Genomic DNA, 115343 nt, shown 5'->3' on the forward strand with positions numbered 1-115343 from the left:
ACACTAATCGGGAAACTTATCGGTATGAGTATTATTTTATTAGGAACTGGATTTTGTTCTTATTATATGGTGCTGTTTGCTACTGAAATGATCAATAAACAATATATGAAAGTTAAAGGAGAAGAAGCTGCGACTTCTAACGGTCATATGATTATTGTCGGCTGGAATGAACGAGCAAAACATGTTGTAAAACAAATGCACGTACTACAACCAAACCTTGATATCGTTTTAATTGATGAAACACTTTCTTTACTGCCAAAACCATTTCATCATTTAGAATTTATAAAGGGGTGCCCCCATCACGACCAAACGTTATTAAAAGCTAATATTACAACGGCACACACCATATTAATAACAGCCGATAAAGAAAAAAATGAAAGCTTAGCGGATACACAGTCCATTTTAAATATTTTAACTGCAAAAGGGCTCAACCCAAACATTCACTGCATCGCTGAACTTCTTACTTCTGAACAAATACAAAATGCAACGAGAGCTGGCGTGTCAGAAATTATAGAAGGAAATAAATTAACGAGCTATGTATTTACCGCTTCTCTTTTATTCCCTTCCATTTCAGGTGTACTATTTTCACTTTACGACGAAATCTCTGATAATAAATTACAACTGATGGAGCTTCCTATGTCCTGCACCGGACAAACTTTTGCGAATTGTAGCTATACTCTTTTAAAGCAAAACATTCTCTTACTAGGTATAAAGCGCGACGAACAATATATGATTAATCCAGTTCATTCCTTTGTTCTCATTGAAAGCGACATACTCATTATTATTCACCATTAGTAAAATGACGCTCTAATTCTTGCATGAGCACTTTCCCAATATTGATATATTTTCTTTTTACATCTCCATCTGGATCTTTCGGCTCAGCAAATTGATCCATTCCACTCGTTCCAGCTGTTAACGTATTTACATGATCATCTAGTTCGTCTTGATATACGTGCGAAAGAATATACGGCGTTCCAAGACGAACTATTACGCCTGGTACATCTAGTTCTCCATCAATGGCTGTAAATGGCACTCGCAGAAATTGATAGCCATCTTCTTCATCAATTTTATAATCAAAGCATCCTTTATCATAATCCCAATTGCCACCAATGCTATATCCGAGTGGCTTCATTATTTCTTCTAACTTATATAACGCATATGTACGTCCTTCTAAATTTGAATGAATCGGAATCAAGTCCATCCCTCCTAGACTTTTTCTTTAGCATACCCACTCTAGTTTGAATATACTGATGGACTTTTCGATGAAATAATAAAAAGCGGCCGGATCCGGCCGCTTTTTATTATTTTAAACGCTCTTCTAATTCTGCTTTTAATTCTTCAAATCCTGGTTTACCAAGTAAAGCAAACATGTTTTTCTTGTATGCTTCTACTCCTGGTTGGTCAAATGGATTTACGCCTAATAAGTAGCCGCTCATCGCACATGCTTTTTCGAAGAAGTATACAAGGTAACCAAATGTGTACTCATTTAATTCAGGAATATTTACGATTAAGTTTGGTACTCCGCCATCGCTATGTGCAAGTAGTGTACCTTCGTATGCTTTCGTGTTTACGAAGTCTACAGTTTCACCAGCAAGGTAATTTAATCCATCTAAATCGTTTTCTTCTGATTCGATTGTTAGTTCATGTGTAGGTTTACCTACTTTTAGCACTGTTTCAAATAAGTCACGACGACCTTCTTGAACGTATTGACCTAATGAATGTAAGTCAGTTGAGAAGTTTGCTGAAGATGGGAAAATACCTTTTTGATCTTTTCCTTCACTTTCACCAAATAACTGTTTCCACCACTCAGCGAAGTATTGAAGTGCTGGCTCATAGTTAACAAGCATTTCAATTGTTTTTCCTTTATTGTATAGAGCGTTACGAACTACTGCGTATTGGTAAGCTGGGTTTTCTTCTAGTTCTGATGTACCGAAGTCCTCACGACCAGCAGCTGCCCCTTTCATCATCTCTTCAATATTTAAGCCACTCACTGCGATTGGCAATAAACCAACTGGCGTTAATACAGAGAAACGTCCTCCAACATCATCTGGAATAACGAATGTTTCGTAACCTTCATTATCAGCTAATGTTTTTAATGCACCACGCGCTTTATCTGTCGTTGCATAAATACGTTTGCGAGCTTCTTCTTTTCCATACTTTTCTTCTAATAACTTACGGAAAATACGGAATGCTAGTGCTGGCTCTGTTGTTGTACCTGATTTGGAAATAACGTTAATAGAGAAGTCTTTACCTTCTAGTACATCCATTAAATCTTTCATGTAAGTGGAGCTAATGTTTTGTCCAACAAATAGCACTTGTGGAGTTTTACGTTGTTCTTTAGAAAGTGTGTTGTAGAAAGAATGGTTTAACATTTCAATTGCTGCACGTGCTCCTAGGTAAGAACCACCGATACCTACAACAAGTAAAATGTCAGAATCATTTTTAATTTTTTCTGCGCATTTTTGAATGCGAGCAAATTCTTCTTTGTCATATTGAAGCGGAAGGTCTACCCACCCAAGGAAATCGTTCCCAGCTCCAGTTTTTTCGTGGATTGCGTGATGTGTTACTTTCACTGCATCACGTAAATAAGTGATTTCATGTTCACCGATGAAGGATAACGCTTTAGAATAGTCGAACGTTACATGTGTACTCATCTTTTTCCCTCCAATTATGGATATGTATTTCTGTATTCACTTTAGCGAAACTGAAGTTGTAAATCAAGCGATTCACCCCTTGTAAACGTAACCAATATATATTTTTTAAAAAAAGTTCATTTTTTGCATAAAAATTCGCATTTTTCGGTATAGATGTATATACATCCTATTCCGAACATTTTTTATGTATAAAAACAACATAACTACCCCATTCTATAAAAGAGTTAATTAACTCATCGCTTGCTCATGCTTCACAATTAAGGGGGGCTTTTTCATGAGTACTTTGCAACGTATCGCATTAGTCTTTACTGTAATTGGAGCTGTGAACTGGGGATTAATTGGGTTCTTCCAGTTTGACTTAGTGGCAGCCATTTTCGGTGGACAAAACTCAGCTCTTGCACGTATTATTTACGGCATCGTCGGTATTTCTGGGCTGATCAATCTTGGTTTACTCTTTAAACCATCAGAAAATCTTGGTACTCACCCAGAAACGAACGAAATTCGCTAGTCAGTATGTCCTTACTCACCTTCGACATACGAATATGATTGCATGCAATCATATTTGCAAATATATATCATAAGAAAAAGTAAAAGAGGAACGCTCATATGCGCTCCTCTTTTACTTTGTTAACTCAGACTCTTCAATCCATTCTGTTAGCTTTTCTCGCAGCGTATTAAATCCGTCCTTAGATGGATTCGGTATAAGAATCCGTCCTTGTTTTCTTTTCGCCGCTTTTAACGATAAACTCATTTTTCTGTGTTCTTCATCAATTGAAAGTACTTTTACTTCTACTGTATCGCCGACTTTTAAAAAGTCATGAATATCCTTTACATATCCATTTGTAATTTCAGATATATGCACAAGTCCTTGTGTTTCTGCATCTAACGCTACAAATGCACCGTAATCTTGAATCCCAGTCACTTTCCCTGTTACAACCACTCCTGTTGTATATTGTTCTGACATATGAAACACTCCCATACGTTTACCATTTTCTCTACAATTGTAGATAGCAAAGCAGATGATTTATTGTTAAATATCCGATTAGTTAATACGTACCGTAAGTAAAGCTACTCAGGATACGCATACCTTATATTAGTAAATTATACCACTATGACAGAGCTCATTCAAAATTCATGAAAAAATTTCCTTAAGTAAGTATAATTCTCCAATATTAGGATAGAATACTAACACATGGCTTTCTAGTATTCCCCCCCTTTTATGGACAAAACGTATTGTGTTTTGTCCTTTTTTTATTCTCTATAAACCGTTCCATTCTCTTCATTGCTTCCATAAGCTGTTCAAGCGATGTTGCATACGAACAACGAATAAACCCTTCGCCACTTTCGCCAAATACACTTCCAGGTACAACAGCCACTTTTTCTTCTAATAATAACTGTTCTGCAAATTCCGCTGAAGATAGTCCAGTTGAAGAGATTGAAGGAAAGACATAAAATGCTCCGCCCGGCACGTGACACGTTAATCCCATTTCATTGAAAGATGTCGTCATAAAATTACGGCGTTTCTTATAGCTATCTCTCATCCGAATTACTTCATCATTCCCGGCACGTAACGCTTCAAGTGCTGCGAACTGAGACATCGTTGGGGCACACATCATAGAATATTGGTGAATTTTGAGCATTAATTCTGAAAAATGAACAGGAGCTGCAATCATACCAAGACGCCATCCTGTCATTGCAAATCCTTTTGAAAATCCCGAAATTAAAATCGTATGCTCGCGCATATTTTTAATACTCGCGAAACTTGTATATGCTTCGTCGTATACAAGTTCTGCATAAATTTCATCAGATAATACGATTAAATTGTACTTCTCAACAATCACTGCTATTTCTTCAAGCTCGGACTTGTTTAACATTGCACCTGTTGGGTTATTTGGTGAACAAAGTAAAATTGCCTTTGTCTTCGCTGTAATAGCTGCCTCAATTTGTTCTGGTTGTACTTTAAATTCATTTTCTAAAGTAGTCGCCACAGGAACTGGAACGCCTCCAGCTAATGTCACAAGCGGGGCATAAGAAACGAAACTTGGCTCAATAATGAGTACTTCATCATCAGGATTTATAATGGCGCGCATCGCTACATCTAACGCCTGACTTGCTCCAACTGTAACAATGATTTCATCGTTTGGATCATAAGAAACTGCAAATTGTTTTTTTAGATACTTTGCTATTTCTTGACGGAGCTCCAATAATCCTGCATTTGCTGTATATGACGTATATCCTTGTTCTAAAGAACGGATACATGCTTGCCTCACATTCCAAGGTGTAACGAAATCAGGCTCTCCTACTCCAAGCGAAATAACACCTTTCATATTTGCTGCTAAATCGAAAAACTTTCGAATACCAGATGGTTGTAAAGATTCCGCTGCTCTAGATAGTTCAAATTGCTTCATGGTGTCACCACAATTCGCTTATCATCATCGTTTTTTTCATAAATAATTCCCTCATGTTTATACTTCTTCAAAATAAAATGCGTTGTCGTAGAAACGACAGATTCAATTGTTGCTAATTTCTCAGAAACAAACATCGCCACTTCTCCCATTGTCTTTCCTTCTAATGTAATAGAAAGGTCATATGTCCCTGACATTAAATACACAGATTTCACTTCTGAATAACGATAAATTTGCTCAGCAACCGCATCGAACCCAACGCCGTGCTTTGGCGTAACTTTCACATCAATCATTGCCGTTAAACCTGTATGTTCTTTCACCTTCGTCCAATCGATATGTGTTACATAATCCACGATAATCTTTTCTGCTTCTAATTTTTCAACCATTTTCTTTACTTCTTCTACTTCTATATTTAACAGCTTCGCTAATGTATCTACAGTTAATCGACTACTTTTTTCAAGACAAGCTAATAATTCTAATTCTTTTTCTGTCACCATATAAATCATCCTTCCTTTTCGTTTGTGTCTAAATTATACAAATAGCCTTTCCAGTTTGAAAAGAAGATTTTTTTAGTGAATTATGTCAAAATAAAGTGAAACTTTACTCAGCAGAAAAATGCGTGATAAAGCGAAAGGGGATGGAATCGTGAAACCAAAAGTTTATATTGCTGAACCAGTTCCAACATTTGTAGAAAACTATTTATCAGAACACTGTGATTATGAAAAATGGGAGCAAAATGAGAAGGTACCTCGTGATGTTCTACTAGAGAAAATACAAGATAAAGATGGTTTATTAAATTTCGGATCTGCTATTAATGCAGAATTATTGGAGGCGGCTCCTAACTTAAAAGTAGTAAGCAACATTTCTGTCGGTTACGATAATTTTGATTTACAAGCGATGGAAAAGCGCAATGTCATCGGAACAAATACACCTTACGTACTAGATGATACAGTAGCTGACCTCGTTTTCGCTCTTATGTTATCTGCTGGTCGTCGTGTTTGTGAACTCGACTCCTACGTAAAAAATGGTAAATGGAATGCGGAAATTGGAAAAGAGCACTTTGGGCTAGATGTACACCATCGTACAATCGGCATTATCGGTATGGGCCGAATTGGTGAAGCTGTTGCAAAACGAGCGAAATTCGGATTTGATATGGATGTTCTTTATTATAACCGTCGCCGAAAAGAAGAAGCTGAACAAAAATTCGATGCTACATATTGTGATTTACAGACGCTTCTAAAGCAGTCTGACTTTATCGTTCTTCTTACTCCATTAACAGATGAAACGTACCATCTTATCGGAGAAAAGGAATTTTCATTCATGAAAGAAACAGCTATCTTCATTAATGCTTCTCGCGGGAAAACAGTAGATGAAGAAGCGTTAATCGATGCGTTAACAGAAAAGAAAATCTTTGCAGCAGGCATCGATACTTTTACACAAGAGCCGATTCAAAAAGACAATCCGCTCTTATCATTACAAAATGTTGTGACCTTACCACATATCGGATCTGCAACATTAAAAACTAGGCAACAAATGGCTATGACCGCCGCCGAAAATTTAGTTGCAGCGTTACAAGGAAAAACACCGCCTAATATTGTTCGCGGGTAATACTGAATGTACGAAAGGCAAGATGACATCGTCATCTTGCCTTTTTTTGTTAACATATTTTTTTCTGCCTTGGAAATGATATGAACAAAAATCAATGGAGTGACAAAAAATGAATCACGAATCTACTTGTCCTTATTTCACTTTTTCCACTCGCGGCACTACTGTTCATTACGAATTGTATGAACATGAAAATAAAACAGAACGTCCTACTTTCGTACTCGTTCACGGCTTTTTATCTTCCTCATTCAGCTACCGCCGTCTAATTCCTTTATTATCGAAAGAAGGAACAGTCATTGCCCTTGATTTACCACCGTTCGGGAAGAGTGATAAGTCTCATCTATTTAAGTATTCTTATCATAATTTAGCAACGATTATAATCGATTTAATTGAACACTTATCTCTCTCAAACATTGTGTTAGTTGGACATTCTATGGGCGGCCAAATTTCACTTTACGTAAACCGTATACGTCCTGAATTAATTTCAAAGACAATTTTACTATGTAGCTCTAGCTATTTAGCACGCGCAACTTTACCTTTACTGTACTCTTCTTATTTACCGTTCTTTCATTTATACGTAAAGAACTGGATTATACGGCGCGGCATCGTTCATAACTTAATGAATGTCGTTCATGATCATTCATTAATTGACGATGAAATGAAGGAAGGTTACTCTGCTCCTTTTTATGACAACCGTATATTCCCCGCTTTAACTCGTATGATACGAGATCGTGAAGGTGACTTACCTTCAACTGAATTACAAAAAATCGAAACACCTACGCTACTCATTTGGGGTGAAAAAGATCGGGTCGTCCCTGTACATGTAGGTCATCGTCTGCACAAAGATTTACCGAATTCGAAATTTATTTCTTACGAAAACACAGGACATTTACTACCTGAAGAAAAACCGGAACATGTTTATGAAGAAATTATGGCTTTTTCTGCGCAGTAATATAAAAAGGCTGTCGGAAATTCCGACAGCCTACAATGAACAACTTCCGCCTTCTTTTATTATAAGTAATTCCACAGCTAACTTCTCACATTTTTCAAGCGCAGGTACTTCCTCAAAAGACATAAAGTATATATGTTGAATCTTCTTTGCGATGTATTTTGAATCATCAAACACACTTGCGACGTTCACAACATCGCTCGCTTCTGTTTCATAAAACTCCGGTCCCATTTGAAACGGATCCCAATTCTTCACAACCTCTATCATCTTTTCATATGTACCCATTCGCTTCCCGCCTTTTCACTTTTTAATACTTTTCTTTATCCTATCACATCAGCTATTCTATAAGAAGAGAGAGAACTTTCATAACTTAACGGTTTTACAGAAGAAGGGGGCAAACTTATGCAACTATTTCATAAAGCAGTCAATCGCCGTGGAACTCATAGTACAAAATGGGATACATATAAAAACGAAGAACTTATCCACGCGTGGATTGCTGATATGGATTTTGAAGTACCACAACCAATTCAAGCTGCTTTAAAGAAACGTATCGAGCATCCTATTTTCGGCTATACACTTCCTCCCGAAAATATTGGCGATATTATTTGTAACTGGACAAAAAAACAGTACAACTGGGATATTCAAAAAGAGTGGATTGTCTTTAGCGCCGGAATCGTTCCAGCTCTTAGTACGAGCATACAGGCCTTCACAAAGGAAAACGAATCCGTTCTCGTACAACCACCTATTTATCCCCCATTTTTCGAAATGGTCACAACAAACAATAGACAATTATGCGTAAGTCCATTACAGAAACAAAATGATACATATGCGATAGACTTCGAGCATTTAGAAAAGCAATTTCAACAAGGCGTCAAACTTATGCTTCTTTGCAGTCCTCACAACCCGATAGGTCGTGTTTGGACGAAAGAGGAATTAACAAAGCTTGGATCTTTATGTACAAAATATAATGTAATCGTTGTCGCAGATGAAATTCATTCCGATATTATTTATGCAAATCATACACATACACCGTTCGCTTCTTTATCTGAAGAACTAGCAGCGCGCACGATAACTTGTATGGCTCCAAGTAAAACATTTAATATCGCTGGATTACAAGCATCGATTATTATCATTCCAAATGAAAAACTCCGTCAAGCCTTTACATCTATCCAATATAGACAAGGCTTCCACGGATTAAATACATTTGCCTATACAGCGATGGTAAGTGCCTATACAGAATGTAATGATTGGCTAAATGAAATTCGATTATATATAGAAGATAATGCTCAATTTGCTTGTAAATATATGAAAGATCACATACCTACTCTTTCCGTAACGAAGCCAGAAGGTAGCTTTTTATTATGGATTGATTGCTCTCGCCTACAGCTTTCTCAAAATGAGCGCACTAAATTGCTCGAAGAAAAAGGAAAAATTATTGTTGAGCCTGGTGAGAAATACGGATTAGGCGGCGAAGAACATATTCGAATTAACATCGGCTGTCCAAGGTCTGTTTTAGAAGAAATTTTAAATAGGCTGCGCCATACGTTTTCATAATAAGAAAGGAGACTGTTTGGGACAGCCTCCTTTGTCAACTTTTGTCGGTAAGTCGATATATTTTAAAAATCGTCGATATATTCCAATAATCGCCGATATATTTTAAGTTACAGTCGATATATTCCAATAATCGCTGATATATTTTCACTTACACTACACAAAAAAGCTACCGCGCACGGTAGCTTTTACTTTTTCTTCATATCCGACGCTTTTTTTACAATAACACCACAAGCAATTCGATCACCTGATTTACCTGTCGGTTGTGTCATGCCATCATCAGCGTTTTCTGTAATAATAATAGACGCTCCATCTTTTCTATGAATCGTCGTTTTTCCTTCTTCAAGCGTTATATGCGGCGCATCAATTTCTGCTTTAATCTTTCCAGAACCATCTGCAATTACGTTCGGTAAATCACCGTTTTCTGCACCCTTCGGATTGAGTAGTCCATGCTTTTTATCATCTGGATTAAAATGATTTCCAGCTGATTCAAAACGAGGTGCTTTACACTCTCCAATTTCGTGTACATGTAGTCCGTGCGGGCCAGGTGCGAAACCTTCCCCTTTAATCGTAATTTTCACTCCGCTTGTTTGCTGAGTTACTTTTGCAGTCCCCACTTCATCACCTGAAGCATTATGTAATTTCACGTCAATTTCTTTCGGCTTTCCTTGGTCACAACCTGCCATCAGAAATAGTAAACAACAACTGAAAAAAAGCCGTTTTTTCATTTTATTCCCTCCAAAATACATTCTGCCCTTAGATTGTCCGAGCATAGAGGGAAACATACAAAAATGAGTTACTGTTTCTTTTCAGCTAACAGCTTTTCTTCAACTTTCTGTAATCGATCTGCTTCTCGTTTTGATACACGAACGAACATACGCCATGTAGCAATCGCACCGATAATAAATAGAACACAAACAATCCCTGGAATAATATATTCTGTTTTATCTTCCGGAAAGTATAAAGGCATCATAACGAACACTCCTTAATTATAGGATTCGAAAAACATCAGAATTTTCTGTTATATACATTTAAATTATAGTTGAACCTATCCATATTCTCAAGGGGCGTTCCGAAAGCGAATGATTTCTTTGACTCCTTCTCCTACTTTCCTTACTATAAACTTGAGGTGAAAAATATGAGAGAAACATTTGAAATTGGCGAAATCGTTACTGGTATTTATAAAACGGGAAAATACATTGGCGAGGTTACAAATAGCCGCCCTGGCAGTTACGTCGTAAAAGTATTAGCTGTTTTAAAACATCCGGTGCAAGGTGACTTACATAACGTAAAACAAGCTGACGTACCATTTTTCCACGAAAGACGTGCTTTAGCTTTTCGTGAACAGACGAACATTCCAGAGCAAATGGTGAAGAAATATGAAGGAGAAATTCCAGATTACACAGATTCACTCAAATTAGCATTAGAAACTCAAATGAATTCATTTTCTGAAGATGATTCACCTTTTGCGGTTCGTAGTCTAGAAACATTAGAACAGTTAAAAAAGGACTACAAACTTTAAAAAAACAAAACGACCAAATTACATACTGTGCAATTTGGTCGTTACTGTGTACTCACTTTCTTTAACACTTTTGAAAAATCAACGAGTTCCCCTAATGTTGGAGGTGCTGGTTTCACTAAATACTCTTTATCTTTTTCTACTAATTTAAAAATATTATACGTCGTCATCGCATCATCTAGCGCACAATGATGCTTACCCGTCCCTACTTTTCCATACGCTTCAATCGCTTTCCACAATCCTGTTTGATTTCTCTCACCAAAAAACTTCTTATACTCAAGTGATAAATCACGACACTGTCCTTGGAAAGGAAAATCTACTCCCGCTTTTTCACAATTATGCTTCAACACTTTCATATCCATATTTCCCCACGTAACAATGGTCGGTTTACATCTCTTTTCATATTCTGCAAGTTTTTCAACGAGTTCTGGAAACGAAATTCCTTTATCTACGACTTCTTGTTTAATCCCTAAAAACTTCTTACATCGATCCGTTAAAGAAGGAAAAGTCTTCGGCCTAACATGAGCTGAATACGTATCTTCTACCTTACAGCCAACAACCGAAACGAGTCCTACCTCAATAATCTCCGGGAAAAATCCTTTTGGTTTTTTTCTGTGCTGGGGCATCGTAAACTCAAAATCCAAAAATAAAAATTGTTGTTCATTCATACGATCCCTTCCTTATCATCTTTGTCATTCCTTTCTATTTGACACTCCTACACGAACAAGCTCGAATGCTAATTCCATTTTAAATATTCAGATTGGATGTATCTTATATATATGTCAAATGCCCGCAAATATTTTTAAAAATAAGAAAAAGTAACCTTTGCAGAAAATATAACAAAATAAACCCTTTCATTTACATCCGACATTTTTCTACTTTATAATGACGTTATGTGTGTTTCATCTAGTTAATTTTTGACACACTAAGAAAAGTGAATGAAAGGAGATGAGAGTTTTGCACGAAACAACGCAAGAGCTCGCAAACTGGCAGTATTATTTTGCTATCGCAGTCTTTTTAATTACATATGCCATTATTATTTCTGAAAAAATTAATCGCGCTGTCATCGCACTTCTTGGCGCAGCACTCATGGTAATTATGGGGGTCGTTGATTTACACAACGCCTTTACGAAACATATTGAATGGGGGACGATTACACTACTCATCGGTATGATGATTTTGGTGAACATTACGAGTAAATCGGGTGTCTTCCAATACGTTGCCATTAAAGCGGCAAAAGGAGCGCAAGGAAATCCAATTAAAATTTTAATTTCCCTTTCCTTACTTACTGCGCTTGGTTCCGCGTTTTTAGATAACGTTACAACTGTACTTCTTGTTGTTCCAGTTACTTTATCTATTACGCGCATACTGCAAGTAAATCCTGTCCCTTATTTACTTTCTGAAATTATTTTTTCAAACATTGGGGGAACAGCAACATTAATTGGTGATCCACCTAACATTATGATTGGTTCTGCCAATAAGCATTTAGATTTCAATGCTTTCTTACTAAACTTAGCGCCAATCGTAATTATTATCATTGGTGTGACAGCGACAATACTTTACTTCATGTACCGCAAACAATTAATCGCTGATCCTGTACAAGTTAAAAAATTAATGAGTTTAGATGAAAAGCAATACATTAAAGATCCAGTATTAATGAAAAAATCTTTAACAGTACTTGGACTTACAATTGTAGGTTTCATGACTCATTCCATTTTCCACGTTGATGCAGCTATCATCGCTTTAACTGGTGCTACTGTACTTATGTTAATCGGTGTGAAAGAACATGAAATTGAAGAAGTATTCGCAAGTGTAGAATGGGTAACAATCTTCTTCTTCGCAGGACTATTCGTACTCGTTGGAGGACTTATCGACATCGGTCTTATTAAAATGTTAGCTCAAAAAGTAATTGGCATAACAGGTGGAGATATTTCTTACGCATCTATCCTTATTTTATGGGTATCTGGTATCGCCTCTGCAACAATTGATAACATTCCATTCGTTGCAACAATGATCCCACTTATTAACGATATGGCTGTTGGGCTAGGTTTATCACCTTCTGACGCACAAATCGACGTATTATGGTGGGCATTAGCATTAGGTGCTTGTCTGGGCGGAAACGGAACATTAATCGGCGCTTCTGCTAACGTAATTGTCGCAGGTATCGCAAGCCGCGAAGGACATAAATTTAGCTACATGGACTTCTTAAAAGTCGGTTTCCCAATTATGATCGTTTCATTAATCATTTCTCATATTTATATTTATGTACGCTACCTTATGTAGCACAAAAAGCGCTCTGATAACCAGGGCGCTTTTTTCATTACACATATTTAAATTAAACTTACTCGTTATACCTCACCGGCTCATTTCTGATAATGAACAAGTGAATCGGCAAGAACACTGAAAATGTGATGACATGAATAATCGTAAATAATATAGAGTTCGTTCCATATCTGTCTAAAATAGCGTAGATAAGATAAATAGACAACACAATGGATACAGCTGTTGCTATTAAATATAAAATTGGTACGAAATTAAAAATGAAACATGCGACATATATGCCGAATACTTTCCATCCTGCTTCTTCTTTCAAGAAATCGGGTAATTTATCTTTCGCTAAATCACCCCATATTTTACTATTTAAAAAAGGAATAAATGCTAGAACTCCATCCGTTGCACCGTCATTTTTCGCCATCGTATACAGTGCAAAAGCCGTTAACAAATACGCAATAACTGCCCAAATCAATATAACAAGAATAAACGCAAAACTAAGAGCAAAGAAACCTGCTAGTAAGCCTTGATCTTCCATCTTATCCTCTCCTCTCTACTCTCAACATATTTCATTGCATTGCAAGTTATGTTTTAAAATTCAACCAAACTCTTTGTATAATAATAGGAGTAACATAATAAGAGAGGAGAACAACCGATGCATCCATTTGTAAAAGCATTACAAGAGCATTTCATAGCTCACAAAAATCCGGAAAAAGCAGAACCGATGGCACGTTATATGAAAAATCACTTCCTATTTATTGGTATTCAAACGCCTGAAAGAAGACAATTATTAAAAGACGTCATCCAAATACATACCCTCCCAGATCCAAAAGACTTCCAAATTATCGTACGTGAGCTGTGGGATTTACCAGAACGAGAATTTCAGGCAGCCGCACTCGATATGATGCAAAAATATAAAAAGTATATAAACGAAACGCATATCCCCTTCTTAGAAGAACTTATTGTAACAAAATCTTGGTGGGACACTGTCGATAGCATCGTCCCTACATTTTTAGGTAATATCTTTTTACAACATCCAGAATTGATTTCTGCCTATATTCCAAAATGGATTGCATCAGATAACATATGGTTACAACGCGCCGCTATTTTATTCCAGCTAAAATATAAACAAAAGATGGATGAAGAACTTCTTTTTTGGGTTATTGGACAACTACATTCTTCGAAAGAATTTTTCATTCAAAAAGCGATTGGATGGGTCCTTCGTGAATATGCAAAAACAAAGCCCGATGTCGTTTGGGAATACGTGCAAAATAACGAGCTTGCTCCACTCAGCAGGCGTGAAGCAATTAAGCACATTAAAGAAAATTACGGAATAAATAACGAAAAAATAGGCGAGACTCTATCATAGATAGACGCGTTCCTCTATTGAGGTTTAAAAAAGAACGTGTTAGAATATGTTCATTATTATTAATATAAGTAGCGATGACGGACTTATAAGTACTTGCACAAAAAGCGATTCAGGGATAGTGAAAGCCTGAAGCCGCAAGGAAACGGCAGTCTCGAGCAATACGTGATAAAGTGGATGCACCTTTTGTGTATCAACTAGGGTGGAACCGCGGGCAAACGCTCGTCCCTAGGCAATTAAGCCTTGGGATGAGCGTTTTTTTATGTTTTTCAAAGCATATACTGCTCGTTTCACAAGTTACCTGAGCACGTCATCGCCAATACGTTAACTTTCAAAAGGAGGATTTTATTATGTATTCAATGGAACAAGTAGTAAACTTAGCGAAACATCGCGGTTTTGTTTTCCCTGGTTCTGAAATTTACGGTGGTCTTGCAAACACTTGGGATTACGGTCCACTTGGAATCGAATTAAAAAATAACGTTAAAAAAGCTTGGTGGAAAAAATTCATTCAAGAATCTCCATACAACGTTGGTTTAGACGCTGCTATTTTAATGAACCCAAAAACTTGGATCGCTTCTGGTCACGTTGGTAACTTCAACGATCCAATGATCGACTGTAAAAAATGTAAAGCGCGTCACCGTGCAGACAAATTAATTGAAGATGCATTAGATGCAAAAGGCATCGAAATGGTTGTTGATGGTCTTACTTTCGACCAAATGGCTGACTTAATGAAAGAACATGAAGTAAAATGTCCTGATTGCGGTAGTGAAGAATTCACTGAAATCCGTCAGTTCAACTTAATGTTCAAAACATTCCAAGGTGTTACAGAGTCTAGCACAAACGAAATCTTCCTTCGTCCAGAAACAGCACAAGGTATTTTCGTAAACTTCAAAAACGTACAACGCTCTATGCGTAAAAAACTTCCATTTGGTATTGGCCAAATCGGTAAGAGCTTCCGTAACGAAATCACGCCTGGTAACTTCACATTCCGTACACGTGAATTCGAACAAATGGAACTTGAATTCTTCTGTAAGCCTGGTGAAGATTTAGAGTGGTTCGCATTCTGGCGTGAAACTTGTAAGAACTGGTTACTTTCACTTGGTATGACTGAAGAAAGCATGCGTCTTCGTGACCACGGTGAAGAGGAATTATCTCACTACAGTAACGCAACAACTGACATTGAATTCAAATTCCCATTCGGTTGGGGCGAACTATGGGGCGTTGCATCTCGTACAGACTTCGATTTAAAACGTCACATGGAACACTCTAACGAAGACTTTAACTATATTGATCCACAAACGAATGAGCGTTACGTACCGTACTGCATCGAGCCATCTTTAGGTGCTGACCGCGTAACATTAGCGTTCTTATGTGATGCATATGAAGAAGAGCAATTAGAAAACGATTCTCGTACAGTTCTTCGTTTCCACCCTGCTTTAGCACCATACAAAGCAGCGATCTTACCATTATCTAAAAAGCTATCTGAAGGTGCTACTGAAGTATTTGCAGAACTAGCTAAAGACTTCATGGTAGACTTTGACGAAACTGGTTCTATCGGTAAACGTTACCGTCGTCAAGACGAAATCGGTACACCATTCTGTATCACTTATGACTTCGACTCAGTTGAAGACAAAGCTGTTACAGTACGTGACCGTGACACAATGGAACAAGTGCGTATGCCAATTAGCGAACTAAAAGGTTTCTTAGAGAAGAAAATCCAGTTCTAATTATAAGAAAAAGAGGCTGCTCATTAGAGCAGCCTCTTTTTTTACTTTTCACATTTTTCTTTAATTGCTACTGTACATCTTGAAATACATAATAAATCGTCATTCTCATCAATGATACGTACATCCCAAACCATCGTTGAGTTTCCTCTATGTATCGGTGTTCCGATTGCTGTTACAATTCCATCTTTCTTTGAGCGAATATGGTTTGCATTAATTTCTAGACCGAAGCAAATACATTTCTCTTGATCAATTAAATTGTATGAACCGACGCTTGCTACTGTTTCCGCCAACGCAAGAGATGCACCACCATGTAAAAAACCAAACGGCTGATGTGTACGTTCATCAACAGGCATCGTAGCAACTACCTTATCTTCTGTCATCTCTAACAACTCAATTCCAAGCGAATCCATTAAAGTTTTTGCCATATCGTTTCCCCCTTCTCTCACTTTAATTAAATGTATAATTTTACCTATTTAATTTCAAACTACGTATAACACTTATATAAGGAGGTTTCACCTAAATGAAACAGAAATTTTTTATACTATCGCTTATGTTCTCCTTGCTGACTATTGTACCAAATTGTGCACTAGCAGCCAAAGCATCCAACCTGACAATCGATGTTCAGACTGTCACGCAAAAAGGTAAGAAACCTTATATAGAATATCAAATCAATAGGCCTTCGTTTCATAACTTTTCCGATTCTAAGTTTCAAAATAAGCTAAATTTCTATTACAAAAAATCTACTGAAAAATTTAAAACAAAATTAGAAAAAGACGCAAAAAAATATTATAAAGAAACAGAAGGATCTAGTACACCATTTCATCCGTACGTGGCGAATGTTGATTATAAAGTCTCCTTAAATAAATCACCTTTGCTCAGCCTATATTTGAATTACTATCAATATACAGGCGGAGCACACGGTCTTTATACGTGGAAGGCTAACACATTTGATTTAAAAGAAAAAAAGTTACTACACTTAGACGATTTATTTCAACAAGAAGATAAATATAAAGACGTAATTCGTGCTGAGATTGTAAGACAAATTAAACAAAATGAAAGTATTTATTTTCCTGATGCAACTGAAAAAGTCATGAGCACGAAAAAGTTTCACTTCTTTTTAGAACCGAACAATCTCGTCATTTATTTCCCTTTATATGAAATTGCACCTTATTCAAGCGGCATTCCACAATTTCGTATTCCATATACGTTGCTAAGAGAGTATTTGAAGCCTTCTTATCAAAATATTTTAATTGACAACAAGTAAATAGTTTCGCTACGATAATGTTAACTTAAAAACAACAGGAGGTTAACATTATGAGGAGATTTCATGTTTTAGATTTAGCATTAGCCGCCATGTTCGTCGCTCTTATGGCCATTGGTGCAAATATTGTATCTTGGGCACCATTCCTGCAAGTAGCGGGCATCCCATTATCTATGCAACCATTTTTCGCAATTTTAGCAGGGCTTCTTCTTGGAAGTAGACTTGGTGCATTATCAATGACTGTTTACATGCTAGTTGGAGTAGCAGGTGCACCAATCTTCGCTAACTTCAAAGCTGGATTTGGAGCACTTTTAGATCCTACTGGTGGCTTTATTATCGCATTTATTATCGTTGCTTACGTATCAGGAAAACTCGTAGAACAAAAGGAAAAACCAACATTTCGTACATTTGCAACTGCCTCTTTCACAGGAATCATTTTAACTTATATTATCGGTACTACTTACATGTACGGGGCAGTCAATCTCTTTATGGGCGGTAATATGAGCTATAAAGCTGCTTGGATGATTATGATGTGGTTTGCAGTAAAAGATATTGCATTTACAATTATCGGTGCTATTATCGCACCTCGCATATACTATGCTGTGCGTCGTTCTGCTTATCAGCATTCTCATTCGACGATTTCATAATAAAAAAGAGTTATCTTACTATGTTAAGATAACTCTTTTTTATTTTCGACAATATACGACACATATTAGAAATGATTTTTGTTATGCTAATTCAGCAAATCTTATATTTACACATCTAATTAGAACAATGTTTTGGAGGAAAATCAGTGAATCTATCAAAAAATACACTTATTAAAATAAGTGTCGGAGTACTATCTTTATTTTTCATACTAAGTATGAGTATCGGTTACAAATTATATGGAAATAGTGAGTTAGGAATGTCATATACCTTTGGAAACGGCCTAGCATTTTTCTTTTTAATTCTTACTATAGCTAGTTTATGCGCAACTTTGATCTTTATTGTTATTGGGTTAATTAAGAAAGTACGAAAATTGCCAGCAAAAAAATCTTTAGTAACATCTATAATATTATTTGTTACATCAATTATATCCATTATCGTTCTACTCTTTACGATAACAAAAGTAACAAATATAGAAGAGGAATACCAAGCTCTTCAAGCCCAAAAGAAAAAAGAAGCTAATTACTTAATTGCCGCAGCATCTTTTTATAATAATATAAACACCTTTAAACATGCAGCATCTTACGTATTATCCGAGTATTCAACTACATGGTCAAGTGCAATAGATAAAAGACAAGACTTCAATCATGCACTAAGTTCTAAGAGAACAGAAATTGACGGAATGATTACAACTGTTGATACGTTTTATAGCACAATGGGAAATGATTTAAAGTTAGTCTCTGAAGCCGCAAAAGAACAGCCTAATAAGTATAAAGAAACCTATGAAGAATATAAAAAAATATACGGGATTATTACAGCGCTTAACGAACAAGCCCAATCTCCAAGTGGCAGCTTAATTTCATTTAATCAAAATGTTAATGCATTGATTCAAGAATACAAAAAAGCAGCTGGAAATATTAATATCGCTATTACTGATGAAATTAAATCCAAAGCTAACGAGCTAAAGCCTACTGATAAAAATTAAAGACACTCTCTCCAGAGTGTCTTTTTTATCAAAAAATCCCCTTTTAGATTAAGCAGTAAATACGTTCTTTTACCGCCCATCCAACAGGGGATTATATCATTATATTAAGACTCTTGATTCGTTTGTTCTTCTAAAATTTTCTTCATCATTGCAACCATGTCATCACGTAATTCTGGGTGTTGCAGTGCCATTTCGATTGTTGTTTGAACAAATCCTAACTTTTCACCTACGTCGTAGCGCTTTCCTTCGAAGTCGTAAGCGAATACACGTTGAATTTCGTTTAAACTTTGGATAGCATCTGTTAACTGAATTTCGCCACCAGCACCAACATGTTGCTGTTCTAAGAACATAAAGATTTCAGGCGTTAAAATGTAACGTCCCATAATCGCTAAGTTTGAAGGTGCTGTACCTTGCGCTGGCTTCTCAACGAAATTGCGAACTTGGTAACGACGACCTTCTTGTTCTAATGGATCGATAATTCCATAGCGATGTGTTTCCGACTCTGGAACAGTTTGTACACCAATAACAGAAGAAAGTGTTTTTTCATACTCATCCATTAATTGACGTAAACATGGTTTCTCAGCTTGGACAATATCATCACCTAGTAGCACTGCAAACGGCTCATCGCCAATGAATTTACGTGCACACCAAACAGCATGTCCTAGCCCTTTCGGTTCTTTTTGACGGATGTAATGAATATCTACCATTTTTGAAGAAGCTTGTACTTTTTCAAGCAACTCATATTTTTTCTTCTCCAATAAGTTTTGTTCTAGTTCAAATGCGTTATCAAAATGATCTTCGATAGAACGCTTTGTTTTACCAGTAACGATAATAATATCTTCGATACCCGATTTCACTGCTTCTTCTACAATGTATTGGATCGTTGGTTTATCTACTATCGGTAACATTTCTTTCGGCATTGCTTTCGTTGCTGGTAAAAAACGTGTTCCTAATCCAGCTGCTGGGATTATCGCTTTTCTTACTTTTTTCATCACAAAATACCCTCTCTCCTGTCGGAATCAATAGCAATCATTTCCTACATAAAACAAAAGGGAGATTTCGCTCCCTTTTGTTCCTTACTACTTAAAATTACTTTGTATTATAAACGATTCATAATGTCTTCTTTAATAGTAAGTAACTTTTGTTCACTATTTTGTAAAGAACTATCTTTTACACCAAAGTAGAACTTAATCTTCGGTTCAGTTCCAGATGGACGTAGGCAGAACCATGAACCATCCTCTAATTGATATTTTAACACATTTGATTTCGGTAAGTGAATCTCTTCTTTATGTCCATCTTGTAAAGATGTAACGATGCTTGCTTTATAGTCTTCAACTGACACGACTGTTAAGCCCGCTACTTCTTTCGGAGGATTTTCACGGAACGTTGCCATCATCTCTTGGATTTTTTCCGCTCCATCTTTTCCTTTTAACGTTAACGACACAAGGTCTTCACGGAAGAAGCCGTACTTCTCAAATACTTCTAATAGACCGTCATATAACGTCTTCCCTTGAGATTTGTAGTATGCAGCTACTTCACATGCGAATAGGACAGATTGTACTGCATCTTTATCACGGCAGAATGGGCGGATTAAATAACCATAGCTTTCCTCATAACCGAATTGGAATTCATATTGTCCGCTTTCTTCATACTGTCTAATTTTCTCACCGATAAATTTAAACCCAGTTAACGTATCAATTGTATCTAAACCGTATGCTTTCGCGATTGTACGGCCGATTTCAGACGTTACGATTGTTTTTAATACGACACCGTTCTCTGGAAGCGTTCCGTTTTCTTTCTTTTGTGATAGTAAATAATCAAGCATTAATGCACCTGTTTGGTTACCAGTTAATACTTGGAACTCACCATCGTGATTACGAACTGCTACACCAAGGCGATCTGCGTCAGGATCTGTTGCGATTAATACATCCGCTCCTACCTTTTCACCGTCACGAATTGCATATTCAAATGCTGCATGCTCTTCTGGGTTCGGTGATTTTACTGTAGAGAAGTTCGGATCTGGTAACTCTTGCTCTTTTACAACTGTTACATCTGTAAATCCAACTTCTTTTAAACCACGGCGTACAGAAATATTTGATGTTCCGTGTAGTGGTGTGAAGACGATTTTCAAATCTTTGCCGGCCTTTTCCACCATTTCTTTATTAATAATGACATTGTTCAATTCTGCAGCATATGCATCATCGACTTCTTGTCCAATAATATGTAATAAACCGTCAGCTTTTAATTGCTCCACATTAGCAACCTCAACTGTTAACTCGTCTTCTACTGCGTTTACGTAGCTAATTAATTCATCAGCTTCTTTCGGAGGCAACTGTCCACCATCTTCACCGTATACTTTATAACCGTTATATTCAGGCGGATTATGACTTGCAGTAAGAACGATTCCACTCACTGTATGTAAATGACGAACTGCGAAAGAAAGCACTGGCGTTGGACGTAAGCTTTCAAACACATATGTTGTAATGCCGTGTGCACCTAGTGTAGCAGCAACTTCCATTGCGAACTCAGGTGATTTATGACGAGAATCATAGGCTACAACAACACCGCGTTTTTTCGCTTCTTCACCTAACTTTTCGATAAAGCTTGCTAATCCTTTTGTCGCTTTACGAACTGTATATACGTTTAAACGGTTCGTACCAGCACCAAGTTCACCACGCATACCACCTGTGCCAAACTCTAGATTTTTATAAAAGCTATCCTCGATTTTCTTCTCATCTTGCTTCATATTTTCTAGCTGTTCTTTTAATTCTGCATCTAATTGTGCGTAAGAAAGCCAGCGACTAAATTCTTGTTTCCAATTCATTCTTCTCTCTCCTCTCGCTCGTCATACCTTTATTATATGAAAAAAACATGCTGTATCTCAATATTTTATAAAATCTAGCAGGATTTTACTAGGAATATTTGTATACACTATTGTTAAATACTCCACTAAAGGGAATGAGGATTATGCGCGAATGGGGCTTGTCAGAAGAGCTCAAAATACAAACAAAGCAAATGATTGAAATTGCTGAAAAAGAACTATCGATTATGAGGAGCGCAATCGATAAAGAAGACGAATGTATTTTATGCAAAATGGAAGATATTCATCATATATTAGCAAATGTACAAACATTGGCAGCTACATACTATATTCAAGCATATTTATCACCTTATACGGAAAGTTCATCTTTTATTACGACAGCTATCCAACATTTAAGCGCCCGAAAACATGGCGCTCTTATCGTTGTGGAACGAAACGAGACGCTTGAAGCTTTCATTCAAACTGGAACGACATTAAACGCTCATTTAACCGCACCATTACTCGAATCAATATTTTATCCAGGTAACCCTCTTCATGATGGAGCCGTTCTCGTTAAAAATAATCATATTGTCTCAGCTGCCAATATTCTTCCGCTCACGGAAAGCACAGAAGTTGATCCTGAACTAGGAACACGTCACAGAGCTGCAATTGGCTTATCAGAAAAAAGCGATGCCCTTATTTTAGTTGTCTCTGAAGAAACGGGCCGCACTTCCTTTGCTTTAAACGGGACTTTATATACAATTTCTCTATAAAGTAAAATTACATCGGCCGTAACACCATATATCAATAAAAAAGGCTGTTCCAAAATGTAGGAACAGCCCTCTCTTACGATCTTATTCTTCGCCGAAACGTTCAACAAGCGTTGCAAGTGTACGTACCATTGCACCTGTTGCTCCAGCTGGACCTAAATCATGTGCTCCTGATGATTCAGATGTTCCAGCGATGTCTAAGTGTACCCAAGGTGTATCTTCAGCAAATTCACTTAGGAATGTACCAGCCATAACCGCATGTCCTTCGCGGCCTGGTGAGTTATTTAAATCAGCAAACTTACTGTTTCTCACGCGTTCTTTATCACGATCAAAAATCGGTAATTGCCAAATTGATTCATCTGTTTCCATAGATGCTTCTAGCACTTGCTCAAACAACTCTTCATTGTTTGTCATTGCACCTGTCGTATGATTTCCAAGTGCAACAATTACACCACCTGTCAATGTCGCAACATCAATTAAATAGTTTGCACCTAATTTTTTCGCATACGTAATACCGTCAGCTAATGCTAAGCGACCTTCTGCATCTGTATTTAATACTTCAATTGTTTTTCCGCTCATAGATGTGATTACATCGTCTGGCTTAAATGCGGTACCACTTACAACGTTATCTGTTGATGGAATAACAGCAATCACATTTTGCTCTGGGCGAAGTTCACCGATAATTTCCATCGCACCTAATACAGCAGCTGCACCGCCCATATCACCTTTCATACCGACCATACCTTCACGTGGTTTTAAAGAATAACCACCTGTATCGTATGTGATTCCTTTTCCAACGAATCCAATAACATCTGTCCACTCTTCTTTTCCTTTATAAATAAGAGCGATCATTTTTGGTGGCTCTACACTACCTTGGTTTACTGCAAGTAACGCACCCATACCAAGCTCTTCCATCTCTTCTTTCTCAAGAACTTTATAATCCATATCATACTTCTCCGCTAACTCAACAGCATACTCAGCAAGCTTCGTCGCTGTTAATACGTTTGGCGGCATATTTACAAGTGTACGAGCTGAATTTGTTGCACGTCCATGTACGTAGCCAACTGTTAATGCCGCTTCAATTTCCTGTGCATCTTCCGCTGTAATAGCCGTAAACTTCTCTAACTCTACACGATCCTTTTTATCTGATTTATACGTTTGTAACTCATATGTACCAAGGCCTTGTACTTCTGCCGCAATATGAGCGACATCAATCGCGTCTAATTTCTTTGTTACGAAAGAATCAAGTAAGATTGCTGCATCTTGTACTTTTGCTGCTTGCAGTGTTTTAAACGTCTTACCAAGAGCCGAACGTAATGTTTCTGTCGTATAAGATTCTTTCTTGCCTAAACCAACGAAATAATAACGTTTCACTTCTGTTTTTCCTAAACTATGTACTTTTGAAATAGCTTTCTTCTTCGTAGAAAGTTCTTTCTCTTCTAATAAAACTTGTAATTGTCCTTCAAACGCTTTGTCCAGTTCTTGTACAAAACTACTCGTTTGCTCTTCTTCAAATAAGGCAACAATCACCGCTTCATGGCTTGCTAATTCTTTTTGTACGTAAAACATGTTCAGACCCCCTAAATTTCTCTACTCTATCTTTATTATAACTTTATTTTCGATAAAATGCGACAATTCTAACTTCTGTTATACCCTATATAAAATAAAAAAAGTCTAGCGTACTTACCACTAGACTATCTTTGTTTTAAATATTGACCACGAAACACTTGCATCGTCTCATCTTGGTTTAACATCGTTAACTCTTCTTCTGAAAACTTACCATTTCCTATCTTAACTACATATACATTTACTTTTTTCTTACCCCATTGGCTATAAACATCTTTCACTGTATCATAGTACAAATCAAGACGGTTTCCTTTTATTGCACCGCCCTTATCAGCTACTACACCATACCCATAACCTGGTACGAATAAGATTGTTCCAATTGGGAATACGCGTAAGTCTGCTGCAATTGTGGAATATAAATCCCGTTTCGCCTTAACACCTGAATATGTAATACCATACTCCGGATGTCCCGGCCTCTTACCAGTTGACTCAATTCCCGACGTATAACCTGTTGCAGTCATTTCAATTGAACGATATTTAGACCAGTCGTTTGCCTGCTCTAAAGCATTTATCACTTCTTTACTCGGAGCAACATTTCTTTTAACTTCTGCTGCATGTACTTCTTTTGCACTCGTTCCCTCATATTTCTTTACAATCTCTAATAAAGAAACTCCTGTGAAAGCATTCCATGTTACGCATAATGCAATTGCAAGTAAACAAGTCATCATAATGCGAATACAATATCGTTTTAACATTTTTATATGCCACACTCCTTCATCGTTAATCATTCCCTATACGATGAAAGAATATGCAAAAAAATAATCTCCAATTGCATTGGAGATTAAAACATTTGATATCCGCTTTTCCGAAGTTTCTTAATAACGATTCCCGCTAAAGCAGCACCAATCAATCCAGTAGATAAAATAAACACATCTGCTTGTCCTAAATGCGATACACTTGTCCCAAATGAAGAGAATGTTTCTTTTGGCTTTGAAAAATAATCCCACATACTCGCCTTATTAATAATAAGCATACAAACAATCGGATATACAATAACCATTACCCATGTCGCTCGCAATATCATGTTGAGTAAAAATCCAATTCCAAAAAACAAAATGAAAAATAACATCATTGAAATAAGTAATACCGGTATACTCACTCTTTCTCCCTCTCCTTTGTATGTGCCGTAAATACGTGATAGGCTGTATAACCAAACTGCTCTCCTGGATCTAATGTTTTGTCCATTTCAAGATGTAATTCTGATTGTCTTTCTAACAAATATGTAATAAGTACAGACGTATTTGGATCGTCCGCAATCGTATCTGGATGTAGAAACGCTACTTCAGACAATTCCTTCTCCTGTACAATAATCTCTTCCTCTTCAGGCTCCAAAAGGAAAATAATCATATTATCACTAATCTCATTGCGAATTACGCCCGATCTAACACCAATGATCCCCTTTACATGAGCGACAATACCTGTCTCTTCTAACACTTCACGTTTCACAGCTTCATCAACGGTCTCACCTTCATTTACAAAACCAGCCGGTAAAGACCATTTCCCCTTTAACCCACTGTATTTCTTCTTAACGAATAACCACCTGCCATCTTTTGTAGCTACTAGGCCACTGACAGCTAACCATACTTTTCCTCGCTTCTCCATGATGTCATACCCTCCTCTATTAGAACGGACAGAATATTCTTTCTTTTTTATATATTATACTATATTTTTTAAATGAAAAAAGCAGAAACAGCTCTTAGCCGTTTCTGCTTTTTCTACTATATATTAAAAGAACTTTAATTTACCTTTTTTAAGAACTAATAAAGGTCCACCTAATAAGAATAGGTAACGGTTATCGATCACTTTCTTCATGAAGGAAGCTTTCCAACCTGTTAACTTTTTGCCCATAACAACGCCCATTGCATCGTCATGACCTAAAGAACATACAGATCCTTTATTGTCGAATACGAATTTCTTCATTTCGCCTTTACCACGAACTAACACAGTTAAGTTGTGCGCAATGTTGTAACCTTGTTGAATTGCGATCTGTGCTGTTGGTGGGTATGGACGGTTAATTTCTTCGTTAATGATTAACGCTGCGTCACCAACCATGAATACATCTTCGTATCCTGGAGCGTGCATGTACTCATCAACTTTTACACGTCCGCGCATTGCTTCAAAGCCAGACTCTTCCACAATACCGTTACCACGAACACCTGCAGCCCAAACTACTGTTTCAGACTTAATTAATTCAGTATCATCGCCATTTGCAACGATAATACCTTCTTCAGTTGCTTCTTTAATTGCTGTACCGATGCGGAATTCTACGCCTTTTTTCTCAAGTTGTTTTACAGCGTATTCTACTAATGCAGGATCGAAACCTGGAAGTGCTGTTGGAGCAGCTTCTACACAGATAATACGTGCTTTTTCACGTGGTACATTGTACTGTTTGCAAAGTTCAGGAACACGGTTTGCAAGCTCACCTACGTACTCGATACCAGTAAATCCAGCACCACCAACAACGATTGTTACTAACTCATCGCGCTTTTCATCTGCATATTTAGCAAAACTAGCTTCCATATGCTCACGAATTTCACGAGTTGCATTAATGTTAGCGATTGAGAATGCGTGCTCTTTTAATCCTGTAATTCCGAATGTTTCTGATTCGAAACCAAGACCGATTACTAAGTAGTCATACTCTAACTCGCCGTCTTTTAAGATAATGCGTTTTTCAGCAGCTTTAATTTCTACTACTGTGTCTTGTACAAAGTTCACTTTGTTTGTATCAATAACGTCTTGAATATCTAGACAGATTTTTTCATCTTGTAATGTACCAGCTGCGCTCTCGTGTAACCAAGTCGCTTGGTAGTGATAGCTGTTGTTGTTTACTAACGTAATTTCAGCTTCATTTACAGATAATGCTTTTTGCAGACGAACAGTCGTAATCATCCCGCCATAACCTGCACCTAAAACTACGATTTTTGGAGTCTTCACCAAATCACAACCCTTTTCTTTATATAATAGTAATAAAAAATAATACCAAGTACTAAAAACTCTATTTGTCAAGAATGTGGAATTTATCACATTCTATATCATAACAAAACACAGTCAAAAAATCGTACGAATTTTGTCATAGAAATTTAACATAATACTTCCCTATATTAGTCGGTTTTATTCCAGAATTCAAGCGTCTGGAGAATTATCAATATTTTAAAATAACATAGCGTTTTCAAGGGTTTTTCAGCCTTTTTTTCATGTATTTTCCTTTCTGTATATTTTATACAATGTAAAAACCACCTATGCGAAAACTTACACACAATTCAGTCGTTTTCAGAAGTATTCTGAACTCAAATATGCTATCATTTATTTGAAAGTGTCATCATTTGCAGGATTTTCGTGTACATATGAACAATATATGAAATCAATATCAAAATTCCATCTATAGGGGGAATGAAAGTGGCAGAAAATCAAAAAGTTTACGACATAACAATTATTGGTGGTGGTCCAACAGGACTATTCACAGCATTTTATGGCGGTATGAGACAAGCAAGTGTAAAGATTATTGAAAGCTTACCTCAGCTTGGCGGACAATTATCCGCACTCTACCCTGAAAAATACATTTATGATGTAGCTGGATTCCCGAAAGTGCGCGCACAAGAATTAGTTGATAACTTAAAAGAGCAAATGAAGAAATTTGATCCAACCGTTTGTTTAGAAGAAGCTGTTGATACGCTTGAGAAACAAGCTGATGGTATATTTAAACTTGTTACGAATAAGCAAACTCACTATTCTAAATCAGTTATTATTACTGCTGGCAATGGTGCTTTCCAACCACGCCGCTTAGAATTAGAAGGAACAGCAAAGTATGAAAAGAAAAACTTACATTATTTCGTTGATGATATGAATAAATTTGCTGGTAAGCGCGTCGTAGTATTTGGCGGCGGCGATTCAGCTGTTGACTGGACAATGATGTTAGAGCCGATCGCTGACAAAGTTACAATCGTTCATCGCCGTGATAAATTCCGCGCGCATGAACATAGCGTAGAAAGCTTAATGAACTCTCGTGCAGAAGTAAGCACACCGTACGTTCCAGTAGAACTCATTGGTGATGACAAAATTGAACAAGTCGTTCTTCAGCATGTAAAAACGGAAGAAAAAATTATCATCGATGTTGATGATGTAATCGTAAACTACGGCTTCGTTTCTTCTCTTGGCCCAATTAAAAACTGGGGCTTAGATATACAAAAAAACAGCATTCTCGTGAACTCGAAAATGGAAACAAATATTCCTGGTATTTACGCTGCTGGTGACATTTGTACATATGAAGGAAAAGTAAAACTCATTGCTTGCGGCTTCGGTGAAGCACCAACTGCAGTAAACAATGCGAAAGCTTACTTCGATCCAAACGCAAAACTTCAACCGATGCACAGCTCAAGTATGTTTTAATATAGAAATGAAAAGAACTCCTTTTACGTGAAGGAGTTCTTTTTTTATTACGCTAACGTTCCCTTCCAAAATATGTTACAATAAACCAAAACAAATGTTCTGTTCAATAAGGGGGATATTTTAAAATGAAAGAACCTATCATCGTAAAAAAAGAAGCTTTCCAAGCAATCGGCGTTTCGCTTACGACGACAAATGAAATAGAGGCATCTACTGACGGAAAAATCTCCGGGCTTTGGAACCGCTACTTCCAAGAACAAATGATGCATCACATCCCAAATCAACAAACAAAAGAAACATTCGCTTTCTACTCAAACTACGAATCAGATGAAACTGGTACATATCAATTCACAATCGGTATGCCCGTTTCTTCATTAGAAGACGTTCCTGAAAATATGACAACTTTAACAATACCTGCCGCTACGTATGCGGTATTTACAACGAGAAAGGGACCGGTTGCTGAAGTCGTTTGCGAGGCTTGGGACTATATTTGGAAATGGTCAAAAGAAAACAAGCGTGCTTTTACAACAGACTTTGAGCTTTATGACGAAAGAGCGTTAGATCCAGCTAACGTTCAATTGGATATTTATATTGCATTAGCCTAAACGACAAAAAAGAAGATACCATTTGGTATCTTCTTTTTTGTCGTTAAATAGCCACTGTGCAAATTCCACATTATTGTCTACAATGAGAAAGTGCAGTATAGAAATATTAGAAACTGTATAAAGTGAAACTATACTCAGTGGTGGGGGGTATTCATCCCTCACCAATCGGACGTTTACGGGCAGTTAGTCTCCCACCTAACTTCTTTGCTCGAGTCAAATTTTGAGATGGGAATTTTACTGCCCGTTAACGCGGGATAAAGTGATTGTTAACAAGTTTTTTAGTTTAAATTTGTCGCATAGAAAGGAAGCAATATGGAGGAACTACAACAAAATAAATCTGCTTTAGAAGGAAGCGGAAAACCGTTATTAAAAAATACGAATTTCCTTTTTCTTTGGGCAGCTACTCTCTTTTCAAGTTTCGCTTTAGCCTTTTTTACTTTTTCACAAACGTGGTACATAGCAAAAACATTAAACCTTGAAGCATCACTCGGTGTTGTTTTCGTAGCTCTTAGTGTTCCAAGGCTTATTTTTATGATTATCGGCGGCGCTGTAGCTGATAAATTCCCGAAAAAAAACATTATGTTTTATTCTAATATTGTTCGTGCGATTCTTGTCGCAACTATCCTTACATGGTTCATCGTAGGTGATGTAACACTATATACATTTGCTTTATTCGCTTTATTCTTTGGACTTGCTGATGCTTTTTTCTGGTCGGCTGATGGATCTATCTTGCCTGAACTTGTAGAAAAAAGCCGTTTAACACAAGCAAACTCACTTACACAAATGACGAACCAAGCATCGGTTATTTTAGGACCTGTACTTGGCGGCATTCTTATTAAATTTACGAACTATGAAACGATTTTCTCGATTACAATTTTATTACTCATTGTCGCAGCTATACTCGTTCAAAAAATACAATTTACGATGCCAGAGCAGCAAAATACAGACAAAAGCATGTTCACTTCTATTAAAGAAGGAATTTTATATGTAAAGGAATCTCCATTCCTTTCAACTTTCCTTATTTGTAGCGCCTTTCTAAACTTATTTTTAATCGGTCCGATGCAAGTCGGTTTCCCGCTTTTCATTAAAAATGTTCTACACGGTGACTCGCTTCAATTCAGTTACTTAGAAGCATCTGTAGGAGGCGGAATGGCAATAGGCGCAGTCATTGTCGGTTTAAAAAATATTAATCGTAGACGCGGTCTATTTTGCATTATCATGATGCTACTGTCTGGCGTATTCTTCTTATCTATCAACTTTAGCACTGTACTATGGCAAGCGTTATTAGCTGGCATGTTTTACGGTATTACAATCGCAATGGCTATCGTTCCGCTTATGGCGATGATTCAATCGACAGTAAAAGAAGAAATGATGGGACGTGTAATGAGTTTGCTTATGCTATCATCAATGGGCTTTATCCCGCTCTCTTATGCATTCACATCAATCGCGCTTGCAATAGGAATTCCAATCGTAACCGTTATGAAAAGTGGTGCAATCGCCGTTATCGTCTTCGTACTATTTGTAGCGATTCGTGTTCCAGTTGTAAGAAAGTTTGATTAACTACTTGGAGTCATGCATTTACGCATGGCTCCTTTTTAAACGGATCAAATAACGGTATCCCCTTACTTCTTCTCACAGCTGTTCCCCATTCTAATCCAACCTCTAAAAATAAATCCCGCACTGTACTATATAAAAGTGCCTTCACATTTTTACGGATTTCCCCGTATTTATACGCTCTCACAACACTTTTTACGCGCCAAATGAAATTTCCATACACTTCTTCATCAGCTAATATTTGCTCCAGTAAAACACCTTGCTCTAATAATCCGCTCTTTTTATAAGCAAGCTCCACCTTACTCCAAAATATATTAATCTTCTTCGGATTACTCGTCATCGGCAGAAGTGCATATATAAAAGGCTTCGGTATATCATGACGGCAATACGTCTCATCAAGCTCGTACGTTCCTTTTCTATTCTCTTTTATTTGTGGAATGTTTTTAGAAAGAATTGTTTCCCCCTCATATTTTTGCCCCATTCCACTACAGCCAGCTGCATCATTCTCACTTTCACATGCGGACAATTTCATACGGTCATCCATGCGGTCAATTGCAGATATAAGAAATACATATAAGTTCGCACTATACCCGCCGCGTTTATGTCTTTCTTTCGTTGCAACACGCTTTATAATTCCTAATTCCTCTAACTTTGCAATGGAGCGGCGTACTGTACGAATACTTTTTTCAACATTTGTCGCAATCGTCTCCATTAATGGACAAGCAACCCCCACTGTTTTCTGTTTCTCATTCACTGCATACTTTCCTAAAAAATGAATAATGGTAGCATCTGTTTTATTCAATTGAAATCGGTAGCATTTCAAAACTTGTTTTTGATATGTATTAAACTCTTCTTTACTTCGAAATTCACTATATGGTTTCATTAAGTTATATAAGCTTCCCATTTTTATCACCTCATTTATAAGTAAGAGGCAGGAAGGGGATTTGGCGTGCTATTTAATATTTTTTTAGTGGAGATGAAAATATGATCGTAATTAGCGCTTGTTTAGGTGGTATCGCTTGTCGGTATGATGGAAATGACAATCTCGTTTCAAAAATAGGGGATTTGCTGCAACAAGAAGAGACACTCCTCATTTGCCCCGAAGTATTAGGAGGATTGCCAACGCCTCGTCCCTCAGCTGAAATTATTGGCGGGAATGGCGATGACGTTTTGGATGGAAAAGCGAAAGTGATGACAAAAGACGGTGAAGATGTCACGGAAGCTTTTGTAAATGGTGCTTATAAAGCATTAGAACAAATGAAAGATTTGCGCCCAGAATATATTATTTTAAAAGAACGCAGTCCCTCTTGTGGTAGTTCCACAATTTATACAGGAGAATTTAACGGGAATAAACAAACTGGTTACGGGGTAACAACTGCTTTATTCAAAAGACATGGATTTACAGTCATTTCAGAAGATGATTTTGAAAATATAAAAAGGAATTGACCCTGTTCGTCAATTCCTTTTTTCTTTCTTATTTTGCACCTAATTTTTCTTTCACTTTCGCAGGAAGCTCATCTTTCTTAACTTCTTCCCAAGCCGAAACACCTTTTTTATCTGAGTGGTATACGCGTAGGAATGCATCTTTACGTAAGTTTTTTTGAGCTGTGAATTCTAATTCTTTCTCTTTACCGTCTTTATCGAATCCTTTTAATTTATACTCAAAATATTTGTATGGCTCTCCGCTATGAGACTTCTCATTTTTTTCAATTCCATCAGCTGTGATTTGAACATAGTACTGATCTTTCCCCATACGGTTAATATCACAACCAACTAAAAGGCTTGCGAATACAACTAAAATACTAAACAGTGCAATATATCTTTTCATTTCCTTCACCTCATATGTTTTTTCTTATATTGTTATCTTAAAGCCCAAAGCTTAAAGAAGAAATTCAAAAACATGACATGAACATTACACTTTTGTAAGATAATAATTATTGCTTCACTTTAGAAACCGTCATGCCGTCACCAATTGGCATGAGTACAGATTCTAAATTTAGATGAGTTGCTACTACTTCATTATAAAAAGCCTTAAGGGAAATGAATGAATCATCTCCCTTAAGGCTTTTTATCCTCTATCTCTTTACTGCCAATTTTTTATGTACCTATTACCGCCAATAACGTCTTTCACGCCACTTTCGCCACTTATCACGTAATTTCCTTATACCGTTTATTACACCTTCTATTATGCATTCTATTATAATATCTATCACAAGGTATCTTATACATCTAAAAATAGGACCTATAACGTACTTCAATATAAATTCAAAAATATTTTCCAGCATATATCCCCTCTTTCTACCCTTCAATTATAACTGGAAAAAAGAGAACTTTAAAAGAAGATCAAATAAATAATCATGCAAGATTTGACCAACTTAAAGCTACTTCAGCAGCTATTTTTTGTATCAACTAGCAATTTCGTTTTCAATATGTGAAAAGGGATTTCTAAATGATGAAGTGAATATATATTTATTGTTTTCTAGCTCTCAGGTTGTTTTTTTACATAAATTTAATTATATCCCAATTAAAGGTTTTGAGAGGAGAAATAATATGAATCCTATTTTATTAGATGTTCCGTTACAAATAGAAACAGATAGACTCATTCTTCGAGCGCCACTTCAAGCAGGTGAAGGGAATGTAGTACATAAAGCTATTAAAGATTCAATTCATGAATTAAAGCAATGGTTGTCTTTATTCCAGTCCATTCCTACTGTTGAAGAAACGGAAATTCTTCTGAGAAATGCCCATATAAATTTTTTGAACAGAGAAAGCTTTCGCTACCTTATCTACCATAAGAAGACGAATAATTTTATTGGAACAGCTAGCCTTCACCGAATTAATTGGAATGTTTCTAAATGTGAAATTGGATACTGGGTTAACACGCAATTTAGTGGCAGTGGATACATAACAGAAACAGTACGTGCGTTAACAAACCTTGGATTTCAGTTATTCAAATTTAGAAGGATTGAAATACGATGTGAATCTAATAACACGAAAAGTCGTGCGATTCCTGAAAAACTAGGCTTTGAACTTGAAGGGGTATTACGTAATGAAGATGTTTCAGCTGACGGCAAACAACTAACTGATACTTGCATCTATGCAAAGATAAATTAGTTTAAGATTTTAAAATTTGTTATACAAATATCTTAAGGCTCGTTTCTAAATTTAGAAGGCGGCTTTTTGATTTTTTACTGTAAAAGAAAAGACCTCCTTAACGATTGCACTCCATCGCTAAAAAGGTCTTTCTCTATTTCAACTAAAAACTTAGCACTCTTCTGGCTTACCAGCATTCGTCGCTGTACGGAAAGATGATCCACATCCGCATGATGCGATTGCGTTTGGATTATCAATTGTGAATCCGCCGCCAAGCATAGATTGTTTATAATCAATTTTTACTCCTTTAACAATCGGAGCACTTTCTTTATCGATAACAAATTCGACACCGAAAAACTCAAGAACTGTGTCGTCTTCTTTTGGTTCTACTTCAAATCCTAAGCCGTAAGAAAGACCACTACATCCGCCGCCGTGTACAGCAAGGCGCACGTACTTCTCTCCATCTTCAGCATCTTTTAACATATCTTTAATTTGAAAAGCTGCTTGTTCTGTTACTTCAATCATGAAATACACCATCCTTTCTGTTCTCGTTCTATTATACATCTTTACGCTTCTATCTTGTACTCATACACTCCGTGGCAAATTACTTCTGCTGGTCCTTTCATTAACACGTTGCCTTCTTCTGTCCATGCAATCATTAAATCGCCACCAGCTAAATGAACTGTAATTTCCTTACCACGTTCCATTTTTCCATTTAAAATAGAGGCTACAACTGCAGCGCACGCCCCTGTTCCGCAAGCTTGTGTTACACCAGATCCACGTTCCCAAACGCGGAAGTTCATCTCTTCCTCATTCAAAATCTCAATGAATTCAACATTTACTCGTTCTGGGAACATTTCGTGTGTCTCAAGAACTGGTCCAAGTGTTGTAAGAGGTGCTTGTTCTACATCATCCACAAAAATAACTGCATGCGGATTTCCCATTGAAACAGCTGTAAATGCATAACGATGGTTATTGTATAAGAAGTTTTCACGAATAAATGGTGTTTCACCTTCACCAAGCATCGGTATTTCTGCACGCGTTAAACGCGGTGCTCCCATATCAATTTTCGCTAACGTAACTTTCCCTTCTTCTACCGTTACTTCAGCCGTTACAATGCCAGCTAACGTTTCAATTGTGAAAACTGTATCTTCTACTAGTTTATGCTCATACGCATATTTCGCTACGCAGCGTAGACCGTTACCACAGCTCTTTCCTTCTGATCCATCATTATTAAACATGCGCATTTTCACCGGCGCTACGTCAGACGGACAAATTAAAATCATTCCATCTGCTCCAATACCAGTATTAATATTTGAAACCTTTTCCGCCACAAGAGCTAAATCTTCTTCAGGAATTTGTTCTTCAAACATATTTACATATATATAACTATTGCCAAGACCATGCATTTTTGTAAAAGAAAATTGGCTCATTTGTATTCACTCCAAAAATAATTTGTTATTTCAAGTATAAAATGCACGCTTTTAGAACACAATATGAATGTCCCCCGTTTCTCATATTTGACAACATTTGGCGATGAGCCATTCTTGCGCAAATTGTGTAAGAAAAAAGCCCTTCTAAAAAGGGCCTTTTTTATTTATATACAATATTATCCTCCCCTGCGAAATAAAATTTTATCTAATAGAAAAAGAAAAAGGTGCTGCCGATTGCAACACCTTAAAACATTGGATTTTCATCCAAATACTCATATACATTATTAACAAGTTCTTCTACTGTAGCCCCTTGTACCACTTCACCATTTACAAGAGCAAACGGTCCTTCAAAACAAATACCACAATATCCTAAACAACCATACTCCATTACATCTAAATTCGGATCTTTTTCTAATTTCTCTAAAGCGGCTTGTGAACCACTCGCAAGGTTACCTACACAAAATTCAATTAATGGTTTAATCAAAATTCTCCCCCCTGTACTACAAAACAAATTACTTTCTGACTTCATCTATAAGAAAAAAACTAAGCTGTTTCTTGTTGTTTTCATTACACCTTCTAAACTATTTAGTTACTTCATTATTTCACTTCAAAATAGATGATTCCTTCTATATAACATGCTATTTACGATGAAATGGTAACTAAATAATGCAGATCGTTTACTCTACTTTTCTTCTTATTGTACAACAGAGTATTCATTCATGCATTGTTATTTGTTCACAAATTCGATATAATTTGATTGAGTAAAGTCAAAATATTTTATTAATATAAAATTTTATGATTAGGGGATATTTCAACAGAAAAGGGGTAATCCATCATGAAACACCTCGTAATATTAGGTGGCGGCTACGGTGGAATGAGAATTCTGCAACGGCTACTTCCAAGCAACCAACTTCCGGATGATGTACAAGTGACATTAATCGACAAAGTACCATATCATTGCTTCAAAACTGAATATTATGCATTAGTTGCGGGTACTATTTCAGAAACGCATATTCGTATACCGTTTCCTGAACACCCACGCCTCAATATTCAATACGGCACAGTAACAAATATTGATCTCGAAGAAAAAGCTGTTCATCTCGATGGCGGCGAAGCGATCCAATATGATGATTTAATTATTGGACTTGGCTGTGAGGATAAATACCATAACGTTCCTGGGGCGAAGGAATATACACATAGCCTACAATCGATTGAACAAACACGTAAGACATATGAACAATTAAATAGTCTAGAACCAAATGCAACGGTAGCTGTCGTTGGTGCTGGATTAAGTGGCGTTGAAGTTGCAAGTGAACTTCGCGAAAGCCGTTCTGATTTAAAAATTTACTTATTTGATCGAAAAGATAGAATTCTATTCCCATATCCAGAGAAATTAAGTAGATATGTAGAAGAATGGTTCGTAAAACATAAAGTTACTATTATACGAAACTCTAACATTACAAAAGTAGAGCCAAATATTGTGTACAACCACGATGAACCACTTGAATGTGATGCAATCGTCTGGACAGCTGGTATTCAAGCAAATGAAGTTGTTCGAAACCTTCCAGTTGAACAAGATGGTAGCGGACGGGTTGTTTTAACAAAATATCACAATATTCCAAATAACGAGCACGTATATGTTGTAGGAGATTGTGCAGCACTTCCACACGCACCATCTGCACAACTTGCTGAAGGTCAAGGGGAACAAATTGTCCAAATATTATTAAAACGTTGGCATAATGAACCACTTCCTGACGAACTACCTGTCATTAAATTAAAAGGTGTTCTCGGCTCTCTTGGTAAGAAGCATGGCTTTGGTTTGCTAGCAAACCAACCATTAATGGGACGTGTACCAAGGTTACTAAAATCCGGTATCCTCTGGATGTACAAATATCATAACGGTTAATACTTTACAGGCTGTCTCCTAATTAGGCAGCCTCTCTTATTCGTTAAAATATAATTATCAGACACATCTTTCTCAATATGAATCATGATTTATTTTTCATTTTCATATTAAAAACTACCAATAAACAGTGTATGCTATTGATAAGTTGTTTTATTTCCTTTAAGGCCGAATTCATTCGGTCTTATTTTTTGTGTTGTAAATACTTTTACAGGAGGCATTTCATTTCACTTATGAACGTAACGAAACTAAATGATCGCATAGAAGCGAAGAAGAAAGAATTGATCTATCTCGTTGAAAAGTACGGATTCACTCATCATAAAGTAATTTCTTTCAGCCAAGAATTAGATCGTTTACTTAACTTATTAATAGAAATCAAGACGAAGAAAAAACGTTGCTCTTTATAACCGTTACCTTCTCTTTTTTGATACGATAGAACTAGAATCAGAAAGGAGCCATCTATGTTTATATTAAAAGACGTTACATATAAAGATATACTGCACATTCCTTATTTACAGATTCAAAAAGAAAAAATCACATGTATTATCGGCGAGAGTGGGAGCGGAAAAAGCACATTGCTCCGTATGTTAAATGATCTACAATCTCCAACATCTGGAACAATTGAATATAACGGAAAGCTAATTTCTGATTATCCCCCTATTCAATTACGACGTGACGTAGTCATGCTTGGGCAAACGCCACCTATTTTCGATGGAACCATTAAAGACAATCTATTAATGGGACTTCGTCTTTCTGAAAAGCCATTTCCAAATGATGCTGCCTTGCGAAGTGCATTAACGACTGTTAGCTTGGAAAAAAATTTAGAAGACAACGCCGATTCATTATCAGGTGGCGAAAAACAACGACTTGCTTTTGCACGTATCGTACTTATGGATCCACCTGTTTATTTATTAGATGAACCAACTTCGGCGTTAGATAGCGATACAGAACGACGCGTTATGAAGCAATTCACTATGCTAGCAAAAGAAAAGAAAAAAACAGTCATCTTCATCACACACTCACAACAGCTTCCAGAAGAAATTGCAGACGATATTATTGAGATTAGTAAAGCAAACGGTGCAACTAGAAAGGAAGTGCTCTCAGTTGAAGGGCGTGATTGAACTCCAAATTTGGCAACTTGCCGCTGCATATATTTTCATTCTTATTTTAATTGGGCTTGTGAAATTAAAAGGAATACCTCGCGAAAAACAAATCGCGCTCGCAACATTCCGTATGACGATTCAGCTCGTACTTGTTGCCTATGTCCTTACATACGTATTTGAAAACAGTAATCCATTTTATACAATTGCTCTTATTACTTCTATTACTACCTTTGCAATTTTTAATATTTATAAACGAGTGAATATCCCAATGTCTAAAGAATTAAAACGAGTAGCCGCCCTTTCCATGGTAGCCGGATCAATTGGGCCACTTCTACTATTTATCTTTGTTATTATCGGACATGATCCGTGGTACGCCCCGCAATATATCGTTCCGATTACCGGAATGTTAGTTGGGAATGCAATGACAGGTGTTTCTCTCGGTGCAAATACGTTCTTAAACAATATGAAATCGCAAAGAGGTCAAATCGAGGGGGCACTTATGCTCGGCGCCACACCGAAAGAAGCCGCTGCTCCGCTCATACGCGACGCTTTTGACTCCGCTATTTTACCAACGATCAATTCTATGGTCGGAATGGGAATTATAAGCTTACCGGGCATGATGACTGGTCAAATCTTATCTGGTGTATCACCATTTACAGCTATTCAATATCAAATCGCAATTATACTCGGTATTTCAGGAAGTACCGCTTTTGCTGTCATTATCTTTTTACAGCTTGGATATAAAACATTCTTTAATAAGAGGTGTCAGTTGAAGGATATTGACTATGGTGGACGGTAATCTAGCTTTTTGCTCGGTAAATGATGCACCTTTCTCGGTAAGTGAAATTATATCGACGATTTTTCGAATATATCTATCATAACTCAAAATATATCAACGATTTTTGAAATATATCGACGATTCGACAAGGAATATCGACTTACCGACAAAAAATGACATAATAAAAAGAGGAGGCCTATACGCCTCCTCCTTTTATTTACTTACGCCTTCTTAACGAATTGTGATTTTAACTTCATAGCTCCGAAACCGTCGATTTTGCAATCAATATCATGATCGCCATCAACTAGACGGATACTTTTTACTTTCGTACCGATCTTCACAACTGAAGAAGTTCCTTTTACTTTTAAATCTTTAATGACAGTAACAGCATCGCCGTCTTGAAGAACGTTTCCGTTCGCATCTTTTACAACTTTTGCACCATCATTATTTTCAGCTTCTGCTTCTTGGCCCCACTCATGAGCACATTCTGGACATACGAAAAGAACGCCATCCTCATACGTATATTCTGAATTACATTTTGGACAATTTGGTAAAGTAGCCATAAATTCATTTCCTCCGTTCATTATTTATACGTAAAAATCAAAATTGATGTTTACATCTCGATAAATAAAATTTGTATAGCATTTCTATATAGTGCCATAGTCTCACGTTATTGACAAGCCTACCTCAAATTCTCATTTTTTATTGTATTTTACAAAATTTCAATTCGTATGGTGTTTCCAAGTAAAAAAGAAGAACCTTCACAAGATCCTCCTTTTCAAAATGAACGAGTTCTCACTAGAACCCCCAACCATTTTCTTCAATGTAAAATTGATATTCTTCTAACTCTTCTTCACTTAACTTCTTATTATTTTCATGTACTTCTTGCCATTCAAAATAGTCTTCACTAAAATAAACAGCAAATTTAATTTTCACGTTCTTCTTCTCTGCATAATCATAACCAGTAAATTCTACTACATCATAATCTTGTTCTTTCTTCACAAACTTCCAAGTTGGATTATCCGTCATAATCTCTAAAGTCACACCTTCACTACTTGAACGAACGACATTTTTAATATTTGGCTCAGTTGGTAAAAGTGAGAGTCCGAACATAGCTCCACCAAACACGATTCCAACTATAACCTGGAAACCAACCATACCAGCAAAACTAGCGCCACCCTTTGATTGTAAGTAATACGCCTTCTCATGATCTGGCATATCTTCTCCCTTATGTAATACACGAACAGCGTGCTTATAATATAAACGGTTTCCTTGCCATCCAGTAAATATCATCGTTCCTAACTGAAGAACTAAACTACATGTTAAATAAATCCCATCTGGAATATCTATAAAAGGAGTTACAATGATACTAGGTACCGCTAATAACGTAAGTATAATAAACAACTTATACATTTTACGATAAGCTAACCAAAAAGTTGGGAAGAAAAAGGCTACCCAATTCCACGTATTCCCTTGCGCTGGATTTTCTACTTTGCCCCATTTAAAGTCATAATAAGCTGTATTCTTTTGAACAACTTTATGTAACTGTTGCGGAGAAATTGTTTCTTGTAAAACAGTGTCCTTCACGTACATCATCCTTTTCTCATATCTACATACGTGTATTTTATAGAAAGAAAAAGAAGGAATCTAACAAAAAGTACATATATTTCATAAAAATGAACGGAAATCGAATATATTCCGACAATTTCTCGTTTATTATTCCATTTTTCTTTTTAATATATTAGAATACTTATGAATGATAGGTTTAATACACTAAGTTAAGTATTTTGTATATTCACTAAAAAGGATGCATCAAAATCATTTTATACATCTTTTTTAGTGAATATATACTACTATTTTAAAACAAACATCTCGATTTAAGAGAACTCACAAATTAGCTTTCTACTATTTCAAACATATTTCCACTTACGCAACTAATGAATAATGCATTATTAACTTCCTCAATTGATACAATAAAATCTATTGCTACAACATTTTTAGGCAGTTTAATTATATCTTTTACCTCGCCACATGCAGCATCAAGTATTATCAATTCTAAATTTGAAGTTGCAATATAAATTTCTCGATCTTTATATAACAGAACCTCTGTAATATCATGTAGAATCGTATTGTTCCAAATCACTTTACCTGTTTGAATATTAATACCACAAATTCTGCCTTCTCCTAAGGACAATACCATCATCTCTCCGATAAGAAATGGAGGCAATTCAATTTCAAAAGGCATATTTATTTCATATAACTTTTGAGCGCTCTTATGGTCATAACATTGTATTTGTTTACTTACCTCTTCATAATCATACTCAGTTCTTGTTAATAATATTTTTGATCCCTGTGATGCAATGTAAGAGTACTGTACCTCATCAAAGGCTTTTTCAAAAATTAAGTTACAACCTTCTTTTCCATATTCCCACTTTTGTAATGAATCTATTGCTACACATATAAAATGTTCATTAGTTAAAGTAACTGGTTCATTTGGATTACAATCTTCCATCATTTGTTTCCATCGTGTAGAAGCATCTAATAATTGAATGGCAATTGCAACGTTACTATATGCATCAACTTCCGCATCTTCATCCAAAGGATTCCCTGCTAACACATAGTAATCTGAGCCAAAATGGCATTGCAACTTCTCTCCTCCAACTCGGACATTCTTTTCCCATACTTTCACTCCACTTTCAAGCTCTAATAAAACATTGTAGCCTTCCTGTGTAATAACTAATAAACGTGGTAATTCTTCCTTCGTAATTTTACAACTTGTATAATATGCCCTTCTATTTCTAAATTCCATAGAAACTCCCCAGAACTTGATGAAATAGCGTACAATTTCGCAATATTTTCTCCAAATCTATTCGCATGCCAAATAATTGTGACATCATTCACAGTTATGCAATTACAATCTTCTACTAGTGGAAGATGACACTGCCAAACCTCTTCTTTCGTTTCACTATTGAGTTTACGAATTTCGTGGCTGTTTTCCTCCACATAAAAGATACTCTTCTCATTATGAGATAGTACGGGAGTAAATATCGGTTCAACCTCTACCCCCTTTAAATAATTCCAGTTTAATTCATACTTACCACTTGTAGAATGATATGTTCGGTACATAATTGCGTTATTTCTATTTACAAGTTCAGAAAGAAATGGCTCAATTTCTAAAATTCTATGATACGCATCTTTTATTCGGAAAGAATCAACTCCACTTATGTAAATCTGCTCTATCTCCTTTTTAAGAAACGAAAAGATTACTCGTAAAAATTGCTCGCTATCAACACTAGCTAACTTTTTTCCTCTCTGATTAATAATGAGAAAGTCCCCATCCTTCTTCTTAAACTCTACCTTTTTTTCATATCCATCTAAAAAAATCACAGCACCATCATCTTTAAAACATTCCCCCCATGCGTCAAACAACTGACAAATCGGGTCGATTATGTCTGTTTTTTCTTGCAACACAATTCTCTCATCTATACTAATTACTATTTCTCCGGCATTTTCTGTCGGCAGTTTATTTAGTTCGATTTGAAACTTTTTCATTATTTCCTCCCTCTATTGCTCGTTATTCAAACTAACTATAATATATGACATAAGATTCTTAAAACTATTATTTGAGGTGACCCAATATGAAGACTACAATTTGGACAGAAGATGATTATTTAAAACTAGCACCCATTAACGACGAACTAATCAAAAAAGCAGAAGAAGTACTGAACGTAAAGCTTCCGGAATCATACATAAACCTTCTAAAAGAACAAAATGGAGGAACACTGCGCCTTGATGCTCACCCTACTTCAGAGCCAAATTCTTGGGCAGACGATCACGTTAATGTGTCTGGCTTATATGGCATTTCTTTTGATGAAAATGAATCTAGTATTTTAGAGAGTCATTATTTCATTCAGGAATGGGAAATGCCTGAGAATCTTGTACTTTTATCGGGGGACGGGCATACGTGGATTGCATTAGACTATCGAAATGTAGCTGAAAATCCTCCAGTTATATTTATTGATAATGAAGTTGAGCAAATAATTGAATTAGCACCTAACTTTGAAAGTTTCTTACAAAACTTAACTACATATGAATATGACGAAGAGTAAACCTTATTCTAAAGCGGTACAAAATTCCATTGCAAATTTACATGCTGCTTTAAAACTGCTTGGATTTAAGAAAAAAAGACATACATTTTGCAAAGCTGAAAACGGATTTTATAAACTCATTAACATACAAAAAAGTCAATTGGGAGATGACTTCTATATACATATAGGAGTTCATCCTATCGGTCTCCCGCAGCTTATCACGGACCAATTACTAATTAAAGAAAACATCTCAATATTCGATTGCATTCTGCGAACGAGAATAGAGCCTATACATATGAAACAGAACCAGTTATTGCATAATGTTTCACATGAAACTATCGACATTCCGAATTATCTTTCTACTATTTTCGACTGGTTTCAAGTGTGGGCATCTTATAAGAATTTAGTAAAAATAAATATACATTCCGTTACTCCAGTACTAGCCGTCGTTCCAATATTACAGGAAAAAGCGTTTTTGCTTCTTACTTGTTTCTCCTTCTACAATTTAAAACAGTACGAGCAAGCTAATCACTACTTACAGCAATATTTGCAATGTGCTGTACATCTGAATACCGAGGAAAAAGAGCCCGTATTCTTTCACGAAGTTGACATGTATATGAAAAAACTAGTAGAAAACGCAATGTAACTTCACATTGTGCTTTCTGCTAGTGCTTTATCACACTTTTATATCCTTCTCCTACAACTCCCAAGTAATATTCATCTCTTTAAAAGATACTTTACTAACTTCTAACCCTTCACTATCATCCGTTCCAATCATTGCTACTTCTTCTTTAGACAACATAATTTCCTCGTTTGGATTTTTGATTTTTCTCTCATATACAAGTTGTAAAAGCTCTATTTGTTCCTCTGTCAGCTCATATTCTTCTTCCAATCTTTCCATTGCCGATTCCATATCAAGTAATGGGATTTCTAATAAAAATCCGCCATGTTCTTCCACCTCTTCAAATGAATCGATTGAATACGCACCGCTCTCCTCAATCCAAAATGCTGCTGTAATGAAAGGCATAGTCTCGCCTTCTACTTCTTCTAATACGTATTGAAGTGCTTCCTCTTTCGCAATTTCTAACACTTCCGAAGGTGCCCCTTCAAAATAATTTGTCGCGTCAATCCACTCATCCATTCTCTCACTATTCACATCTTGAAGACATGCGATCGTATAATCCGGATGAAACGTAATTGTCCCTCTTCCGCCTTGACTATCTTGCATACTATAGTTACATCCATCCCATGAACTTTCATGTGAGAGATCAGGATCATGTGCTACAAAAATTGCATTTGCAATCGAATTTAAGATGCAGCCTTTCCATAATTGTTCTCTATCTATATGTAATTTATATTTATTCATCGTCTTCCTCCACACACATATTTTTCTATTATCTTTCCTCTACATAATACTTGTAAAGCCTTTTCTATCTACTACAAAATAGAAAAGACGCCCTTTCAAAAAGGCGCCTTTTTTACAGTTGAAAATTTACTAATAAATAAAATGAATTGTTTAATACATGAATCCCAATTGGAACGAGTAAATTGTTTGTTTTCTTATAGGTGTAGGCTAAACTTATCCCTATACCAAAAATATATAAAATACTCCCTACTGTAAGGGGATGCCCTAAAGTAAATATGAAAGCACTTATAACGGCACTACTAAGTGTAGAGAAGCGCTGAGATAATTTCATAAAAAACATACCCCGGAATACAAGTTCTTCCCAAATCGGCGCAAAAATCGTGAGTACAACTACATATAAAATGATTTCATTTTTAGTAGGCTCTATTACTATATTAGATTCCTCCACACGAAGCCCATGTGGTAAAACTAAATTTAATACCGCGAGATATATAAGCAGTACGATCATCGTCATTATTATTGTTACATAATGTTTTGAGTTATTGAATTGTATTGATTTTAGTAAATGCACACAGTAATTTCTTGCCGGTGCATACATTACAATAATCATACAAAACGTGAAGGGTGAAATGAGATGATTTACATACCACGGATATAATGAGAATTCATATAAAAAGTTCAAATAACCAATTCCATACATTACCCCAAAAATAATTACGATCATACTGATTACTTCGAGCATACTCATTTGTACATTCTTTTCTTTATATGTAACTAATTCCGTTTCCACCATATCCCCTCCAGTATAATTAAACCTTTTTAACCATTATATACCAAAATTTATATAAAAAAAGACAATACACCGAACTGTATTGTCCATTTTCTTCTCTACCATTTCTCTCTACACGTCTCAATTAAGTGCAGCAAATACCTCTTCGTCATATCTGCTCTTCTCCACCTTGAGAGCATTCGCTTTTCTTTTGGATTTTGCCGTATTCTCGCTACTTCTTTTAATAAAAGCTCCCACTCTTCCGCTGAATGTTCTAATAAGTATTGCAATCCTCTATCTTTTGAAACGATTGTTTTATGGTCTAGTGTATATAAAATACGCCCCATCGTAACAACCGCTGATTCTACCCATTCTTCTATAAAGAATAAATATGGCTGCTTCGCCTTCCCGCTCCAGTACTGTTCTACGTTGTATTTCATCGTATTTACTACATCATCCCACCTTATTTGGAACGAAAGGTCTTCTGCTTCTTTCCCGCTCACTGTAATCCCTTGATTTTTCAATGTCCACCATGTGACTGCATTAATATCCCAATGCCCTATATTCGCCTTACCATCTGCACAATACACGTACTCATTCATTTCATCATTGTATTTTCCTAAATCAGCAAGCGGAATATACATACCATCCATTCTTTTCCCTAACGTACTACCACTAAGTTTCTTATGAAGCTCTACAAGTTGCTGTTTTTCAGCTTCATTCACGGGATCACTTATTACCGTGACAAAATCAACATCGCTCGTTTCTGCATGAAATGCACCGAGTGCGATGGATCCGTAAATATACACCCCGACTATTTTTTCATCTAAAAAAATTTCTTTCAGTCCTACTATGTACTGCTCCATCAACTGCTCTACTTCTTTCGGTAACGCATGCTTTACTACATTCTCCACATCTATCCCTCCAATAAAAAAAGCCTTTGCAAATTCGCAAAGGCTTCCTGCTTTATAAATATTTCTCGATTTCTTCGTAAACATCCTTCAAACGAGGATTTCCTTCTCCAACAATTTCTCCATTTACAAGAACGACCGGATAAAATAAATCTTCCTCTACTACGCGCTCCGCGAATGCTTTTTTATCTTCATCTTCTTGTTCTTCTTGAAAATCAATATACTCGAAATTAAATTTATTTTCTTGTCCTTCATATTTACGACCAATCGCCGCTTGTAGCCACTCAAACGTTTCTGTTGAAGATGGCATTCCAACGCAGCTCGCACAAATTACTTTCGTCCCATACACTTGCACATTAACCATTTCTTCTCCCCCACTTCTTGTTCTAACAGCATATTCAGATGTCTTATTACATAAGCACATCATTTTACAAACTTATTCCATACCCCTATACTGAAAAAACACGTTGTAAACATGATAAAAAATTTCGGCAATAAAACAAGAACAGAAAAAATAGATTTTCCCCTCTATCTTGATTATAATAAAACTGATGAAAGGAGTCGATAAAAATGGAAAACCCACATATGCAAGAACAAGTACTAGAAGTATTAGATAAATTACGTCCATTCTTACTTCGCGATGGCGGAGACGTTGAATTAGTAGACATTGAAGAAGGTATCGTAAAATTACGCCTTATGGGTGCATGCGGAAGCTGCCCAAGTTCTACAATCACACTAAAAGCTGGTATCGAACGCGCATTACTTGAAGAAGTACCAGGCGTTATCGAAGTAGAACAAGTATTTTAATTAAAAGCGGAAGCGGCTCGTTCAGAACAGGAGGTCATTGGAGCTCCTGACGAAGAGGCGCTTTTTGCCTCACAGGAAGGCGCGAAATGGCCGACTGTTCTAGCCACCGAACATTTTAGCCGCTAGAGCTAAATATTATCTAGCGGCTCGTTCAAAGCCACTTGCTAAAAGGAGACCAAATTTGGTCTCCTTTTTTTATACAAATCACATTTATCCGTTAACATCATAAAACAAAATTGGAAATCCTTCTCAAAAAATGCGATAATTGATACTATATAGTGAATCGTTCACACATATAAAGTAAAAAACATAGGGGGACGACACATGCCAAAAATGGGGAACACGTTTTTAACAATTCAAGAACTAGAAAAGAAAAAAGAGTATTTATTAGACCTTTCATCCGTTATACCGACATGGAATGCGAGCTATCAATTTTTATTTAAAGAAATCCAGCAAGAATTATTGAGTAAAGTAAATGAAAAAATCGAACAACATCAATTCATTTTAAATATATGTGCAGATCAACAGGTAGGGGCATAATGTATTACATACAATTGTGGTATATAAAAAAGAGACCTCAATCGGTCTCTTTTTTATATTTTTAAGACAGCCAATCTAATTTTCTAATCCCAAGCTTATCAACTGGTAAACGGAGTGAGCCATAAAAATGCTTCATAAATTGCTCAGAGCGGTTCACATCGTGTAAAATGGCTTCTAAACGATCTCTATACATGCTTTTTTGTTCTTCGTTTCCTGTTTGGTAATATCGTTCGACTGTTTCAAAATAGTGAAGCGGGAACAGGAGCCTTGCAAATAATAGGCGCCACCCAAATGAGGATAGCGAATAATTCCGTTCATAATCTGTAACAAATTGAACGATTGTTTTCTCCCAGTCTTTCTTTTTTTCAATCATCATATAACGGATTAATTCTGCTATATCTCGAGTTGGGTGATCATACACCCAATCAAAAGGGAGTTTGAGACGCTTCGTTTGATGCCATAATAAAGGTGTGAATCGTTCTTGGCAAATGGTTGCTGCATCCGTTAGTTGCGGCGTATCATCCATTTCTGTATCAACAACATATTGAATGGCATTTTCCGCAACTCCTAAGTAATACGGGAAGGATTCAATAAACAATTGATCGAATACGTCTGTAGGGTGGTTCATCACTTGTGATTGCCAAAACTTTTCTAACTGATCGAGCCTTTTTTCCCATAATGCTTTCCATTCACCAATGCGGCTTAGTTGCTCAATTTCTTCTGGAAAGAATGCACCTCGTTTATGGAATATAGAAAGCTCACTTCCTAATGACATAGCATGTCGTTCTAACGCGCGCATACCTTTTAATAAGCAGTAATTTTGTTCTTCTATCTCACTTACATAGTAGCCGTGTATAGTCGGAACGAAAGTCGCTACAGTTATATCCCCTTGCTGGTTCATATAATCACTGAGCTTTTTCATCTCTACAAGTACTTCTTCCTCCATTTCTCCAATTGGAACAAGTACATAAATTTTGTTGCGAATCCAAAAGCTTTTATAGGGGCCAAGGGGGATTAATTCTTTAACATGCATATGATAATGCTCATAAATATGATGAATCATCGCAGTCGCCACCTATGGTTTTTCTTTATATATATGAGCTTGTGCTCGCCTTTCATTCCTATGCACATGATAAAGCAACGAAACGTATACAAATACTAAAAAGAAAAAAAGGTGATAAACATGAAAGAATCAAATCAACTACAAGAAAGAGCATTGCAACTATTACAAGAACGCGGTGTAACAATTGATGATATTGCTGAGCTTGTTCATTTTCTTCAAAAAAAATATCATCCAAATTTAGAGATGTCAGAATGCCGTTATAACGTTGAGCGTGTATTATCAAAACGTGAAGTACAAAACGCACTAATTACTGGTATCGAGCTCGATGTTCTCGCTGAAAAAGGAATGTTAAGTGAACCGTTACAAGATATCGTAAAACGTGATGAAGGCTTATACGGAATTGATGAAGTGATCGCACTTTCTATCGTTAATGTGTACGGCTCTATCGGTTTCACAAACTTTGGATATATCGATAAATTAAAACCTGGTATTTTAGAATACTTAAATGATAAATCAACTGGAAAGGTGCATACATTCCTTGATGATATCGTTGGCGGAATTGCTGCCGCTGCTTCAAGCCGTTTAGCACACAGAGCTGAGCATTCAGAATAAAAGTATCTAGGCCGTCAGTTTCATACTGACGGCCTTTCATATTCCATGAGCATAAATTCTCTTCCGCGGCTCAAAAAAACTGGTCCTGCTTGAAAGCCTATGTTCTTATATAACGTAATCGCTCTTTTATTAAATGTTGCTACACTCAGTCGCAAATGTTTCGAATGAAATGCTGTCGCAGCAAACACTATCCCAGCTTGAAAAAATGTTCTCCCCATACCTTTTCCTGTTAAAGCTGGCTTCATGCCAATTCCGATATCGATTACATCTTCTCCCGTATATAAATTAGCATCTCTTCCACCTGGAACTTGTGCATTTACTCCAAAACAAAAATATCCAATGAGTTCTCCCCTCTCATCACAACACCCATAATATGTCCCGTCCAGCAACTCTTCTATTATTTCAGCCCCTACTGAGAAACTATATACATTATACGGCTCCTCGTACGTCCACATCGCTATTTCCATCGCTTCTTCTTCTGTTAACTTATGTATATCCATCCCTCTCGCCCCTTATCGAATATTTTATATATGTACTCATTCATTTTTCACATCCGATTTCCCTTTAATCGTAATATGCATAATTACATACGCACACCTATAAAACAAATGGTACAATTTATTCGAATCGCTGTTGCTACACTTCTTGATCAAAGAAAAGGCGTTAAAACGGATATTAGCGCCTTATCAAACTCAAGCAATTGGCACATTTTGTCATCTTGAAAGACACTCGAAAGAGTGTCTTTTTTTCTATACCTTACAAGGACTTACTCATTTCAAAGCATAAACACATAAAATAATATAACTCTTTACACGCATGAATCCCTTTCTAAACGTTGCGAAGTAGACTTAAAATAAAAAAGCACTCTTGGCTAGAGTGCTTTTTACTTTCAAACAAGGAGGTTACATAATATGGATAGTACTCTCGTATTTAACTTCGGCATTGGTATTATCATCATTTTATTTGTTTTCTTTGTTCTTTGTATGAGCGGGGTGTAGAAAGACGATTTGAGGCGTCTTTTTATACATATGTATTACTTGACTTTCGTAAAAGAAGTAACAATAATGGTTACAGAGAAACCATTCACATATCCACAAATAGGAGGAATAACAATGAAACATGTAATCGTTTATGCACACCCAAATACAGAAAGCTTCAACCATGCGATTTTAGAAACGGTAAAAAATGAACTAGAAGAAAAAGGTCATGAAGTACGCGTTCGCGATCTATACGAATTAAACTTCAATCCAGTATTAGGCGCTTCCGATTTCATCTCATTTTCTCAAGGAAACACACCAGCAGATATTAAAGAAGAGCAAGAGCATATCTCTTGGGCTGATAGCATTACATTTATTTATCCAGTTTGGTGGGCGGGACTTCCTGCTATTTTAAAAGGATACGTTGACCGTGTATTTAGCCACGGCTTCGCTTATGCTTACGGTGAAAATGGCATCGAGAAGTTATTAAGCGGTAAAAAAGGCTTATTATTATCTACAATGGGAAATACGAAAGAGGCATACACAGCAGGCGGTATGTTTGACGCAATGAAAAAAACAGCTGATGTTGGCATTTTTGAATTTACAGGTATTGAAACAATTGAGCATACATTCTATACAAGTGTTCCTTCTGTAGATGATAGTGTGCGTAAACAATATCTTGAAGAGGTTAAAGATGTTGTGAATCGTGCATTTTAAATAAAATTATATCAGCGATTTTTTTAATATATCAGCACAACTCAAATTATATCGGCGATTTTCTAATTATATCAGCGCAACTTAAATTATATCGGCGATTTTCTAATTATATCAGCGCAACTTAAATTATATCGACTTACAGACAAAAACCGACACTATTCACAACTGAATATTAGAAAAAAAGCTGCTCCAAAGTTTGGAACAGCTTTCTTCATTACATCTTCTCAATCCACTCCGTCAAGTTATGCACAACTTGCGTCGGTTGTACTTCATATTCTGTTAACTTCTCCACAGTTGTTACTCCAGTGTGGACAAGAAGTGTATGCATGCCAGCATTGATTCCTGCTAAAATATCTGTATCGTAGTTATCCCCAACCATTAAGGCTTCATTCTTTTCTATGCCAAGCACTTTTAAAGCTTGTTCCATAATGATTGATTCTGGTTTTCCGATAAAGATTGGATCCACACCTGTTGATACTGCTACAACTGATGTTAATGAACCGTTACCTGGTAGTAACCCGCGCTCAGTCGGAATGGCAATGTCTCCATTTGTAGAAATAAACGTTGCGCCGTTACGTACAGCAAGACAAGCTTTTGCTAACTTTTCATATGTGATGTCACGATCTAAACCAACAACAACGAAATCAGGATTTTCATCCACAAGTTCAAATCCTTTTTCCACAAGTGCATCATGTAAGCCTTCTTCACCAATCATATATACAGTTGCGTCTTGTTTACGTTCGTAAATGAAGTTTGCTGTTGCCATACTCGTTGTGAATACTTGCTCTGCTTTCGCTGGAATATCGAAACGAACAAGTTTTTCTGCCACTTGTTCTGGTTTACGAGTTGAGTTATTCGTAACGAATAAATATGGAATGCCGCGCTCTCCTAATGCTTTTACGAAATCGCTCGCTTCTTCAATTTGTTCTTCTCCGCGATACATTGTACCGTCTAAATCAATTAAGTAACCTTTATACATCGATTATGTCTCTCCTTCTATGCTAACGTTCTCACCTTATCATACCACTCTTATATTACCCGCTTTTTACAAAGAAAAAAACGCTTTACCTTAAAGCGCCCCATAACGTTCATTTTTTCTCTTTTATTTGGTAAGAACAACTACAATCACCCTCGCACATGTTTGCTAGCGTCTTTACTTCTGCTCCTGCAAATAAACGATTATACATCTCTTTTTCATCTTCACATACTTGCGGGAATCTCTCAGCGATTTCCTTTAACGGACAGTTTTGTTTTTCAATTATGAAAGAGTTCTCTCCATCTCTCTTAATTTGAACCATATAACCATTTTTCTCTTGCATAGCTGCTATCTCTTGCACTTTATATGCTAAATTCTTTTGATTACTTACGCGCTTTTGTAACTGTTCTTCCATACGCTTCGTTCTTTCTTTTAAAACGTAACGAAGTATTTTTTCATCGCCCATTCGCGCTAAATCTTCTAGCATATCAATCGCAAATTGCTTATACTCTTTCGGGAATGTATCTTCTCCCTTTTCACTTAATCCATACAAATAAGTTGGTCTTCCGACATGTTGCCTTACCATCTTGGAATAGATGAAACCATCCTTCTCAAGATTACTTAAATGTCTTCGAATCGCCATTTCTGTAATCTCTAAAACTTCAGCTAGTTCCGCTACCGTGTGCTCTCCCTTTACTTTCAACAATTGTACAATCTCGTCTTTCGTAGTACGTGCTTCCCCCATACTTCACCCTTCTCCCTTTTCTTTCTCACATACAATATAAGATCCCCAAAAGGCATTCTCTGGGGATCTTATAAGCATAATTATTCTGGTACAAATGCAGATACAGGTCCTAATTCCTTTTCTAAATAACTGCGAATATTTGCTGGGTATTTCTCTACCACTGCAATATGTTTTTGAATCGTCTTATATAATTCATCATGATTCATTTGAATATAATCTTGCGTAAGCATTTTTCGAAGAAGGATAATTTCTTTCATCCCTTGTCCATCTTCTTCACTTATCACTCGCTCGTCCATTAAAATATCAATAATATCTTCATAGCTTCCTGGATCACGCATAATAAATCCATCAATCATCGCATTTCCTACATCTAATACACAATCAATAATAAGATGGGCTATGCGCTCTAATGCGTAAAATTCAAACTCGGTTTCATATATCTTTTTCTCTTGAAATGTACTTGTTGCTCGTTCTAAACATACTAGCATTTGTTCTATTTTCTTTCTGTCTACAAAATACATGAATGTCACCTACCTGGAAATTAAAGCATTTACATTTTAATTGTAACGCTTTCTTCTGAAAAAATCGACAATTTTTCGAATTCACCTTTTCTCCGTTATTTGTTATAGTTATATTTGTATGATTTTTGAAATTGGAGGAATGGAATCTTGGAACGTGAACTCGCACTAGAAATTGTCCGTGTAACAGAAGCAGCAGCCTTAGCATCCGCACAGTGGATGGGCCGCGGAAAGAAAAATGAAGCAGATGATGCAGCAACTACAGCAATGCGTGATATGTTCGATTCAGTAAACATGGCAGGTACAGTTGTAATTGGTGAAGGAGAACTTGATGAAGCACCGATGTTGTATATTGGTGAAGAACTAGGAACAGGTAACGGTCCAGAAGTAGACATCGCCGTTGATCCATTAGAAGGTACAAACATCGTTGCAAAAGGTCTTGCAAATGCAATGGCAGTTATTGCAATCGCAGACAAAGGGAACCTTCTTCATGCTCCTGATATGTACATGGAAAAAATCGCGGTTGGTCCAAAAGCAGCTGGTAAAATTAGCTTAGATGATCCAATTGAAAAAACAATTGAAATTGTAGCAGAAGCTAACAATAAAAAGATTCGTGATCTAACAGTTATCGTTCAAGAACGTGAACGTCATCAAGATATTATTGACCGTGTTCGTGCAAAAGGTGCACGCGTAAAATTATTTGGTGACGGTGATGTTGGTGCGTCAATCGCAACAGCACTACCTGGAACGGGTATCGACTTATTCGTAGGTATTGGCGGAGCTCCAGAAGGTGTTATTTCTGCAGCAGCATTAAAGTGCCTTGAAGGTGAAATGCAAGCTCGCTTAGTTCCAATGAACGAAGAAGAAGAAGCTCGTTGTCGTGAAATGGGATTAGAAGATCCTCGTCAACTTCTTATGTTAGATGACTTAGTATCTGGGGATGATGCAATCTTCTCAGCAACTGGTGTATCTGCTGGTGAGTTATTAGACGGTGTTAAATTCCTTGGCGGAGATTTAGCTGAAACATACTCTATCGTAATGCGTTACAAAACAAGAACAGTACGATTTATTAAAACACATCACCATTTAGATCATAAACCACACTTAAACTTAGATATTTAATAAAGGAGCCATGTGTATGGAAGAACGTTTCTTTCTGTACGACGATACTGTCGCTACAAAAACTCGTTTCGTTAGCTTTATGGGAGAAAATGAGCGTCACGATTTAGCGCTATTATACTCCGATCGTCATTACGGTAAAACAATTGTCCTTGATATGCAACGCAATAAATTTGCAATCATCGGTGCTGACGATTTAAACGAACCAGGCTACTTAGAGCATGCATTTTCTATGACTGAAGAAATTGCAGAAGAATTACGCTCATTTTTATTTGAACTTATATAATTTATCGTATGCACCAGCTATTTTAGCTGGTGTTTTTCCATCACGAGAATTTCGAATTTTCAATCTTTTGTGTTATAATTAAGAATAAATCTATTTGGATAGAAAGGACGTTATCTACGTATGCCAACATTTACTTTGTAATGGACCAGCAATTGGATAGCATTACTCTCAAAAAAGCACCGTGCTTTTTCAAGGGAGTAGTCTGCCCATTCCCATTACAAAGGAACGTATTGCATCTGTAGTATGATGTTTACGGAGGTTCCTCTTTGGGGAACCTCCTTTTATTTTTGTCTTTTTCTCATGCCTTCATACTACAAGACATCCAAATAGCTGTATTACGTTCCTTTACCACTACTATAAGAGGTGAAGGAAAATGCAGAAAGTACAACTTTCTTGGAGTTTATATGAAAACGAGCAAAACACAATCGAAAAATATTGTAAAAATTGCAGACGTACTACCCTATTTACCGACACAAATATTCGTAGGCATAACGCCAACGGAAAAAACATATACCGCTTTGCCATTTATAAATGTCCGAAAGACCATACGTGGAATCAAAAACTTCGTATTTATAAAGCATTTACTGATCACGTTGAAACAGTCGATATGACGCAGCAGGATCAGCCAGAAACAACTACTACCATTTCCATTACGCAACATCAAGAAAGCGGCATAACCGAAATCACGATCGTATTAGATATCGTTTTCGGTTCCCACCGCATCGATAAAGCCTTATCCACATATATTTCCGACTGGAGCCGTACACGCATTGTGGATAAAATTAAAAATGGGGATATTCAATTAAACGGACAACAAATGAAGCCAAATACAATACTTTCTGAAGGCGATCATATCTCGATTTGTTTGTAAGCAAAAATATGCAAAAAATCCTCTTACAATTGTAAGAGGATTTTTTTATTTCTTCACTTTTCGTAATACAAAATGTGCGCAACCGAAGTTACAGTACTCGTATAAATACTCCGTTAACGTACTAATTTTCGTATCATATGTCGCACGTTGGTTACTATCATCAAAGAATCCGCGCAATCTAAGTTGCTCATATCCCCAGTCCCCAACGATGTAATCATATTTATTTAAAATTTCTGCATAGCGCTCTTTAAATGCTTCTTCACTAAAACCGTCACGAAAGTTTTTAATTACTTCGTACTGAACATTATTAATGCTCACCGTAGCATGAATCTCTTGCTTTTGCTCCATCATTAACTTCCTCTCTAAGCATTCTTCTTTTTATCGTATCACAAAGCATAACAACCAACAATTTCAAATACAAAAAATTGCAAATTAGTACATGCTATGGAGAAGGAGGTGATACATCGTGAAAAAACAAATTTTACTTTCCCTTCTCACTCTTTCCTTATTTGCAGGCTGCCAATCAGCGAACAAAGCTGAAATGGAACGTGAAGAAGGAAGCCGTGTTCTTGTTTCCAATAAAAACGACATGTATCATACGGAAAATACAAATACAAGACTCACAAGAGTCGGTTATTCTTCTAAACAAAAGCATGAAGTATCTAACAAACAAGTAGGGGCCATTAATCGCGAGAAGGTCGCTGAAATGATTACAAGCATGACAGTCAAACTTCCTGACGTTACAAACGCTGCTACACTCGTTACTGATGATGAAGTGTTCGTTGTATACCATGCAAACACAACGGATCCAAAACTCGTAGCGGATCAAGTATATAGAGCTGCTTTGTCCATCGTTCCTCGCTATTATAAAGCATATGTATCAACAGACCAAAAGTTGATTTCTCAAATTCAAGGGCTTCAATCTGGCGCATTAAATGATACAGAATATACACAAAGCCTCGATATGTTAAAACGAGAAATGAGTAAAAATCCTCATTTGAACAATACGGGGGATCAGACTTTGAATGATATGATAAAAAAATAAAGAAGGTGGAGAAAACCTCCATCTTCTTTATTTTTTACTATTTCTTACGATTTGCGTAAACCTCCATCGCATCACACATAAACTGAGCTAATCCTTCACCAAACTTATCGATATTTTTCGTAAAGCGCTCATCAGCGACGTACATTTGACCAAGTCCTTTAAAAGCATCTAATGAATATTCACCGAATTTTTGCAAGTAATTGTACCATACTCCAATTGCTTCTTGTGCCTCTTTAGAATCTGGTGCCCCGTGTCTAAGCGCCGCTAAGTTTCTGTAAATCGTATTAAACTCTTCTTGGTTTTCTTTAGTCATACCTTTCGCATATTCATTCGCTTTATCTACAGCTCTGTCTCCCCATCTTTCACGCGCTTCTTCTTCGTACGGATTATGGCTGAAATCGAAGCCTTCAAATTTCTCTTTATTCGTCATTTCAATCTCTCCTTTTGTATGCTGAATTGTTTTATCAATCGTCGCAATCACTTTATCTAACCTAGCACGCTTTTCAAGAAGCATTTTTTTATGAAGCTGCAATGCCTCTTTCCGGTCAAATGATGGACTCATGATAATTTCTTTAATTTTCTTCAAAGGGAAGCCTAGTTCTTTAAAAAATAAAATTTGCTGCAATGTCTCTAAATTTTCATTGGAATACAGACGATATCCAGACTCTGTCGTCTCATCTGGGGTTAACAACCCAATTTCATCGTAATGATGCAGTGTGCGCACACTAATTCCAACTAAATTAGCTACTTCTTTTACCTTCATTGCCATGTGTATCTCCCCCTTAATACATACGATAAAGTATGACGCAACGTTAGAGTCAATAAGTAAATTCATTTTCTTTATAAAATATTTCATGCATAATAGATATGTACATATATTAGAAAGCGGTGAAAATATGGTTTCAAATACTGTAATTGCCAGCATCATCTTTCAACTCATTGTCTCGATTCTGGTCCCAATTATTGTACTCGTTTATTTCCGTAAAAAATATAATATAAATTGGAAAGTAGTCGGCATTGGTGTTCTTATCTTTATCGGATTTACCCAAATTCTCGAAACACCATTCCACCTATTTATGCGCGGTAATCCAGCAATCGCTCCAATTTTAGAAAATCCATTTGTTTTCGCACTTTATGGCGGACTAACTGCTGGTATTTTTGAAGAATTAGGACGCTTCGTTGCCTTCTTCTTCCTACTAAAAAAATATCAAGAATATAAAGATGGCTTTGCTTACGGAATCGGTCACGGCGGAATTGAATCCATTTTAGTTGGCGGATTCTCTGCATTCCAAGCACTTATATTTGCGAATTCAATTAACAACGGTAGCTTCGCCCAGATGGTCGAAAAAATGCCAGAACTAAGCCGCCTACAAGACATGTTAATTCAGCAACCTGCCTACTTATACTTCCTTGGCAGCTTAGAAAGAATTATGGCACTCGTGCTGCAAATCGCCTTTACAATGCTTGTTTTATACGCAGTAAAACAGAAGAAGTATATCTTCCTTGTGTACGCTATACTATTCCACGCACTTGTAGACTTCTTCGCGGCACTTTACCAAACGAAAACAATTAACATCTTTGTTGTAGAAGGAATTACCCTTCTCTTCACAATCGGTGCTATCATTCTTATTCGTAAAATGAAAGAGAAATTAATGAGTGTGCCAAAGTAAAAATAACCCGCCTGTTGGTGGGTTATTTTTTATATGGATTATCATAGTGATGATAACTTTTGCCACTTTGCAGCTCCTTCTTTGTTTCTGCATCTATAACGATGTACTTGTGTAACTCTTCTACTTCATTTTGAGAAAAGGAAGCGAAAAAATAAACTTGGCGATCAGGGTGAATAAATGAATCTTGAAGCACCACTTCACCCCGACAACCCGCGGCTGTTTTTTGTAGAAAGGAAAATTCTTCGTCGGGTACTTCTTTAAATAAAATCTTTTTTCGAACACTATACGCTGCATTATTGTATTCTTTATACATTTTCTTATCTAACTGTTCGTAAAACACATCTTCGCTCACAAATGGCTTATTTCGATTACTTGGATAATCTAACTTTTGATTGGATTGTGCATATGTTGTGGACAGTTGCGTAAGAAAACAAATCATGAATACGAGACATATCATTTTTTTCATACTGGCACCTCAATTTTCATTATCCACATTACTTTTCCACATCTATAAATCAATATGCCGTTTCCAATAAAAAGGAATTTTTTCCGCATTTGTCGAAGTATATAGCGTCAACTTGAAAGATGGGGATGAATTATGAAGAAAATCATTGTAATACGACATTGTTCAGCCGCTGGACAAGAACGTCATGCCGAATTAACGACCGATGGAAAAAAACAAGCAAACACCCTTGCTACATTCCTTTTAGAAAACCAACTACAAATAGATCATATTATTTCAAGCCCATTTGTGCGAGCTATCGATTCTATTCGGCCCTATGCACTCCAAGCTAATTTGTCTATCCAAGAAGATGAACGCTTAGCTGAACGCATATTAAGCGACGTTTCAATGGACGATTGGATGCAAAAACTAGAATCTACTTTTACAAATATAGATATTGCCTTTTCAGGCGGAGAGTCAACAAAACAAGCAACGGACCGTGCTATATCGCTTATCGAAGACGTTTTAAAATTAAACCATACTACAATATTACTCGTTACACATGGAAACTTACTTACGCTCATTTTAAAGCACTTTGATCATACGATCGGCTTTCATGAATGGAGAGCTTTAACGAATCCTGATATGTACGAAATTACAATTGATGAACAATGTAGCCTAAAACGATTATGGAAAGCACCGTCCAAGTAATATCTCTTTCCAACACATTCAGTTGACGCCACGAGAAGAAACTGTACTAATAATAGAAAGGGGTATCACTCCATATGTACGAAGATGTACTTGCTTTACTACATAAAACAAATGTTTCTTATGAAAAATTCGAACACGAACCGGTACTCGATTATGAGACAGATCGGATCGTACGCGAGAGGCTTGGCCTACAAGGTACTCCAAGTAAAAGCTTATTTTTAAAATCAAAGGCTGGAGATTATTACGTATTTTTCACGTTAGAGGGCACAAGGCTTAACCGCGGAGAGATGAAAGAACTAACAGGAGAACGCTTATCTCTCTGTTCCGCTGATGAACTGCGAGACAAAACTGGTTGTACGCCAGGATGTGTAGCTCCTTTCGGGTATTCACACGATGTAACAATTATTGTGGATAACGCTATTTATACGTACGATAAAATTTTAATTACACCTGGTGTACCTGAATTTACAATTGAATTATCCACAGAAGAATTAAAAAAGATTTTATTAACATGTTCAAATACTGTTTTGGAGTACAAACAAAAAGAGAGCTAATCATTAGCTCCCTTTTTTCATTATTTTGCTTCTGCTGTGTTTTCTTTTGCAGAACGAACTTGCTCGTCCGCATGGTAAGAAGAACGCACAAGTGGGCCAGCTTCACAGTGGCTAAAGCCTTTGCTAAGTGCAATTTCTTTTAGCTCTGCAAATTCCGCTGGTGGGTAATATTTAAGAACTGGTAAATGCTTCTTAGATGGTTGTAGGTATTGTCCAAGAGTTAAAATATCCACATTGTTTGCACGTAAGTCATCCATTGCTTCAATTAAATCTTCTCTCGTTTCACCTAAGCCCACCATAATGCTCGATTTAGTTGGAATATCAGGCTGCATTTCTTTCGCTCGACGTAAAAACTCTAATGAACGATCATATTTTGCTCTAGCGCGAACTCGGTCAGATAATCGACGTACTGTTTCAATGTTATGGTTTAAAATATCTGGTTTTGCATCCATTAACATTTTTAAGTTTTCTTCTACTCCACCCATATCAGATGGTAATACTTCAATTGACGTAAATGGATTTTTACGACGAACAGCGCGTACTGTTTCAGCAAAAACAGCTGCTCCCCCGTCTTTTAAATCATCACGTGCAACCGCTGTTATAACAACGTGCTTTAAGCCCATTTGTACTACAGAATCTGCTACGCGTTCTGGCTCTTGTAAATCAAGCTCAGTTGGTAAGCCTGTTTTAACCGCACAGAAACGACAAGCACGTGTACATACTGCACCTAAAATCATGAATGTTGCTGTTTTTCTTACAGCCCAGCATTCATGAATATTCGGACATTTCGCTTCTTCACAAACTGTATGAAGATTCTTAGAACGCATCATTTTCTTTAAGCCTGTATAGTTTTCATTCGTGTTTAACTTAATTTTCAACCATTCGGGCTTGCGCTTATATTCTGTTTGTTTTGTCATGGTTATCAACTCCGCACAATATGAAATAGTTTACCGTGTTCGCTTCTTTCAATGTAACATATCTATTCTAACGTATGAAAGCGATTTGCTCAAATGAAGATTCTAAGATTTTTTCCAATCGTTCCCTATAATGAAATACTCCGTATATCCCACACTAAAAAGAGTGATGATGTGAAAGGAGTCTATTTCATGCTTCGAAAAATTTCTCTTTTGCTTTCGATTTGCTTTCTTCTCCACCAAAACATCGCTTACGGTGAAGATAATCAGCAAAGCATATACGAAAAGCGCATGGCACTATATAAAGAAACCGAGCAATCTTCAGGCATTCCGTGGTATTACTTAGCTGCAATGGATCAATACGAAAGAAATATACGGAGCGTAAGAAAAGATATTCCGAAAAAACCAGATGCCATCATTTCCCTTTATTTCAAACCAGAAATATGGGCTGGACCTGTTAATGGTAACGACACTCTCCCCCATACAATTGCTCTATTTGGCGGGTTAGGTTTAGATGGTGACAAAGATGGATTTGCAAATGCAAATAACGACCGTGATCTTTTGCATACAGCAGCAACGATTTTAAAGAAACAAGGAACGTCAGAAGAACGCATTAAAATCATGCTCTGGGAATATTATAGACGTGCAAAAACAGTTGATTTAATTACCGAATACGCCCAAATTTATAAACATTACGGACGTATTAATTTAGAAGGAAATGCGTTCCCTCTTCCAATTCGCAGTGACCATAGCTACCGTAGTACTTTTGGCGCTGGAAGAAGTTTTGGGGGAAGAAGGGTTCATGAAGGAACCGATATATTCGCAGGCTATGGCGTACCAGTAAGATCCACTTGCTATGGCATTATTGAAACAAAAGGCTGGAACCGCCTTGGCGGATGGCGCATCGGTATTCGTGACCTTCATAACAATTATCATTATTACGCTCACTTAGGCGGGTTCTCAAAAGAGATACAGCTTGGACAAATTGTCGAACCCGGAAAAGTAATCGGATTTGTTGGTAGCACCGGTTACGGTCCTCCCGGCACAGCTGGAAAATTCCCGCCTCACCTACATTTCGGCATGTATAAAGACAATGGTTATACAGAATGGGCTTTCGACCCCTACATGCACTTAAGTCTTTGGGAGCGAAAAGAACGCGCAAATACAAAACGATAACCGTAGCACATTGCTACGGTTATTTTTTCTTTATGACTAACTATCCGTTTTCTTTTTATCAGGTACAACAACACTTCCGCTTCCGTAATAAGTAGGCACTTCCCCTTGAACAATGCGCGTCGCAATCGGAACATCTTGTTTTACTTTTATTTCTTTCGTATGAAATGGAATAACCACTTGCAACGTGACTTCCATCTCCATAATAATTTGAATCGCTGTCGTATTGATCCCGTGCGGCTCAATTTTTTGTTTAATATCCGTATTTACATGACCAATCGTTGTGAAATCAATTGGAATGTCGGGTCCTATATTTCCAAGAAGCGCATTATTCGTTACACGGCCAAACGGAACTGTCATCGTTGCCCCATTTTTTTCAGAAATACCTAGCCCCTTCAAATTCCCTTGTTCTACTTGCTGTAAATATTTTTCTATGTATGTGGTCGTTGACGTTACGATTTCATTTACTTGCTTCGTATTTAAATTAATTGTGGACACTTTCCCGTTTTTATCATTTTGTACTTTCATTAATGAATCGACATCGAATCCCTCATCGATCCTATCTTTTACCGCCTTCGTCATAACCGCTGTCGCCATTTTATGTGTCTCTACTTCTCCATATTTCATTAATGTCGGCTGAATGCTGCTATTCACAATCCATAATCCTTGCACGAGTAATATGACAAAAAGAATAAACGACATAAGCAGTATGTGCCGAAAGGAAATAGGTCCCCTTCGAAACCGCGAATTTTTCGAACGAAATATACTCATACAAAACCCTCCTTCTTATATCATTTCTATGCAAGAAGGAGGGACGATATATGCTTATCTCATTTTTAATAATGCTTCTTTTCCGATTGTGCCAGCCGTAATACCTAACGCTTCGGCTTCAATCGTTACTGATTCTAGCGGTGCTTCAAGAAGTTGTTCAATCGTTCTTACACCAACCGCACGGCCAGCAATAATACCTCGATCCCCTAACTTCTCATTTAAAAGACCTACATCTAATGCACCGCACATAATATATCCTTTATCGCTCATTACAGCTAGCAAATTTGTCTTTGGAAGTTTGACGCTAACCGCAATAAACGTATAATTATCGATTATAATCGGCTCTACATTAACCATAGTTCACACTCCTCTCTTTCTTATCTGTATGACAAGAGAAAAATGAGTGTTACAAGTTAACTAGCCTATAGTTTGACGGAAGATGTATAAGTTATTAACATGTCTGTTAACACATCTCTAAGTAGTTCTGGCATATAATATTGTTTGTTAGAAAGTGTGGATAGCTCTGGGTATAAGTAGCCAAATGTAAACATATCAATCGTTCCTACTGTATATATACGTTCTAATTCCAGCGATTCCCCGTTAATTAATACATCTTCCAGTAAAATTTTATTCCCGGGAATCGTATCTGGGATGACTTCTACACCAGCATAAATCATTTTCCCCATCACTTTCCCCCGAAATCCAAACCCTTTTACCTCAAGGTTCTCCATATTCGGGCGACGTGCTTTCAAGATCACTTCTCTTAACATTTTCCCCGGCACTTTTAATAGACATGGATTAATTGGATGTGGACAAATTCTGTGAATATCTCCACGCGTCACAACGCCTTCTTCTAATCCTTCAAGAAGTACACCAGCGTTCACCATGCCAATCTCTGCACCGCACCACGTTTTCAACGCATTTGCTAACATGTGCGGAAATGCTGTCTCATGAAACCAATCAACCGGTAATGATTCCTTTAAATGAACAACAGGTTCTTCCATAATATGTTTACTTTCTTCCTGCAGCGCCTCAATTGTGGATAACGGTTTGCTATAAGCACCTAAACGTTCAGTCTTAATTGCTCTACCATCCTTTTTCAACAGCTTCTTCGTCTCTTTATCCACAGTAAGCTGAACGTGCCCAACGTAACGTCCCCACTTTTCACAACAACAAAGTAACGTATGATTCATAAGAACACCACGCTCAAATAAATGATGCGTATGTGCCCCTAAAATAACATCTATATCATAATGTTCCGCCATATACTCATCCATACTTTTTCCAAGGTGAGAAAGGACAACCGTTATATGAGCCTCATCTCTCACTTCTTCTAAAATAGACTCTAAATGCTCGATTGGATCTTCAATATGCCAATCTAACATTTGATAAAACTCTGGATATGCAACCGTTAATCCGATAAAAGCAATTGTAATCCCATCTGTCGTTGTATGTAATTTATAAGGCTTTGCCCACTCTGGACGTACCCCTTCTTTTTCAAATAAATTCGCGACAAGCACCTCAAATCCAGCATCATCATATAGACGATTCAAATGCTCCTTCGCTAACGTAATTCCTTCATTATTTCCGATCGTTACATAATCATATAACGCCTCATTTAAAAGCTTCGTATTGCCAAGCCCATTCGTCGCTTCCGAAATACTATGAAAACGATCCACATGATCGCCGATATCTACAGTCAAAACGGTCTCTCCCGCTTCCTGTCTTCGCTTTTTCTCTCCTTGTACAAACCGAGAAATTTGCGGCCAATTTTCAAAATGACTATGTATATCGTTTGTATGATAAAGGTGGATGATTGTTTCTTTATTTATATTCAGAGAAAAAACCTCCTCTCAGTTCCTTACTGCCATTTACGCTATGCGTACGCAATAATCCTGTAAATACTTTTCGTCTTTTCTTGCTATTTTACATTGTACTCGCATTGTGAGAAAAAGCAAAAGATTGTCCTTTTTCATATGAGAAACTTTACTTTTTCCAGTCTGGGGATTAGTTGGTAGAGCGGGGATTTGTCAGAAAGTTCAACAGGAGATTCGCAGGTCTTTTTTCAATTGGATTCACCAGGGGATTTGTCAGTATCTTTGCCTTACTTCCAGTCGGTCCCCTTTCATATAAAATGTTGCAGGGTATATGAAGAATTTCTTTTGTCGTAATTTGTTGATAAGTCGATATCCCTTGTCGAATCGTCGATATATTGAAATAATCGCTGATATATTCGGAGTTATCGTCGATATATTTGAAAAATCGCTGATATATTTATCCAGAAACCTACCTGGGTATCTCGGCTAACCCCACCCCAAGCCCAACTCACACAATAAAAAAAAGCGCCCTGCACAGCAGGGCGCTTCCTTTATATATTATCCAGTTCCAGCGGCTAGAATGTTCGGTGGCTTCACTTCTTCCTATGAGGCAAAAAGCGCCTCTACGTCAGAAGCTCCATCCCCCTCACATTCTGGACGAGCCGCCTCCACTTTAAATATTAACCAATAGAACCTTCCATCTCAAACTTGATTAGGCGGTTCATTTCAACTGCGTATTCCATTGGAAGTTCGCGAGTGAATGGCTCGATGAAGCCCATTACGATCATTTCTGTAGCTTCTTGCTCAGAAATACCGCGGCTCATTAGATAGAATAATTGTTCTTCTGATACTTTTGATACTTTCGCTTCGTGCTCAAGTGAAACGTAATCGTTTTTGATTTCGTTGTAAGGAATTGTATCAGATGTAGATTGGTTATCCATGATTAACGTGTCACACTCGATGTTAGAGCGAGAGTTTTTCGCTTTTGGTCCGAAGTGTACGATACCACGGTAAGTTACTTTACCACCATGCTTCGCAATCGATTTAGAAACGATTGTTGAAGACGTGTTTGGTGCTAAGTGAATCATTTTCGCACCAGCATCTTGGTGTTGGCCTTTACCAGCAATCGCGATAGATAATGTTAAACCACGAGCGCCTTCGCCTTTTAAGATAACTGCTGGGTATTTCATCGTTAATTTAGATCCGATGTTACCGTCAATCCATTCCATCGTTGCGTTTTCTTCACAAACCGCACGTTTTGTAACTAGGTTGTATACGTTGTTCGCCCAGTTTTGGATTGTTGTATAACGGCAATATGCATCTTTCTTAATAATGATTTCTACTACCGCACTGTGAAGTGAGTTAGTCGTGTAAACAGGTGCTGTACAACCTTCTACGTAGTGTACGTGTGCGCCTTCGTCTACGATGATAAGCGTACGCTCGAATTGTCCCATATTTTCAGAGTTAATACGGAAATACGCTTGAAGTGGTGTATCAACTTTCACACCTTTTGGAACGTAGATGAATGATCCACCAGACCAAACTGCAGAGTTTAATGCTGCGAATTTGTTGTCTGTTGGTGGGATTACTTTTCCGAAATGCTCACGGAAAATATCTTCGTTCTCTTTTAATGCGCTATCTGTATCTTTGAAGACGATTCCTAGAGCTTCTAGGTCTTCTTTCATGTTGTGGTATACAACTTCAGATTCGTACTGTGCAGATACACCAGCTAAATATTTTTGCTCAGCTTCTGGAATACCTAATTTATCAAATGTTGCTTTAATTTCATCAGGTACTTCATCCCAAGACTTCTCAGATTTCTCAGATGGTTTTACGTAGTACGTAATTTCATCGAAATCTAAGTCGTTTAAGTCGCCGCCCCATTGTGGCATTGGCATTTCATAGAACTTATCCAGTGATTTTAAACGGAAGTCTAACATCCACTGTGGTTCTTCTTTCATACGTGAAATCTCTTCAACGATCTCTTTTGTTAAACCGCGTCCAGCACGGAAAATCGAAACGTCTTTGTCTTTGAAACCATATTTATAATCGCCGATATCTGGCAGTTGCTTCGCCATGTTGGTGTGTCCCTCCTTAGATAACCTCGTTTTTAGGAACCTTTAACATTACTTATCTTCGTTTAAGCCCTTTTCTAACGCTTTCCACGCTAATGTTGCACATTTAATACGTGCAGGGAACTTGCATACGCCTTGTAATGCTTCAATATCTCCTAAATCGATGCTGTCATCGTACTCTTTTCCTAGCATCATGTCAGAGAAAATTTTAGAAAGCTGAAGTGCCTCTTCAATTTTCTTACCTTTTACTGCTTGTGTCATCATTGAAGCTGAAGACATTGAGATAGAACATCCTTCTCCTTCAAACTTCGCTTCTTGCACAATACCTTCTTCTACTTTCATCGTAAGTTGAATACGATCGCCGCAAGTTGGATTGTTCAAGTTCACTGTAACACTATCTTCTAACACGCCATGGTTACGAGGATTCTTATAATGATCCATAATAACTTGACGATATAACGTATCTAAATTATTAAATGACATTTGTGAAATACTCCTTTGTCTTGATTAGCGATTCAACAAATGTATCAATTTCTTCTTTTGTATTATATAAATAGAAGCTTGCACGTGCTGTTGAAGAAGCTTTCAGCCACTTCATAAGCGGTTGTGCACAGTGGTGTCCTGCGCGAACCGCAATACCTTCTACATCTAATACTGTCGCTACATCGTGAGGATGTACGTCTTCAATATTAAATGTAACAAGACCAGCGCGATGCTTTGGACCATAAATTGTAACGCCATCTACTTCTGATAGTCTTTCTAAAGCGTATTGCGCTAATTCATGCTCATGCTTTTCAATATTATCAAGACCGATTTCTTCTAGGAAATCAATTGCCGCACCAAGTCCGATTGCATTACCGATAATCGGCGTACCTGCTTCGAACTTCCACGGAAGCTCTTTCCAAGTAGATTCTTGTAAATCTACGAAATCAATCATTTCACCGCCAAATTCAATTGGCTCCATATTGTTTAGCAATTCTTTCTTACCATATAATACGCCGATACCTGTAGGGCCGCACATCTTATGAGCAGATAATGCGTAGAAATCACAGTTTAAATCTTGTACATCCACTTTCATATGAGGTGTACTTTGTGCACCGTCAACGACCATAATTGCGCCATTTTCATGTGCAATTGCTCCGATTTCTTTTACAGGGTTAATCGTTCCAAGTACGTTAGAAACATACATGATAGAAACGATTTTTGTATTCGGTGTAACTGTTTGACGAACATCTTCTAAAGAAATTGTACCGTCTGGTTGAAGCGGAAGGTATTTTAAAGTTGCGCCTGTTTTCTTCGCAACTTGCTGCCACGGAATGATGTTACTATGGTGCTCCATGTAAGAAATAACGATTTCATCGCCTTCTTTTACATTTTCAAGACCATAGCTAGCCGCTACTGTATTTAATGCAGTTGTCGTTCCGCGCGTGAAAATAATCTCTTCCATTGATTTCGCATTAATAAACTTGCGAACTTTCTCGCGTGCACCTTCATACGCGTCGGTAGCTTTCGTACCGAGCGTATGAACACCGCGATGCACGTTAGAGTTATATTCTTTATAGTAACGTTCTAACGTTTCAATGACTTGAATTGGTTTTTGAGAAGTTGCTGCACTATCGAAATAAACAAGTTGTTTGCCGTTCACTTTTTGATCAAGAATTGGAAACTGTTTGCGTATTTCATGAATATTCATTAGCGAACTTTCCTTTCAATTACCTCAACAAGCTGTGCCTTTACTCCTTCAATTGGAAGCTCATTAACTACAGGTGCTAAGAATCCATGGATGACTAAACGTTCTGCTTCGCGTTTTGGAATACCACGGCTCATTAAGTAGTATAGTTGAGTTGGATCTACGCGACCTACTGAAGCTGCGTGACCTGCCATAACATCATCTTCGTCAATTAAAAGAATTGGGTTTGCATCACCGCGTGCTTTCTCATCTAACATAAGAACGCGAGAAGATTGTTGTGCATTTGACTTAGATGCACCGTGTTCAATCTTACCAATTCCGTTAAAGATAGATGTTGCACTATCTTTTTGTACACCGTGTTTTAAAATCCAACCTTCAGAGTGTTTACCGAAGTGAACAACTTTAGTTGTAAAGTTTTGTGTTTGGTTACCACGGCCAATTGTTACTGTTTTCGTATCAGCATATGAACCGTCGCCCATTAAGTTTGTAACGTTCTCTGAAATTGTGTTTCCGTCATTCATAAGGCCTAGAGCCCAATCAACGCGGCCGTCGCGTCCAACAATACCGCGGCGGTTAACGTAAGTTGTTACGTCTTTCGCTAATAGATCAACCGCACCGAATTTCACTTGTGCGCCTTGTTCCACGATTACTTCTGCTACGATATTTGCAATACCTTTAGCATTTTCATTTGCAACGTAGTTTTCTACATAAGTTGCAGTACTGTTCGCATCAGCTACGAATAATACGTGGTTATATACGTTAGCTTCTTCGCCGTCTACTAAGAATACAGCTTGAAGTGGAGTTTCAAGAACAACGTTTTTCGGAACATATACGAATGCACCACCGTTGATTAATGCAGCATGAAGTGCAGTTAGACGATGCTCGTCTACCTTCACGCCGTCTTTCATTAAGTACTTTTGTACTAGTTCAGCATGCTCCGTTGCAGCTGTTACGATGTCTGTGAAAATAACACCTTTTTCTTTTGCTTCGTCTGCTAAAGAAACGAATGCAGCTGTACCAGTACGTTGCACTAATACACTGTTATTTTCATCGATTAAGTTTTTCACTGCTTCTGGAAGCTCTGTTAAAGAACTTACAGGCTCTTGCTTAGCAGCGTCGCCTTTTCCGATAAAGTCCCATTTGTCAATTTTCGTTTTATCAGGAGTTGGCATTGGAAGTTCAGTTGCTTGTGCAAGAGCTTGTAAGCGGAACTCAGTCAACCAAGCTGCTTCGTTTACTTCGCTTGCGCGTTGACGGATTGTTTCTTGATCGAAAGGTAATGTACCGATTGTCATGTTTATGCTCCTCTCTTACGCTTCTTGCTCTGTTGTTTCGTCTTCAATACCTAATTCTTTTTTAATCCAGTCGTAACCTTCAGCTTCTAGACGTTGTGCAAGCTCAGGTCCACCAGATTTAACGATACGACCGTTCATCATAACGTGAACGAAGTCTGGAGTGATGTAGTTTAATAAACGTTGGTAATGCGTAATCATTAGGCAACCGAAGTCTTCGCCGCGCATTTCGTTAATACCTTTAGATACAACTTTTAATGCATCGATATCAAGACCTGAGTCAATTTCGTCTAAGATTGCGATTTTTGGCTCAATCATCATTAATTGAAGAATTTCGTTACGTTTTTTCTCACCGCCAGAGAAACCTTCGTTTAAGTAACGTTGTGCCATTTCTGGATCCATTTCTAGGAATTCCATGTTTTTATCTAATTTACGGATAAATTTCATAAGAGAAATTTCATCGCCTTCTTCACGACGTGCGTTAATTGCAGAACGTAAGAAGTCAGCGTTTGTTACTCCGCTAATTTCACTTGGATATTGCATTGCTAGGAATAGACCTGCTTGTGCGCGCTCATCTACTTCCATTTCTAATACATCTTCACCGTCGATGATGATGCTACCTTCTGTTACTTCATATTTTGGGTGACCCATAATTGCAGAAGATAAAGTTGATTTACCTGTTCCGTTAGGTCCCATAATTGCGTGGATTTCTCCACCTTTTACTTCAAGGTTTACACCTTTTAAAATTTCTTTGCCATCAATTGATACGTGTAAGTCTTTAACCGTTAATGTAGAACCAGCCATCTCAATACCTCCATTAATCCTATATATACATTTTAAAAATTCCTAAAACGTTCATATTCTCATTTTATTCTCATTCTAATTTTATATCAAATAAAATGATATCGCAAACGATGAAAAAAAGTAACAATTTTTTCACAAATGTATATAAGTATTTCACTTGCATCCTTATATGATACACCTTTCTTCTTATTTATATAAAGAAAAAAGGACTGGTAAATTTCCAGCCCTTTCCTTATATTTATTCACTTACCGGAAGTACAGCACCTTTATATTCTTTATTAATAAAATCTTGAATTTCTTTTGAATGCAGTACTTCTACTAGCTCCTTAATTTCTTTTTTCTTCTCGTCACCTTTACGAACTGCAATAATATTTGCATACGGAGAGTCTGATCCTTCAATCGCAATTGCGTCCTTTGTTGGATTTAGTTTTGCATCAATTGCATAGTTTGAATTAATAAATAAAGCATCTCCTTCATTATTTTCATATAACTTTGGTGAAAGCCCTGGCTCTACATCTGTTTTAAACTTTAAGTTTTTCGGATTTTCTACAACATCTTTTACTGTTGCTTTCACAACATCTACACCGTCTTTTAGTTTAATAACGCCGCCTTTTTGTAACAATGCTAGCATACGGCCACGCTCCGCTACGTTATTACTCATAATCACTGTCCCGCCATCTGGTAAGTCTTTTAAGCTTTTATATTTCTTCGAATAAATACCCATTGGCTCTAAATGAATTTTTCCCGCGTTTACAATTTTATATCCTTTTTCTTGGATTTCTTTATCTAAATAAGGAATGTGTTGGAAGTAGTTCGCATCAATTTCCTTATCCGCTAACGCTTTATTTGGCAACACATAATCTTGGAATTTTTTAATTTCTAATTTAATTCCCTTTTTCTCTAATATCGGCTGTGCCTTTTCTAAAATAACAGCGTGCGGTACGTTAGAAGCTCCCACAACAAGCTTATTCTCCTCTTTCCCTCCGCAAGCAGCTAATGTAAATACAGACAACGCTGTAACAACTGACAATAGAATCTTTTTCATATGATGTCCCCTTCTCCTGTATAATTATGTAGTTATAAAAAAGGCTGGCATACACCAGCCCTTTTACAGCAATTATTCTTTTACAGGAACAACTGCCCCTTTATATTCTTTATTAATGAAGTCTTCGATTTCTTTAGAATGTAATACTTCTACAAGAGCTTTAATCTCTTTCTTATCTTTATCGCCTTTACGAACAGCTACTACGTTTGCGTATGGTGAATCATTACTTTCAATTGCAATTGCATCTTTTTCTGGGTTTAACTTCGCATCAATTGCATAGTTTGAGTTAATTAGAACAGCGTCGCCTTCTTTATTGTTATACACTTGTGGTAATAAACCAGGCTCAATATCCGTTTTGAATTTTAAGTTTTTCGGATTATCCGCGATATCTTTTGGAGTTGCTTTAACTGGATCTACCCCATCTTTAATTTTTAAAATGCCTTCTTTTTGTAAAATTGCTAAACCACGTCCATGATCAGCAACTGAATTACTCATAATAATTGTTGCTCCGTTTGGAAGCTCTTTTAAGCTTTTATATTTTTGAGAGTATACACCAATTGGCTCTAAATGAATTTTTCCTGCTACTTCAAAATCATATTTTTTATCTTTAATTTCTTTTTCTAAATACGGAATGTGTTGGAAATAGTTTGCGTCTAAATCCTTATCTGCTAACGATTTATTTGGCAACACGTAATCTTGGAATTTTTTCACTTCTAATTCAATTCCTTTTTTCTCAAGTAACGGTTTTGCCTTTTCTAAAATTTCAGCGTGCGGTACGTTAGAAGCACCAACAACAAGTTTCTTTTCATCTTTATCTTTGCCGCCACAAGCAGCTAACCCAAAAATAGAAGTTGAAATAAGTGCTGTAAGTAATAACTTTTTCATTTGAAACATCCTCCCGTTTTTTATTATCGTTTATCTATTCGAGTCGTTACACGATCACCAATCCATTGAATGAAAAATACAACTAGTAATACACAAATTGTCGCAACGATTGTTACGTCGTTATTTCCTCGTTGGAATCCTTCTAAATAAGCAAGTGTTCCAAGGCCACCAGCACCAACAACTCCCGCCATTGCTGTATAGCCTACTAAAGCAATTGTCGTAACCGTAATACCAGATACTAATGCTGGTAACGATTCTGGAATTAACACCTTCAAAATAATTGTGCTTGTTTTTGCTCCCATCGCTTTTGAAGCTTCAATTACACCTTTATCAATTTCACGAAGGGCGATTTCAACCATTCTCGCGTAAAACGGTGCCGCTCCAATAATTAAAGCTGGAAGTGCTGCACTCGCTCCAAGAATTGTTCCAAGCAGAATCTTTGTGAATGGGATTAATAAAATGATTAAAATAATGAACGGTATCGAGCGGAAAATGTTTACGAACGCTCCAATCGCCGTGTTAACCGCTTTGTTTTCCCATAAATTATCTTTCGCTGTCATAAAGAGTAACAATCCTAAAATGAGTCCTAAAACAAATGTGGCAAGAGCTGCGATTGCCGTCATATATAACGTTTCACCCGTTGCTTCTAACATTTGATTCCAATCAACATTTGTGAGTAATTTATCCATGTGCAATCACCTCCAGCTCTACTTGATCTTGATGTATTCCCTCTATTGCTTGCTGAATCGCTGTTTCCTCACCATTTAAATGAACAACTAAACTACCGTAAGAGCCGTTATTCGTTTGTGCAATATTTCCTTGCAAAATGCTAACTTCTATATCACTGCGCTGCATTAACCTTTGAAGTACTGGTCTTTCTACCGCTTCACCGATAAACTGCAAACGAATTACTTTTCCATCTGGATATTTTTCAATTAAACTTTCAATCGTTTCATTTGTATCTTCAGAATCCGTTAACTGCTGTACAAATCGTTTCGTAATGTCTTGCTGTGGATTACGGAATACATCAAGTACTGGACCTGTTTCTACAATCTTCCCTTTCTCCATTACCGCAACACGATTACAAATCTTTCGAATTACGTGCATCTCATGTGTAATAAGTACAATTGTTAAGCCGAGACGCTTATTAATATCTAATAGTAAATCTAAAATTTGATCTGTCGTTTCTGGATCAAGAGCTGACGTCGCTTCATCACATAAAAGTACTTGTGGGTTGTTAGCTAATGCTCTTGCAATCCCAACGCGTTGCTTTTGCCCTCCGCTCAGCTGAGATGGATACGCGTCTCCTCTTCCTTCTAATCCAACAAGATGAATTAGCTCATCAACGCGTTTTCTTCTCTTCGCCTTATCAACACCTGCAATTTCAAGTGGGAACTCGATATTTTCACGTACAGTTCGTGACCAAAGTAAGTTGAAGTGCTGAAAAATCATTCCGATTTCTTGCCTTGCCTTACGAAGTTCGCTTCCTGTAATTGCTGAAATGACACGATTTGCAATTGTAATTTGGCCAGAAGTTGGTTTCTCCAACTGATTGAACAATCTAATTAAAGAACTTTTTCCAGCGCCACTATATCCGATAACACCAAATATTTCACCTTTATCTATTTTTAAATTGGCATTATCTACAGCAGTGACATCACCGCTTTTTGCTTTATATATTTTCTTTACATTCTCTAATAGAATCATGGTGTATCACCCCTTTTTTTAATAAAAAGCGTAAGCGGCTCGCTTAGAACAAGAGGGCGCCCAAATCCCAGACGTAGAGGCGCTTTTTGCCTCATAGGAAGGGATGAAACGACCGACTGTTCTAGCCGCTGGAGCTAGATTTTTGGTCGACTCCGCAATTTTTTATTTTTGATGCGTGTAGTCCACCGTTCTCATTACTTTTATTATTTGAATGTCCTCCACATTCAAACAACAAAAAAACCTTTCCGCTTTAGAGAAGCAGAAAGGTTTATATGCGTATATAACAACATTATCCCTCTCTCTCATCTCTCAAAGCATTTGCTTTGCAGGAATTGGCACCATTTCAACATAAGTTGACGGTTGCCGGGCTTCACAGGGCACAGTCCCTCCACCTCTCTTGATAAGAGAAATCAGATTACATTTTCGTCTGATTTGTAATTTATGAAATTGTCTATATTTTATGAATTGAATTGTATCAATATCCACACACCATGTCAACAGAAATTTTTGTAAAAAACGAAACTTCAGAATTTTAAGCGCCCACTGACATCGGTTTACATATATGAAACATCGATTCAATTAATAACATCGTTCGATACGTTCCCGAATATTGTATACGTCCATCGTTCATTAACGTTTGCAATCGTACATTGCCATTCACCAATTGTTTTACATCTTCTTCATCTACACAAACGATTTGCTCCGTTCCTCTTTCTTCTTTCAACAGTTCTATATAATCTCTTGAAATTTGTAACGAACAACTTTCATCTCCAAAGCGGAAATTAACAGTTTTTTCTCCTTGTCTTAAAAGCGGCTCTAAATGATATTGACCATTAGCGTAATTTACAAATGATTGAAGCAAAGAATATAATTCCACTCTAAATCACATCCTTCATATCACTTTCTATTACATACCATTCCCTCTCACTAAAGAGCAATCCTGTTACTTTCGCTCGACAAATACTGTAACCACCCTGCATCTCGACATATTTCCCAAGAAATATGTCGAGGCGGCAAAAACTTTGCCGCCTACTTTAATTCCGTATATAAATATTCAACCGAATGAAATGCATATATCTTCTTCATGAGTGTCCCATTTTCAAAAACAAGTAAACAAGGTACACTTTCAATTCCATACTCTTTCGCGAAATGCGGAGCATAATTTAAATCTAACATTCCAATTTTGAGGTCTTCAATTGTCATCTCAACGACTGTTAACATCTTTTTTGCTAATTGACATGTTCCACACATTGGAGTATATACATATAACACTGTTTTTTCTTCATTCTCTATTAAGGCTGTAGCTTCGGCTCCTGTCCAGTCAATCACTTCTATCATTCCTTACCGTAAATATTCTGTATAAACGTCAATGTCAGCTCCCCATAATACATTTGCTAAGTGTGAAGATGGCGCTGTTGCCACTTCCCGGTACGAGCGATCAATATAAATATGCTCTGCTTGCGGAAATTCTTTTCGAAACTGTTTCCTTAACTTTTCTCCAGCATCATCAGCATCCACTAGCACATACACTTCCTTATCAAAAAACTGATCAACGAGCTCATCCATTTTCGACAAACCAATTGTACCATTTGTACAAACAATTTCCACCGGTTCACGAATAATAGATTCAATCTTTCTTCTATCTGATGTACCTTCTACAATAATGACTTTTTCTACATAAATCATATGTCATCACCCGATCACCATATACTATACAACCTTTAACTTAGTATATAGTATATTCGTTATTTTCATGTTGTTTCCTGTTTATTTTTGCAAAAGAAAAGCGGAACCGACTGCTTAGCCCTGTTGGCTAAGGTTCTTTCGCACAGAAGACGCTTTTTGTCTTCTCGTGCGGAAGGTTCTTAGACATGAAGGGCTAGGAGGTGGAGCTAGACAATGAAAAGCGCAAGCGGCTCGTTCAGATTGTGAGGGGGATGGAGCTTCTGACGTAAAGGCGATTTTTGCCTTGCAGGAAGAAGCGAAGCCACCGAACAATCTAGCTGCTGGAGCTGGATCATAATGAAAAGCGCAAGCGGCTCGTTCAGATTACAAAGCCCCATGAAACCTTATCGAAAAACATTCATTCCTATAATAGCTTATTCATTTGCGCTCGTTTTTAAATGCATTATGTAACACAAAATAAAAAAGGACAGCACAAAGGCTGTCCTTCAGTCGACTATAATTAGTCTTGGTTTGTCATTTCTGCATATTTTTCAGCAGTTAATAACTTCTCAACTTGGCTTGCATCAGAAAGTTCAACTTTAACCATCCATGCACCCTCGTATGGAGATTCGTTAACAAGTTCTGGTTGGTCACTTAATTCTTCGTTTACTGCTACAACTTTACCGCTTACAGGTGCGTATAATTCAGAAACTGTTTTAACAGATTCTACGCTTCCGAATGGCTCGTCAGCTTCGATTGTTGCACCTACTTCTGGAAGTTCAACGAATACGATATCGCCTAGCTCACTTTGTGCAAAGTGAGTAATACCGATAACAACTTCATTACCTTCAGTTTTTACCCATTCGTGTTCTTCAGAGTAACGTAAATTATTTGGAATGCTCATGACTGTACCTCCAGTGAATGTATTAATTATGTAAAAATACCTTATTGGTACTTTTTCCACACACTTTCAAACTGCTCTTCGTTAAAACCAAGTGTTACCTTCGTTCCATCTGTTACAATTGGACGTTTAATCAACATGCCATCAGATGCTAAAAGCTCGTACATTTCGTCTTCACTTGCATCTTTTAACTTATCTTTCAGACCAAGTTCACGGTAACGCATTCCACTTGTATTAAAGAATTTTTTTAATGGTAATTCACTTTTTTCATGTAAATTACGTAAATCTTCTTTTGATGGTGGATTTTCAACAATATGAATCATCTCATATGCTACATCGTTTGCCTCAAACCATTTCTTTGCTTTTTGACATGTGCCACACTTTGGATATGAATAAAATGTTACTGTCATAAATTCACCTACTTTTTTACTAACCTTTACCTTTATCATATAGAAAACGTTTTATTATTTCAAACGATTATTCGCTAAACTTTTACTTATTTCGTGATAATTTTTAATAATCCTGCAAATTTTTCTTATTTTTCCGCCATTTGTTAAGAAAAAATAAATATATAAATTTTTTAGATCCTTTCCCAATTCCTCGCCGAACATATATCTTAAACAAACGTTTGATTAAATTCCTATTTTCCCTTGTTTACCCTTGAGCTACATCAGTCTCTTCCTACCGAACATACATCTTAAACAAACGTTTGATTAAATTCTTATTTTCTCTTGTTCACCCCTTAGCTACATCAGTTTCTTCCTACCGAACATACATCTTAAACAAACGTTTATTTAACCAGTTCAGCCTATAGTCACAAAACCCGGAAACACTTTACATGACAAAGGCGTACAGATGAAAGGAACTAACGATTTTGACCGTAGTAGTGAGCCCATAAAAAAGTTATTAAGCCTATCATCAATAAAGCAAAAGTAACTGCTCCTGAGAATATGAAATTCAAATTACTGACTGTGCCCTTGCTTAGAAACAGGGTACTTCTTTTTTATCATCAATCTAAAGATAAACGTATCCTTCATTAAAGTAAAAATGTATAGTTCTCTACTTTTTCGTAATTTATTCAAAATCTTTGCGGAACCGCCACTAGCTCATTTACATCATTATCGTTAGCTAAGGTTAATTATATTTTTCTACGTACTACATAAAAAGCTAAGGAACCCATAATAATAGGTGCAACTAAACTAGAAGCATATGCACTAGTAATAGTAAAAAGAGAGAGTATAAATGTATAGATAAGAGCTAGTCCAATAAATACAGGAATTCCAAATCGAAACTTCCTACATTGTTTTATATTCCTGTAAAACACTTCTCCAATTAGACAAGCTACAAGATCTAATACACTACCAAATATGATGAGAATTACAATAAATCCAACTATGTTAGGTAAACCATTCTCGTTAGAATAACTAGGATCAGAAATATACGGTATTAAGAACCATATGATAGTAAAAGTAAGCAGGCTTGCAGCATAACTAATTAAAAATTTCCTCAACGTAATCATCCTCATAATTTTCTAATATTATCTTCATTGTATGACATAATGCCTTATTATTGATAGCAAGACTACCATCCACGAAATTGCTAATTGCATGAAATAAAAAAGACGCATTTAAATGGATGCGTCTTTTGGCGATGTTTCTTTTGTGAAATCATATAAAGCAATTGCGCCTAAAATAACCAATATACGTTCAGGGACATCTAACAAAATAGTTTTCCAAGTTTCTGATATTACCCATTTAATACCTGCCGCTGATTCAAGATATGCTTGAAAATAACCGATTGTAAAATCAATTACAAATAAACATACAAGTAATGTTAGACCGAATCGAATTAATTTCTTGTTTGTAAACATGTAACACCTCTCAAAATTCATTGGATATTTCTAAATTTAGTTCATTACATATAAAAATCTCTATATTTAATTTTAACATATAAAAATTCCAAATAAATACAATATGCATATTTGCATATTTCATGAATATTGAGGAATTACTGTTAATAAAAAAACCTACTAGTAACCTCATAACACTGGAATCATCTGGACCATTATATAACCAATTCCTAAATGCAAAATAAAGGAGAAACCTTGTTTACAGGCTTCTTCCTCATCTATTCAAATAATCTGCAATTGTTTGAAATACGACGATATACATATTATGAATACTTTCTTCTGTATTTCCGCCATTAGATAAACCAACTGCCCATTGTTGTCCTTCACCACTTCCGATATCTGCAAACCCTTGCGTATACATCGCATTTACATCTTTTCGGGCACTGTTATACTCTATCCCTTTTGTAATAAAAATCGAATATGATTTATCTTGTAAACCGATAAAAAATACTGGTTTCTTTAGTGATGAAAATACATTTTTGTATTGCTCTGTTGAGGCTTCTTGAAAGTGATCTTTCATTATTAGGAAACCATCTACTTCCTTAGATTTCTTTTCCAGTTCCTCTAACTTTATTTCCTCAAACTTTACATTCCTAAACGTATCTTTCGGTTTTTCTCCAACAACTCCAATTACGAGTGCTCTTCCGTTATATTCTAATTTCTCTCCTTCTTTATCCTTTGCACACCCAGCACTCGCTAGGCATATGAATATAAAAACTAAGAAATACGATAAACGCTTCATTTAGCACCCTCCCCTTCTTTTCAGTCAAGTGACAAAAACGTAAGGTTCATTCAAGAAAATGTAAGCAAAATCAATAGCTCAAATTACGTTTCTATATTATAATCAATTGAATTTACTTACATTACTAAACATAGGAGATTATTATGAAGAAATTTAAACTTTCATCTTTTCTTCCGTTAAGTTATATACTTCTACTCGTACTCGTAAGTCCCCTTTACGATGTATTAAATAAATCGGCTGTACACGCAGTAGATGTCACAACTGTAGTAGATGATTGGATTCCATTTGTGAAAGCATTTATTATTCCTTATTTACTTTGGTTTCCTTACTTATACGGCGCACTTATTTATTACTGCTTTGCAGATCGAAAACAATATTATGTCACTTTAAGTAGTATCATTCTTGGAAAACTTGCTTGTTTTTCCATTTATTATTTTTGGCAGACAACTGTACCACGTCCAACCGTTGTTGGATCAGACGTGTTTTCCGAACTAGTCCGCTATATTTATAGTATCGATCAACCGGTAAACTGTTTCCCAAGCATTCACGTTCTGACTACCTTTATCATTATGCTAGCTGCCTTTAAACGTAGAGAACAACATGCTTTTGAATATTACATCCTTACCTTCTTCGGTACGCTTATTATTTTATCAACGCTATTTACGAAGCAACATGCATTTGTAGACGCCATTTCTGGAATGACGCTTGCAAGTATACTCTACTTCGGCGTTCAGCTTTTATTAGCAAAAGAAACCGTACGTGTTCCAGTAAAACAAAATCATAAAATGTAAAAAGCAGACTGTGGCTTCTCAGTCTGCTTTTCTCTATATAAAAGGAGATTTTTAAGTTAAGATTGCGGTACAGTCATATCACCAGAGTGAATACGACCTGCTTTTTTAAGAGCAATGTAAAGTATATAAGAAACAGCTACTGGAATGACGATATAAGTGATTACCATCGCTGGGACAACTTCCCATCCTTCGCTGGAAATTAAATTAATTGGTGCGATAAGAGAACTTAATCCAAGACCTGCAATTTCTTTTCCTGCTTCCAGTTGGAAAATTAATGCGGATACTGGACCAACTATCGCACTGGCGACGACAGTTGGGACGAGAATCATTGGATTTTTAGTGATATTTGGCAACTGTACTTTCGGAGTACAAAGAGCTTGAGCTAATATGCCACCTAAATTATTTTCTTTCGCAGAGATGACAGAGAATCCGATAAACTGAGCAACGCAGCCTGCAAGAGCAGCACCACCTGCAACACCGTCTAAGCTAAGTGCGATCGCTAACGCAGCTGATGAAGCTGGAGAGATAAGTAATAATCCCCAAACGACTGCAATGACGATAGAAGCGATGAACGGGCTACCAGCTGAACTATCTTTAATGAATGCTCCAACTGCATTTAAAACAGGAGTAATATTATGAGATAACCAAATGCCGACTAAACCAGAACCTAATATTGCCGCAAATGGAACGAGCATCATATCTAACGCAGTTTTTCCACTTAAACGTTTACCAATATATACAGCTAAAGTCGCTGTTAATAATGCACCGATTGGCTCACCTGTTTTAATAATTAGACCTGCTTCAGTAATTGAAATGGATCCGGCACCAATTGCTCCAGCTACCATAGCTGAGAAGATTACAAGTCCATTTGCACCGAGCATAAAAGCAATTCCAGCACCAATGGCTGGTGCCATAAGTGATTTTGCAACAACTCCGATTGTAATAAGCAACGGAATATCAACAATTCTTCCTATATTTTCGATTAGTAAACCAATTCCAAGGGATACGAAAATACCTTGTGCGATTCCAGCTGATGCTTTAAATACACGAGACATTATATATTCCTTCATTTGTTTCACCTTCTTCTATAAGTTAGTAACCAATTGTTTTCATATAATCACGTAAAATGTCGTTTGATTTTGCGAATCGAGATTCTTCATCCTCTGTTAAATTTAGTTCTACAATTTCTCTTATACCATCTCTAGTAATAATAGCTGGCACTCCTGTACAAATATCATATTCACCATACTCACCATCTAAAATAGCTGATACAGCAATGACACGATGATCATCGTTAAAGATTGAGTTTGCAATATATGCTAGAGAGTTTCCGATTCCGTAATAAGTAGTACCTTTTCGTTTATAAATTTCCCATCCGGCTTTTGCAGTCTTCTCAACGATTTCATCTAAATCTATTTCACCAAATCGTTCTTTTTGTTCTTCTAAAATTTGCAGAATTGGTTTTCCACCAACAGTTACGTGTGACCAAGCAACCATTTGAGAATCACCATGTTCCCCTAATGAATACCCGTGAATACTGCGAGGATCTACATGTAACATTTCAGATAAAATTGTTCTTAAGCGAGAAGAATCTAGTGATGTACCAGTACCGATTACACGATTTCTAGGTAATCCAGATAATTTCCAAACTTGATATGTAATAATATCAACTGGGTTCGATGCAAGTAAGAAAATACCATCAAATCCACTTTCCATTACGCCGCCAACAACACTTTCCATAATCTTTGCGCTTGCTCCTAAAGTATCTAAGCGACTTTGCCCTGGTTTTGGCGCTGGTCCTGCTGTAATAATAACAATGTCCATATCTTTGCAGTCTTCATAACTTCCTGCATATACTTTTGTTCTTGTATTTGTAAAGTTAATGCAGTGTGATAAATCCATTGCTTCCCCAACTGCACGTTCATGATTTATATCAATTAATAATAGCTCTTCGCAAATGCCTTGATTGACAATGGAATATGCACAACTTGATCCAACTAATCCAGTACCGATAATTGCAATTTTTCTTGTATGTCTTTTCATAGCCATCTCTCCTAATTGATCATATAATCTATTTCTTTTGTTCCTTACACTCCTAATTATAGAGGTTCCCACGATAGAAACCATGGATACTTTGTGAAATATTGAGCAAAGTTTTTGTCCTTTTTGTGAATTGTTATATTCCATTTTCGTCATATTTGTTACAACTGGAAAAATATTTATTATGTATTTATTGACATATACAAAAAGAAAACGAGCGAATAGATTCGCTCGTTTTCTTTTCCCTGTTATTCCGCACTTAATTGGCTTTTTAATTGTTGTACAATCATCGGATTTGCAGGTGCTGCCGGCTTGTAATAACTCTTTTGCTTTGCGTACTCATACATATTACGTTGGCGCATTTCATCTTGATTACGAATTTGAATTAACGTTTGGTGTAACTGTTCATTATCAGACTGAGCAATATAATTTGCATAACTTGTTAAACTTGCATTTAATCCTGCTAAATAATCATTTACCATATCTTTTTCATTCATGTTCTGCTTCCTCCTATCCTAGAAAAGTCATTAATTGTTGCTTCGTATTTCGTGCATCTTGCGCATCTTTTTGTAGCATTTGTTTCAGTTGTGGATCTGTACACGTCTGTGCATACTGCTCCAACTTGTTAATAATTGTTGCGTGTCCACCAATTAAATGACGTAAGTTTTCTACTTCAAGCTCTGTTAAATTTTGCATGGAATACTCCTACCTTTCTTTATTCATTCACTGTTAGTATTTAGCTATTTTTTGATTGTATACATGAATTAACTTTTTCACGTGCATACAAAATAAAAGATGAATAGCTAAGCCATTCATCTTTTATACTGGTTATGTATTCATTTTTATAGAGATACGATCATACTTAAACTCACAAGTAAGTTCCATACAATGTGTAAAATAATACTAGGTATAATAGATTGCGTCTTTTTGTATAACATTGCAAATACCATTCCCATAATCGTTGCCGTAATGAGAAGACCTCCATGAAGAATTCCAAAAATGAAGGAAGAAATAATGATACTAACTAAAAAATTATATTTCTTTTCTAAAAATCGATATAAAATACCTCGAAATAGAATTTCTTCTTTAACCGGCGTAATGATAGCAATACTTAACACATATATAATACTTTGTATGCTATTTTGAAGTCCTAAACCTCCTAATTGTTCCTTTTGTTCTGCTGCACTTTCAAAACTAAACACATGTAACATTAAATATTGTGATAACGCAATGAAAATAAAACCAATGAATAGATATAAATATGTCTTCCCACTCTTCAAAACGGATATATCCCAAATAGATTTAATAAAATGAAAAACCGGTTTATAAGCTAATAAAACGATAGCAACAACAGATGCATCGAATAAGAGCAAATAATATCCTTCTAATTTAGTACTTAATGCTTCTTCTCCATAAATCCCAAAGGCTAAACCAAGGAATAATCCTCCTAGGAGTGAAATCCCTATAATCATTGCTATCATTACAAATAGATTTTTATATGTTATATTCTCTATTTTTCTTTCCACACTATACGATTCTAACACTGTTTCACTCACAGTATCCCTCCAGTTATTCTCATTTATCTCATTAAAATCCTTTAATTTAAATATAAAGATAATATAACAAATTTTACTAAAAGAATAATATGCAATTTTACATATTATAAAAACTTTATATTTTATAGTTTTAAGAATAGAATTGCTATGCAATAATTATTGTATGAAATTTCAAAAAACAATTCCTATCCACCATAACCCTCGCATCATATAAAACTTATTAGTTAAAGGAGCAATAAACATGAAAACACATGACTTCCTTACAGAAATCCAGAAGGGCTCTGAGCCTAGTCCATATCAAGATCCTATCGTATTCAGTTTCGTTTGCTTTTTCTTAGCAATATATACATTTTTCAAACCTGCAAAATAATATCATTTAACAAGAAAAAGCCTCTAAACCACTAGAGGCTCTTTCTCATCTAATATCTTCTTTTCAAAACTACAATAGTTAGAGCATACGAACAAAGCACTCCAGCTAATAAACATGCATTTGCTAATTTATACTGTTCGCCTGTTAACGAATATAGATTCCCTATTAAAAAGATAACTAAATATAGAAGTAAAAATACAAATAATGAAATTTTAGCGGCATTTCCTGTAATATGCTCGCCTCTTTCATCTTCCCCCTCATTCTTCTGAAAACGTGTGGAATATAAAACACCTATTAGTCCCGCTACTGAGATTATGATCCCTATTACAATGCTCATTCCATTTCCCCCTCTATTTTATATTGAAAAACTTCATGAAACTCCTTACCTAAAATATGTGCAATTTCAAAAGCTAAAATTAAAGATGGATTGTAACGATTCGCTTCAATTGAGGCGATCGTTTGTCTACTTACCCCTGCTTTGTTCGCTAAATCAGTTTGTGACCAGCGTTTTTCTGCTCTAAGTACAACGAGATTGTTTTGTAAAATTCCACTCTGTTTCATAACCTCTCCTTTTTACAATATTTTCTATATTTTGATTGTAATTTATTTTTAACATGATGTAAACTATTTTTAACATCAATAAAATGAAACTTTAATCCATTCCCCCCCACCTACCATTCTTTTCGAATCATATGCACTAAAAAACCTTAGAAGCGCTTCTAAGGTTTCCGACTATCCATATTCAAGACACCATACTGATAAGTAACGAAAGAATTAATAATACAACTACCAATCCGCCAGTTAATCGTGCTATAAACTTCTTTTGTGCGCCCGCACTTGAAACAATAAAACGGCAGTATAATATACTACCTACCGCAATAAGAATACATTCCAATATGATACTAATAGCCGGAAATCTCCACAATCCAAAACCAAGCATAGGTAAGTCTCCGTAATTCCCTGGAAGTAACGGCAAATCAGCACGATGCACAAGTAAATCAAGAATCCAATGACTAAAAGCTACAGCACCAACAACAAAACCACTCCGCTTGCCCCAAAATCTCTTCCCCACTATTCCCGCAACAAAAGCAATAAACAGTGCTCCTATTAAAGAGTGTGTGTAATCCGCATGAATGATTGCTTCACCATAACTATTCCTATTAATAGGTTCAATTGTTTCTACCCCTAAAATGTAAAGCGGCAAAAAAATGACATCCAATAATTGTGTGCTTACCATAAGAGCCCAAATTGGTAGTTTAGGTGACTTGGCTTTTACTACTGCTGCTAAGCCAAAATGTCCTGCAAACATTTCACTTCACATCCTTTTGTCATTGTGCCTCCAGCAAACCGCATCCTACTATACAAAAAGCATGATCAGCAACACATTCATGTTGTCTCGCTTCTTATTCACTCTTTCATTCCATGTAATCCTTTAATAAACGTTTCCAATAATACATGTAAACTCGTATCCAGATCTAACGGCAAACCAAATCCACCCTGCTGTTCAATCGACGCAAATCCGTGACAAATGCTTCTAAATCCGCGTGTCGCATGAAGTGCATTCTCTCCTTCTAAGCCGTACTGTCGTAAAACTTGAAGACAAAGCTTTACAATCCCGTCACCTGCTTTTCTTACTTCTTCATCTCGTAAAAAGGTTGCTTCATACAGTCCAGGATGTTTACGTACGAATGCTACATACGCTTCTCCTAAAGCATGAATTGCTTCATCCATATGTTTATCCTCGGCCGCTTCTTCCAGCTTGTTATGCAGCTGTCGTATTCCGTAAATACCAAGATGTTTCCGTACATCTTGTAACCCTTTTACATGATTATATAGTGAGGGAGAACGTATCCCTAACCTTTGCGCTAATGAAGCTAACGTTACTTCTTGTATTCCATTTGCATCTGCAATTTCTGCTGCTGTTTCTACAATTTTCAGTAATGTAAGTCCGATTCTTGGTGACATAAATTAACCCTCTTTCCTACTTTCTATATTCCGCTTCGCTTCTTTAATAGCAAGCTCTATGAAAGCCACTGGATCGTTTATCATTTTTCCATGCCCTGCCGCAAGCAAGGAAGGCTCATATTCTCTTAACTTCTCTGCACTTTGTAATGATATGTCTTTGCTCCACGTTGCCATCGCCGGAAACGGAAACCAAAATTTCATTTGTCCTGAAACAGCCATACCTCCTCTTGTTTGGAATGCATCCCCGACAATGAGAGCTTTATTTCTTACATCAAGAAACGACATAGAACCTGGCGTATGTCCCGGTGTCATAATCGCAAGAAGTGATCCAACTCGGTCGCCATCTTCTAATAAAACATTAGGTACCGTTTTTATCTTTTTAGGTACACCGCCTTTTATTGGCGTATTTGGTTCATCCTTTTGTAACGTCGTATCTCCTTCTAACAGCTTTGCGTCTCGCTTAGAAATATAGACTGGAACATGAGGAAGTACTTCCTTTAATGCGTCTAATGCACCGATGTGATCATCATGCGCATGTGTTAATACAATATTCGTAATTGGTTTTCCTATTTTCTCAGCCGCCTGTAAAATTCCTTTTGCGCTATATGGTAAAGCAGCATCAATTAAAGTTAAACCATCTTCTTCCTCCACAAAGTAACAATTCACAGGAAACACTCTTGGCAAAAATGACAATTGATATACCGTTTTTTCATGCATCATTCTCATATTCCCATCTCCCTCTTCACAAAAACTAATACCATTAGTTTTATTATACTAATGGTATTAGTTTTATTATACTAATGGTATTAGTTTTATGTCACTAAAAATTTCATTTTTTCAGAAAAAAGAACAGTAGCCGTATAAACGACTACTGTTCTTTAAAGGTATTAAACTGTGTAACGCTCATCTTCTAAAATTTTCGCAGCGATTTCACGTTTCTTCGGAATTACGTTAAGTGGTGTGTGGCGAGTTAATTTACGTAATGATGATAACATCATGCGTAGCATGTCGCCGTTTTCAACTGCGATAAGTGTTTCTTTCGCATGTGCTTCGATTTCGTTGAATGCTTCTTGGCAGAATACTTCAGTGTATAACACTTTTTGTTTATTCTTTTCAAGACCAGTTGTTTTAATTGCTTTTTCTGTACGAAGAACAGCTGACTCCATTGCGTATAAGTTGCTTACGATGTCAGCGATATTCACAAGAATTTCTTGCTCTTTATCTAATGCTTTACCGTATTTTTGAGCAGCTAATCCAGCTACCATTAAGCCGATTTTCTTCGCGTTATTTACTAAATATTTTTGAAGTGCTAATGGCTCATCGCCTACTTCTTCTGGCATCATCATCATTAACTCTTCTTGTAATTTTTGTGCTTTTTGAAGAAGTGGTAATTCACCTTTCATCGCTTTACGTAAGAACGTACCTGGTACGATTAGGCGGTTAATTTCGTTCGTCCCTTCAAAAATACGGTTAATACGAGAATCACGATACATTCTTTCAATCTCGTACTCTGCCATAAATCCGTAACCACCGTGAATTTGAACACCTTCATCTACTGTATAGTCTAACACTTCAGAACCGAATACTTTATTTAAAGAGCACTCGATTGCATATTCAGCGATAGAAGCTGCTACTGCTTTACCATCTTTTACTTCTTCTTCAGATAATGTGCTCATGCGGCTTTCGAATAAGCCTACTGTACGATATACAGAACTTTCAGCTGCATATGTTTTTGCTGCCATATTCGCAAGTTTCTCTTGAATTAATGGGAAGCGAGCAATTGGTTGTTTGAACTGTTGACGTTGGTTTGCATATTGTGCTGAAATTTCTACTGCACGTTTCGCCGATCCAACTGTACCAACACCTAATTTATAACGACCGATATTTAAAATGTTAAATGCGATAATATGCCCTTTACCGATTTCACCAAGTAAGTTTTCTTTCGGTACTAACGCATCTTCCAAAATTAACGTGCGAGTTGAAGAACATTTAATACCCATTTTCTTTTCTTCTGGGCTTGTAGATACGCCAGCGTAGTCTTTCTCTACGATAAATGCTGAGAAGTGCTCTCCATCGATTTTTGCATATACGATAAATACGTCAGCGAATGCAGAGTTTGTAATCCACTGTTTTTCACCGTTTAATACGTAATGTGTACCTTCTGCATTTAAACGTGCAGTTGTTTTTGCGCCTAATGCATCAGATCCTGAACCCGGCTCTGTTAATGCGTATGCAGCTAATTTTTCACCAGTTGCAAGTAATGGTAAATACTTTTTCTTTTGCTCTTCGTTACCGAATAACACGATTGGTAAAGATCCGATACCTACGTGAGCACCGTGAGTAATTGCAAAGCCACCTGCGCGAGAGAATTTCTCTGCGATTAACGCTGAGCTTACTTTATCAAGACCAATTCCGCCGTACTCTTCTGGTACGTCAGCGCCTAATAAACCAAGCTCCCCAGCTTCTTTTAAAAGACGAACAGAACGATCAAACTCATGTTGCTCTAAATATTCAAGCTCTGGAAGAACTTCATTTACGATAAAGTCCTCTGTCGTTTTTGCAATCATTTTATGCTCAGATGAAAAATCTTCTGGCGTAAACACTTGATCAATCGTAATCTCATCTACTAAAAAGCTACCGCCTTTAACCGCACTTCCTACTGTTTTTTCCATGAAAATTTCCTCCTTCATATTTTCATAAGCCGCTTCTCTCATTTTGAAAGAAGCTGGCTCTCCCGTTTATTTTTTATAAACCTTTGTTGCTTCCATTCTTTGCATTGGTGACGTCTCGTTCTGAACGAGCCGCTTCCACTTTTTTATATAATCCAGTTCCAGTGGCTAGAACAGTCGGTCGTTTCACCCCTTCCTGTGAGGCAAAAAGCGCCTCTTCGTCAGGGCTTCCAACGCCCTCCTGTTCTGAGCAAGCCACCTGCACTTTTTATCTAATCCAGTTCCAGCGGCTAGAATGTTCGGTGGCTTCGCTTCTTCCTGCGAGGCAAAGAGCGCCTCTACGTCTGAAGCTCCATCCCCCTCACATTCTGAGCAAGCCGCTTCCACTTTTTATAGTAATTCAAACACTCCCGCTGCTCCCATTCCGCCGCCGATACACATTGTTACGATACCGAATTGTTCGTTGCGGCGTTTCATTTCGTGAATAAGAGATAGTGTTAGTTTTGCTCCTGTACAGCCAAGTGGATGTCCAAGTGCGATTGCACCGCCATTTACGTTTACTTTTTCTTCATCTAAACCAAGTTCACGAATAACTTGGATCGATTGAGAAGCGAATGCTTCATTTAGTTCGAATAAGCCAATATCAGATAGCTCTAAGCCAGCTAGTTTTAACGCTTTTGGAATTGCAGCGATTGGGCCAATTCCCATTACTTCTGGTGGTACGCCAGCTACTGCAAATGAACGGAATTTCGCAAGTGGTTTCATGCCATCGCTCACTGCTTTTTCACGATCCATTAATAGTACAGATGCTGCGCCGTCACTCATTTGTGAAGAGTTACCAGCTGTTACAGAACCGCGAACGTTAAATGCTGGACGTAATTTACCTAAAATATCTAGCGTCGTTTCAGCTCTTACACCTTCGTCTTGCGTGAAAGTGATTGTTTCTTCTTGCAGTTTGTTATTTGCTCCAACAGTACGTAACGTTACATCTACAGGTACTGTTTCATCAGCAAAGTTCCCTGCAGCTAATGCTTTCGCAGCGCGTTGATGACTTCTTACTGCAAATGCATCTTGCTCTTCACGAGAAATTCCATATTTCACAGCAACTTGCTCTGCTGTATGTCCCATACCCATATAATATTCTGGAGCCGCTTCTACAAGGCGACTATTCGGACGAACGACGTGTCCCATCATCGGAACTAAACTCATTGATTCCGCTCCGCCTGATAATACCGCTTCCGAGTGACCAAGCATAATGCGCTCTGCTCCGTAAGCGATACTTTGTAAACCTGAAGAACAGTAACGGTTAATTGTAATAGCTGGAACATCGTAAGAAAGTCCTGCTAATCCGCCGATATTACGAGCCATATTTAAACCTTGCTCTGCTTCTGGCATCGCACAACCGAAAATTAAATCATCGATTGGTCCTTCATAATTCGCACGCTTTAACGTTTCCTTTACTACTAACGCCCCTAGATCGTCAGGACGAACTGTTTTTAATGAACCCCTCTTTGCTTTTCCAATTGGTGTTCTTGCTCCCGCAACAATGACAGCTTCTCTCATGAACGATATCTCCCCTCGTTATTAGTTACGTAATGGCTTTCCTTTTACAAGCATGTGCTGCATTCTTGCTTGTGATTTCATCTCACTTACTAAGCTAATAAATGCTTCACGTTCTACATCTAATAAATACTGCTCATCAACTTCTGTTCCGTACGGCACTTTTCCGCCCGCAATGACATATGCAAGTTTCTTCGCAATGTGAAGATCGTACTCTGAAATGTAACCAGATAAGTGCATTGCTTCTGCACCAAGTGCAAGTGTTGCATATCCTGTTTCACCAACAACCGGTATCTTTTTACGAATCGGTGCTTTATAACCAGCTTCATATAAAGCAAGTGCTTTCTGTTTCGCATCGTATAGTAAGTGATCACCATTCACACTAATACCATCTTTATCACCTAAGAAGTTATGAGAAATCGCTTCTTGTCCTGAAGTTGAAACTTTCGCCATTGCGACTGTTTCAAACACTTTATTTGCAACTTTTTGCAAGTCAAACTCTACGCCATTTGCCATTTTATTTAAGTGTTTAATGTATAGCTCTTTATTACCGCCTCCGCCAGGGATTAAGCCAACACCAACTTCTACTAAGCCCATATACGTTTCACTAGAAGCTTGAATGCTCGCTGCTGGTAAGCAAACTTCTGTACCTCCGCCAAGCGTCATACCATATGGCGCTGCTACAACTGGCTTAGAAGAGTATTTCATTTTCATCATTGCATCTTGGAAGTTTTTCACAACTAACTCAATTTCAAAGTAGTTGTCGTCTTGTGCTTCCATTAAGATCATTGCTAAGTTCGCACCAACGCAGAAGTTCTTCGATTGGTTACCGATAACAAGACCTTTATAATTCTTTTCTACTTCATCAACAGCGTAGTTAATCATTTGCGTAATATCCATGCCGATTGCATTGCTCTTCGAATGGAATTCTAAGCAAAGGATGCCGTCGCCTAAATCAATTAAGCTCGCTCCACTATTTTTCTTTAATACGCCGTTTTTCGCTTTTAATTGTTTAAGAAAAATGGCCTTTTTATTACGCTCAATTAGCTTATATTCGCCATTATCGTAATAGTAGCTATCTCCGTTATCATGTTTGTAGAAAGTAGTGAAACCTTTCTCTAACATTTCTTTCACCCAAGTCGGAACAACTACGCCGTTTTCTTCCATCTTTTGAACGGACTTTTCAACGCCAATTGCATCCCAAACTTCAAACGGTCCTTGCTCCCAGCCGAAGCCCCACTTCATCGCTTGGTCAATTGCAACGATATCGTCAGCAATTTCTTTATGAAGTTTTGCAGAGTATAAAAGAGTTGGTGTAATGATGTTCCATAACAACTCTCCTGCGCGGTCTTTCGCGTATACAAGCGCTTTCAATTTATTCGATAAACCTTTTTCTTGTTTACTTAACTCGATCGATGCAGCTTTTAATTTTTTGCGAGCTTCGTACTCCATTGTTTCTGGATTTAATTCTAAAATTTCTTTTCCTTGTTTTAAGAAGAAGCCTTGACCTGTTTTGCTTCCAAGCCATTTTTTATCAAGCATGTCATGCATGAAAGCTGGTACTTTAAATACATCGCGCTCTTCTTCTTGTACGTTTTCATATACGTTATTTGCAACGTGTACAAATGTATCTAAACCGACAACATCTAATGTACGGAACGTTGCACTCTTTGGCCGACCAATAAGTGGGCCTGTTACAGAATCAACTTCCCCAATGCTATAGCCGCGTTTTACCATCTCTTGAAGAGTTACTAATAAACCGTACGTACCAATGCGGTTTCCAATAAAGTTTGGTGTGTCTTTCGCGATAACAACGCCTTTTCCAAGAACGTCTTCGCCAAATAGTTTCATGAAGCTTAATACTTGTGGATCAGTTTCTTTCGTCGGTATTACCTCTAGAAGTTTTAAATATCGTGGTGGGTTAAAAAAGTGTGTGCCTAAGAAGTGTTTCTGGAAGTCGTCTGAACGACCTTCTGCCATTTTTTCAACTGAAATGCCTGACGTATTCGAGCTTACGATAGAACCCGGTTTACGAACAGCATCTACTTTTTCAAATAGTTTCTTTTTAATATCTAAGTTTTCAACTACTACTTCAATAATCCAATCTACATCAGCTAGACGCTCAAGGTCATCTTCTAAGTTACCTGCTTCAATCAGTGCTAAATTTCCTTTCACTGTCAGAGGAGCTGGTTTTTGCTTTAATAGTTTTTGTAGTGCCGTATTACTAAAACGATTTCTCACACTTTTATGTTCTAATGTAAGTCCCTTCGCTTCTTCTTCTTTCGTAAGCGCAGGTGGTACAATATCAAGCAATAATGTCGGAATACCAATATTAGCTAAGTGTGCCGCAATTCCTGAACCCATTACGCCTGACCCTAGAACAGCAGCCTTTTTAATTTGGAACATCCAATTCTCCCCCTATTCTTGAATGAATGCTCATTCAATTTTTCGACATAAGTCGCAATCAATGAGTGAGCCTCTACTAATAAATATATGATACTGTTTAAATTTTCGCAATATATTTATTGATAAAATTTTCTGAAATAAATATTTTTCTTTTATTTGCCCATGCTATATATGTATTTTCTTCACTAAAATACACTTTCCCTTTTTATAATCTGACGAAACTGGAGGAATATATATGGCAAAACTTAAGAAGAACCCTTCAAAGGCTGGAATTAGTGCAGCGAGTGTGACTGGAAACGCTGGACCAACTGATCGAGGCGTGGAAAAAGGACGTCAAGGTAATAACCAACAATATAAAGTGAAACTTTAATCAGTGGGGCTTTTGTTCTTCCCCACTGATTATTAGTTGAACCAATCGGGCTTTTATGGGCAGTTGACCTCCCACCTAACCTCTTTGTTTAAGCCGAATTTTAAGGTGGGAGTCTTACTGCCCGTTAAAGCGGGGTAAGAAGCATAATATGGGCGAAAAATAACGCTATATTTTTGGGCAGAGAACGTGGCATAATGGGTAATGGCTGCTTTTTCTGCCCAATTTATTTGTAACAAATGAGGGAATTATAATGAAACGAACAATAGTTATGATTGTAATGATTGCCACACTATTTACAGGGATGATTTTCTTCTCTTACGCACAAAGACAACAAGCTGTAAGAGCCGATCAACCTAGCATCACTGGGCGATACGGCATTACAATTGATGCAGACACAGGTGAAATTTTGTATGGCAAACGAGAAGACGAACGCTCTTATCCGGCTAGTATAGCCAAAATGATGACAACCCTTCTTTTACTAGAGAATGTAAAAGAGGATGAGGAAATTACAGTTACAGAGAACGCAATTAAAACAGAAAGTCAAAGTAAGAAAATTAAACTTCGTGCTGGGGAAAAGTTAAAACGTGATGAAGCATTAAAACTGATGCTTATCATTAGTGCAGACCCAATAGCTGAATCCATCGCAGAACATATCGCAGGATCAAAAAATGAATTTGTAAAAATGATGAATGCTAGAGCGAAGGAACTCGGTACAAAGCATGCGACTTTCAAAAACGCAAGTGGTGCTGATGCACTAGGAAACAAAGTATCACCATATGACATTGCTATAATTACGAAAGAAGCATTAAAGTACCCAGTTGTTTTAGAATATATGAATTCAACGCGTACAACTCTACATACTTCAGAACGCTCTCCAAACATCGCAAACTATGGACGAGAAGAACTATATGACGATCCATATGCAATTGGAAGTAAAAGCGGTCTATCAGCACTCGGAAAATATACAGTCGTAACAGTGGATGAGAAAGACGGTAAACGCGTCATTACTGTTGTATTATCTTCTACTCGCAAGCAACTGTATCCTGATACGAAGAAAATGGCACATTACGCATTTCAGCAATTAAAATAACCAAGGAGTATTTACTCCTTGGTTATTTTTTAACCATACCTTTTAATACGAACGCAACGTTTGCTGGACGCTCTGCTAGACGACGCATGAAGTAGCCATACCAGTCGTTTCCATAAGGTACGTAAACACGCATTTTGTAACCTTCTTTTACTAGCTCAAGTTGACGCTCATTACGAATACCATATAACATCTGGAATTCAAATTGGTCTCTTGGAATGTTGTGTTCTTCGGCAAGTTTTTTCGTATATTCAATAATCGCTTCGTCATGTGAAGCAATTGCAGTATAATTTCCATTTAATAAGTGCATTTTAATAATCTTTTTATAATTGTCATCTACATCTTTCTTGTCCGGGAACGCCACTTCTTCAGGTTCTTTATAAGCCCCTTTTACAAGACGTAAATTAGGATTATAAGCATTTAAGTCCTCAATATCTTTTTCTGTACGATATAGGTAAGCTTGAATAACAGTACCAATATTATCGTACTCAGACTTTAACTGTTTAAAGATATCAATTGTCTTTCCGCAGCGTGTATAATCTTCCATATCAATTGTAACGAACACACCATTTTCTTTTGCCGCTTCTAAAATGCGGCGCATATTGTTCATTACGATTTCATCAGAGATATCTAATCCCATAGAAGTCATCTTTAAAGAAAGTTGCGAATCAAGACCTTCTCTTCCAATTGCACGGATTGCTTCAATCGATTGGTTAGCCATTTCATTTGCTTCCGCTTCATTATCAACGAATTCTCCTAAATAATCGATTGTTACGCAAAGTCCTTGCTTGTTCAATTGTTTAATAGCTGCTGTCGCTAATTCAATTGTCTCCCCTGCGACAAAGCGACCTGCACCAAAGCGTAAACCGTACTTTTTAGCCAGTTTTGTTAGCGCTTTATTTTTAGATAAGAAAAGAAACGAATTTCGCATTAATTGTTCCATGTAATTCACCCCTATGACTTAATTTATCTGTTTTTTACCCCTCTTCAAAATTATATCATTGTTTAAAATTATTGGATACAAATAATTATTTAGATAATTTATAAAATACTATAAAAACATTTAAAACCCTATATTCTCGCTTATAAATATGCCCGAAATATTTTTCGACATTTAGAAAAATAGAGTTTAATAGGCACAAAATAAGCATGTCGAAAATATTCGACATGCTTATAAAATCCTTTATATTCCATGTAAATTATATGAGGATATTAATACAGAAAACTTGAGATTATATTTATCCCAAGTTTTTTTATTGTTCATTTCTCTTTTCTTCATTCAGCCTTTTAATATCAGTAATTAACTGCACCATCTCTTCTTTCGCATCGGGATACGTCTCATTCCAATGCTTCACTAAAGCCGGCATCGTCTTTGCTATGTAAGAATACAGTGCCCACTTCTGTACCTGTTCTTTTCTCTCTTCATTGCTCTCTCCAAGTAATAGTTCCGTGTATTTCTCTAACAACCCGTCAAACTGTTCGTTAAATTTTTCACTCATCTTATTACCTCCTATATGAAAAAAGCAGCGAAGATCGCTGCTTTTCTTTATAATTTTGATCGAACAGAGTTTAATTTTTTCTCCATTGTGCTTACTTTATCACGACGATCATCGATACGAATTGTTGTTGCAACGCGCTGTGCACCTTTCGTATATGGAACTTCATGCATTTGTTGAATAACTTCTAGAATGACAGGAAGATCTCCTTCAATAACTGTATTCATTGGTGTTAATTGATACTTCACGCGATCTGCATTTTTCTCTAACACCTTTTGTACTTCTGCTACATATTCACTAACACTTGGATTACCTGTTCCTACTGGAATAATCGATACGTCAACAATTGCCATAGTAGTCTTCCTCCTATAATTGCTTCTTATATATCCATTGTCTATTTTACCGAAATACTCATCATTTTACTAATTTGTTATTCCTCTATTTTAAACTGCTCAACCAATCTTTCCAAGTCTCTCATATGCTCCGTCAAGCTTTCCATCGTATGAGCCACCTTTTCTAGATGATTCACTTGTGATTCAGTTGCAGCATTTACTTCTTCCGAAACAGCTGCACTTTCTTGACTCGTACCAGCAATTGTATGCATGACCGCTGTAATTTCTCCTTGCTCGTGACCGATGTTATGTACCTCTTCTACAATTTGTTCCACTGAAGTACTAATCGTATTTACAACTGACATAATTGTACGGAATTCCGTTTCTGCCTCTGTCGTAACTGTATTTTGTATATCCGCGATATCTTTCAATTTACTTACAACTTCTACAACTCGCCTTACCTCTACTTGTACATCACCAATCATCGTTGCAATTTCTACTGTTGCTTCTTTTGATTGTTCCGCTAATTTTCGAACTTCTTCAGCAACAACAGCAAAACCTTTACCTTGTTCGCCTGCACGTGCCGCCTCGATTGAAGCATTTAAAGCAAGTAAATTCGTTTGATCCGAAATCCCCTTTATAAGCTCTACCACATTTTGAATCGAGCCAACTCTTTGTTCTAACTTTCCGGATGCTTCCTCTGTATGAACAACAATCGAAGATGATTGACCCCTTGTACGAACTAAATTACGCATCGTATTTAGCCCTTGCTTAGATGCCTCTTCCGCTTTGCCAGCCACCCCTTTTATTTCACCAACAGAGTTATTCATTTGTTCCACTGACTGCGCCATATTCTCAAGCTGCTCTGAAACTTCATCTACACTATTAGCAAGCGTAGAAGCTCCTCCGCTCACATCATCCATTGCCCCTGATACTTCTCTACTAGCGGCTACAGTTTCATTCGTTAAATAATGTAGATTATTCGTTGATTGTTGCACGGTTGATACACTATTTTTAATTTTGCTTACCATTTCATTCATTTGTTCAACCATATGATTAAAATGGTTCGTCAGTTCTCCAACTTCATCCTTACTTGTCACTTTCATTTGCAACGTTAAATCACCTTCTGCTACTTTTTGAACGTGATTCGTTAATAATTGCAGTGGTCTTGCTAATCTTCGTGAGAACAAGTATGAAGCTACGATTCCAACGAATAGGCTAATACATGCCATTATAATGACTGTATTTCTCGTACTATGTAATAGCCCATCAATTGTTTCTTTCGGATAAAAAATTCCTATCTTCCATTTCATCAAATCAAATGACTGACTATATGCAACTACCTCTTCACCTTTTAATGTAGTGACAGCATATTTTGTTACATCTTTATTTAAACTCTGCACAAGTGGCTCTTTCGAAACATCTTTCCCTATCTTTTCCGGGTAAACAAGAGCCATATTTTTATCATTTATAATAAACATTTCTCCGCCGTTATTGTATTGAATATTATGAAGTAATTTCTGAATTGTTCCGAGCGATACATCCATCGCCACAACACCTAATACAGATCCATCGTGAGCTGTAATTGCTTTAGAAACTCCCACGCTTAACTTACCTGTTGCAATTTCATACATAGGTTGTCCCCAGTGAACCGTTTTCACATCAGCTTCTGAGTCTTTATACCAAGGTCTTGTCGTTGGATCATATCCCTCTGGCACTTTTCCACCTTCAGCAAGATTGGCACTTAATGTTTTTTTATCTTTCGTACCAATATATAAGTCTAAAATGCCTGGATGATTTTTTTTATACTCCGAAAACTCTTTCGTCAAAAATGCTTCCTCTTCTGGAGTAACTCCGTCTTGAAGCATATTACGAATCATCTCACTGTTCGCATAATACCCCATATCTTCATCCGTTCTTTGAACAAATGTCGTAAGTTGCTCTGTCACAAGATCCATCGTATTTTGAGAATACTGGTCTAAGGAGCGCACTTCCTTCTCTTTCTGTAATTGATACATAGCTGTACCTAATATTACGAACATCATAGAAATAAGTACCGAAAATACTACCGCAATTTTTAAACGTAAACTTCTTAACATATCCCCCAAAGCATCCCGATACGATAAACTTAACTAAATCTATACAATTCAATCAAATTTACACAAGTTAGTGCTTCAAAGTGTTCTCGCAACCCCGAAGGGACGAGGGGTATAACACTCCACACGAGGCAGTATCGTTACCTCCTATTATCAAGCATTTATTTTACCCATCTTGATAAATTTATCGCAGCATTTAAATCCCTATCGTGATGGCTATTACATGAAGCACAACGCCACTCACGTATTTTTAAACTCCACTGTCCTTCTGGTTGAACTAAATGGTCGTATTTTACTCCGCAACATGAACAAATCTTGCTTGAGGCGAACCATTTATCAGCTTTTACATACGCAATGCCATACTTCTCGCACTTGTATGATAAACATTGAAAGAAGAAGTGTAATTTTTGAAAGGAAAATGCTTTCGATAGTTTTTTGTTTTTTAACAGGTTTGAGATAGATAAGTCTTCCACAACAATTCTCATTGGTTTGGTTTTCACCAATTTAGCTGTTGCTTGATGGATATGGTTATTTCGGATATTCGTAATTTTTCTAGATAACCGCAGGTGCTCCGCTTTCGCTTTTTCATATCCGGCAGATTGAATTTTTACACCTTTTTTAAATCTCCTAGACATATCTCTTTGCGCTGACTTTTTCCTTCTCAAAAGTTTTTTAACCTTAGCATCTTTGTTTATATTTCGTTCTTTCATACCATTAGAAGCTACAAAAAGTTCTTTTAAACCAACATCCACACCAATCGACTCATTCGTTAGTTCTTGTGATTCAAAGTCTTCTTGGAATCCTACACTCATCCACCAGTGACGACCATCAAAGGTAACTCTTGGATTGGATGGTTTTTTATTTCTTGGTAGTTGTTGGCTTGTTTTCACTTCTCCAATAGACTGAATATGAACTACTCTCTTTCCTATAATCAGTCTTTCATAATTGGCATAAAATCCTTGGATTACATCTTTTTTGGATTTATAAGAAGTGTGAGAACCATTTTTGTACTTTTTGAACGAATGTTTTCTCGCCGTATCAAAATCTTTTGAAGCCTGTTTGGGAACTTGTGCATTGATTTCTTTTAACCACTCATACCTCTTTCGCTTCTTGATCTTTGTAAATCGTTTCTGTAAAGCTAACTGTGAAACAGATTTTCCAAATAGCTTATAATATCTATCACTCATTCTTTTACAATAGTTATAAGCGAATCTTGCAGCTCCAGCATGGTTTCTCAGCACTTGTTCTTGTTCAGGCGTTGGAATCAGTCTAACTTTCTTCGCCAATATCATCAGAATGTAACTCCTTTAATGAAAGATTTGTTCTTCTGAATCGTAGCGTGTTCCACCAGCATTCTCCTTAGACTACTCGGATGCAAACCTGTTAATTCTGATACTTGACTAACTCGTGAAAATTTCATTATTATTCTCACCTCATTAAACCTAACATAGCACGTATGTTCGATACTTTCAATGAAGTTTGATAGATTTAATAAAATTTATCTTGTTCAACTAAGGGCGCAATTCCTTAGCCAGTTCTCTTATGAACTTCTCATGTTTTCACATGAGCGCAGACTATATGTTTATCTCTTTAGAGATAGAGGATTTTTCCACCACCATAGGCTTGTGGTGTACTCTCGTCAGTTATACGAGATAGTCGTTGAACGTTCATCTTATCACTTTTGACTTAGATGATTCGAGGCGGAAGACCCATTGTTCTAGTGTTTAGGATTTAACCTTGCACCATCTAATTGATTTTTTCTGCTTTCGCGACATTCACGCTCGCTATTTCTAGCCACGTTGTAGTTCAATCAGCTTTAGGGATTGCCCGCAGTTAACCCTCACTACTAGCCAATCACTTGACTAGCAGGGCTTACTGATATATTTAATTAACTTTCATTATAATTGGTTAAATAAATCGTAACAGTTAGTTACCCTTCTCGTTGTATTGTAATCATATTAATCACTATATTAAGTATAATAGATAAAATTAAAAAATTGAAATTAATTCTCACCTTAATACAATTAGAAAACTGACTACCACTTGTGCAAAAACAAATAGTTCATTATCCTTAAACTATAATCTCATTCGTTCGGAGGGAACTATGTTACAAAAATTCGGTTTCTCACAATATGAAAGCCAAGCTTACGAAGTTGTCGTATCAAGCAACGAGCCATTAGATGCTACAACGATTGTGAAGCATTCTGGCGTTCCAAAAGCCAAAATATATGAAGTACTTGCACGTCTAATTGATAAAGGAATGGTAATGGATTCTGTTTCGGAGAAGAAAAAGATGTATACAGCATTACCACTCAAGCTAGCAATTGAAAAATTAACAACAGAATTTCAATCCAATATTAAAGAATTAGAGACAACTATATCGAAAAAATCATTTACAGATGACCGTGTGTGGAGCTTAAAAATGCAATCTTCTATTCGCGTTCAAAGTAAAGAGCTCATCGAAAGTGCAAAAGAATCAATTCGCATTTCAGCTTGGAACGATACTCTTTTAGAATATCTTCCGTTATTAGAAGAAAAAGCAAAACAAGGCGTCAAAACCGAAGCCCTTATAGTTGGAAAAGTAAAAACAGACTTAGAAAACATGCATTTTCTAATCCCAGCCGAAGAGCCTAACGCGCTAGAGCGATACTTACTGCTCATCGTTGACGACCGTGAAATTTTATTTGCTGGTGTAGAGCAAGAGTCATGGCAAGCGATGAAAACAATGTCACAACCTTTCGTAAAGTTCTTTACAGAATTTTTCTATCACGACGTTGCACTTGCAAAGATTACCCAGAAACACCATGACCTCTTTATGGAAGATGAGGAAATTAAGAGTTTATTGATGAAGTTGAGATACTAAAAAAACGCCTCTATTACAAGGCGTTTTTTTCTACATTTCTTTTCTATTTTTCATCTTTAACACATAAGCTCCTGCAATAATAAAACCAAGTCCTAGAACAAATAAAACCGTAAATTCATTGCCGACGCCGCCAGTAGCTGGCAAACGTACTTCATTATGAATATTAGGTTGTTGCATCGGCTTCACATCAGCGGAAGGTTTCACTTCTCCATTCGGTGTTGGCTTATTTGGCTTAGAAGGAAGCGATGCCTTTTCTTCTTTCTTATTTTTCACAATATGTTTAATAATTTCTCCATTCTCTTTTATTTCAAATGCGAACGTCTCTTCATTTATTACATATCCATTTGGCGCTATTGTTTCTTTATACGTGTACTTTCCGTATGGTAGTTTAAATTTCGCTACACCTTTTTCATCCGTTTTTCCTTTTACTACTTCTTTCCCTTGTTCGTTGTAGATTGTAAACTCTGCATTTGGTAATTTTGTATTCCCATCCGCTATATCTACTTTCGTTATTTCTAACTCACCTTCTACTTTTTTATCTTGAACGATATGTTTAATAATTTGTCCATTCTCTTTTATTTCAAATGCGAATGTCTCTTCATTTATTACATATCCATTTGGCGCTATTGTTTCTTTATACGTGTACTTTCCGTATGGTAGTTTGAATTTCGCTACACCTTTTTCATCCGTTTTTCCTTTTACTACTTCTTTCCCTTGTTCGTTGTAGATTGTAAATTCTGCGTTCGGTAGTTTCGTATTCCCATCCGCTACATCTACTTTCGTTATTTCTAATTCACCTTTTACATTTTCATTTTTAAGCTCTAATACAGCTGTTTCACCAGTTTTCACTTCAATTTTTTTAACGCTTCCGTCTAACACATATCCAGCTGGCGCTTGAATTTCTTTGACGCTATATATACCGATTGGAAGATTACCTAACTCCGCAATCCCCTTATCATTAGTCGTAACATTTTGTTTAAAGTTTTCATTAGAAACTTCAAACACCGCTCCTTTTAATACTTCCTTTTTTTCTCCTAATTTCATAATCTTTAAAGAACCTACTGATTCCCAATTTACAACTAAATCTGTACTGATTTTCTCACTATTTCTTTGTAACAATACCGTTGTATTTTGAACTTTTTCCGATCCTTTAAAAGCTATTGCTTGTAAATTTGTTAAAGTAGACTTCACTTTCATTTTAAAGTTACCACTACTCGTATTTTTCGGGATTAAGATTTTGAATTTTTCGTTAATTGATAACGTACTTTTCTCTTCACCATTTTCATTTACAATTCGAAGCCCTTTAGGAGCATTTTCAGGAAGAATTGTATAAGAGCCAGAAACCGCATTTGTTTGCACTGCATAAAATCCTGTTTCTAAATAATCACCTTTTTGTGTAGCAGTTTGTGAATCTACAGGATTAACTTTAAAGAATACATCTTGTGATCCAGTTTCTTTTTTTGAAGCCTCTACTAAACGCTTCATAAGATTATGTACACGTTCATTTTTTGCAACTAAATCTTCTTCCGTTAATTCATTTGCTGCAATCCATACTGCTAATTGTGTAGCATAATGCGCCTCTTCCGTTGTCGCTACACCTAATTCAGATGGGCTTTTTTGAGGATATCCATTTAATAAAACACGATATACGGCATCAGATGTTTTCCCCATTTCAGGCAAATCTTCTCCATTGGGAGAACGTAAATCTGGCGTTAAACAATATGCAATACTACCCGAAGCCGTTTTAATTATTTCTGTCTTTATTTCACGCTGTTTCGAATTACTATAGCTCCAATCCATCTTATATGTTTCTCTGTTCATTACTTCTGCCTTTACTTGTGGCATAGCAATTCCTAATAAAATAATAAGAGCACTTAAAAAACTAAACCATTTTCCTGCCATCTTTCGTTTCATTCTCTCCACCACCATATATAAATTTCTACATGAAGCAATCTTACTGTTTCATTGTACTTATAGTAAAAAAAAGAGAATAGGTGGTTTTTTTGTAGTATCTTGTCGAATTGTTGAGAAAGTTTCACAGTAATAAGTCATTTTAAAACGTTTTGTTGTCATGCTGCTATTGACAAATAAACATTACATGTTTCCAATTTTCAAACATAATAAAAAAGGTACTTTATAAGTGCCTTCATATCTTACGAGAAACAAATTTCAAACGAATACATATTACTTATCTTTTTCCTTTATCTCCATCAACAGCTCAATAATTTTCTCATTTTGCTCCACTTGTTTCTCTGAATTTTGATAGATGAAACGAACCCATCTTAATACAAAAACAACTATCAATATCGGTAGTAGCGCCATTATCATGCCGAATACCGAGAAATTAAACATCATTTTCCATCACCTCGCTATATACACCTTTCTCCATCTACCCACCAAACCCTTCCATTTTTTACAAATAAAAAAGAACCTATCAAACGATAGATTCTTCTTTTGCAAACTGAGTAGAACGTCCTCTCGTAATCGAGAAAATCGCACAAAGCAGCGCTAATATAATAAAGCCGCCTCCTACCCAAGCATTATATATAACAGACGATTTCTCAATAACAACTCCGCCTATTGTTGAACCGAGCGCAATTCCTAAGTGAAGGGCAGAGTTATTTAAACTTTGCTGAATACCAGCTGATTCCGGTGCAATTTCAATTAAATAATTTTGTTGTGCTGGCGAAATAGCCCAGCTCAGCATACTCCAAAGTCCCATCATAATAATGAACAGCGGGAATGAGAATGTCATCATCGGCAATAGGAAGATCGCACACGCAAATACGATAATAATTGAAATAATACTTTTCTTCGATCCCCATTTATCAGCAAGAAAGCCCCCAAGGCCGCCTCCAAGTACCGCTGCGATTCCGAAAATGAAGTAAAATACACTAATCCAATTCGCTTCCACATGCATAACATCTTTTAAAAATGGTGTTAAATATGCATATAGTGTTAAATGACCCGTTAAAAATAAGAATGACGTTAACTGTGCACTGACGATTTTTTTATCTTTTAACGTAGCAATTTGCTCTCTTATTGATAATACCGATGTCGGTGGTACTTTCGTTAAGAATAATGAAATACAAGCGATTGCTATAACTGTTAAGATCGAAATGAGTACAAATGGTGCACGCCATCCGTATGCATTTCCGAGTACAAGTCCAAGCGGTACTCCAAGTACGAGCGATCCACTAATCCCCATGAAAATGATTCCAATTGCACGCGCACGAAAATGCGGCTCTACAACGCTAGAAGCAAGTGTTACTGACAGTGCAATAATAAGCGAACCACTCGCCGCACAAATTACCCTTGAGAACATTAACATTCCGTAATTCACACTACATGCTGAAATAATATTTCCGATTAAGAAAATTGATAATGCCCCAACATACAATGTTTTTCTCTCAAACTTCCCTGTTAAAGCTAATAAAACAGGACCTGATAAAGCAAATACTACTGAAAATATTGTGATAAGCTGACCAGCTGCACTAATAGATACGCCTAAATCGTTGGCAACTAAATCGAGCGTTCCTCCTATAATTAGCTCAACCGTTCCGACTACGAAAGCCGCGATAGCTAAAATATACACACGAAAATTCAAGTCTTTCCCCACGCTTTCTATTTTGGTTACTACGATTATAGTAACCAAAATAGAAAGCGGAAGCAAGTACAATTTTTTATAATAAAAAACTTCCCTCTTATGATATATCTCCAACATTTAAATAAAGATCCTTATCTGAAAAATTATCACTACTTCTATCCAATTTGTAATCAAACTAAGAAATATTAATAAAAAACAACATTCATCATTAAATTTATATATATAAATTTAATTTATAATAAACTTGATTAAATTTCCTATTATTTACAAACAAATTGTACCAAATAAGATTTTTCTTTACTAGACTTGTATTGAAATTACAGAAAAATTATTATTTTCTTGCAGGGTAAATATTATACTTTACAAACACACAATAGTTTGGAATATCAAAAAACTTAGGGGGAAAAGAAATGAAAAAATTAACTGCACTAACTTTGACAGCAAGTAACGAACTTCCGTATTTAAATGAGATTAAGAAATTGCAGCCAGACGTAAGTACAGAAGAGTTAATTTCAGATATTATTGAAGTTGCAAAAAATACGGGCAATACAAAAGAAGCTTTAGCAGAACAAATTTATAAAGAATTAAAAGCAAATCATGAACAAGGAGAACGAGAAGCTACTCAACGAAATAATAAAGATACTACTAATGTTCAATATGGTGCTAGCGGCGGAAATGTAAAAGTAGGAAATTCTAATATGGGCGACTTTTATTATACTGGATCTACAACTGCTTATATGAATCACGGACATGTCGGTATGTACTATAGTAAAGACTTGATTGTTGAATCTGTACCAGACAAAGGTGTGCGCACAATTGCTACTAATAAACGCTTAGTTGATAAAGGTGATGCAGTTGTCAAATCTGTAAATACTTCTTGGCAAAATAAAAATGACGCAGCTTGGTGGGCGAAAGATCGTGTAGGAAAGGATGACTATTCTTATAATTTCGCAAACAATAGAAATACTAGCCATTATGGCGCGAAGAATTGTTCTAAATTGATATGGTCTGCTTATAAATTACATGGTGGTTTAGATTTAGATAAAGATGGTGGAGCAGGTGTATATCCTCGAGATGTTAGAAATGCGCAAAAAACATCGTTAATTCGTAATATATAATTTTAAAACTGGAAGTGAAACAATTTATTTGTTTCACTTTTTGGTTATTTGAGGAGCAGAAGTGAAAATGAAAAATCACCGGAAAATAATTCTATTTTTTACGATTATTATAACGATTGCAGTATTAGCTTACTATTTATGTATAAAAGATAAGAATGCAAACTTAATATCAGATAAAGAAATACAAAATAAAAATTTTTTAGATGATAAAAAGGCTGTGCTTTACTTCTCATCCACTGCCGATCAAGATTTAGATGGTAAAGGCATTAGTTATGCCATATTTATAAATAAACAAGGCGTTGCTAGCGGATATAAAATGGGTGGTCTAGAGCTCGGCGGTATTGGTGTATCCGACGATAAAAAACAAGTTCTATTAGAGAGTAAAAATACTATAACATTTCTAGGAGAAAATCCTACTACTCATAAAATAAAATACCAACATACCGGTGATTTTAATGGATATTTAGCAAACCAAAAGATATTTGTTACTATTTACAATTCAGGAATGGACAAAGAGAACGGGAACTATAATTCAAATGTTTTATTCGGAAATGAAAAAGTTATTCATAAAAGTAATATCCCTCATTTCATTATTAGCTCTGGATTAGATGGGGGAAATATTTTAGTAGCGACTCAAGAACTAGTTACTAATAAATACGAATTAAAAAAATTAACGTTTAATGATGCAACAATGAATATAGAGAATATTACAGCACTTAATATAAATGGAAAAGAGGACCATGCTAATCTTTCACCTATTTTAGTAGATTCAGAGAATTACTACATGGTTATGAGTACAATTGATAAGGATGATCCGCTAAAAGGGGAAACATTCTTGTTACATACTAATAAAGCCACTTTAGAACAAAATACAATATTTATGTATAAAGAAGAAAACTCAACTGCAACCAGCCCATTTTCATTAGATAATTCCGCATATATATATAACAACGAATTATATTTTTTAAACGGTCTTGGTGATATATATACATATAACCCTAAAAATAATACGATGAGCCATAAATTCACCATAGATTACCATGTTAAAGATGGTGTTAGATATAATGAACAAACTTATTTCGAAAACGACTCATTATATGTTCTACGTTATGATGCAAAGCGCAATAATAAATACTATATAGAAAGATACAACTTAACAAACGGAAGAAAAGTATCCGAACAAGAAATACAAGGTATAGAATCTATACTCGCCACTGTGAAAGGCGGAAAGAAAGTTTATGCTTATGACTTTAAAATGTTACTACCCAAAACAGATAATTAACTATACTTAATTACCTGTTTCTAGGTTATAGAATAGGGTAATGTAATTCCCCATAATTCTAATTTTATACTTTCAAATTTTTTCACATAAAAAACAGGCGTATGATACGCCTGTTTTCTAATTATTAAACAGCATTTTTATTCTTCTTATTTAAATACCAATATACCGGCAGTCCCGTAAAGACAATTCCAATTGATAAGAAACAACTTAGTGGATCGTTAATAATCGCACTACCGATTACAAAGAGTGAGCCCAAAATCGCAACGATTGGGACGATTGGGAATAACGGTACACTGTATGCACGCTCTTTATTTTTATTACGTTTTCTTAAAATGAAGACACCAATAAACGTCATTACGTAGAAAATATAAATAATGAATACGGAAATCTCAGATAGCTTATTCGGATCACTAATAATCATTAAAATAATTCCTAAAATGATTTCAACAGTAATCGCATTTGCTGGTGTTTTAAATCTTGGGCTTTCCTTCGCAATAAACTTAGCAAATGGAAGTTGTCCACGTTCTGCCATCGACATCGGGATACGTGGGAACGTTAAAATCTTTCCATTTAAACAACCGAAAATAGAAACGATAATACCGATACTAATAATTTTCCCGCCATATTCTCCAAGTAGCATTCCTGCAGCTGTCGCTGTTGCATTTTCTCCAAGTTCTACAATTTGCGTTGCTGGTAATACATTCAATAATGCCAAATTAATTAATACGTAAGCAGCTGTTACAATTAAAATCCCAACTGTCATAGCTTTCGGTAATAACTTTGTTGGATTCTTCATTTCTCCACCAATCGAAGCAAGTAAAATCCAACCGTCATAAGCAAATAACGTTGCTAAGATTGCCATCCCGATACTTTGATTTTCTGATATCGGCACAACTACGTTAAAGATATCGCTATTCCCTTTCCAAAAACCTAACACAACAATTAATACGATTGGAATCATCTTCCCGATTGTCGTGATCGTTTGGACGATACCTCCGTATTTTGTTCCCATACTATTTACAACGCCAAGGAACACAACTGTTCCAATTGCGATTGGTAAATTCCATACTTTATCTAAATAGAAAAAATTAATCATTAAAGAACTAAAGTATAACCCTAATGTTCCAATAATAGCTGGCCCATACACAATCGTTTGCATCCAGCCTGATAAATATCCCCAAAAACTTCCATAAATCTCCTCTAAATACGTATACAACCCACCATTTTTCGGGATTTGCGCTCCAATTTCAGCTACTGTTAAACCACTTGCTAACGTTAACAGACCACCAATTACCCAAGCAAGAATCGCCATATTAGAACTCCCCGAGTAATCTAATACGCTCCCTGGTTTCATAAACACACCAGACCCAATAATCGTTCCTACTACGATAGAAAGTGCTACCGTTAAACCAATTTTGTTCTTCTCATCATGATGCATGCTGCGTATCCTGGTTTAAAATTCTTATAAAAATCTATAAATTGTTGGCGAACCAAGTCAAATGCCAACTACCGAAAAGGAATCTCACCTTTTTCCTGTCCGTAAGGGTTGTGACCTTTTCATCCACCTATTGTGAAAGAATGACGGCAGGTTCCTGTTAGGAACGATCTGTCCTTGCATACTACCATTCATCCAAGTCAGTAGTATGCAAGAGGTTATAAGAAATAAACCAGTACCCCCCTTCTCATTTAAATTTTAAATACAAATTGTTGATTGCTCATATAAACAGTTTTATGAAGAATGCTCCACAATTTCCAATTGTGATATTCTTTCCACGTTTGAATTGTTTGTAACCATTTTTTATATACTTTTTGCGTATTCTTTTTACTTTCTTCCATGGAAGCAACAAGAATACGCAGTTTTGTTGTAATTTGGTTTTTTAATAATAATATAATCTCTTGTGGTACTTGTTCTTGCAATTCTAATCCACGTCTTGCGATCGCGAATGCGGCTGCTTCATGAACGCTAATACCGAAATTTTTACTGTATTTTAATTTTCCAATCACACTTGTATAAGCGGGGTTTACTGTTTTAACAGAAAATCCGTTACGAAGAGACATACGAATTAAACTGTTCAACATCTTTTTATACGTAAATTGATTGAAATTACGATTACTGTATTTATCAGTATCATGAGATTGTTGAAACTTTAAATCTTCTAAAACAATTCCACCTACATTGTTTTCCAATAACCATGTTTTAATTTGTTGTACGATTTGTCCAATTATCGTTGCGCGTTTGTTTGTTGAAAACGCATTCAGATTGTGTAGATAAAAAATTTTTGAACCTTTAAAATTACCTTGTTTTGTACATAAACTAACTGCAATACGGTCCGGATTTACATCAATTCCTGCAATTACATCTGATTGTGGTGTTTCCTTGAAATCTAGTACACGACCTATTTCTGTTTCATCAAACGTAATATTTACATAAAATTCATTTTGTTTACGAATGATTTCTACACTATATTTTTGATGCTCTATAATCGGTTTTCCTTTTGGATTTACACCGATTTGCTTTCCCATAACGACATTTGTGATTTGATGATAAAAATGATATGGAATGATAATCGGAACTTTGATTCGTGGGCTTTTTGTTTTTCCATTTGTTCGTCCTAATGGATTTGCAATTTCTAACCATCCTTGCCCACAATCATCAACTGTAATACGCATGTTCAAATTCCCTTTTTTGCTTTTATCTCCGCGAGAATATAATTGTCGTGTCCGCAAATCTTTCCATTCTTGATTGGATATCTTGTTTTTCATTCTTTCATAGAAATTTTTCCGCCCACCAAAAATAATAGGAGGTAATGTTTTATTTTTAATATGTTTTGCATACGTTTCAATTTTTTGTTCTAATTTTTGTTTTCGTTTTCTTAATCCAATTAGACAAGTTTCTAATGCAACTTGTTTAGGTCTTTTTTTGCCGCGTTCATAATCATCTATTTTTTGTAATGTCTTTTCTAACTTTTTTTGATTGTTTTCTAGGTAAACAGGAAGAAGTTCTTTTTGAGAGAAAAGGATCGTTTGCGCTTGTAAAATTGCATCTTCACAAAAACGTTTATTTAACAAATATTTAGGTTGTAGTTTTTTTATCAATTCTTTCTCGTTTTCGCCCTCAATCAAACGATTAAAACTATATCGTTTTGCACTTTCGAACGTACGGATCAAAGTAATTAAATCTTCCATTTGTTCTTTTGTAATAGAATTGATTTTACAAGTACGTGTTGTTTTCATCCTTTCCCCCCCCTTTTCATCACCTGAAAATATTATAGGTTGAATTCTGTAAAATATAAAACCTGTAATTGTAAATTTTTATAGTTTTTTATAGATTCTTATTTACTGTTATTACCTCCTTCCAATTCTAGTGTGATGCAAAAATGAAATAAAAAAACACTCCTCCCTAAAAAAGGGACGAGTGTTATATTCGTGGTTCCACCCTTGTTTCAATTCGCAAAGTAACACACTTCACCAATTTCTCAAGTCTAAAATAACGGTTTTTGCCGGCAAGCAATTACTAGATGTTCGTTCACTGCTGCAGTTCAGAGGTGGTAATCCATTTTTCCGTATTAGGAAGCTCACAGCCAAAGACTTCCCTCTCTGAGAATCGTAAAAAATTGATCATGTCCTCATCATCACTTCTTGATGTCGAATTTTGTAGTTATTGTTCATTATATTGAATTGTTAGAAAAAATCAATATATTTTTTATATAACATACGAAATTTTTCTCTTCTTATATTATAACAGAATTTACGACACTTCTCTAATTCCCTAAAAACGGTATAATTAATATAGGAGGTGCACCAATAATGATTGCTGTTTTTTGTATCATCGCTACATTTCTTTCTGTTCTATTCGCTATCATGCATCGGTACAAGTATCCTGGTTATAGCATTTTAGCGGTAGCTATTATACCAGCTGTTTCCTTCTATGTATTAGGTAAATATCAATATACAGAAGTATTTATCGGTTTTGCAATCTTCTACTGCGTCTTTGGATACATACTAACTATGAAAAAAATTTTATTAAATCATTAAAAGGGACCGATTTCTGCTGACAGAAATCGGTCCTCGCACGTACCTTCCGGTTGCCCACACGAAAGATACGAATTCATTCAATTATTTCTCATCTTTTTTCATAAAAAACTTATGGTGCGGTAAATCAACATTCAATGTCTCTAATTGTTTCTTTTCATTGTCTAAAATCTCTTTTGCCTTTGTTTTTGTTGCCTCATCTAATCCCGCAAAGATATCTTCATGCTTCTCTTTCTCTGGGAGTTTCACGCCTAACTTCGTTAATTCTTCTTTTGCTTGCTCATGCGTTAATTTGCCGGACTTAACTTGTTCAAAAATTGACTTCACTTTTTCTTTCGCCTGTTCATCTAAGTTAGCAAGCATATCTTTACGCTTACCCTTCTCCGGCATTTTCACGCCTAATTTCGTTAATTCTTCTTGCGCTTGTTCACGTGTTAATTTACCGGATTTCTCTTGCTCTAAAATGGATTTTGCTTTTTCTTTCGTTTGATCATCTAATCCCGCAAACATTTCTTTGTGTTTACCCTTTTCCGGCAACTTCACGCCTAATTTTGTTAACTCCTCTCGTGCTTGTTCTCTTGTTAATTTTCCAGACTTTTCTTGCTCTAAAATCGACTTCGCTTTTTCTTTTGTTGCTTCATCTAATCCCGTGAACATTTCTTTACGTTTTTCTTTCTCTGGAAGCTTTACACCTAGCTCCTCTAACTGTTTCTTTGTATCGTCCATAATTGTTTTTACTTTTTGTTTTGTAGCATCATCTAAATCTTTTTTCGCCGTTTTTGCAGACTGATCCACTGCTGGAGTATTCGTTGCCGCGAATGCCGGAATACCGACTCCTCCAATGATTCCGAATGATAAAGCACCTGCAATCGCTAAATACCCAACTGTTTTCTTCTTCATAGGAAATTTCCTCCTTCATATTTCTAATGCATGTACACTTTCGTATACAACGCCTATAGTAATGTTGGTTTCTTAACATTTCCTTAACGACTTAACAAAAAAAACACCGCTCATCCTGAAGTGAAGTGAACCCGAATAGTGGTACATGAAAAAAACACCTCCTGAATTCGCATACTAAGTATGCAAATTCAATGGAGGTGTTTTTCGTTTGAAGACAAGAGTTCATTACCCAGAAGAAACAAAGTGGAAAGTGATTGAAATGAAGAAAGACGGCTATTCAAATCGTACAATTATGGAGAAACTCGGAATTAAAAATGTTTCCCAAATTAAGACATGGATGAAATGGTATCGTACAGATCAAACGTATCGTTTTCAACAACCTGTAGGAAAACAATATTCTTATGGAAAAGGACCAAAAGAGCTCAGTGAATTAGAACAGCTACGTTTAGAAAATAAACATCTAAAAACAAAATTACTTGTATGGGGAAAGTATCTGGAAATCGAAAGGGGCTGAAACCAGAAACTGTAGTTACTTTATGGGAAAATGTAAAAACAAAAATAACGGTAAAAGAATTGTGTAACGTATTAGAATTACCCCGTTCCACATTTTATCGTTGGTTACAACGAACGGAAGATTTGAAAGATGGTATAGAAGAGAAAATAAAGGACGTTTGTCTTAGGCATAAATTCCGGTATGGATATCGAAGAGTGACCGCTACTCTTCGAAAAATGGGACTGTGTGTCAATCATAAAAAAGTATTACGAATCATGAGACAAAATCACATTCTTTCAAAAGTACGTCGAAAGAAAAAGAAATATATCAATGGTGCGGAGCCAATGGTAGCCCCTCATCGATTGGAGCGCCAATTCGATGCATCCAGACCAAATGAAAAATGGTTTACGGATGTGACGTATCTCTTATTTGGAGAGCGTACTTTGTATTTATCAACGATTATGGATGCCTTTAATCGTGAAATTATTAGTTGTGTCATCAGCGAATCACAAACACTGACATTAGCGATGAAGACATTAAAACAAGCAATGAGAGGGCGAAAAGTAAAAGATGTCCTTCTTCACTCAGATCAAGGAAGTATTTATACAGCAAAAGAATTTCAAGCGTATGCCAAAGAAAACGGCATTATCACCAGCATGTCCCGGAGAGGAAATTGCCATGATAATGCCGTCATGGAAAGCTTCTTTGGTCATTTAAAAAGTGAAGCTTTCTATTCACAAAAGATAACAAAAGTATCCAACACAACTGTGCGAAAGATTGTGCTAGAATACATTCATTACTACAATTGTGTGCGAATTCAAGAAAAATTAAACCACCTATCCCCTAAAGAATTTAGGGAACAAGTGGTTTAGGTGTTTTGATTGGTGTCCCGTTTTCGGGGGTCACTTCACTTCATCCCGAGCGGTGTTTTTCTAAGCTTTTTGTAATTGTAATTCTTCACGTTCCATTATTCTTCTTAATACAATTGTTTGTGTCATTGTAAATAAGTTACCTGTTATCCAGTACAACACAAGACCTGATGGTGCCGCAAATCCCATAAATAAAATCATTGCGGGCATCATAATTTGCTGCATTTTTAGCATCTGTACTTGTTCTCCAGGTGTAATATTAGATTGGAAAACTTTCATCTGAATAAATGTCGTTAACGCTGCAATAATCGGTAATATATGATAAGGATCTGCATGTCCTAAGTTCACCCATAAAAACGAAGATGTGCGAATCTCTTCTGTTCGGCTAATCGCATAATACAAAGCAGAAAAAATCGGCATTTGTATTAATAGAGGCCAGCAACCAGCAAGTGGATTCCAACCGCCTGATTTCATTAGTTCTGACATTTCTTTTTGATACTGTTTTTGTTTTTCAAGATCTTTACTTACATCACCGTATTTCTTCTTTAGCTTCTGCAATTCAGGTTGCATTTTCTTCATTTTCGCTTGGCTACGATATTGCGAAACAGCTAATGGAATCATCGCTGAACGAATAACGAGCGTCATAATAATGATAGCAATCCCGAAGCTAGCTCCCGGTATATGATGAGCAACAAATTGAATCATAAACGAGATTGGATAGACAAAATAATGATCCCAAATTCCCGTACTATGTGCATCAATTGGAGCTGCATTACTGCAACCAGATAAAACAAAAACAAGTAATAATGATAAACTAACGAGCACAGCTCGGTATGATTTTAACATGTTCATTCCTCCAATGTTTCGTAATTATTTAGCGAAACATTGGTGTATACGGACCGACCTCGTCATTCTCTTCACTTGATTCTTGTCTGCGTACAGAACGAATCATTCCATATTTATAAAAAATAGAAAATAGCGGTACATTCCCCGCACTATCTTCACATGTATCAACTAACGCAAATGCTCTTTGTCTACCGCTCGATGCTTGCTGACGCACAAAGCGAGAAACGTTAGCAAGGAAGAAAACTTCTAATAAACAAAGTGCTGTCGTTACAAACGATATATATAGAATTGCATCCTGCAATAAAAATTCCATCGCTTCACATCCTTAATAAGGTCATTTTAGCACATTCGGCAAACATTCTCTATTTCCTTTTATCGTCAAAAAAAGTATTTTGCATATTTTCTCAAGAAAATAATAATTAAGAAACATTGTATTCGCTTTCTTTAGTATATTCACACACATCAATGAATAGGCTTGATTTATTAGAAATTTATAAAATTTTTGCATTATAATAAAACTATTGCCAGTTTTTGAAAAAACCTTTATTCTCTTCTTGTAATCAAAAATGAATATGGAGATGAAACATACTATGGGTCAACTAGGAGACGCCGATTACGTTCCCGACACCGCCTTTTTATCCTTCCCAGCAGCTAAAACATTTCACTTAGAATTTATCATACAGTTGGTTGTTATTTTCGTAGCTTCTATTTTGTATGCAATTTCTATGAATATGTTCTTTATCCCGCATAACATGATTAGCGGTGGATTCGCTGGAGTAGGGATGATTATCGGTTATTTAATGCACTACAATATCGGTGCACTTATCTTTTTACTAAACATTCCTCTTCTTATTTTAAGTCACTTTTACTTAGGCAAGAAGACAACCTTTTTAACAGCGTACTTTGTAGCTATATCATCGTTAGCGATGAACATTATCCCTGTACACCAAGTTTCAGACGATATTTTACTATCTTCTGTATTCGGCGGTGTAATCTGCGGAGCAGCTTCAGGAATCATATTCCGATTTGCTTCTTCAACAGGTGGTTTTGATGTTGTTGGATTGATTGTAGCGAAATATCGAGATGTTTCAATTGGAGCAATCATATTTGTATTCAACTTAATCTTACTTGTTGTAGCAGGATTTATTTTCGGATGGGATATTACACTTTATACGTTAATTAGTCGATTTGTAGTCAGCAAAGTGATCGATGCTGTGCATACAAAACATATTAAATTAACGATAATGACAATTACAGAAAAAGGCGAGGAAATAAAAAGCGCCCTACTACATCACGGCATACGTGGCGTGACAATGGTAGATGCTGTCGGCGGCTATACAAACCATAAGAAAAAAATGATTTACACTGTCGTGACTCGCTATGAGTTAGGCGAAATGAAACGTATTATCCGTCAAGTGGATAATAAAGCATT

The 115343-nt window shown here is 36.5% G+C and carries 132 protein-coding genes, 3 pseudogenes, 1 riboswitch and 1 other annotated feature (2 of these 137 only partly in view); of the genes and pseudogenes, 46 read left to right on the plus strand and 89 right to left on the minus strand.

Annotation, left to right across the window (positions count from 1 at the left end; all coding sequences use genetic code 11):
• A protein-coding gene (locus EGX95_RS23245) for a potassium channel family protein (RefSeq protein WP_000842330.1) crosses the window boundary here: on the plus strand, positions 1-795 show its 3' portion. 201 nt of this gene lie to the left of the window's left edge; the window shows 795 of its 996 coding nt (coding positions 202-996); its start codon lies off the left edge, out of view; it ends in the stop codon at positions 793-795.
• Here the strand turns inward: EGX95_RS23245 and EGX95_RS23250 are convergent.
• Positions 782-1195 (minus strand): YugN-like family protein, encoded by a 414-nt coding sequence (locus EGX95_RS23250; protein ID WP_000612285.1) that lies wholly within the window; start codon positions 1193-1195, stop codon positions 782-784. The two genes, EGX95_RS23245 and EGX95_RS23250, sit on opposite strands and share 14 nt — an antisense overlap.
• 106 nt (positions 1196-1301) lie before the next feature.
• Complete coding sequence (locus EGX95_RS23255; RefSeq protein WP_000103660.1) at positions 1302-2654, minus strand: glucose-6-phosphate isomerase; 1353 nt, start codon at positions 2652-2654, stop codon at positions 1302-1304.
• 274 nt (positions 2655-2928) lie between these two features.
• Here EGX95_RS23255 and EGX95_RS23265 point away from each other — a divergent pair, with 274 nt between their 5' ends.
• The gene (locus EGX95_RS23265) at positions 2929-3162 is read left to right on the plus strand and encodes a DUF378 domain-containing protein (protein ID WP_000105788.1); all 234 of its coding nucleotides are present in this window, start codon (positions 2929-2931) and stop codon (positions 3160-3162) included.
• Between the two features lie 111 nt (positions 3163-3273).
• Here EGX95_RS23265 and yugI read toward each other — a convergent pair whose 3' ends face one another.
• The 3 genes from yugI to EGX95_RS23280 form a co-directional block, all read right to left on the minus strand.
• Positions 3274-3618, minus strand: a complete 345-nt coding sequence (yugI, locus tag EGX95_RS23270) for a S1 domain-containing post-transcriptional regulator GSP13 (protein ID WP_000003767.1) — start codon at positions 3616-3618, stop codon at positions 3274-3276.
• A gap of 253 nt (positions 3619-3871) precedes the next feature.
• Positions 3872-5062: an aminotransferase gene (locus EGX95_RS23275; protein WP_000808515.1), complete on the minus strand. Its 1191-nt coding sequence runs from the start codon at positions 5060-5062 to the stop codon at positions 3872-3874.
• Entirely contained in the window at positions 5059-5556 is a 498-nt protein-coding gene (locus EGX95_RS23280; protein ID WP_000255706.1) for an Lrp/AsnC family transcriptional regulator, read from the minus strand. The genes EGX95_RS23275 and EGX95_RS23280 overlap by 4 nt, the downstream gene beginning before the upstream one ends.
• 118 nt (positions 5557-5674) lie before the next feature.
• On the opposite strand from EGX95_RS23280, the gene EGX95_RS23285 reads away from it, so the two are divergent.
• Both EGX95_RS23285 and EGX95_RS23290 read left to right on the plus strand, forming a co-directional pair.
• A complete protein-coding gene (locus EGX95_RS23285) occupies positions 5675-6667 on the plus strand; it encodes a 2-hydroxyacid dehydrogenase (RefSeq protein ID WP_001205004.1) in 993 nt (330 codons plus the stop codon).
• 109 nt (positions 6668-6776) lie between these two features.
• The gene (locus EGX95_RS23290; RefSeq protein ID WP_001015189.1) at positions 6777-7616 is read left to right on the plus strand and encodes an alpha/beta fold hydrolase; all 840 of its coding nucleotides are present in this window, start codon (positions 6777-6779) and stop codon (positions 7614-7616) included.
• Between the two features lie 30 nt (positions 7617-7646).
• Here the strand turns inward: EGX95_RS23290 and EGX95_RS23295 are convergent, their stop codons facing one another.
• Positions 7647-7898: a DUF1871 family protein gene (locus EGX95_RS23295; RefSeq protein ID WP_000537634.1), complete on the minus strand. Its 252-nt coding sequence runs from the start codon at positions 7896-7898 to the stop codon at positions 7647-7649.
• Positions 7899-8015: 117 nt separating this feature from the next.
• Here EGX95_RS23295 and EGX95_RS23300 point away from each other — a divergent pair, with 117 nt between their 5' ends.
• Positions 8016-9167, plus strand: a complete 1152-nt coding sequence (locus EGX95_RS23300; protein ID WP_001175834.1) for a MalY/PatB family protein — start codon at positions 8016-8018, stop codon at positions 9165-9167.
• A gap of 185 nt (positions 9168-9352) precedes the next feature.
• On the opposite strand, the gene sodC is transcribed toward EGX95_RS23300, so the two are convergent.
• Both sodC and EGX95_RS30555 read right to left on the minus strand, forming a co-directional pair.
• Positions 9353-9892, minus strand: a complete 540-nt coding sequence (sodC, locus tag EGX95_RS23305; RefSeq protein WP_000746504.1) for a superoxide dismutase [Cu-Zn] — start codon at positions 9890-9892, stop codon at positions 9353-9355.
• Positions 9893-9960: 68 nt separating this feature from the next.
• Positions 9961-10137: a hypothetical protein gene (locus tag EGX95_RS30555; protein WP_000982758.1), complete on the minus strand. Its 177-nt coding sequence runs from the start codon at positions 10135-10137 to the stop codon at positions 9961-9963.
• A 165-nt stretch (positions 10138-10302) separates the two neighbouring features.
• On the opposite strand from EGX95_RS30555, the gene EGX95_RS23310 reads away from it, so the two are divergent.
• On the plus strand, positions 10303-10686 hold the full coding sequence (locus tag EGX95_RS23310) for a kinase-associated lipoprotein KapB (RefSeq protein WP_001209341.1): 384 nt from the start codon (positions 10303-10305) through the stop codon (positions 10684-10686).
• Between the two features lie 41 nt (positions 10687-10727).
• On the opposite strand, the gene kapD is transcribed toward EGX95_RS23310, so the two are convergent.
• Entirely contained in the window at positions 10728-11351 is a 624-nt protein-coding gene (gene kapD, locus EGX95_RS23315; protein WP_001005369.1) for a 3'-5' exonuclease KapD, read from the minus strand.
• Between the two features lie 289 nt (positions 11352-11640).
• On the opposite strand from kapD, the gene EGX95_RS23320 reads away from it, so the two are divergent.
• Positions 11641-12966, plus strand: coding sequence for an ArsB/NhaD family transporter (locus EGX95_RS23320; RefSeq protein ID WP_000545226.1), 1326 nt, complete (start codon positions 11641-11643; stop codon positions 12964-12966).
• 58 nt (positions 12967-13024) lie between these two features.
• Here the strand turns inward: EGX95_RS23320 and EGX95_RS23325 are convergent, their stop codons facing one another.
• Positions 13025-13492, minus strand: coding sequence for a hypothetical protein (locus EGX95_RS23325; RefSeq protein ID WP_000390057.1), 468 nt, complete (start codon positions 13490-13492; stop codon positions 13025-13027).
• A gap of 117 nt (positions 13493-13609) precedes the next feature.
• On the opposite strand from EGX95_RS23325, the gene EGX95_RS23330 reads away from it, so the two are divergent.
• Complete coding sequence (locus EGX95_RS23330) at positions 13610-14323, plus strand: DNA alkylation repair protein (RefSeq protein ID WP_000553292.1); 714 nt, start codon at positions 13610-13612, stop codon at positions 14321-14323.
• A gap of 347 nt (positions 14324-14670) precedes the next feature.
• Entirely contained in the window at positions 14671-16047 is a 1377-nt protein-coding gene (locus tag EGX95_RS23335) for a glycine--tRNA ligase (RefSeq protein WP_000287154.1), read from the plus strand.
• A gap of 41 nt (positions 16048-16088) precedes the next feature.
• Here EGX95_RS23335 and EGX95_RS23340 read toward each other — a convergent pair whose 3' ends face one another.
• A complete protein-coding gene (locus EGX95_RS23340) occupies positions 16089-16472 on the minus strand; it encodes a hotdog fold thioesterase (protein ID WP_001140607.1) in 384 nt (127 codons plus the stop codon).
• Between the two features lie 95 nt (positions 16473-16567).
• Between EGX95_RS23340 and EGX95_RS23345 the strand changes: the two genes are divergently transcribed.
• The 3 genes from EGX95_RS23345 to EGX95_RS23355 all read left to right on the plus strand — a co-directional run bounded on the left by EGX95_RS23345 (position 16568) and on the right by EGX95_RS23355 (position 18938).
• Positions 16568-17311, plus strand: coding sequence for a DUF3298 and DUF4163 domain-containing protein (locus EGX95_RS23345; protein ID WP_000810358.1), 744 nt, complete (start codon positions 16568-16570; stop codon positions 17309-17311).
• A gap of 50 nt (positions 17312-17361) precedes the next feature.
• Positions 17362-17955: a biotin transporter BioY gene (locus EGX95_RS23350; RefSeq protein ID WP_001252157.1), complete on the plus strand. Its 594-nt coding sequence runs from the start codon at positions 17362-17364 to the stop codon at positions 17953-17955.
• Positions 17956-18101: 146 nt separating this feature from the next.
• Positions 18102-18938, plus strand: a complete 837-nt coding sequence (locus EGX95_RS23355) for a hypothetical protein (RefSeq protein WP_001054100.1) — start codon at positions 18102-18104, stop codon at positions 18936-18938.
• A 104-nt stretch (positions 18939-19042) separates the two neighbouring features.
• On the opposite strand, the gene galU is transcribed toward EGX95_RS23355, so the two are convergent.
• Positions 19043-19930, minus strand: a complete 888-nt coding sequence (galU, locus tag EGX95_RS23360) for a UTP--glucose-1-phosphate uridylyltransferase GalU (protein WP_002081150.1) — start codon at positions 19928-19930, stop codon at positions 19043-19045.
• A gap of 107 nt (positions 19931-20037) precedes the next feature.
• Positions 20038-21762 carry a phospho-sugar mutase gene (locus tag EGX95_RS23365; protein WP_001104209.1) on the minus strand — a complete coding sequence of 575 codons (1725 nt, stop codon included), beginning with the start codon at positions 21760-21762 and terminating at the stop codon, positions 20038-20040.
• 143 nt (positions 21763-21905) lie between these two features.
• Between EGX95_RS23365 and cdaS the strand changes: the two genes are divergently transcribed.
• Positions 21906-22511: a sporulation-specific diadenylate cyclase CdaS gene (gene cdaS / locus EGX95_RS23370; RefSeq protein ID WP_063246672.1), complete on the plus strand. Its 606-nt coding sequence runs from the start codon at positions 21906-21908 to the stop codon at positions 22509-22511.
• Positions 22512-22592: 81 nt separating this feature from the next.
• On the opposite strand, the gene pepA is transcribed toward cdaS, so the two are convergent.
• The 5 genes from pepA to EGX95_RS23395 all read right to left on the minus strand — a co-directional run bounded on the left by pepA (position 22593) and on the right by EGX95_RS23395 (position 27068).
• Positions 22593-24077: a cytosol aminopeptidase gene (pepA, locus tag EGX95_RS23375; RefSeq protein ID WP_000500247.1), complete on the minus strand. Its 1485-nt coding sequence runs from the start codon at positions 24075-24077 to the stop codon at positions 22593-22595.
• A 125-nt stretch (positions 24078-24202) separates the two neighbouring features.
• Complete coding sequence (locus EGX95_RS23380; RefSeq protein ID WP_000920101.1) at positions 24203-24829, minus strand: 3D domain-containing protein; 627 nt, start codon at positions 24827-24829, stop codon at positions 24203-24205.
• Between the two features lie 86 nt (positions 24830-24915).
• Positions 24916-25233 (minus strand): YuiB family protein, encoded by a 318-nt coding sequence (locus tag EGX95_RS23385; protein ID WP_000027014.1) that lies wholly within the window; start codon positions 25231-25233, stop codon positions 24916-24918.
• Entirely contained in the window at positions 25230-25736 is a 507-nt protein-coding gene (locus EGX95_RS23390; protein ID WP_000415310.1) for an NUDIX domain-containing protein, read from the minus strand. The genes EGX95_RS23385 and EGX95_RS23390 overlap by 4 nt, the downstream gene beginning before the upstream one ends.
• Before the next feature lie 123 nt (positions 25737-25859).
• Positions 25860-27068 (minus strand): NAD(P)/FAD-dependent oxidoreductase, encoded by a 1209-nt coding sequence (locus EGX95_RS23395; protein ID WP_000856601.1) that lies wholly within the window; start codon positions 27066-27068, stop codon positions 25860-25862.
• 462 nt (positions 27069-27530) lie between these two features.
• On the opposite strand from EGX95_RS23395, the gene EGX95_RS23400 reads away from it, so the two are divergent.
• From EGX95_RS23400 to EGX95_RS23410, 3 genes are all read left to right on the plus strand, one after another.
• Positions 27531-28520, plus strand: coding sequence for an NAD(P)/FAD-dependent oxidoreductase (locus tag EGX95_RS23400; RefSeq protein WP_000829779.1), 990 nt, complete (start codon positions 27531-27533; stop codon positions 28518-28520).
• A gap of 125 nt (positions 28521-28645) precedes the next feature.
• A complete protein-coding gene (locus EGX95_RS23405) occupies positions 28646-29122 on the plus strand; it encodes a GyrI-like domain-containing protein (RefSeq protein ID WP_000662568.1) in 477 nt (158 codons plus the stop codon).
• A gap of 312 nt (positions 29123-29434) precedes the next feature.
• A complete protein-coding gene (locus EGX95_RS23410) occupies positions 29435-30682 on the plus strand; it encodes an MFS transporter (protein ID WP_000391922.1) in 1248 nt (415 codons plus the stop codon).
• Between the two features lie 10 nt (positions 30683-30692).
• Here EGX95_RS23410 and EGX95_RS23415 read toward each other — a convergent pair whose 3' ends face one another.
• Positions 30693-31580 (minus strand): helix-turn-helix domain-containing protein, encoded by an 888-nt coding sequence (locus EGX95_RS23415; protein ID WP_123805755.1) that lies wholly within the window; start codon positions 31578-31580, stop codon positions 30693-30695.
• 80 nt (positions 31581-31660) lie between these two features.
• Between EGX95_RS23415 and EGX95_RS23420 the strand changes: the two genes are divergently transcribed.
• A complete protein-coding gene (locus tag EGX95_RS23420) occupies positions 31661-32122 on the plus strand; it encodes a 2-thiouracil desulfurase family protein (protein WP_000635515.1) in 462 nt (153 codons plus the stop codon).
• Between the two features lie 28 nt (positions 32123-32150).
• Here the strand turns inward: EGX95_RS23420 and EGX95_RS23425 are convergent, their stop codons facing one another.
• Both EGX95_RS23425 and EGX95_RS31080 read right to left on the minus strand, forming a co-directional pair.
• The gene (locus EGX95_RS23425) at positions 32151-32504 is read right to left on the minus strand and encodes a YxeA family protein (RefSeq protein ID WP_000833138.1); all 354 of its coding nucleotides are present in this window, start codon (positions 32502-32504) and stop codon (positions 32151-32153) included.
• Between the two features lie 106 nt (positions 32505-32610).
• A pseudogene (locus tag EGX95_RS31080) lies at positions 32611-32700 on the minus strand (methyltransferase); the annotation flags it as partial.
• 526 nt (positions 32701-33226) lie between these two features.
• On the opposite strand from EGX95_RS31080, the gene EGX95_RS23435 reads away from it, so the two are divergent.
• A complete protein-coding gene (locus EGX95_RS23435) occupies positions 33227-33790 on the plus strand; it encodes a GNAT family N-acetyltransferase (protein ID WP_001068205.1) in 564 nt (187 codons plus the stop codon).
• A gap of 150 nt (positions 33791-33940) precedes the next feature.
• Here EGX95_RS23435 and EGX95_RS23440 read toward each other — a convergent pair whose 3' ends face one another.
• The 3 genes from EGX95_RS23440 to EGX95_RS23450 form a co-directional block, all read right to left on the minus strand.
• A complete protein-coding gene (locus EGX95_RS23440; RefSeq protein WP_000573822.1) occupies positions 33941-34294 on the minus strand; it encodes a HesB/IscA family protein in 354 nt (117 codons plus the stop codon).
• A gap of 41 nt (positions 34295-34335) precedes the next feature.
• Positions 34336-35202 (minus strand): diaminopimelate epimerase, encoded by an 867-nt coding sequence (dapF, locus tag EGX95_RS23445; protein WP_000077385.1) that lies wholly within the window; start codon positions 35200-35202, stop codon positions 34336-34338.
• A 244-nt stretch (positions 35203-35446) separates the two neighbouring features.
• Positions 35447-35686: a YuzB family protein gene (locus tag EGX95_RS23450; RefSeq protein WP_000595026.1), complete on the minus strand. Its 240-nt coding sequence runs from the start codon at positions 35684-35686 to the stop codon at positions 35447-35449.
• A gap of 351 nt (positions 35687-36037) precedes the next feature.
• Between EGX95_RS23450 and EGX95_RS23455 the strand changes: the two genes are divergently transcribed.
• From EGX95_RS23455 to EGX95_RS23470, 4 genes are all read left to right on the plus strand, one after another.
• A complete protein-coding gene (locus tag EGX95_RS23455) occupies positions 36038-37108 on the plus strand; it encodes an NAD(P)/FAD-dependent oxidoreductase (RefSeq protein WP_000682073.1) in 1071 nt (356 codons plus the stop codon).
• Positions 37109-37338: 230 nt separating this feature from the next.
• Positions 37339-37512, plus strand: coding sequence for an aspartyl-phosphate phosphatase Spo0E family protein (locus EGX95_RS23460; RefSeq protein WP_001103328.1), 174 nt, complete (start codon positions 37339-37341; stop codon positions 37510-37512).
• A 54-nt stretch (positions 37513-37566) separates the two neighbouring features.
• A complete protein-coding gene (locus EGX95_RS23465) occupies positions 37567-38226 on the plus strand; it encodes an ABC transporter ATP-binding protein (protein WP_000470273.1) in 660 nt (219 codons plus the stop codon).
• On the plus strand, positions 38210-39007 hold the full coding sequence (locus EGX95_RS23470; protein ID WP_000679250.1) for an ABC transporter permease: 798 nt from the start codon (positions 38210-38212) through the stop codon (positions 39005-39007). The genes EGX95_RS23465 and EGX95_RS23470 overlap by 17 nt, the downstream gene beginning before the upstream one ends.
• Before the next feature lie 200 nt (positions 39008-39207).
• Here the strand turns inward: EGX95_RS23470 and phnA are convergent, their stop codons facing one another.
• The 3 genes and pseudogenes from phnA to EGX95_RS23490 form a co-directional block, all read right to left on the minus strand.
• Positions 39208-39549, minus strand: a complete 342-nt coding sequence (gene phnA, locus EGX95_RS23480; RefSeq protein ID WP_000212737.1) for an alkylphosphonate utilization operon protein PhnA — start codon at positions 39547-39549, stop codon at positions 39208-39210.
• A 235-nt stretch (positions 39550-39784) separates the two neighbouring features.
• Complete coding sequence (locus EGX95_RS23485) at positions 39785-40579, minus strand: DUF2628 domain-containing protein (protein WP_000289368.1); 795 nt, start codon at positions 40577-40579, stop codon at positions 39785-39787.
• A 301-nt stretch (positions 40580-40880) separates the two neighbouring features.
• Positions 40881-42538: pseudogene (locus tag EGX95_RS23490) on the minus strand (PQQ-binding-like beta-propeller repeat protein).
• An 86-nt stretch (positions 42539-42624) separates the two neighbouring features.
• Between EGX95_RS23490 and EGX95_RS23495 the strand changes: the two are divergent.
• Both EGX95_RS23495 and EGX95_RS23500 read left to right on the plus strand, forming a co-directional pair.
• Positions 42625-43095, plus strand: a complete 471-nt coding sequence (locus EGX95_RS23495; RefSeq protein WP_002028779.1) for an SMI1/KNR4 family protein — start codon at positions 42625-42627, stop codon at positions 43093-43095.
• A complete protein-coding gene (locus EGX95_RS23500; protein ID WP_012580675.1) occupies positions 43082-43720 on the plus strand; it encodes a DUF4304 domain-containing protein in 639 nt (212 codons plus the stop codon). The genes EGX95_RS23495 and EGX95_RS23500 overlap by 14 nt, the downstream gene beginning before the upstream one ends.
• Before the next feature lie 51 nt (positions 43721-43771).
• On the opposite strand, the gene EGX95_RS23505 is transcribed toward EGX95_RS23500, so the two are convergent.
• From EGX95_RS23505 to EGX95_RS23520, 4 genes are all read right to left on the minus strand, one after another.
• A complete protein-coding gene (locus EGX95_RS23505) occupies positions 43772-44440 on the minus strand; it encodes a hypothetical protein (RefSeq protein ID WP_001046062.1) in 669 nt (222 codons plus the stop codon).
• 112 nt (positions 44441-44552) lie between these two features.
• Entirely contained in the window at positions 44553-45230 is a 678-nt protein-coding gene (locus EGX95_RS23510) for a CPBP family intramembrane glutamic endopeptidase (protein WP_000447123.1), read from the minus strand.
• A gap of 98 nt (positions 45231-45328) precedes the next feature.
• Positions 45329-46123: a nucleotidyltransferase domain-containing protein gene (locus EGX95_RS23515; RefSeq protein WP_002028775.1), complete on the minus strand. Its 795-nt coding sequence runs from the start codon at positions 46121-46123 to the stop codon at positions 45329-45331.
• 52 nt (positions 46124-46175) lie between these two features.
• Entirely contained in the window at positions 46176-46484 is a 309-nt protein-coding gene (locus EGX95_RS23520) for a YuzD family protein (protein WP_000248590.1), read from the minus strand.
• Positions 46485-46690: 206 nt separating this feature from the next.
• Here EGX95_RS23520 and EGX95_RS23525 point away from each other — a divergent pair, with 206 nt between their 5' ends.
• Together EGX95_RS23525 and EGX95_RS23530 are read left to right on the plus strand one after the other, a co-directional pair.
• Positions 46691-46927, plus strand: a complete 237-nt coding sequence (locus tag EGX95_RS23525) for a NifU family protein (protein ID WP_000431159.1) — start codon at positions 46691-46693, stop codon at positions 46925-46927.
• A gap of 324 nt (positions 46928-47251) precedes the next feature.
• Positions 47252-47467 carry a hypothetical protein gene (locus tag EGX95_RS23530; protein ID WP_001125488.1) on the plus strand — a complete coding sequence of 72 codons (216 nt, stop codon included), beginning with the start codon at positions 47252-47254 and terminating at the stop codon, positions 47465-47467.
• A gap of 61 nt (positions 47468-47528) precedes the next feature.
• Here EGX95_RS23530 and yutH read toward each other — a convergent pair whose 3' ends face one another.
• Complete coding sequence (gene yutH / locus EGX95_RS23535) at positions 47529-48530, minus strand: spore coat putative kinase YutH (protein ID WP_000581271.1); 1002 nt, start codon at positions 48528-48530, stop codon at positions 47529-47531.
• A gap of 120 nt (positions 48531-48650) precedes the next feature.
• Here yutH and EGX95_RS23540 point away from each other — a divergent pair, with 120 nt between their 5' ends.
• The gene (locus tag EGX95_RS23540) at positions 48651-49142 is read left to right on the plus strand and encodes a phosphatidylglycerophosphatase A family protein (RefSeq protein ID WP_000665103.1); all 492 of its coding nucleotides are present in this window, start codon (positions 48651-48653) and stop codon (positions 49140-49142) included.
• Positions 49143-49162: 20 nt separating this feature from the next.
• Here EGX95_RS23540 and EGX95_RS23545 read toward each other — a convergent pair whose 3' ends face one another.
• A complete protein-coding gene (locus EGX95_RS23545; protein WP_000351140.1) occupies positions 49163-49642 on the minus strand; it encodes a GNAT family N-acetyltransferase in 480 nt (159 codons plus the stop codon).
• Positions 49643-50254: 612 nt separating this feature from the next.
• Here EGX95_RS23545 and EGX95_RS23550 point away from each other — a divergent pair.
• A complete protein-coding gene (locus EGX95_RS23550; RefSeq protein ID WP_000683409.1) occupies positions 50255-50836 on the plus strand; it encodes an NAD(P)H-dependent oxidoreductase in 582 nt (193 codons plus the stop codon).
• A 214-nt stretch (positions 50837-51050) separates the two neighbouring features.
• On the opposite strand, the gene EGX95_RS23555 is transcribed toward EGX95_RS23550, so the two are convergent.
• The 3 genes from EGX95_RS23555 to EGX95_RS23565 form a co-directional block, all read right to left on the minus strand.
• Positions 51051-51815 carry a TIGR01457 family HAD-type hydrolase gene (locus EGX95_RS23555; protein WP_000276467.1) on the minus strand — a complete coding sequence of 255 codons (765 nt, stop codon included), beginning with the start codon at positions 51813-51815 and terminating at the stop codon, positions 51051-51053.
• A gap of 109 nt (positions 51816-51924) precedes the next feature.
• A complete protein-coding gene (locus EGX95_RS23560; RefSeq protein ID WP_000503354.1) occupies positions 51925-52557 on the minus strand; it encodes a helix-turn-helix transcriptional regulator in 633 nt (210 codons plus the stop codon).
• A gap of 80 nt (positions 52558-52637) precedes the next feature.
• Positions 52638-53078: a DUF86 domain-containing protein gene (locus EGX95_RS23565; RefSeq protein ID WP_000274006.1), complete on the minus strand. Its 441-nt coding sequence runs from the start codon at positions 53076-53078 to the stop codon at positions 52638-52640.
• Positions 53079-53225: 147 nt separating this feature from the next.
• Here EGX95_RS23565 and glpX point away from each other — a divergent pair, with 147 nt between their 5' ends.
• The 3 genes from glpX to EGX95_RS23585 all read left to right on the plus strand — a co-directional run bounded on the left by glpX (position 53226) and on the right by EGX95_RS23585 (position 55351).
• A complete protein-coding gene (gene glpX, locus EGX95_RS23570; protein WP_000439090.1) occupies positions 53226-54197 on the plus strand; it encodes a class II fructose-bisphosphatase in 972 nt (323 codons plus the stop codon).
• Between the two features lie 16 nt (positions 54198-54213).
• Positions 54214-54480, plus strand: a complete 267-nt coding sequence (locus EGX95_RS23575; protein WP_000392606.1) for a DUF3055 domain-containing protein — start codon at positions 54214-54216, stop codon at positions 54478-54480.
• Between the two features lie 373 nt (positions 54481-54853).
• Positions 54854-55351 carry a hypothetical protein gene (locus EGX95_RS23585; RefSeq protein WP_001174567.1) on the plus strand — a complete coding sequence of 166 codons (498 nt, stop codon included), beginning with the start codon at positions 54854-54856 and terminating at the stop codon, positions 55349-55351.
• Between the two features lie 45 nt (positions 55352-55396).
• Here EGX95_RS23585 and EGX95_RS23590 read toward each other — a convergent pair whose 3' ends face one another.
• Positions 55397-55699: a YutD family protein gene (locus EGX95_RS23590; RefSeq protein ID WP_000435943.1), complete on the minus strand. Its 303-nt coding sequence runs from the start codon at positions 55697-55699 to the stop codon at positions 55397-55399.
• A 118-nt stretch (positions 55700-55817) separates the two neighbouring features.
• On the opposite strand from EGX95_RS23590, the gene EGX95_RS23595 reads away from it, so the two are divergent.
• Positions 55818-56396, plus strand: coding sequence for a YhcN/YlaJ family sporulation lipoprotein (locus tag EGX95_RS23595; RefSeq protein ID WP_000744130.1), 579 nt, complete (start codon positions 55818-55820; stop codon positions 56394-56396).
• A 37-nt stretch (positions 56397-56433) separates the two neighbouring features.
• Here the strand turns inward: EGX95_RS23595 and EGX95_RS23600 are convergent, their stop codons facing one another.
• On the minus strand, positions 56434-57165 hold the full coding sequence (locus tag EGX95_RS23600) for a MerR family transcriptional regulator (protein ID WP_001241009.1): 732 nt from the start codon (positions 57163-57165) through the stop codon (positions 56434-56436).
• 85 nt (positions 57166-57250) lie between these two features.
• Between EGX95_RS23600 and EGX95_RS23605 the strand changes: the two genes are divergently transcribed.
• Positions 57251-58066 (plus strand): YhfC family intramembrane metalloprotease, encoded by an 816-nt coding sequence (locus tag EGX95_RS23605; protein WP_002028770.1) that lies wholly within the window; start codon positions 57251-57253, stop codon positions 58064-58066.
• A gap of 22 nt (positions 58067-58088) precedes the next feature.
• Here EGX95_RS23605 and EGX95_RS23610 read toward each other — a convergent pair whose 3' ends face one another.
• On the minus strand, positions 58089-58532 hold the full coding sequence (locus EGX95_RS23610; RefSeq protein ID WP_000738184.1) for a hypothetical protein: 444 nt from the start codon (positions 58530-58532) through the stop codon (positions 58089-58091).
• Positions 58533-58664: 132 nt separating this feature from the next.
• Between EGX95_RS23610 and EGX95_RS23615 the strand changes: the two genes are divergently transcribed.
• Positions 58665-59219: a histidine phosphatase family protein gene (locus tag EGX95_RS23615; RefSeq protein WP_000721019.1), complete on the plus strand. Its 555-nt coding sequence runs from the start codon at positions 58665-58667 to the stop codon at positions 59217-59219.
• A gap of 74 nt (positions 59220-59293) precedes the next feature.
• Positions 59294-59773 (plus strand): YbaK/EbsC family protein, encoded by a 480-nt coding sequence (locus EGX95_RS23620; RefSeq protein ID WP_000272743.1) that lies wholly within the window; start codon positions 59294-59296, stop codon positions 59771-59773.
• Between the two features lie 20 nt (positions 59774-59793).
• Here the strand turns inward: EGX95_RS23620 and lipA are convergent, their stop codons facing one another.
• Complete coding sequence (gene lipA / locus EGX95_RS23625) at positions 59794-60690, minus strand: lipoyl synthase (RefSeq protein WP_000166370.1); 897 nt, start codon at positions 60688-60690, stop codon at positions 59794-59796.
• Positions 60691-60879: 189 nt separating this feature from the next.
• On the opposite strand from lipA, the gene EGX95_RS23630 reads away from it, so the two are divergent.
• Positions 60880-61863, plus strand: a complete 984-nt coding sequence (locus tag EGX95_RS23630; RefSeq protein WP_000944673.1) for a M23 family metallopeptidase — start codon at positions 60880-60882, stop codon at positions 61861-61863.
• A 36-nt stretch (positions 61864-61899) separates the two neighbouring features.
• Here EGX95_RS23630 and yunB read toward each other — a convergent pair whose 3' ends face one another.
• The 20 genes from yunB to EGX95_RS23745 form a co-directional block, all read right to left on the minus strand.
• Positions 61900-62631, minus strand: a complete 732-nt coding sequence (gene yunB, locus EGX95_RS23635) for a sporulation protein YunB (RefSeq protein WP_002163411.1) — start codon at positions 62629-62631, stop codon at positions 61900-61902.
• Positions 62632-62685: 54 nt separating this feature from the next.
• A complete protein-coding gene (locus tag EGX95_RS23640) occupies positions 62686-62988 on the minus strand; it encodes a YunC family protein (RefSeq protein WP_000248463.1) in 303 nt (100 codons plus the stop codon).
• Between the two features lie 65 nt (positions 62989-63053).
• A complete protein-coding gene (locus tag EGX95_RS23645) occupies positions 63054-64469 on the minus strand; it encodes a bifunctional metallophosphatase/5'-nucleotidase (protein ID WP_210737620.1) in 1416 nt (471 codons plus the stop codon).
• Positions 64470-65128: 659 nt separating this feature from the next.
• Entirely contained in the window at positions 65129-66526 is a 1398-nt protein-coding gene (gene sufB, locus EGX95_RS23655; protein WP_001118823.1) for a Fe-S cluster assembly protein SufB, read from the minus strand.
• Between the two features lie 48 nt (positions 66527-66574).
• A complete protein-coding gene (gene sufU, locus EGX95_RS23660; protein WP_000009523.1) occupies positions 66575-67006 on the minus strand; it encodes a Fe-S cluster assembly sulfur transfer protein SufU in 432 nt (143 codons plus the stop codon).
• Complete coding sequence (gene sufS / locus EGX95_RS23665; protein ID WP_001020770.1) at positions 66996-68216, minus strand: cysteine desulfurase SufS; 1221 nt, start codon at positions 68214-68216, stop codon at positions 66996-66998. The genes sufU and sufS overlap by 11 nt, the downstream gene beginning before the upstream one ends.
• The gene (gene sufD / locus EGX95_RS23670) at positions 68216-69508 is read right to left on the minus strand and encodes a Fe-S cluster assembly protein SufD (RefSeq protein WP_000152163.1); all 1293 of its coding nucleotides are present in this window, start codon (positions 69506-69508) and stop codon (positions 68216-68218) included. The genes sufS and sufD overlap by 1 nt, the downstream gene beginning before the upstream one ends.
• Before the next feature lie 15 nt (positions 69509-69523).
• Positions 69524-70309: a Fe-S cluster assembly ATPase SufC gene (sufC, locus tag EGX95_RS23675; RefSeq protein WP_000929157.1), complete on the minus strand. Its 786-nt coding sequence runs from the start codon at positions 70307-70309 to the stop codon at positions 69524-69526.
• Positions 70310-70547: 238 nt separating this feature from the next.
• Positions 70548-71354: a methionine ABC transporter substrate-binding lipoprotein MetQ gene (gene metQ / locus EGX95_RS23680; RefSeq protein WP_000722401.1), complete on the minus strand. Its 807-nt coding sequence runs from the start codon at positions 71352-71354 to the stop codon at positions 70548-70550.
• A gap of 72 nt (positions 71355-71426) precedes the next feature.
• Positions 71427-72239 (minus strand): methionine ABC transporter substrate-binding lipoprotein MetQ, encoded by an 813-nt coding sequence (gene metQ / locus EGX95_RS23685; RefSeq protein WP_000735091.1) that lies wholly within the window; start codon positions 72237-72239, stop codon positions 71427-71429.
• 23 nt (positions 72240-72262) lie between these two features.
• On the minus strand, positions 72263-72928 hold the full coding sequence (locus EGX95_RS23690; protein ID WP_000359556.1) for a methionine ABC transporter permease: 666 nt from the start codon (positions 72926-72928) through the stop codon (positions 72263-72265).
• On the minus strand, positions 72921-73946 hold the full coding sequence (locus EGX95_RS23695; RefSeq protein ID WP_000601758.1) for a methionine ABC transporter ATP-binding protein: 1026 nt from the start codon (positions 73944-73946) through the stop codon (positions 72921-72923). The genes EGX95_RS23690 and EGX95_RS23695 overlap by 8 nt, the downstream gene beginning before the upstream one ends.
• A 299-nt stretch (positions 73947-74245) precedes the next feature.
• A riboswitch (SAM riboswitch) is annotated at positions 74246-74353 on the minus strand.
• Between the two features lie 125 nt (positions 74354-74478).
• Complete coding sequence (locus tag EGX95_RS23705) at positions 74479-74823, minus strand: hypothetical protein (RefSeq protein ID WP_000424933.1); 345 nt, start codon at positions 74821-74823, stop codon at positions 74479-74481.
• Between the two features lie 152 nt (positions 74824-74975).
• The gene (locus EGX95_RS23710; RefSeq protein ID WP_001998544.1) at positions 74976-75284 is read right to left on the minus strand and encodes a thioredoxin family protein; all 309 of its coding nucleotides are present in this window, start codon (positions 75282-75284) and stop codon (positions 74976-74978) included.
• 3 nt (positions 75285-75287) lie between these two features.
• Positions 75288-75632, minus strand: coding sequence for a toprim domain-containing protein (locus EGX95_RS23715; RefSeq protein WP_000640869.1), 345 nt, complete (start codon positions 75630-75632; stop codon positions 75288-75290).
• A gap of 499 nt (positions 75633-76131) precedes the next feature.
• Positions 76132-76515 carry a glycine cleavage system protein GcvH gene (gene gcvH / locus EGX95_RS23720; protein WP_000026900.1) on the minus strand — a complete coding sequence of 128 codons (384 nt, stop codon included), beginning with the start codon at positions 76513-76515 and terminating at the stop codon, positions 76132-76134.
• 41 nt (positions 76516-76556) lie between these two features.
• Positions 76557-76922 (minus strand): arsenate reductase family protein, encoded by a 366-nt coding sequence (locus EGX95_RS23725; RefSeq protein WP_000218967.1) that lies wholly within the window; start codon positions 76920-76922, stop codon positions 76557-76559.
• A gap of 728 nt (positions 76923-77650) precedes the next feature.
• Positions 77651-78022, minus strand: a complete 372-nt coding sequence (locus EGX95_RS23730; RefSeq protein WP_001224771.1) for a hypothetical protein — start codon at positions 78020-78022, stop codon at positions 77651-77653.
• A 117-nt stretch (positions 78023-78139) separates the two neighbouring features.
• Entirely contained in the window at positions 78140-78403 is a 264-nt protein-coding gene (locus EGX95_RS23735; protein WP_012644684.1) for a DUF3937 family protein, read from the minus strand.
• 232 nt (positions 78404-78635) lie between these two features.
• The gene (locus EGX95_RS23745; RefSeq protein ID WP_000826889.1) at positions 78636-79163 is read right to left on the minus strand and encodes a hypothetical protein; all 528 of its coding nucleotides are present in this window, start codon (positions 79161-79163) and stop codon (positions 78636-78638) included.
• 143 nt (positions 79164-79306) lie between these two features.
• On the opposite strand from EGX95_RS23745, the gene EGX95_RS23750 reads away from it, so the two are divergent.
• On the plus strand, positions 79307-79954 hold the full coding sequence (locus EGX95_RS23750) for a phosphatase PAP2 family protein (RefSeq protein WP_000713747.1): 648 nt from the start codon (positions 79307-79309) through the stop codon (positions 79952-79954).
• Positions 79955-80010: 56 nt separating this feature from the next.
• Here the strand turns inward: EGX95_RS23750 and EGX95_RS23755 are convergent, their stop codons facing one another.
• The 5 genes from EGX95_RS23755 to EGX95_RS23775 form a co-directional block, all read right to left on the minus strand.
• Positions 80011-81024 (minus strand): PTS sugar transporter subunit IIC, encoded by a 1014-nt coding sequence (locus EGX95_RS23755; protein WP_000666170.1) that lies wholly within the window; start codon positions 81022-81024, stop codon positions 80011-80013.
• A gap of 22 nt (positions 81025-81046) precedes the next feature.
• The gene (locus tag EGX95_RS23760) at positions 81047-81997 is read right to left on the minus strand and encodes an L-lactate dehydrogenase (RefSeq protein ID WP_000820657.1); all 951 of its coding nucleotides are present in this window, start codon (positions 81995-81997) and stop codon (positions 81047-81049) included.
• Between the two features lie 245 nt (positions 81998-82242).
• Entirely contained in the window at positions 82243-82491 is a 249-nt protein-coding gene (locus tag EGX95_RS23765; RefSeq protein ID WP_001002987.1) for a spore coat protein, read from the minus strand.
• A 13-nt stretch (positions 82492-82504) separates the two neighbouring features.
• Positions 82505-82690 (minus strand): hypothetical protein, encoded by a 186-nt coding sequence (locus EGX95_RS23770; protein WP_001180555.1) that lies wholly within the window; start codon positions 82688-82690, stop codon positions 82505-82507.
• A 146-nt stretch (positions 82691-82836) separates the two neighbouring features.
• Positions 82837-83550 (minus strand): CPBP family intramembrane glutamic endopeptidase, encoded by a 714-nt coding sequence (locus EGX95_RS23775; protein ID WP_000005487.1) that lies wholly within the window; start codon positions 83548-83550, stop codon positions 82837-82839.
• A 241-nt stretch (positions 83551-83791) separates the two neighbouring features.
• On the opposite strand from EGX95_RS23775, the gene EGX95_RS30965 reads away from it, so the two are divergent.
• Entirely contained in the window at positions 83792-83920 is a 129-nt protein-coding gene (locus tag EGX95_RS30965) for a hypothetical protein (RefSeq protein WP_000848038.1), read from the plus strand.
• 49 nt (positions 83921-83969) lie between these two features.
• On the opposite strand, the gene EGX95_RS23780 is transcribed toward EGX95_RS30965, so the two are convergent.
• The 9 genes from EGX95_RS23780 to EGX95_RS23820 all read right to left on the minus strand — a co-directional run bounded on the left by EGX95_RS23780 (position 83970) and on the right by EGX95_RS23820 (position 92520).
• The gene (locus tag EGX95_RS23780; RefSeq protein WP_000029292.1) at positions 83970-84257 is read right to left on the minus strand and encodes a DUF2178 domain-containing protein; all 288 of its coding nucleotides are present in this window, start codon (positions 84255-84257) and stop codon (positions 83970-83972) included.
• Positions 84254-84481, minus strand: coding sequence for a helix-turn-helix transcriptional regulator (locus tag EGX95_RS23785; RefSeq protein WP_000813827.1), 228 nt, complete (start codon positions 84479-84481; stop codon positions 84254-84256). The genes EGX95_RS23780 and EGX95_RS23785 overlap by 4 nt, the downstream gene beginning before the upstream one ends.
• Positions 84482-84662: 181 nt before the next feature.
• Positions 84663-85229: a hypothetical protein gene (locus EGX95_RS23790; RefSeq protein ID WP_000457312.1), complete on the minus strand. Its 567-nt coding sequence runs from the start codon at positions 85227-85229 to the stop codon at positions 84663-84665.
• 98 nt (positions 85230-85327) lie between these two features.
• Positions 85328-85885 carry a TetR/AcrR family transcriptional regulator gene (locus EGX95_RS23795; protein ID WP_000074903.1) on the minus strand — a complete coding sequence of 186 codons (558 nt, stop codon included), beginning with the start codon at positions 85883-85885 and terminating at the stop codon, positions 85328-85330.
• A gap of 3 nt (positions 85886-85888) precedes the next feature.
• The gene (locus EGX95_RS23800) at positions 85889-86611 is read right to left on the minus strand and encodes an MBL fold metallo-hydrolase (protein ID WP_001242590.1); all 723 of its coding nucleotides are present in this window, start codon (positions 86609-86611) and stop codon (positions 85889-85891) included.
• 161 nt (positions 86612-86772) lie between these two features.
• Positions 86773-88557, minus strand: coding sequence for an acyl-CoA dehydrogenase family protein (locus tag EGX95_RS23805; protein ID WP_000416296.1), 1785 nt, complete (start codon positions 88555-88557; stop codon positions 86773-86775).
• A gap of 73 nt (positions 88558-88630) precedes the next feature.
• On the minus strand, positions 88631-88813 hold the full coding sequence (locus EGX95_RS23810; protein WP_002028756.1) for a hypothetical protein: 183 nt from the start codon (positions 88811-88813) through the stop codon (positions 88631-88633).
• Positions 88814-88944: 131 nt separating this feature from the next.
• Positions 88945-90117, minus strand: a complete 1173-nt coding sequence (locus EGX95_RS23815; RefSeq protein ID WP_001206325.1) for an acetyl-CoA C-acetyltransferase — start codon at positions 90115-90117, stop codon at positions 88945-88947.
• Between the two features lie 21 nt (positions 90118-90138).
• The gene (locus EGX95_RS23820) at positions 90139-92520 is read right to left on the minus strand and encodes a 3-hydroxyacyl-CoA dehydrogenase/enoyl-CoA hydratase family protein (protein ID WP_000486345.1); all 2382 of its coding nucleotides are present in this window, start codon (positions 92518-92520) and stop codon (positions 90139-90141) included.
• 235 nt (positions 92521-92755) lie between these two features.
• Here EGX95_RS23820 and EGX95_RS23825 point away from each other — a divergent pair, with 235 nt between their 5' ends.
• Together EGX95_RS23825 and EGX95_RS23835 are read left to right on the plus strand one after the other, a co-directional pair.
• Positions 92756-92890 (plus strand): YuzL family protein, encoded by a 135-nt coding sequence (locus tag EGX95_RS23825; RefSeq protein ID WP_001096348.1) that lies wholly within the window; start codon positions 92756-92758, stop codon positions 92888-92890.
• Positions 92891-93140: 250 nt separating this feature from the next.
• On the plus strand, positions 93141-93980 hold the full coding sequence (locus EGX95_RS23835; protein WP_000831479.1) for a D-alanyl-D-alanine carboxypeptidase family protein: 840 nt from the start codon (positions 93141-93143) through the stop codon (positions 93978-93980).
• Positions 93981-94002: 22 nt separating this feature from the next.
• Here EGX95_RS23835 and EGX95_RS23840 read toward each other — a convergent pair whose 3' ends face one another.
• From EGX95_RS23840 to EGX95_RS30970, 7 genes and pseudogenes are all read right to left on the minus strand, one after another.
• The gene (locus EGX95_RS23840; protein WP_000436772.1) at positions 94003-94920 is read right to left on the minus strand and encodes a proline dehydrogenase family protein; all 918 of its coding nucleotides are present in this window, start codon (positions 94918-94920) and stop codon (positions 94003-94005) included.
• Positions 94921-95230: 310 nt separating this feature from the next.
• Positions 95231-95476, minus strand: coding sequence for a YusU family protein (locus EGX95_RS23845; protein WP_001290594.1), 246 nt, complete (start codon positions 95474-95476; stop codon positions 95231-95233).
• A gap of 47 nt (positions 95477-95523) precedes the next feature.
• A complete protein-coding gene (locus EGX95_RS23850) occupies positions 95524-95826 on the minus strand; it encodes an MTH1187 family thiamine-binding protein (protein WP_001018862.1) in 303 nt (100 codons plus the stop codon).
• Positions 95827-95903: 77 nt separating this feature from the next.
• Positions 95904-96857, minus strand: a complete 954-nt coding sequence (locus EGX95_RS31170; protein ID WP_410369369.1) for a methyl-accepting chemotaxis protein — start codon at positions 96855-96857, stop codon at positions 95904-95906.
• A pseudogene (locus EGX95_RS31175) lies at positions 96852-97904 on the minus strand (cache domain-containing protein); the annotation flags it as partial. The gene EGX95_RS31170 and the pseudogene EGX95_RS31175, both read right to left, overlap by 6 nt.
• 158 nt (positions 97905-98062) lie before the next feature.
• Complete coding sequence (locus EGX95_RS23860; protein ID WP_000599349.1) at positions 98063-99193, minus strand: RNA-guided endonuclease InsQ/TnpB family protein; 1131 nt, start codon at positions 99191-99193, stop codon at positions 98063-98065.
• Positions 99193-99321, minus strand: coding sequence for a hypothetical protein (locus tag EGX95_RS30970; RefSeq protein ID WP_000672785.1), 129 nt, complete (start codon positions 99319-99321; stop codon positions 99193-99195). Before EGX95_RS30970 ends, EGX95_RS23860 begins: the two co-directional genes overlap by 1 nt.
• A 684-nt stretch (positions 99322-100005) precedes the next feature.
• Here EGX95_RS30970 and EGX95_RS23865 point away from each other — a divergent pair.
• The gene (locus EGX95_RS23865) at positions 100006-100764 is read left to right on the plus strand and encodes a TrmB family transcriptional regulator (protein WP_000939490.1); all 759 of its coding nucleotides are present in this window, start codon (positions 100006-100008) and stop codon (positions 100762-100764) included.
• Between the two features lie 30 nt (positions 100765-100794).
• Here EGX95_RS23865 and EGX95_RS23870 read toward each other — a convergent pair whose 3' ends face one another.
• The 3 genes from EGX95_RS23870 to EGX95_RS23875 all read right to left on the minus strand — a co-directional run bounded on the left by EGX95_RS23870 (position 100795) and on the right by EGX95_RS23875 (position 104383).
• Positions 100795-102678, minus strand: a complete 1884-nt coding sequence (locus EGX95_RS23870) for an MSCRAMM family protein (protein WP_000823839.1) — start codon at positions 102676-102678, stop codon at positions 100795-100797.
• 270 nt (positions 102679-102948) lie between these two features.
• Entirely contained in the window at positions 102949-103119 is a 171-nt protein-coding gene (locus EGX95_RS30560) for a hypothetical protein (RefSeq protein ID WP_000971480.1), read from the minus strand.
• Positions 103120-103198: 79 nt separating this feature from the next.
• Positions 103199-104383 (minus strand): MFS transporter, encoded by a 1185-nt coding sequence (locus EGX95_RS23875; RefSeq protein WP_002028752.1) that lies wholly within the window; start codon positions 104381-104383, stop codon positions 103199-103201.
• A gap of 398 nt (positions 104384-104781) precedes the next feature.
• On the opposite strand from EGX95_RS23875, the gene EGX95_RS23880 reads away from it, so the two are divergent.
• Positions 104782-105489, plus strand: a complete 708-nt coding sequence (locus EGX95_RS23880) for a YiiX/YebB-like N1pC/P60 family cysteine hydrolase (protein WP_000736812.1) — start codon at positions 104782-104784, stop codon at positions 105487-105489.
• Positions 105490-105556: 67 nt separating this feature from the next.
• Positions 105557-106771 (plus strand): hypothetical protein, encoded by a 1215-nt coding sequence (locus tag EGX95_RS23885; RefSeq protein WP_000788581.1) that lies wholly within the window; start codon positions 105557-105559, stop codon positions 106769-106771.
• A gap of 124 nt (positions 106772-106895) precedes the next feature.
• Here the strand turns inward: EGX95_RS23885 and EGX95_RS23890 are convergent, their stop codons facing one another.
• Positions 106896-108209, minus strand: coding sequence for an APC family permease (locus tag EGX95_RS23890; protein ID WP_000546319.1), 1314 nt, complete (start codon positions 108207-108209; stop codon positions 106896-106898).
• Between the two features lie 248 nt (positions 108210-108457).
• Positions 108458-110005, minus strand: a complete 1548-nt coding sequence (locus EGX95_RS23895; RefSeq protein ID WP_000859063.1) for an IS200/IS605 family accessory protein TnpB-related protein — start codon at positions 110003-110005, stop codon at positions 108458-108460.
• 170 nt (positions 110006-110175) lie between these two features.
• Positions 110176-110413 (minus strand) — a binding site (T-box leader).
• Between the two features lie 165 nt (positions 110414-110578).
• On the opposite strand from EGX95_RS23895, the gene EGX95_RS23905 reads away from it, so the two are divergent.
• Positions 110579-110806 (plus strand): hypothetical protein, encoded by a 228-nt coding sequence (locus EGX95_RS23905; RefSeq protein ID WP_000562242.1) that lies wholly within the window; start codon positions 110579-110581, stop codon positions 110804-110806.
• Positions 110807-110887: 81 nt separating this feature from the next.
• On the opposite strand, the gene EGX95_RS23910 is transcribed toward EGX95_RS23905, so the two are convergent.
• Entirely contained in the window at positions 110888-111703 is an 816-nt protein-coding gene (locus EGX95_RS23910) for a hypothetical protein (RefSeq protein ID WP_000730859.1), read from the minus strand.
• Positions 111704-111911: 208 nt separating this feature from the next.
• Between EGX95_RS23910 and EGX95_RS23915 the strand changes: the two genes are divergently transcribed.
• Positions 111912-113068, plus strand: a protein-coding gene (locus EGX95_RS23915) for an IS3 family transposase (protein ID WP_085962608.1) whose coding sequence is annotated in 2 segments (ribosomal slippage) — positions 111912-112164 and positions 112164-113068 — 1158 coding nt in all. Because the reading frame shifts where the segments join, the coding sequence is not laid out codon by codon here.
• Between the two features lie 60 nt (positions 113069-113128).
• Here EGX95_RS23915 and yidC read toward each other — a convergent pair.
• Entirely contained in the window at positions 113129-113911 is a 783-nt protein-coding gene (yidC, locus tag EGX95_RS23920; protein WP_000920532.1) for a membrane protein insertase YidC, read from the minus strand.
• Positions 113912-113939: 28 nt separating this feature from the next.
• On the minus strand, positions 113940-114224 hold the full coding sequence (locus tag EGX95_RS23925; protein ID WP_000394930.1) for a hypothetical protein: 285 nt from the start codon (positions 114222-114224) through the stop codon (positions 113940-113942).
• Positions 114225-114501: 277 nt separating this feature from the next.
• Between EGX95_RS23925 and EGX95_RS23930 the strand changes: the two genes are divergently transcribed.
• Positions 114502-115343, plus strand: partial view of a YitT family protein gene (locus EGX95_RS23930; protein ID WP_000530034.1) — the 5' portion only. It continues 52 nt past the right edge of the window; 842 of the gene's 894 nt are visible here — the first part of the coding sequence; it begins with the start codon at positions 114502-114504; its stop codon lies beyond the right edge, outside the window.

This window comes from Bacillus sp. FDAARGOS_527 (assembly GCF_003812125.1).
Lineage (GTDB): Bacteria > Bacillota > Bacilli > Bacillales > Bacillaceae_G > Bacillus_A > Bacillus_A paranthracis.

Excerpts from the sequence above, each read along its gene's own strand:
- EGX95_RS23255 (WP_000103660.1), bottom strand. The coding sequence starts at position 2,654 with ATGAGTACACATGTAACGTTCGACTATTCTAAAGCGTTATCCTTCATC.
- EGX95_RS23265 (WP_000105788.1), top strand. The coding sequence starts at position 2,929 with ATGAGTACTTTGCAACGTATCGCATTAGTCTTTACTGTAATTGGAGCT.
- yugI (WP_000003767.1), bottom strand. The coding sequence starts at position 3,618 with ATGTCAGAACAATATACAACAGGAGTGGTTGTAACAGGGAAAGTGACT.
- EGX95_RS23275 (WP_000808515.1), bottom strand. The coding sequence starts at position 5,062 with ATGAAGCAATTTGAACTATCTAGAGCAGCGGAATCTTTACAACCATCT.
- EGX95_RS23280 (WP_000255706.1), bottom strand. The coding sequence starts at position 5,556 with ATGGTGACAGAAAAAGAATTAGAATTATTAGCTTGTCTTGAAAAAAGT.
- EGX95_RS23285 (WP_001205004.1), top strand. The coding sequence starts at position 5,675 with ATGCGTGATAAAGCGAAAGGGGATGGAATCGTGAAACCAAAAGTTTAT.
- EGX95_RS23290 (WP_001015189.1), top strand. The coding sequence starts at position 6,777 with ATGAATCACGAATCTACTTGTCCTTATTTCACTTTTTCCACTCGCGGC.
- EGX95_RS23295 (WP_000537634.1), bottom strand. The coding sequence starts at position 7,898 with ATGGGTACATATGAAAAGATGATAGAGGTTGTGAAGAATTGGGATCCG.
- EGX95_RS23300 (WP_001175834.1), top strand. The coding sequence starts at position 8,016 with ATGCAACTATTTCATAAAGCAGTCAATCGCCGTGGAACTCATAGTACA.
- sodC (WP_000746504.1), bottom strand. The coding sequence starts at position 9,892 with ATGAAAAAACGGCTTTTTTTCAGTTGTTGTTTACTATTTCTGATGGCA.
- EGX95_RS30555 (WP_000982758.1), bottom strand. The coding sequence starts at position 10,137 with ATGATGCCTTTATACTTTCCGGAAGATAAAACAGAATATATTATTCCA.
- EGX95_RS23310 (WP_001209341.1), top strand. The coding sequence starts at position 10,303 with ATGAGAGAAACATTTGAAATTGGCGAAATCGTTACTGGTATTTATAAA.
- kapD (WP_001005369.1), bottom strand. The coding sequence starts at position 11,351 with ATGAATGAACAACAATTTTTATTTTTGGATTTTGAGTTTACGATGCCC.
- EGX95_RS23325 (WP_000390057.1), bottom strand. The coding sequence starts at position 13,492 with ATGGAAGATCAAGGCTTACTAGCAGGTTTCTTTGCTCTTAGTTTTGCG.
- EGX95_RS23330 (WP_000553292.1), top strand. The coding sequence starts at position 13,610 with ATGCATCCATTTGTAAAAGCATTACAAGAGCATTTCATAGCTCACAAA.
- EGX95_RS23335 (WP_000287154.1), top strand. The coding sequence starts at position 14,671 with ATGTATTCAATGGAACAAGTAGTAAACTTAGCGAAACATCGCGGTTTT.
- EGX95_RS23340 (WP_001140607.1), bottom strand. The coding sequence starts at position 16,472 with ATGGCAAAAACTTTAATGGATTCGCTTGGAATTGAGTTGTTAGAGATG.
- EGX95_RS23345 (WP_000810358.1), top strand. The coding sequence starts at position 16,568 with ATGAAACAGAAATTTTTTATACTATCGCTTATGTTCTCCTTGCTGACT.
- EGX95_RS23350 (WP_001252157.1), top strand. The coding sequence starts at position 17,362 with ATGAGGAGATTTCATGTTTTAGATTTAGCATTAGCCGCCATGTTCGTC.
- galU (WP_002081150.1), bottom strand. The coding sequence starts at position 19,930 with ATGAAAAAAGTAAGAAAAGCGATAATCCCAGCAGCTGGATTAGGAACA.
- EGX95_RS23365 (WP_001104209.1), bottom strand. The coding sequence starts at position 21,762 with ATGAATTGGAAACAAGAATTTAGTCGCTGGCTTTCTTACGCACAATTA.
- cdaS (WP_063246672.1), top strand. The coding sequence starts at position 21,906 with ATGCGCGAATGGGGCTTGTCAGAAGAGCTCAAAATACAAACAAAGCAA.
- pepA (WP_000500247.1), bottom strand. The coding sequence starts at position 24,077 with ATGTTTTACGTACAAAAAGAATTAGCAAGCCATGAAGCGGTGATTGTT.
- EGX95_RS23380 (WP_000920101.1), bottom strand. The coding sequence starts at position 24,829 with ATGTTAAAACGATATTGTATTCGCATTATGATGACTTGTTTACTTGCA.
- EGX95_RS23390 (WP_000415310.1), bottom strand. The coding sequence starts at position 25,736 with ATGGAGAAGCGAGGAAAAGTATGGTTAGCTGTCAGTGGCCTAGTAGCT.
- EGX95_RS23405 (WP_000662568.1), top strand. The coding sequence starts at position 28,646 with ATGAAAGAACCTATCATCGTAAAAAAAGAAGCTTTCCAAGCAATCGGC.
- EGX95_RS23410 (WP_000391922.1), top strand. The coding sequence starts at position 29,435 with ATGGAGGAACTACAACAAAATAAATCTGCTTTAGAAGGAAGCGGAAAA.
- EGX95_RS23415 (WP_123805755.1), bottom strand. The coding sequence starts at position 31,580 with ATGGGAAGCTTATATAACTTAATGAAACCATATAGTGAATTTCGAAGT.
- EGX95_RS23420 (WP_000635515.1), top strand. The coding sequence starts at position 31,661 with ATGATCGTAATTAGCGCTTGTTTAGGTGGTATCGCTTGTCGGTATGAT.
- EGX95_RS23425 (WP_000833138.1), bottom strand. The coding sequence starts at position 32,504 with ATGAAAAGATATATTGCACTGTTTAGTATTTTAGTTGTATTCGCAAGC.
- EGX95_RS23435 (WP_001068205.1), top strand. The coding sequence starts at position 33,227 with ATGAATCCTATTTTATTAGATGTTCCGTTACAAATAGAAACAGATAGA.
- EGX95_RS23440 (WP_000573822.1), bottom strand. The coding sequence starts at position 34,294 with ATGATTGAAGTAACAGAACAAGCAGCTTTTCAAATTAAAGATATGTTA.
- dapF (WP_000077385.1), bottom strand. The coding sequence starts at position 35,202 with ATGAGCCAATTTTCTTTTACAAAAATGCATGGTCTTGGCAATAGTTAT.
- EGX95_RS23455 (WP_000682073.1), top strand. The coding sequence starts at position 36,038 with ATGAAACACCTCGTAATATTAGGTGGCGGCTACGGTGGAATGAGAATT.
- EGX95_RS23460 (WP_001103328.1), top strand. The coding sequence starts at position 37,339 with ATGAACGTAACGAAACTAAATGATCGCATAGAAGCGAAGAAGAAAGAA.
- EGX95_RS23465 (WP_000470273.1), top strand. The coding sequence starts at position 37,567 with ATGTTTATATTAAAAGACGTTACATATAAAGATATACTGCACATTCCT.
- phnA (WP_000212737.1), bottom strand. The coding sequence starts at position 39,549 with ATGGCTACTTTACCAAATTGTCCAAAATGTAATTCAGAATATACGTAT.
- EGX95_RS23485 (WP_000289368.1), bottom strand. The coding sequence starts at position 40,579 with ATGTACGTGAAGGACACTGTTTTACAAGAAACAATTTCTCCGCAACAG.
- EGX95_RS23495 (WP_002028779.1), top strand. The coding sequence starts at position 42,625 with ATGAAGACTACAATTTGGACAGAAGATGATTATTTAAAACTAGCACCC.
- EGX95_RS23500 (WP_012580675.1), top strand. The coding sequence starts at position 43,082 with ATGACGAAGAGTAAACCTTATTCTAAAGCGGTACAAAATTCCATTGCA.
- EGX95_RS23505 (WP_001046062.1), bottom strand. The coding sequence starts at position 44,440 with ATGAATAAATATAAATTACATATAGATAGAGAACAATTATGGAAAGGC.
- EGX95_RS23520 (WP_000248590.1), bottom strand. The coding sequence starts at position 46,484 with ATGGTTAATGTGCAAGTGTATGGGACGAAAGTAATTTGTGCGAGCTGC.
- EGX95_RS23525 (WP_000431159.1), top strand. The coding sequence starts at position 46,691 with ATGGAAAACCCACATATGCAAGAACAAGTACTAGAAGTATTAGATAAA.
- EGX95_RS23530 (WP_001125488.1), top strand. The coding sequence starts at position 47,252 with ATGCCAAAAATGGGGAACACGTTTTTAACAATTCAAGAACTAGAAAAG.
- yutH (WP_000581271.1), bottom strand. The coding sequence starts at position 48,530 with ATGATTCATCATATTTATGAGCATTATCATATGCATGTTAAAGAATTA.
- EGX95_RS23540 (WP_000665103.1), top strand. The coding sequence starts at position 48,651 with ATGAAAGAATCAAATCAACTACAAGAAAGAGCATTGCAACTATTACAA.
- EGX95_RS23545 (WP_000351140.1), bottom strand. The coding sequence starts at position 49,642 with ATGGATATACATAAGTTAACAGAAGAAGAAGCGATGGAAATAGCGATG.
- EGX95_RS23550 (WP_000683409.1), top strand. The coding sequence starts at position 50,255 with ATGAAACATGTAATCGTTTATGCACACCCAAATACAGAAAGCTTCAAC.
- EGX95_RS23555 (WP_000276467.1), bottom strand. The coding sequence starts at position 51,815 with ATGTATAAAGGTTACTTAATTGATTTAGACGGTACAATGTATCGCGGA.
- EGX95_RS23560 (WP_000503354.1), bottom strand. The coding sequence starts at position 52,557 with ATGGGGGAAGCACGTACTACGAAAGACGAGATTGTACAATTGTTGAAA.
- EGX95_RS23565 (WP_000274006.1), bottom strand. The coding sequence starts at position 53,078 with ATGTATTTTGTAGACAGAAAGAAAATAGAACAAATGCTAGTATGTTTA.
- EGX95_RS23575 (WP_000392606.1), top strand. The coding sequence starts at position 54,214 with ATGGAAGAACGTTTCTTTCTGTACGACGATACTGTCGCTACAAAAACT.
- EGX95_RS23585 (WP_001174567.1), top strand. The coding sequence starts at position 54,854 with ATGCAGAAAGTACAACTTTCTTGGAGTTTATATGAAAACGAGCAAAAC.
- EGX95_RS23590 (WP_000435943.1), bottom strand. The coding sequence starts at position 55,699 with ATGGAGCAAAAGCAAGAGATTCATGCTACGGTGAGCATTAATAATGTT.
- EGX95_RS23600 (WP_001241009.1), bottom strand. The coding sequence starts at position 57,165 with ATGGCAATGAAGGTAAAAGAAGTAGCTAATTTAGTTGGAATTAGTGTG.
- EGX95_RS23605 (WP_002028770.1), top strand. The coding sequence starts at position 57,251 with ATGCATAATAGATATGTACATATATTAGAAAGCGGTGAAAATATGGTT.
- EGX95_RS23610 (WP_000738184.1), bottom strand. The coding sequence starts at position 58,532 with ATGAAAAAAATGATATGTCTCGTATTCATGATTTGTTTTCTTACGCAA.
- EGX95_RS23615 (WP_000721019.1), top strand. The coding sequence starts at position 58,665 with ATGAAGAAAATCATTGTAATACGACATTGTTCAGCCGCTGGACAAGAA.
- EGX95_RS23620 (WP_000272743.1), top strand. The coding sequence starts at position 59,294 with ATGTACGAAGATGTACTTGCTTTACTACATAAAACAAATGTTTCTTAT.
- lipA (WP_000166370.1), bottom strand. The coding sequence starts at position 60,690 with ATGACAAAACAAACAGAATATAAGCGCAAGCCCGAATGGTTGAAAATT.
- EGX95_RS23630 (WP_000944673.1), top strand. The coding sequence starts at position 60,880 with ATGCTTCGAAAAATTTCTCTTTTGCTTTCGATTTGCTTTCTTCTCCAC.
- yunB (WP_002163411.1), bottom strand. The coding sequence starts at position 62,631 with ATGAGTATATTTCGTTCGAAAAATTCGCGGTTTCGAAGGGGACCTATT.
- EGX95_RS23640 (WP_000248463.1), bottom strand. The coding sequence starts at position 62,988 with ATGGTTAATGTAGAGCCGATTATAATCGATAATTATACGTTTATTGCG.
- sufB (WP_001118823.1), bottom strand. The coding sequence starts at position 66,526 with ATGGCGAAGCAACTGCCAGATATCGGCGATTATAAATATGGTTTCAAA.
- sufU (WP_000009523.1), bottom strand. The coding sequence starts at position 67,006 with ATGTCATTTAATAATTTAGATACGTTATATCGTCAAGTTATTATGGAT.
- sufS (WP_001020770.1), bottom strand. The coding sequence starts at position 68,216 with ATGAATATTCATGAAATACGCAAACAGTTTCCAATTCTTGATCAAAAA.
- sufD (WP_000152163.1), bottom strand. The coding sequence starts at position 69,508 with ATGACAATCGGTACATTACCTTTCGATCAAGAAACAATCCGTCAACGC.
- sufC (WP_000929157.1), bottom strand. The coding sequence starts at position 70,309 with ATGGCTGGTTCTACATTAACGGTTAAAGACTTACACGTATCAATTGAT.
- metQ (WP_000722401.1), bottom strand. The coding sequence starts at position 71,354 with ATGAAAAAGATTCTATTGTCAGTTGTTACAGCGTTGTCTGTATTTACA.
- metQ (WP_000735091.1), bottom strand. The coding sequence starts at position 72,239 with ATGAAAAAGTTATTACTTACAGCACTTATTTCAACTTCTATTTTTGGG.
- EGX95_RS23690 (WP_000359556.1), bottom strand. The coding sequence starts at position 72,928 with ATGGATAAATTACTCACAAATGTTGATTGGAATCAAATGTTAGAAGCA.
- EGX95_RS23695 (WP_000601758.1), bottom strand. The coding sequence starts at position 73,946 with ATGATTCTATTAGAGAATGTAAAGAAAATATATAAAGCAAAAAGCGGT.
- EGX95_RS23710 (WP_001998544.1), bottom strand. The coding sequence starts at position 75,284 with ATGATAGAAGTGATTGACTGGACAGGAGCCGAAGCTACAGCCTTAATA.
- EGX95_RS23715 (WP_000640869.1), bottom strand. The coding sequence starts at position 75,632 with ATGATTTATGTAGAAAAAGTCATTATTGTAGAAGGTACATCAGATAGA.
- gcvH (WP_000026900.1), bottom strand. The coding sequence starts at position 76,515 with ATGAGCATTCCAAATAATTTACGTTACTCTGAAGAACACGAATGGGTA.
- EGX95_RS23725 (WP_000218967.1), bottom strand. The coding sequence starts at position 76,922 with ATGACAGTAACATTTTATTCATATCCAAAGTGTGGCACATGTCAAAAA.
- EGX95_RS23735 (WP_012644684.1), bottom strand. The coding sequence starts at position 78,403 with ATGAATTTTGAGAGGTGTTACATGTTTACAAACAAGAAATTAATTCGA.
- EGX95_RS23745 (WP_000826889.1), bottom strand. The coding sequence starts at position 79,163 with ATGAAGCGTTTATCGTATTTCTTAGTTTTTATATTCATATGCCTAGCG.
- EGX95_RS23750 (WP_000713747.1), top strand. The coding sequence starts at position 79,307 with ATGAAGAAATTTAAACTTTCATCTTTTCTTCCGTTAAGTTATATACTT.
- EGX95_RS23755 (WP_000666170.1), bottom strand. The coding sequence starts at position 81,024 with ATGAAGGAATATATAATGTCTCGTGTATTTAAAGCATCAGCTGGAATC.
- EGX95_RS23760 (WP_000820657.1), bottom strand. The coding sequence starts at position 81,997 with ATGAAAAGACATACAAGAAAAATTGCAATTATCGGTACTGGATTAGTT.
- EGX95_RS23765 (WP_001002987.1), bottom strand. The coding sequence starts at position 82,491 with ATGAATGAAAAAGATATGGTAAATGATTATTTAGCAGGATTAAATGCA.
- EGX95_RS23770 (WP_001180555.1), bottom strand. The coding sequence starts at position 82,690 with ATGCAAAATTTAACAGAGCTTGAAGTAGAAAACTTACGTCATTTAATT.
- EGX95_RS30965 (WP_000848038.1), top strand. The coding sequence starts at position 83,792 with ATGAAAACACATGACTTCCTTACAGAAATCCAGAAGGGCTCTGAGCCT.
- EGX95_RS23780 (WP_000029292.1), bottom strand. The coding sequence starts at position 84,257 with ATGAGCATTGTAATAGGGATCATAATCTCAGTAGCGGGACTAATAGGT.
- EGX95_RS23785 (WP_000813827.1), bottom strand. The coding sequence starts at position 84,481 with ATGAAACAGAGTGGAATTTTACAAAACAATCTCGTTGTACTTAGAGCA.
- EGX95_RS23790 (WP_000457312.1), bottom strand. The coding sequence starts at position 85,229 with ATGTTTGCAGGACATTTTGGCTTAGCAGCAGTAGTAAAAGCCAAGTCA.
- EGX95_RS23795 (WP_000074903.1), bottom strand. The coding sequence starts at position 85,885 with ATGTCACCAAGAATCGGACTTACATTACTGAAAATTGTAGAAACAGCA.
- EGX95_RS23800 (WP_001242590.1), bottom strand. The coding sequence starts at position 86,611 with ATGAGAATGATGCATGAAAAAACGGTATATCAATTGTCATTTTTGCCA.
- EGX95_RS23805 (WP_000416296.1), bottom strand. The coding sequence starts at position 88,557 with ATGGAAAAAACAGTAGGAAGTGCGGTTAAAGGCGGTAGCTTTTTAGTA.
- EGX95_RS23815 (WP_001206325.1), bottom strand. The coding sequence starts at position 90,117 with ATGAGAGAAGCTGTCATTGTTGCGGGAGCAAGAACACCAATTGGAAAA.
- EGX95_RS23820 (WP_000486345.1), bottom strand. The coding sequence starts at position 92,520 with ATGTTCCAAATTAAAAAGGCTGCTGTTCTAGGGTCAGGCGTAATGGGT.
- EGX95_RS23825 (WP_001096348.1), top strand. The coding sequence starts at position 92,756 with ATGGCAAAACTTAAGAAGAACCCTTCAAAGGCTGGAATTAGTGCAGCG.
- EGX95_RS23835 (WP_000831479.1), top strand. The coding sequence starts at position 93,141 with ATGAAACGAACAATAGTTATGATTGTAATGATTGCCACACTATTTACA.
- EGX95_RS23840 (WP_000436772.1), bottom strand. The coding sequence starts at position 94,920 with ATGGAACAATTAATGCGAAATTCGTTTCTTTTCTTATCTAAAAATAAA.
- EGX95_RS23845 (WP_001290594.1), bottom strand. The coding sequence starts at position 95,476 with ATGAGTGAAAAATTTAACGAACAGTTTGACGGGTTGTTAGAGAAATAC.
- EGX95_RS23850 (WP_001018862.1), bottom strand. The coding sequence starts at position 95,826 with ATGGCAATTGTTGACGTATCGATTATTCCAGTAGGAACAGGTAATCCA.
- EGX95_RS31170 (WP_410369369.1), bottom strand. The coding sequence starts at position 96,857 with ATGGTTGAACAAATGAATGAAATGGTAAGCAAAATTAAAAATAGTGTA.
- EGX95_RS23860 (WP_000599349.1), bottom strand. The coding sequence starts at position 99,193 with ATGATATTGGCGAAGAAAGTTAGACTGATTCCAACGCCTGAACAAGAA.
- EGX95_RS30970 (WP_000672785.1), bottom strand. The coding sequence starts at position 99,321 with ATGAAATTTTCACGAGTTAGTCAAGTATCAGAATTAACAGGTTTGCAT.
- EGX95_RS23865 (WP_000939490.1), top strand. The coding sequence starts at position 100,006 with ATGTTACAAAAATTCGGTTTCTCACAATATGAAAGCCAAGCTTACGAA.
- EGX95_RS23870 (WP_000823839.1), bottom strand. The coding sequence starts at position 102,678 with ATGAAACGAAAGATGGCAGGAAAATGGTTTAGTTTTTTAAGTGCTCTT.
- EGX95_RS30560 (WP_000971480.1), bottom strand. The coding sequence starts at position 103,119 with ATGATGTTTAATTTCTCGGTATTCGGCATGATAATGGCGCTACTACCG.
- EGX95_RS23880 (WP_000736812.1), top strand. The coding sequence starts at position 104,782 with ATGAAAAAATTAACTGCACTAACTTTGACAGCAAGTAACGAACTTCCG.
- EGX95_RS23885 (WP_000788581.1), top strand. The coding sequence starts at position 105,557 with ATGAAAAATCACCGGAAAATAATTCTATTTTTTACGATTATTATAACG.
- EGX95_RS23890 (WP_000546319.1), bottom strand. The coding sequence starts at position 108,209 with ATGCATCATGATGAGAAGAACAAAATTGGTTTAACGGTAGCACTTTCT.
- EGX95_RS23895 (WP_000859063.1), bottom strand. The coding sequence starts at position 110,005 with ATGAAAACAACACGTACTTGTAAAATCAATTCTATTACAAAAGAACAA.
- EGX95_RS23905 (WP_000562242.1), top strand. The coding sequence starts at position 110,579 with ATGATTGCTGTTTTTTGTATCATCGCTACATTTCTTTCTGTTCTATTC.
- EGX95_RS23910 (WP_000730859.1), bottom strand. The coding sequence starts at position 111,703 with ATGAAGAAGAAAACAGTTGGGTATTTAGCGATTGCAGGTGCTTTATCA.
- yidC (WP_000920532.1), bottom strand. The coding sequence starts at position 113,911 with ATGTTAAAATCATACCGAGCTGTGCTCGTTAGTTTATCATTATTACTT.
- EGX95_RS23925 (WP_000394930.1), bottom strand. The coding sequence starts at position 114,224 with ATGGAATTTTTATTGCAGGATGCAATTCTATATATATCGTTTGTAACG.